Origin of the sequence: Kitasatospora dryopteridis, from assembly GCF_050749075.1 — a bacterium.
GTDB lineage: Bacteria > Actinomycetota > Actinomycetes > Streptomycetales > Streptomycetaceae > Kitasatospora.
The window spans coordinates 5306756-5422098 of the sequence record NZ_CP192749.1 but is presented as its reverse complement, the minus strand read 5'-3'; the positions used below and the strand labels follow the sequence as shown (position 1 = coordinate 5422098).

The 115343-nt window shown below is 72.3% G+C and carries 81 protein-coding genes, 3 rRNA genes and 1 pseudogene (1 of these 85 cut by a window edge); 23 read left to right on the top strand and 62 right to left on the bottom strand.

Features of this window, described 5'->3' with window-relative positions; genetic code table 11:
• The first annotated feature begins 104 nt into the window (after nt 1-104).
• Nucleotides 105-2405 (top strand): DEAD/DEAH box helicase, encoded by a 2301-nt coding sequence (locus ACQ614_RS24510; RefSeq protein WP_431680809.1) that lies wholly within the window; start codon nt 105-107, stop codon nt 2403-2405.
• A 391-nt stretch (nt 2406-2796) separates the two neighbouring features.
• Nucleotides 2797-3435: a hypothetical protein gene (locus ACQ614_RS24505; RefSeq protein WP_431680808.1), complete on the top strand. Its 639-nt coding sequence runs from the start codon at nt 2797-2799 to the stop codon at nt 3433-3435.
• A gap of 95 nt (nt 3436-3530) precedes the next feature.
• Here the strand turns inward: ACQ614_RS24505 and ACQ614_RS24500 are convergent, their stop codons facing one another.
• The 3 genes from ACQ614_RS24500 to ACQ614_RS24490 all read right to left on the bottom strand — a co-directional run bounded on the left by ACQ614_RS24500 (nt 3531) and on the right by ACQ614_RS24490 (nt 5771).
• The gene (locus ACQ614_RS24500) at nt 3531-3965 is read right to left on the bottom strand and encodes a hypothetical protein (protein ID WP_431680807.1); all 435 of its coding nucleotides are present in this window, start codon (nt 3963-3965) and stop codon (nt 3531-3533) included.
• Between the two features lie 314 nt (nt 3966-4279).
• Nucleotides 4280-4963 (bottom strand): ribonuclease HII, encoded by a 684-nt coding sequence (locus ACQ614_RS24495; protein WP_431680806.1) that lies wholly within the window; start codon nt 4961-4963, stop codon nt 4280-4282.
• 226 nt (nt 4964-5189) lie between these two features.
• Nucleotides 5190-5771 carry a TetR/AcrR family transcriptional regulator gene (locus tag ACQ614_RS24490; protein WP_431680804.1) on the bottom strand — a complete coding sequence of 194 codons (582 nt, stop codon included), beginning with the start codon at nt 5769-5771 and terminating at the stop codon, nt 5190-5192.
• 401 nt (nt 5772-6172) lie between these two features.
• On the opposite strand from ACQ614_RS24490, the gene ACQ614_RS24485 reads away from it, so the two are divergent.
• Nucleotides 6173-7720, top strand: coding sequence for an MFS transporter (locus ACQ614_RS24485; RefSeq protein WP_431680803.1), 1548 nt, complete (start codon nt 6173-6175; stop codon nt 7718-7720).
• 91 nt (nt 7721-7811) lie between these two features.
• Here the strand turns inward: ACQ614_RS24485 and ACQ614_RS24480 are convergent, their stop codons facing one another.
• The 14 genes from ACQ614_RS24480 to ACQ614_RS24415 all read right to left on the bottom strand — a co-directional run bounded on the left by ACQ614_RS24480 (nt 7812) and on the right by ACQ614_RS24415 (nt 24076).
• Complete coding sequence (locus ACQ614_RS24480; protein ID WP_431680802.1) at nt 7812-9257, bottom strand: DUF4153 domain-containing protein; 1446 nt, start codon at nt 9255-9257, stop codon at nt 7812-7814.
• 767 nt (nt 9258-10024) lie between these two features.
• Nucleotides 10025-13135 carry an Ig-like domain-containing protein gene (locus ACQ614_RS24475; RefSeq protein ID WP_431680801.1) on the bottom strand — a complete coding sequence of 1037 codons (3111 nt, stop codon included), beginning with the start codon at nt 13133-13135 and terminating at the stop codon, nt 10025-10027.
• A 218-nt stretch (nt 13136-13353) separates the two neighbouring features.
• A complete protein-coding gene (locus ACQ614_RS24470) occupies nt 13354-14310 on the bottom strand; it encodes a carbohydrate ABC transporter permease (protein ID WP_431680800.1) in 957 nt (318 codons plus the stop codon).
• Complete coding sequence (locus tag ACQ614_RS24465) at nt 14307-15320, bottom strand: carbohydrate ABC transporter permease (protein WP_431680799.1); 1014 nt, start codon at nt 15318-15320, stop codon at nt 14307-14309. The genes ACQ614_RS24470 and ACQ614_RS24465 overlap by 4 nt, the downstream gene beginning before the upstream one ends.
• Before the next feature lie 79 nt (nt 15321-15399).
• A complete protein-coding gene (locus tag ACQ614_RS24460) occupies nt 15400-16761 on the bottom strand; it encodes an ABC transporter substrate-binding protein (RefSeq protein WP_431680798.1) in 1362 nt (453 codons plus the stop codon).
• A 259-nt stretch (nt 16762-17020) separates the two neighbouring features.
• Nucleotides 17021-18253: a cytochrome P450 family protein gene (locus tag ACQ614_RS24455; RefSeq protein ID WP_431680797.1), complete on the bottom strand. Its 1233-nt coding sequence runs from the start codon at nt 18251-18253 to the stop codon at nt 17021-17023.
• 23 nt (nt 18254-18276) lie between these two features.
• Nucleotides 18277-19524: a cytochrome P450 gene (locus tag ACQ614_RS24450; RefSeq protein WP_363490909.1), complete on the bottom strand. Its 1248-nt coding sequence runs from the start codon at nt 19522-19524 to the stop codon at nt 18277-18279.
• On the bottom strand, nt 19521-20147 hold the full coding sequence (locus ACQ614_RS24445) for a GTP-binding protein (protein WP_431680796.1): 627 nt from the start codon (nt 20145-20147) through the stop codon (nt 19521-19523). The genes ACQ614_RS24450 and ACQ614_RS24445 overlap by 4 nt, the downstream gene beginning before the upstream one ends.
• Nucleotides 20128-20490: a DUF742 domain-containing protein gene (locus ACQ614_RS24440; RefSeq protein WP_363490913.1), complete on the bottom strand. Its 363-nt coding sequence runs from the start codon at nt 20488-20490 to the stop codon at nt 20128-20130. Before ACQ614_RS24440 ends, ACQ614_RS24445 begins: the two co-directional genes overlap by 20 nt.
• Nucleotides 20487-20900, bottom strand: coding sequence for a roadblock/LC7 domain-containing protein (locus ACQ614_RS24435; protein WP_431680794.1), 414 nt, complete (start codon nt 20898-20900; stop codon nt 20487-20489). The genes ACQ614_RS24440 and ACQ614_RS24435 overlap by 4 nt, the downstream gene beginning before the upstream one ends.
• The gene (locus ACQ614_RS24430) at nt 20900-22549 is read right to left on the bottom strand and encodes a sensor histidine kinase (protein ID WP_431680793.1); all 1650 of its coding nucleotides are present in this window, start codon (nt 22547-22549) and stop codon (nt 20900-20902) included. Before ACQ614_RS24430 ends, ACQ614_RS24435 begins: the two co-directional genes overlap by 1 nt.
• Nucleotides 22550-22888: 339 nt before the next feature.
• Nucleotides 22889-23425, bottom strand: coding sequence for a Clp protease N-terminal domain-containing protein (locus ACQ614_RS24425; protein ID WP_431680792.1), 537 nt, complete (start codon nt 23423-23425; stop codon nt 22889-22891).
• A gap of 2 nt (nt 23426-23427) precedes the next feature.
• Complete coding sequence (locus tag ACQ614_RS24420) at nt 23428-23661, bottom strand: helix-turn-helix domain-containing protein (protein WP_431680791.1); 234 nt, start codon at nt 23659-23661, stop codon at nt 23428-23430.
• 88 nt (nt 23662-23749) lie between these two features.
• Entirely contained in the window at nt 23750-24076 is a 327-nt protein-coding gene (locus ACQ614_RS24415) for a hypothetical protein (protein WP_363490923.1), read from the bottom strand.
• A 140-nt stretch (nt 24077-24216) separates the two neighbouring features.
• Between ACQ614_RS24415 and ACQ614_RS24410 the strand changes: the two genes are divergently transcribed.
• Nucleotides 24217-25629 (top strand): hypothetical protein, encoded by a 1413-nt coding sequence (locus tag ACQ614_RS24410; RefSeq protein ID WP_431680790.1) that lies wholly within the window; start codon nt 24217-24219, stop codon nt 25627-25629.
• A gap of 80 nt (nt 25630-25709) precedes the next feature.
• Here the strand turns inward: ACQ614_RS24410 and ACQ614_RS24405 are convergent, their stop codons facing one another.
• Complete coding sequence (locus ACQ614_RS24405) at nt 25710-28589, bottom strand: vitamin B12-dependent ribonucleotide reductase (protein WP_431680789.1); 2880 nt, start codon at nt 28587-28589, stop codon at nt 25710-25712.
• Nucleotides 28590-28781: 192 nt separating this feature from the next.
• Complete coding sequence (gene nrdR / locus ACQ614_RS24400) at nt 28782-29279, bottom strand: transcriptional regulator NrdR (protein ID WP_431680787.1); 498 nt, start codon at nt 29277-29279, stop codon at nt 28782-28784.
• Between the two features lie 456 nt (nt 29280-29735).
• Here nrdR and lexA point away from each other — a divergent pair, with 456 nt between their 5' ends.
• Nucleotides 29736-30473 carry a transcriptional repressor LexA gene (gene lexA / locus ACQ614_RS24395; RefSeq protein ID WP_363491011.1) on the top strand — a complete coding sequence of 246 codons (738 nt, stop codon included), beginning with the start codon at nt 29736-29738 and terminating at the stop codon, nt 30471-30473.
• Between the two features lie 132 nt (nt 30474-30605).
• On the opposite strand, the gene ACQ614_RS24390 is transcribed toward lexA, so the two are convergent.
• The 3 genes from ACQ614_RS24390 to ACQ614_RS24380 all read right to left on the bottom strand — a co-directional run bounded on the left by ACQ614_RS24390 (nt 30606) and on the right by ACQ614_RS24380 (nt 36850).
• A complete protein-coding gene (locus tag ACQ614_RS24390; protein WP_431684011.1) occupies nt 30606-32612 on the bottom strand; it encodes an ATP-dependent DNA helicase in 2007 nt (668 codons plus the stop codon).
• Between the two features lie 507 nt (nt 32613-33119).
• Nucleotides 33120-35057 (bottom strand): GNAT family N-acetyltransferase, encoded by a 1938-nt coding sequence (locus ACQ614_RS24385; protein ID WP_431680786.1) that lies wholly within the window; start codon nt 35055-35057, stop codon nt 33120-33122.
• A complete protein-coding gene (locus ACQ614_RS24380; protein WP_431680785.1) occupies nt 35054-36850 on the bottom strand; it encodes an IucA/IucC family protein in 1797 nt (598 codons plus the stop codon). Before ACQ614_RS24380 ends, ACQ614_RS24385 begins: the two co-directional genes overlap by 4 nt.
• Before the next feature lie 311 nt (nt 36851-37161).
• On the opposite strand from ACQ614_RS24380, the gene ACQ614_RS24375 reads away from it, so the two are divergent.
• The gene (locus ACQ614_RS24375) at nt 37162-38304 is read left to right on the top strand and encodes a trypsin-like serine peptidase (protein ID WP_431680784.1); all 1143 of its coding nucleotides are present in this window, start codon (nt 37162-37164) and stop codon (nt 38302-38304) included.
• Between the two features lie 86 nt (nt 38305-38390).
• Complete coding sequence (locus tag ACQ614_RS24370; RefSeq protein ID WP_431680783.1) at nt 38391-39530, top strand: trypsin-like serine peptidase; 1140 nt, start codon at nt 38391-38393, stop codon at nt 39528-39530.
• A gap of 63 nt (nt 39531-39593) precedes the next feature.
• Here the strand turns inward: ACQ614_RS24370 and hflX are convergent, their stop codons facing one another.
• The 5 genes from hflX to miaA form a co-directional block, all read right to left on the bottom strand.
• Nucleotides 39594-41096 carry a GTPase HflX gene (hflX, locus tag ACQ614_RS24365; protein ID WP_431680781.1) on the bottom strand — a complete coding sequence of 501 codons (1503 nt, stop codon included), beginning with the start codon at nt 41094-41096 and terminating at the stop codon, nt 39594-39596.
• 91 nt (nt 41097-41187) lie between these two features.
• Complete coding sequence (locus tag ACQ614_RS24360) at nt 41188-43539, bottom strand: RelA/SpoT family protein (RefSeq protein ID WP_431680779.1); 2352 nt, start codon at nt 43537-43539, stop codon at nt 41188-41190.
• A 242-nt stretch (nt 43540-43781) separates the two neighbouring features.
• Nucleotides 43782-44684: a diaminopimelate epimerase gene (gene dapF, locus ACQ614_RS24355; RefSeq protein ID WP_431680778.1), complete on the bottom strand. Its 903-nt coding sequence runs from the start codon at nt 44682-44684 to the stop codon at nt 43782-43784.
• A 17-nt stretch (nt 44685-44701) separates the two neighbouring features.
• Nucleotides 44702-45172, bottom strand: coding sequence for a hypothetical protein (locus tag ACQ614_RS24350; protein WP_431680777.1), 471 nt, complete (start codon nt 45170-45172; stop codon nt 44702-44704).
• 254 nt (nt 45173-45426) lie between these two features.
• Nucleotides 45427-46359, bottom strand: a complete 933-nt coding sequence (gene miaA / locus ACQ614_RS24345) for a tRNA (adenosine(37)-N6)-dimethylallyltransferase MiaA (RefSeq protein WP_431680776.1) — start codon at nt 46357-46359, stop codon at nt 45427-45429.
• Nucleotides 46360-46524: 165 nt separating this feature from the next.
• Between miaA and ACQ614_RS24340 the strand changes: the two genes are divergently transcribed.
• The gene (locus ACQ614_RS24340) at nt 46525-46755 is read left to right on the top strand and encodes an antitoxin (protein WP_431680775.1); all 231 of its coding nucleotides are present in this window, start codon (nt 46525-46527) and stop codon (nt 46753-46755) included.
• Nucleotides 46756-46783: 28 nt separating this feature from the next.
• Here ACQ614_RS24340 and ACQ614_RS24335 read toward each other — a convergent pair whose 3' ends face one another.
• Nucleotides 46784-47482, bottom strand: a complete 699-nt coding sequence (locus tag ACQ614_RS24335; RefSeq protein ID WP_431680774.1) for a hypothetical protein — start codon at nt 47480-47482, stop codon at nt 46784-46786.
• Between the two features lie 108 nt (nt 47483-47590).
• Nucleotides 47591-49075, bottom strand: coding sequence for a tRNA (N6-isopentenyl adenosine(37)-C2)-methylthiotransferase MiaB (gene miaB / locus ACQ614_RS24330; RefSeq protein WP_431684010.1), 1485 nt, complete (start codon nt 49073-49075; stop codon nt 47591-47593).
• A 73-nt stretch (nt 49076-49148) separates the two neighbouring features.
• On the opposite strand from miaB, the gene ACQ614_RS24325 reads away from it, so the two are divergent.
• Entirely contained in the window at nt 49149-50174 is a 1026-nt protein-coding gene (locus tag ACQ614_RS24325) for a TAXI family TRAP transporter solute-binding subunit (protein WP_431680773.1), read from the top strand.
• 31 nt (nt 50175-50205) lie between these two features.
• Here the strand turns inward: ACQ614_RS24325 and ACQ614_RS24320 are convergent, their stop codons facing one another.
• Both ACQ614_RS24320 and ACQ614_RS24315 read right to left on the bottom strand, forming a co-directional pair.
• Complete coding sequence (locus ACQ614_RS24320) at nt 50206-51636, bottom strand: sensor histidine kinase (protein ID WP_431680772.1); 1431 nt, start codon at nt 51634-51636, stop codon at nt 50206-50208.
• 6 nt (nt 51637-51642) lie between these two features.
• Nucleotides 51643-52410, bottom strand: a complete 768-nt coding sequence (locus ACQ614_RS24315) for a response regulator transcription factor (RefSeq protein ID WP_431680770.1) — start codon at nt 52408-52410, stop codon at nt 51643-51645.
• Nucleotides 52411-52972: 562 nt separating this feature from the next.
• On the opposite strand from ACQ614_RS24315, the gene ACQ614_RS24310 reads away from it, so the two are divergent.
• From ACQ614_RS24310 to ACQ614_RS24290, 5 genes and pseudogenes are all read left to right on the top strand, one after another.
• Entirely contained in the window at nt 52973-53746 is a 774-nt protein-coding gene (locus ACQ614_RS24310; RefSeq protein ID WP_431680769.1) for an amino acid ABC transporter ATP-binding protein, read from the top strand.
• Between the two features lie 128 nt (nt 53747-53874).
• Nucleotides 53875-54783: a glutamate ABC transporter substrate-binding protein gene (locus ACQ614_RS24305; protein ID WP_431680768.1), complete on the top strand. Its 909-nt coding sequence runs from the start codon at nt 53875-53877 to the stop codon at nt 54781-54783.
• Nucleotides 54784-54848: 65 nt separating this feature from the next.
• Nucleotides 54849-55499, top strand: coding sequence for an amino acid ABC transporter permease (locus ACQ614_RS24300; protein WP_431680766.1), 651 nt, complete (start codon nt 54849-54851; stop codon nt 55497-55499).
• Nucleotides 55496-56329: an amino acid ABC transporter permease gene (locus ACQ614_RS24295; RefSeq protein WP_431680764.1), complete on the top strand. Its 834-nt coding sequence runs from the start codon at nt 55496-55498 to the stop codon at nt 56327-56329. Before ACQ614_RS24300 ends, ACQ614_RS24295 begins: the two co-directional genes overlap by 4 nt.
• A 95-nt stretch (nt 56330-56424) precedes the next feature.
• Nucleotides 56425-57417, top strand: a pseudogene (locus tag ACQ614_RS24290) (FAD-dependent monooxygenase); the annotation flags it as partial.
• A gap of 867 nt (nt 57418-58284) precedes the next feature.
• On the opposite strand, the gene rny reads toward ACQ614_RS24290, so the two are convergent.
• The 6 genes from rny to ACQ614_RS24260 all read right to left on the bottom strand — a co-directional run bounded on the left by rny (nt 58285) and on the right by ACQ614_RS24260 (nt 65246).
• Nucleotides 58285-59739: a ribonuclease Y gene (gene rny, locus ACQ614_RS24285; RefSeq protein ID WP_431680763.1), complete on the bottom strand. Its 1455-nt coding sequence runs from the start codon at nt 59737-59739 to the stop codon at nt 58285-58287.
• Between the two features lie 214 nt (nt 59740-59953).
• Nucleotides 59954-60847: a regulatory protein RecX gene (locus ACQ614_RS24280; RefSeq protein WP_431680762.1), complete on the bottom strand. Its 894-nt coding sequence runs from the start codon at nt 60845-60847 to the stop codon at nt 59954-59956.
• 7 nt (nt 60848-60854) lie between these two features.
• Nucleotides 60855-61958 (bottom strand): recombinase RecA, encoded by a 1104-nt coding sequence (gene recA, locus ACQ614_RS24275; RefSeq protein ID WP_431680760.1) that lies wholly within the window; start codon nt 61956-61958, stop codon nt 60855-60857.
• A 148-nt stretch (nt 61959-62106) separates the two neighbouring features.
• Nucleotides 62107-63408 (bottom strand): AI-2E family transporter, encoded by a 1302-nt coding sequence (locus tag ACQ614_RS24270; RefSeq protein ID WP_431680758.1) that lies wholly within the window; start codon nt 63406-63408, stop codon nt 62107-62109.
• Between the two features lie 57 nt (nt 63409-63465).
• Nucleotides 63466-63660, bottom strand: coding sequence for a DUF3046 domain-containing protein (locus tag ACQ614_RS24265; RefSeq protein ID WP_431680756.1), 195 nt, complete (start codon nt 63658-63660; stop codon nt 63466-63468).
• Nucleotides 63661-63737: 77 nt separating this feature from the next.
• On the bottom strand, nt 63738-65246 hold the full coding sequence (locus tag ACQ614_RS24260) for a S8 family peptidase (protein WP_431680755.1): 1509 nt from the start codon (nt 65244-65246) through the stop codon (nt 63738-63740).
• Between the two features lie 196 nt (nt 65247-65442).
• Here ACQ614_RS24260 and ACQ614_RS24255 point away from each other — a divergent pair, with 196 nt between their 5' ends.
• Nucleotides 65443-70086 carry an ATP-dependent helicase gene (locus ACQ614_RS24255; RefSeq protein ID WP_431680754.1) on the top strand — a complete coding sequence of 1548 codons (4644 nt, stop codon included), beginning with the start codon at nt 65443-65445 and terminating at the stop codon, nt 70084-70086.
• Here the strand turns inward: ACQ614_RS24255 and ACQ614_RS24250 are convergent.
• The 9 genes from ACQ614_RS24250 to ACQ614_RS24210 form a co-directional block, all read right to left on the bottom strand.
• Nucleotides 70068-70376 (bottom strand): hypothetical protein, encoded by a 309-nt coding sequence (locus ACQ614_RS24250; RefSeq protein ID WP_431680752.1) that lies wholly within the window; start codon nt 70374-70376, stop codon nt 70068-70070. The two genes, ACQ614_RS24255 and ACQ614_RS24250, sit on opposite strands and share 19 nt — an antisense overlap.
• A gap of 44 nt (nt 70377-70420) precedes the next feature.
• Nucleotides 70421-70792 carry a helix-turn-helix domain-containing protein gene (locus ACQ614_RS24245; RefSeq protein WP_030272544.1) on the bottom strand — a complete coding sequence of 124 codons (372 nt, stop codon included), beginning with the start codon at nt 70790-70792 and terminating at the stop codon, nt 70421-70423.
• Nucleotides 70793-71063: 271 nt separating this feature from the next.
• On the bottom strand, nt 71064-71600 hold the full coding sequence (locus ACQ614_RS24240; RefSeq protein WP_431680751.1) for a CinA family protein: 537 nt from the start codon (nt 71598-71600) through the stop codon (nt 71064-71066).
• Complete coding sequence (gene pgsA, locus ACQ614_RS24235; protein ID WP_431680749.1) at nt 71597-72250, bottom strand: CDP-diacylglycerol--glycerol-3-phosphate 3-phosphatidyltransferase; 654 nt, start codon at nt 72248-72250, stop codon at nt 71597-71599. The genes ACQ614_RS24240 and pgsA overlap by 4 nt, the downstream gene beginning before the upstream one ends.
• Complete coding sequence (rimO, locus tag ACQ614_RS24230; RefSeq protein ID WP_363490989.1) at nt 72247-73704, bottom strand: 30S ribosomal protein S12 methylthiotransferase RimO; 1458 nt, start codon at nt 73702-73704, stop codon at nt 72247-72249. The genes pgsA and rimO overlap by 4 nt, the downstream gene beginning before the upstream one ends.
• Nucleotides 73705-73778: 74 nt before the next feature.
• Complete coding sequence (locus ACQ614_RS24225; RefSeq protein WP_431680748.1) at nt 73779-74651, bottom strand: helix-turn-helix domain-containing protein; 873 nt, start codon at nt 74649-74651, stop codon at nt 73779-73781.
• A gap of 229 nt (nt 74652-74880) precedes the next feature.
• Nucleotides 74881-77538 carry a DNA translocase FtsK gene (locus tag ACQ614_RS24220; RefSeq protein ID WP_431680747.1) on the bottom strand — a complete coding sequence of 886 codons (2658 nt, stop codon included), beginning with the start codon at nt 77536-77538 and terminating at the stop codon, nt 74881-74883.
• 136 nt (nt 77539-77674) lie between these two features.
• Nucleotides 77675-78310, bottom strand: a complete 636-nt coding sequence (locus tag ACQ614_RS24215; protein WP_263107945.1) for a response regulator — start codon at nt 78308-78310, stop codon at nt 77675-77677.
• 259 nt (nt 78311-78569) lie between these two features.
• The gene (locus ACQ614_RS24210) at nt 78570-83195 is read right to left on the bottom strand and encodes a HAMP domain-containing protein (RefSeq protein ID WP_431684009.1); all 4626 of its coding nucleotides are present in this window, start codon (nt 83193-83195) and stop codon (nt 78570-78572) included.
• Between the two features lie 408 nt (nt 83196-83603).
• Here ACQ614_RS24210 and ACQ614_RS24205 point away from each other — a divergent pair, with 408 nt between their 5' ends.
• From ACQ614_RS24205 to ACQ614_RS24195, 3 genes are all read left to right on the top strand, one after another.
• Nucleotides 83604-86165 carry a SpoIIE family protein phosphatase gene (locus tag ACQ614_RS24205; RefSeq protein WP_431680745.1) on the top strand — a complete coding sequence of 854 codons (2562 nt, stop codon included), beginning with the start codon at nt 83604-83606 and terminating at the stop codon, nt 86163-86165.
• Between the two features lie 398 nt (nt 86166-86563).
• A complete protein-coding gene (locus tag ACQ614_RS24200) occupies nt 86564-87127 on the top strand; it encodes an acetate uptake transporter (RefSeq protein WP_363490997.1) in 564 nt (187 codons plus the stop codon).
• 201 nt (nt 87128-87328) lie between these two features.
• Complete coding sequence (locus ACQ614_RS24195) at nt 87329-88183, top strand: SecDF P1 head subdomain-containing protein (protein ID WP_431680744.1); 855 nt, start codon at nt 87329-87331, stop codon at nt 88181-88183.
• A 36-nt stretch (nt 88184-88219) separates the two neighbouring features.
• Here ACQ614_RS24195 and ACQ614_RS24190 read toward each other — a convergent pair whose 3' ends face one another.
• The 13 genes from ACQ614_RS24190 to ACQ614_RS24130 form a co-directional block, all read right to left on the bottom strand.
• Nucleotides 88220-89098, bottom strand: a complete 879-nt coding sequence (locus ACQ614_RS24190) for a phosphatase PAP2 family protein (protein ID WP_431680742.1) — start codon at nt 89096-89098, stop codon at nt 88220-88222.
• Between the two features lie 62 nt (nt 89099-89160).
• Nucleotides 89161-89277, bottom strand: a 5S ribosomal RNA gene (gene rrf / locus ACQ614_RS24185).
• A 72-nt stretch (nt 89278-89349) separates the two neighbouring features.
• Nucleotides 89350-92455 (bottom strand): 23S ribosomal RNA (locus ACQ614_RS24180).
• A 276-nt stretch (nt 92456-92731) separates the two neighbouring features.
• A 16S ribosomal RNA gene (locus ACQ614_RS24175) occupies nt 92732-94246 on the bottom strand.
• The 16S, 23S and 5S rRNA genes sit together here, the layout of an rRNA operon.
• A 625-nt stretch (nt 94247-94871) precedes the next feature.
• Entirely contained in the window at nt 94872-96410 is a 1539-nt protein-coding gene (locus ACQ614_RS24170; protein WP_431680741.1) for a CoA-acylating methylmalonate-semialdehyde dehydrogenase, read from the bottom strand.
• 172 nt (nt 96411-96582) lie between these two features.
• Nucleotides 96583-97269 (bottom strand): hypothetical protein, encoded by a 687-nt coding sequence (locus ACQ614_RS24165; RefSeq protein ID WP_431680740.1) that lies wholly within the window; start codon nt 97267-97269, stop codon nt 96583-96585.
• Between the two features lie 100 nt (nt 97270-97369).
• The gene (locus tag ACQ614_RS24160; protein ID WP_431680739.1) at nt 97370-97816 is read right to left on the bottom strand and encodes a hypothetical protein; all 447 of its coding nucleotides are present in this window, start codon (nt 97814-97816) and stop codon (nt 97370-97372) included.
• Nucleotides 97817-97977: 161 nt separating this feature from the next.
• Nucleotides 97978-99372: an NAD(P)/FAD-dependent oxidoreductase gene (locus ACQ614_RS24155; RefSeq protein WP_431680738.1), complete on the bottom strand. Its 1395-nt coding sequence runs from the start codon at nt 99370-99372 to the stop codon at nt 97978-97980.
• A 69-nt stretch (nt 99373-99441) separates the two neighbouring features.
• Nucleotides 99442-100245: an ABC transporter permease gene (locus ACQ614_RS24150; RefSeq protein WP_431680737.1), complete on the bottom strand. Its 804-nt coding sequence runs from the start codon at nt 100243-100245 to the stop codon at nt 99442-99444.
• Nucleotides 100245-101171 carry an ABC transporter permease gene (locus tag ACQ614_RS24145; RefSeq protein WP_431680735.1) on the bottom strand — a complete coding sequence of 309 codons (927 nt, stop codon included), beginning with the start codon at nt 101169-101171 and terminating at the stop codon, nt 100245-100247. The genes ACQ614_RS24150 and ACQ614_RS24145 overlap by 1 nt, the downstream gene beginning before the upstream one ends.
• On the bottom strand, nt 101168-102337 hold the full coding sequence (locus ACQ614_RS24140) for an ABC transporter ATP-binding protein (RefSeq protein ID WP_431680733.1): 1170 nt from the start codon (nt 102335-102337) through the stop codon (nt 101168-101170). Before ACQ614_RS24140 ends, ACQ614_RS24145 begins: the two co-directional genes overlap by 4 nt.
• A 43-nt stretch (nt 102338-102380) precedes the next feature.
• Entirely contained in the window at nt 102381-103637 is a 1257-nt protein-coding gene (locus ACQ614_RS24135) for a polyamine ABC transporter substrate-binding protein (RefSeq protein WP_431680732.1), read from the bottom strand.
• Nucleotides 103638-103686: 49 nt separating this feature from the next.
• Entirely contained in the window at nt 103687-105204 is a 1518-nt protein-coding gene (locus tag ACQ614_RS24130; protein ID WP_431680731.1) for a gamma-aminobutyraldehyde dehydrogenase, read from the bottom strand.
• Between the two features lie 428 nt (nt 105205-105632).
• Here ACQ614_RS24130 and ACQ614_RS24125 point away from each other — a divergent pair, with 428 nt between their 5' ends.
• Entirely contained in the window at nt 105633-107288 is a 1656-nt protein-coding gene (locus ACQ614_RS24125; RefSeq protein WP_431680730.1) for a PucR family transcriptional regulator, read from the top strand.
• A 73-nt stretch (nt 107289-107361) separates the two neighbouring features.
• Here ACQ614_RS24125 and ACQ614_RS24120 read toward each other — a convergent pair whose 3' ends face one another.
• Nucleotides 107362-108720 carry an aspartate aminotransferase family protein gene (locus ACQ614_RS24120; protein ID WP_431680729.1) on the bottom strand — a complete coding sequence of 453 codons (1359 nt, stop codon included), beginning with the start codon at nt 108718-108720 and terminating at the stop codon, nt 107362-107364.
• 158 nt (nt 108721-108878) lie between these two features.
• Nucleotides 108879-110324 carry a gamma-aminobutyraldehyde dehydrogenase gene (locus ACQ614_RS24115; protein ID WP_431680728.1) on the bottom strand — a complete coding sequence of 482 codons (1446 nt, stop codon included), beginning with the start codon at nt 110322-110324 and terminating at the stop codon, nt 108879-108881.
• A gap of 265 nt (nt 110325-110589) precedes the next feature.
• Here ACQ614_RS24115 and ACQ614_RS24110 point away from each other — a divergent pair, with 265 nt between their 5' ends.
• The 4 genes from ACQ614_RS24110 (at nt 110590) to ACQ614_RS24095 (ending at nt 114592) form a co-directional block, all read left to right on the top strand.
• On the top strand, nt 110590-111063 hold the full coding sequence (locus ACQ614_RS24110) for an Lrp/AsnC family transcriptional regulator (RefSeq protein WP_030306695.1): 474 nt from the start codon (nt 110590-110592) through the stop codon (nt 111061-111063).
• Nucleotides 111060-112454 carry an aspartate aminotransferase family protein gene (locus ACQ614_RS24105; RefSeq protein WP_431680727.1) on the top strand — a complete coding sequence of 465 codons (1395 nt, stop codon included), beginning with the start codon at nt 111060-111062 and terminating at the stop codon, nt 112452-112454. The genes ACQ614_RS24110 and ACQ614_RS24105 overlap by 4 nt, the downstream gene beginning before the upstream one ends.
• A 231-nt stretch (nt 112455-112685) precedes the next feature.
• Complete coding sequence (locus tag ACQ614_RS24100) at nt 112686-113438, top strand: ABC transporter ATP-binding protein (RefSeq protein WP_431680725.1); 753 nt, start codon at nt 112686-112688, stop codon at nt 113436-113438.
• Nucleotides 113439-113455: 17 nt separating this feature from the next.
• The gene (locus tag ACQ614_RS24095; RefSeq protein ID WP_431680723.1) at nt 113456-114592 is read left to right on the top strand and encodes a hypothetical protein; all 1137 of its coding nucleotides are present in this window, start codon (nt 113456-113458) and stop codon (nt 114590-114592) included.
• A 104-nt stretch (nt 114593-114696) separates the two neighbouring features.
• Here ACQ614_RS24095 and rlmN read toward each other — a convergent pair whose 3' ends face one another.
• On the bottom strand, nt 114697-115343 hold the 3' portion of the coding sequence (rlmN, locus tag ACQ614_RS24090) for a 23S rRNA (adenine(2503)-C(2))-methyltransferase RlmN (RefSeq protein ID WP_363498252.1). 454 nt of this gene lie beyond the right edge of the window; only the last 647 of its 1101 coding nucleotides appear in the window; the start codon falls outside the window, past its right edge; its stop codon occupies nt 114697-114699.

The window sequence follows — 115343 nt, the reverse complement described above, 5'->3', positions numbered from 1 at the left end:
TGTCAGGCATTCTGTCTGATTATTTCTCCCCACACCGTACGTCCGGTCCACCGGCGCAGCCCCGTATTGGCCGATTGTCGGCGGAACGCGGTATGCATGAACCCATGGACGAGCGCACTCCCCGCCCCACCGACGACGCCGACCGCACAGAGGCCGGCGCCGCAGCCGACCGTTCCGCCGCGGAGGGCCACGACGCCGCAGGGCCCGCGGAGCGTGCCGCCGTCCGCGAGCGGGCGGAGGCCGTCCTGCGCGAGCTGGCCGGGCCCGCCGCAGTGCTCCGGGAGGACCAGTGGCGGGCCATCGAGGCACTGGTCGTCGACCGCAGGCGGGCGCTGGTGGTGCAGCGCACCGGCTGGGGCAAGTCGGCCGTCTACTTCATCGCCACCGCCCTGCTGCGCTCCGCCGGGGCCGGCCCGACGGTGATCGTCTCGCCGCTGCTCGCGCTGATGCGCAACCAGGTCGACTCCGCGTCCCGGGCCGGCATCCACGCCCGGACGATCAACTCCGCCAACCCGCAGGAGTGGGACGAGATCCAGGCCGAGGTGGCGGCGGGCGCCGTCGACATCCTGCTGGTCAGCCCGGAGCGGCTGAACAACCCGGACTTCCGCGACCAGGTGCTGCCGAAGCTCGCCGCCTCCACCGGCCTGCTGGTCGTCGACGAGGCGCACTGCATCTCCGACTGGGGCCACGACTTCCGGCCCGACTACCGCCGGCTGCGGACGATGCTGGCCGACCTCTCCCCGGGCGTGCCGGTCCTGGCGACCACCGCCACGGCCAACGCCCGGGTCACCGCCGACGTGGCCGAGCAGCTCGGCACCGGCGCGCCCGACCGGTCCGCCGCCGGGGAGGGGGGCCGGCCGACCGCTGCGCCCGCACTGGTGCTGCGCGGCCCGCTGGACCGGGAGAGCCTCACCCTCGGCGTGCTCCCCCTGCCCGACGCGGCCCACCGCCTGGCGTGGCTGGCCGACCACCTCGCCGAGCTGCCCGGCTCCGGCATCGTCTACACCCTCACCGTCGCCGCGGCGGACGAGGTGACGGCGTTCCTGCGCTCCCACGGCTACCCGGTGGCCTCGTACTCCGGGCGGACGGAGGACGCCGACCGCCGCAGCGCCGAGGCCGACCTGCTGGCCAACCGGGTCAAGGCGCTGGTGGCGACGTCCGCGCTCGGCATGGGCTTCGACAAGCCGGATCTCGGCTTCGTGGTGCACCTGGGCTCCCCGGGCTCGCCCATCGCGTACTACCAGCAGGTCGGGCGGGCCGGCCGCGGGGTGGACCGGGCGGAGGTGCTGCTGCTGCCGGGCCGGGAGGACGAGGCGATCTGGCGGTACTTCGCCTCGCTCGGCTTCCCCCCGGAGGATCAGGTCCGGCGGACGATCGACGCGCTCGCGGAGGCGGGCCGCCCGCTGTCCACCGCCGCCCTGGAGGCCCGGGTGGACCTCCGGCGGAACCGGCTGGAGACCATGCTCAAGGTGCTGGACGTGGACGGCGCGGTCCGCCGGGTCCGCGGCGGCTGGGAGGCCACCGGCCGGCCGTGGGCGTACGACGCGCCGCGGTACGCCAAGGTCGCCGCGGCGCGCGAGGCCGAGCAGCAGGCGATGCGCGAGTACGCCGCCTCGACCGCCTGCCGGATGGAGTTCCTGCGGCGCCAGCTCGACGACCCGGAGGCCGCCCCCTGCGGGCGGTGCGACAACTGCGCGGGCCCCGCCCACGGCGCCGAGGTGTCGGCCGAGGCGCTGGCGGCGGCCCGGGCGGCCCTCGGCCGGCCGGGCGTGGAGTTCGAGCCCCGGCGGCTGTGGCCGACGGGGATGGACGCGCTCGGGGTACCGCTCAAGGGCCGCATCCCCGCCGGTGAGCAGGCCGAGACCGGCCGCGCCCTGGGGCGGCTCTCCGACATCGGCTGGGGCACCCGGCTGCGCTCGCTGCTCGCCGAGTCGGCGCCGGACGGCCCCGTCCCCGCCGAGGTGGTGGACGCCCTGGTCGGCGTCCTGGCCGACTGGGCGCGCGGCCCCGGCGGCTGGGCCGGCCCCGAGGGCCCGGACGGCAACCGGTCGGCCCGCCCGGTCGGCGTGGTGACGATGGCCTCCGCAACACGGCCGCAGCTGGTGGAGAGCCTCGGTGCGCGGATCGCCGCGATCGGCAGGCTCCCGCTGCTGGGGCGGGTGGAGTACACGGCGGGCCGCCCGCCGCACGGCCCGCGCAGCAACAGCGCCCAGCGCCTGCACTCGCTGGCCGGCACGCTGGTCGTCCCCGACGAGCTCGGCGCCGCGCTCTCCGCGGCCGAGGGCCCCGTCCTGCTGGTCGACGACCTGGTGGACTCGGGCTGGACGGTGACCGTCGCCGCACGGCTGCTGCGCCGGGCCGGCGCGACCGGGGTGCTGCCGCTGGTGCTCGCCGTCCAGGCCTGAGCGTCACCGGTTCGGCGGCGCCGCCGGCGGGCACCTCCACGGCCTCGGACAGGGCGCGTCGGCGAGCCCCGGACGAGTCGCCTCCGCCGCCGCCGACGAGGCACTGCGTGCATTTCGATCATGGCACTCAGGGACGTTCACCTGCGGGCCACCGGACGGTAATCCCGGCTTCCCTAGGGCGTCGGGCCCCCGTCAGGCGAATGGCCCCGGGAAGGTGGTGGAATATATCCGACAGAACGCCGTTTTCGGGCGGCGTTCGGCATTTCCTCATTGCCGCTCGGGCCGATCTGACGGGAGAATTGGGCCGTACCCAAGACCTGGTCGCAAGACCCGGTTTTTGGCGTACCCACACACAGCCGCGGCAGCTGCCAGCGGACCGGGAAGGAGGATCGTGATCAACCGCAGGGACCACGGTCGGGGTCTTCCCACCGCCAGACGGATCATCGAACCGAAGGCCTGGTCCGAGTCGGACATCCCGCTGCTGCGTGCTCCGCGCGACTTCGTCCGCGAGCTGCACCAGCGGCACCTGCCGCAGCCCGGCACGACGGTCATCGCCGTCCTGGACGCGTCGCACCAACTCGTGGCCTCGGCCTCCTTCAGCACCCGCCAGCACGTCACCGACGGCTGGCAGCACCGCAACGCGATCCTCTCCCACCTGCGCCAGGTGATCCCGCACGACCTGCGGCTGTCCGCCCCGATCCGCACGGTGGTGCTGCTGCGCTGCCGCGACGGCTCACCGGAGTGGACGCCCCAGGACGGCGCCTGGATGTGGGCCCTGCGCGACGCCGCCGCACTGCACGGGCTGCGCTGCGGCTCGTACATCACGCTGACACCGACCGGCTGGCACTCGCTGGGCGACGGACGGCGCGGCCGCAACCCGCACTCGGGATCGTGGGCCGACGGTCCGCTGCACACGGTCACCGAACTGGCGCCGCGCACCGCGCACGAGCCGGCACGCAGGCAGCGCCGGGCGGGACCCGTCGGAGCCGTCTCCTCGCTGGGCGCGCTCCGCCACGCGGCAGTGCGCTGAGGGCCAGGGCCACCGGGGTCGAACGCCGCCCCGCGGCCGCCCGCCGAACAGGGCGGGCGGCACCGCGGGGCGAACCTCCGGAGCGGGCCGTGCGATCAGGCGGGAACGGGCCGCTCCGCACCCGGGAACAGCGGCGCGACCGTGTCGGTGCCGCCGCACACCACCAGCAGCGAACCTGCGCGCTCGGCGGCACGGGTGGCGGCCTGGGCGACCCGGTTGCCGCCCGCGGCGTTCACCACCAGCACCACGACATCACGGCGCAGCGGGCGCTTGGTGGCGGCATCGGCGTAGAACACGTCGACGGCCTCGGCCAGCTGTGCCCAGTAGCGCTCCTCACCGAAGGACAGCTCGTGCTGCTGCCAGGGGTGCGGCTCGCCGACGGTGAGCACCAGGATGTCGCCGGGGCTGCGGCCGGCCTCGAGCAGTTGGTCCACCGTCTCGTCGGCGCGCTCGACCGCGTCCTGCGCGCCGGCGGGGACGAGGCGGACGGCCGGAGCTGCACGGCGGGGGGCCGGGCCGGGCTTCGGCACGGGGCGCGAAGCCGGGGCGGCACCCGCGGCTCTCGGAGGGGCGGGGCGGGGCGCCGGACGGGGCGGCGCAGGCCGCTGGCCCGGCACGACGCCGGAGGCAGCGGGGTTGGCGGAAGGCGTACGGGGGCTGGATGCGTCCGACTTGTGGGGGAAGGGAACGCCGGGGCCCGGGATACTCTCGTGAATCTCCGGCTCCTCGGGGAAGACAGGCATACCCGGATGTCTATCAAATGCCGGTCGGATGCGCACGGGCGCCCCACCTGTTGGGCGCCCGACGGAGCGTTCGGACGGGCCTCCGGCAGGCCGACAGAGCGTCAGAAACCCAGCGTGAGCTGCTCGTCCACCGGCTCGGGCTCGCGGAAGCGCCTGAGGTGGCGCCAGCGCGGCAGCGCGTCGAGATAGGCCCAGGACAGCCGGTGCTCGGCGGTCGGGCCGAACTCCTCCAGCGCCACCCGGTGCACCGGCGAGGGGTAGCCCGCATTGTCCCCGAAGCCGTACGCGGGGTGGTCGGCGCCGAGCTCGGCCATCATCCGGTCGCGCTGCACCTTGGCCAGGACGGATGCGGCGGAGACGCAGACGCAGGACTGGTCGCCCTTGATCACGGTGCGGACCCGCCAGGGGCCGCCGAGGTAGTCGTGCTTGCCGTCGAGGATGACGGCGTCGGGGCGGACCGGGAGCGCGGCGAGCGCCCTCTCGGCCGCCAGCCGGAGCGCGGCGGTCATGCCCAGCTCGTCGCACTCCTGCGGGGAGGCGTGGCCGAGCGCGTACGCGGTGACCCAGTCCGCGAGCACGGGGGCGAGGGCCTCGCGCCGCTTCACGGTGAGGAGCTTGGAGTCGGTGAGGCCCTCCGGCGGGCGGCGCAGCCCGGTGACCGCGGCACCGACCGTGACCGGGCCGGCCCAGGCACCGCGGCCGACCTCGTCCAGACCGGCCACGACGCCGGCTCCGGCCCGGCGCAGCGAACGCTCGACCGAGTGGGTCGGGGGGTCGTAGGGCATGGCGGTCCATTCGTGTCGCTCCGGCAGCACCAGCCTACGTCCCCGGGTACACCCCCGAGGCACACGGGCACACCCGCCCGGGGGCGCGTGGGGGCACCTCCCGGCCGAAGGCTGGGGAGAACCGCGCGATTCGGATGCGGGCCGCCCCGCAGATCACGGCCCGTCCCGCGCCGTCCGGACACTCGGCCTGCGCGGTTCCCCGCGCCCCTGACGGGTGCCCGTTCCCCTACGGCCGGACCATCGGGATGAGCACCTGGTCGACCAGGTCCCCGCAGAAGTCCTCGTCGAGGGGGCCGTCGCAGACCTTGGCGCGGTAGAGCAGCATCGCGGGTGCGACGTCGGCGACGATCGGGGTGGCCGCGCCCCGGCGGACGTCGCCGCGCCGCTCGCCGCGGCCGAGGATGGCCAGCACGGCGGCGTTGGCCGGGCGGAGCACCCGGCCGTCGAGGAAGTCCTTGAAGGCGAGGGCCTGTTCGTGGTCGAGCTCGGCCATCAGGACGCGGATGGCGTGCCCGGCCGGGGAGTTCATGATCCCGCCGAGCCTGCCCATGAGCTGCAGCAACTCCGAACGGACCGACCCGAGGTCGGGGATGTCCGCGGGGGGTGGCAGAGTGGCCCCCAGGGCGTGCACGACCAGATCCGCCTTCGACGCCCAACGCCGGTACAACGCGGCCTTGCCGGTCTGCGCGGCCCCGGCGACGCCTTCCATCGTCAGCCGGGCGAACCCGCCCGAGGTGAGGAGCTCGAGGGTGGCCTCGAAGATCGCGGCCTCCAGTGCGCGGCCGCGCCGCCGCGGCACGGCGGTCACGGCACCGGCCTCCCCGGAGGCGGCACCGGGCACGGCGTCGGGCACGGGCGCAGCGCCGGACCCGACGCCCTCGAGGGGCGGCAGGGGCGTGGCGCTCGCCGGGGGCGGTACGGCCCGCGTCGCGCCGCCGGGTGCGACCGGCGCACATCTCGCCGGGAACACCCCACCCGACGGCTCGTCAGACATCTGGCGCCGCACCAGCTGATCCATCGTCACCACCCTAGAGAACGCTTGCGTTCACAATCGTCAGCCGATATCGTCCACATGATAGTGAACGAGTCCGTTCCTTAACAGTGCCCGCGCGGCCGGGGCCGGCCGCCGGCGAGGGTTACAACCTCGCACGTCAGGGCGCATCTCTCCCGCACCACCCCACGGTGCGGGGACCAACAGGGGGCAATCACGTGGCAATCTCCGACACGGTCGGTACACCGACACCGACGAAAGCCGGGCGCGGCCCGCGCAAGGGCGTCACCCTCACCGTCATCGCGGCCACCCAGCTGATGGTCGTGCTCGACGCGACGATCGTGAACATCGCCCTGCCGCACATCAAGGGCGACCTCGGCTTCTCCGACACCACCCTCTCCTGGGTGATCAACGCGTACACCCTCGCCTTCGGCGGCCTGCTGCTGCTGGGTGGCCGCCTCGGCGACATCCTCGGCCGGCGCCGGGTGTTCATCGTGGGCACTCTGCTGTTCGGCTTCGCCTCGCTGCTCGGCGGCCTGGCGCAGGACTCGACGATGCTGCTCCTCGCCCGCGCCCTGCAGGGCCTCGGCGGCGCGATCTGCTCGCCGACGGCCTTCGCGCTGATCGCCAGCAACTTCGAGGAGGGGCCGGAGCGCAACCGCGCCTTCGGCGTGTTCTCGGCCGTCGCGGGCTCGGGTGCGGCGATCGGTCTGCTGGCCGGCGGCCTGCTCACCGAATACCTCGACTGGCGCTGGGTGTTCTTCGTCAACGTGCCGATCGCCGCGCTCATCGCGATCGCCGCACCGATGTACATCACCGAGTCGGAGCGCACGGAGGGCCGCTTCGACCTGCCCGGTGCACTGACCTCGACGGTCGGCCTGGTGGCCCTGGTCTACGGCTTCATCCGCGCCGCCTCGGACGGCTGGAGCGACGCGCTGACGCTCGTCTCCTTCGCCGCGGGCGTGCTGCTGATGGCCGCCTTCGTGGTCATCGAGCGGCGGACGGCGCAGCCGATCACCCCGCTGCACCTGTTCCGCGACCGCAACCGCACCGGCGGCCTGATCATGATGCTCTGCCTCGCCGCGGCGATGTTCGGCATCTTCTTCTACATCACGATCTTCGTGCAGACCGTGATCCACTACAGCCCGCTGAAGGCCGGCGTGGCGTTCCTGCCGATCAGCGCCTCGATCATCGTGGCCGCGCAGATCGCCTCGGCCTTCCAGGCCAAGCTCGGCCCGAAGGTCTTCATGGCCGGCGGCGCCGCTCTGGTGGCGATCGGCCTGACCTGGCTGACGCAGCTCAAGGCCGACAGCGGCTACGTGGACGGCATCCTCGGCCCGACGGTCATCTTCGGCTTCGGCATGGGCCTGATCTTCGTCCCGGTGATGCTGATCGCCGTGTCCGGCGTGCCGAACCAGGAGACCGGCGCGGCCTCCGGCCTGCTGAACTCGGTGCAGCAGATCGGTGGCGCGCTCGGCCTGTCGATCCTGACCACGGTGTTCAGCACCGCGGCGAAGTCCAAGGCCACCGACCTCGTGCCCGGCTTCCTGCAGAGCGCGAGCCCGGAGCAGGCGCAGCTGTTCCAGCGCACGCACGAGTTCCCGGTCGGCAGCGCGGCGTACAGCGAGACGCTGGCGCACGGCATCGGGCAGGCGTTCATCGTGGGTGCCGCGCTGGCGGTCGTCGCACTGGTGGTGTCGCTCGTCGTGGTGAAGGCCAAGGCGAGTGACCTGCCCTCGGAGGGAGCCGCCGGCGTGGCCCTCTGACGCACCGACGGGTGGCGGGCCGTCGGCCCGCCACCCGGATCGGAGGATCCGGCCCGCCGTCAGCCGTGCCGACGGGGGCCGCACCGGTCGGTCAGTAGTCGTACTCGCCGTAGAGCCGGTCCGTACGGACGCCGACCCGGAGGCAGGAGCTGCTCCCGGTGAGGGGCACCGGGCGGTCCCGCAGGATCTCCCGGGCGCGGGCCTCGGCGAGGCTGGTGGCGTACCAGGGCAGGTGCTCCGCGTCGAGGTCCGAGGCGATCTTCTGCAGGGCGCAGATGCGCTGGTCCTCGGGCAGCCGGTCCAGGGCGGGCACGGCGTCGGCGGAGAGGTCCCGCAGGTAGCCGACGTCGATCCGGCCGGACTGCTCGAAGCGGTGCACGTTCTGCTCGGCGATCAGTGCGTCCGGGCTGATCAGACCGAAGACCGCGGTCGCGGCGGCGGCGCTCAGCACCACGGCCCGCGGCAGCCAGCGGGCGGTGGCGACCAGGCCGCCGACCAGCACCAGTACCAGGACGACACCCAGCCAGATCTCCACCGCGGCCACCGAGATCCGAAGCCGCGTCAGGCCGAAGTTGTCCACGTAACGGTGCATCCGGTACAGGGCGGAGGCGACGACCACCAGGGTCAGGGTGCACAGCAGCGACAGCAGGCTCTTGGCCATCAGTCGGTCGCCGGCGGTGGAGCGCGGTGCCCAGCGGCGGGCGAGCCCGAGGACGACGAGCACCAGCAGGGTGACAATCAGCAGCTGCCAGAATCCCTGGCGGGCGTACTCGGCGGGGAGCACGCCGGGCTTGCGCATCACCGACTCGTAACCGCCGACGAAGACCGCGGCCTGGACGGCGACGAACGCACCGAAGAGCAGGTTCAGGGCGGTCAGCGGAAGGGCCCACTCCAGGCGCCCCCGCTCGCGGCCCGGCTTCGCCGGGAAGCGGTCGAACCGGCGCGGCGCGGCGGCGGTGTGCGCGGCGGCCAGCGCCACCAGCAGACCGACCGCAAAGAGCAGCAGCCGCATCGGCAGGTCGTCGGCGTCGATGCTCGGCATCAGGTCGCCCAGGAGCTCGGCGACGGCGGCATCGGCGCTGGCGAAGAGCGCGCCGAAGACCAGCAGCAGCGCCAGCGACACCGCCACCGCCTTGACCACGGAGACGACCCGGTCCCGCGCCGGGTACTGGCGGTTGCGCAGCGCGAGCACCGACCAGGCCAGGCCGGGGATCAGGTGCGACCACACGCCGAGAGCGCCGAGCACCACGCCGGGCCAGCGCTTCCCGCCGTGCAGGGCGATCGATCCGGCGCCCGCCGCAGCGAGCAGCGCCAGTACCACCGGCCAGGAGGCCTCGATCAGTGCCGGGACGAGCAGCAGCGTCAGCGCGGCGACCGTCCACACCACCGTCCAGAGACGGACCCTGCGCCCGGTGGCGTGCGCGGCGAGACCGGCGGCAATCGCACCGACGAGCGCCCACAGCAGCACATTGACACCCAGCCCCTCGCTGAGCAGGGCCGCGGCCAGCAGGCCGGAGGCGACACCGGCCGCGACCACGCCCAGCCCCGGGAGCCCGGGCCGCGTCGGGGCCGTGACGGTGTGCCAGAGAGGCGACGGGGCCGGCGGCGGCGGCCGCCAGACACCTGCGGCTGCGGGGCCTGCACCGGGCCAGGGTCCGGGGCCCGGCCGAGGACCGGCGGCAGGGCCCGCGCTCCGGGGCGCCCCGACACCGGCAGCCGTACCTGCACCAACACTGGCACCTGCACCTGCACCCGGGCCGGGCGCGGCACCGGAAGCCGCACCTGCACCTGTACCACCGGCCTTGGGCGCGGAACCGGACGCGGTACCGGAACCGGGCGCCGAGCCCACGACAGCAGCCTTCGGTTCGGGAACGGTTCCCGCCTTTCGGAGCTCGGCACCGGAGCCGCCGCCGGACCCCGCCCGGGCACCCGGCACGGTGGCACCCGAATCCGAGGCCCCCGGGCCGCCGCCGTCCTTTCCGCCCGCCCCGGCCCCAGCCCCGATGTCGGCCGCAGGCGAGCCCCCGGAGCCCTCTGAACCTCCGGAATCCCCGGCACCCCCGGCAGGCCCCTTCCCGGGCACGGGCGGTGGCGTGTTTTCTGGCGGTGTCGGCATGAGTCCCCCTCAGGCGTCGCGGAACACGCGGCAGCCGACTGGCAGCCCCGCGGTGGTGACCGTGACTCTAGGCCTCCGGGAGCATTTCTGAACAGGTTCAAAAGTGCCGCGGGGCGCTTGTGTCACAGAGTTGTGACACAAGCGCCCCGCACTGGACGGCCGTCGGGGGCGGCCCGCCCGAAGGATCGTCAGTACTCGCCGTACAGCGAGTAGACGAGGTTGTCCTTGACCGCCGTTCCGAAGGCGGCCGGCCAGGTGCCGAACGGCACAACCGTGTTGCTGTAGGCGCCGGAGCCGGCGGCGCCCGTGGAGTAGTGCATGTTGTTCACCGTGGAGCTCGTCCCGTTGCTGTTGTAGACGAACCAGTAGGTGGTGTTGGCGGCGAGGGTGACGGAGACCGGCAGCGAGTTCCAGGCGTTGGGGGTGAGCGTGCCGGAGGCGGTGGAGACGATCAGGTTCGCGGGCGAGCCGGCGTTGTCGCTGTAGACGGCCAGCTGGTACTGGTTGTTGGGCGCCGCGCTGACCCCGCCGACGTGCACGCTGAGCGAGGTGAGCGGCACCGGGGAGGACCCGGTGGTGACCTTGGATCCGTTCAGGTGGTTGGAGTCGGTGTCGTCGGTCAGCGTGCCGACCGTGCTGGAGCCGATCGTCCTGGGCGGTGCGCCCGCGGTGGTGAAGGCGGTGCTCACCGGGCCTGCGAGGGTGTTGCCGGCCAGGTCCTTCACCCCCTGGACGGTGGCGGTGTATCCGGTCGTCAGCGCCAGGGCGGCGCTCGGGGTGAACACGGCGGTGCTGGTGGCCCCGTCGTAGCTGACGGTGCCGGCGACGGGCGTCCCGCCGCCGGTGGTCTTCAGGGTGAGCGCCGAGGAGGTGACCGTCGCGGCGTCCAGTGGCTCGCTGAAGGAGAACTTCACGGTGCCGGCGGCCGGAACGCCGGTGGCGCCGTTGGCCGGGGTGGCGCCGGTGACGGTGGGCGCGGTGGTGTCCTGCCCGTAGCTGGCGGTGTAGGAGCCGACGGCGCCGTCGAAGAAGGCGTAGGCAACACCCTTGACCGTCTCGATCCGGTACGGCACCGCCTGGCCCTGCCTGGCGATCCCGGTGAGCGTGCCGGAGGCGGAGTTCACCGGCACCATGGCGCGCAGGCCGCGGGTGCCGCCGGTGATGTCGAAGGTGAGCGAGGAGCCGCTCCAGGCGAGCTTGGAGAACGCGGAGCCGTTGCGGCCGTCCAGCCAGGTGAGCATCTGCCGGCCGGAGACGACCGGCACCCCGCGGGCCTTGGCCGCCGCGACGACGGCGTCCGAGGCGCTGGAGGCGGCGAAGTCGGTGTGGATGTTGGCGCCGATCGCCGCGTAGTAGCCCTTGGAGCCGACGGCGCCGTCGAGCAGGGTGGTGACCGTGGACGGGTAGGACTGGCCGGACTCGTCGGTGAGCTGGGTGGTGGCCTGGTACTCGTCGATGACGCTGCCGTCGGTGTCGGCGAACTTCATGATCATGCCGGTGCCGTTGAAGTAGCCGGGCCGGTCCTGCACGAAGGCGGACGGGTAGTAGTAGTAATCCATGTCGAGCCGGATGCCGTTGGCCAGCTTGGTCTTGGCCTGGGTCGCCCAGTCGTCCCACTCGACGCAGTGCGTCCTGCTGCTCGACGGGTTCGGCAGCGAGCCGTACTTGGCCTTCCAGGCCGTCAGCTGGTCGTTGTAGAGGGTCTGCAGGTTGGCGGTGGTGCCCCACGGCTTGCAGGCGGTGGTGACGTGCACGCCGACCTCGAAGCCCTCGTCGGTGTAGGACTGCGCCTGCACCGGGGTCATCGGGTCGTTGGTGTAGATGTACGAGGAGCCGCGCACGCACTCCCAGTCCGCGACCGAGCAGCCGGCCGGCGACTGGGAGATGTAGCTGTCCCAGCGGCCGACGGTGCCGCCGATGCCGTGGTCGTCGCCGGTCATCACCACGACCGCCTTGACGTCCCGCGGGAAGTACCAGAACCGCGGCAGCGGCTTCTTCGCCGAGTCCATCAGGGTGATCAGGTTGGCGAGCAGCCGCTGCTGCTCGTCGGCGATCGGGATCAGCGCCTTGTCGAGGTTGTTCCAGTTCGGCTGGCCGTTGGTGCCGAAGAACATCTCGCTGGCCTCGTAGCCGTCGGTGGAGTCGCGCTGCTGGCCGGCCCAGGCGATGTTGCCCTGGCGGGTCTGGACGACGGACTTGGCGAGGTCGTAGGTGAAGGCGGCGGCGCGGCCGGTGCCGACGGTGCGCAGGGTGACGGCGGGGTTGGTGCTCGCCGTGGCGGCGTCGTCGTAGAGGGTGGCGACGGCGGTGGCACCGTTCAGCGTCCAGCGGTCGGCGGTGCCGTGGAAGCCCATCGTGTCGGCGGTGAGGCCGGCGCCGGGGGCGGCCGTGGTGTCGATCTTCAGGTAGGCGTCGGCGAGGGTGCCGGTGGTGGCGGTGAGCCCGAGCAGCCCGGCGAGCTGCTTGTCGGGGCGCATCGCGATCAGCCGCCCGCCGCCGTTGGTCCAGGTGGTGAACATGGAGACCTGGGCCGGGGTGAGGGCGTTCTCGCCGAGCAGCACGACGTCGTAGGAGGCGAGCATCGCCGCGGTGACCGCCGACAGGTCGGTCTGCTTGTAGTAGTTGAGGCCCTCGGCCTTGAGGATCTCGGTGTAGTAGGCGGTGTACGGGTTCGCCGCGTTGCCGACCAGCAGGATCGGGCCTTCGGCGCCGGGGCCGCTGCCGGGCGGGGTGGTGCCGCCGCCGTCGGGGGTGTAGGTGGCGTAGATCGAGAACGTGGCGCTCATGGTGCTGCTCGCCCCGAAGGCCGCCGGCCAGGTGCCGAAGGGGGCGCCGCCGGTGGAGTACCCGCTGGTGCCGCCGCTGCTGTAGTGCAGGTTGTTGACGGCCGCGCTCGCGCCGTTGCTGTTGTAGGCGAGCCAGTAGGCGGTGTTGGCGGTGAGCGTCCCGGACAGCGGCAGGGTGTTCCAGGCGTTGGCGGTGAGGGTGCCGGAGGCGCTGTTGGCGACCAGCGCGCCCGGCTTGCCCGCGGCGTCGGTGTAGACCGCGACCTGGTACTGGTTGTTGGGCGCGGCGCCGACCGCGCCGACGTGCACGCTGATGCTGTTGAGCGCGCCTCCGCCTGCGCCGGTGACGAAGCGCGAGGTGTTCATGTAGTTGGAGTCGCCGGAGTCGGTGGCCGAGCCGACCGCGGTGTTGCCGAGGGTTGCCGTGCCCGCGGCCTCCGCGGGTGCGGCGGCCAGGACGGCCCCCGCCAGCACGGCGGCCACCAGGCACGCCAGACGTCTTCTGAACCTCACGCCATCCCCCACAAGTCGGACAACCGGACAGTCGGCGGAATCGCCGCTACCGGTGTACCGGCTGTACGGGTTGCGCGTCCTCGAAATCCCCACATTCCCGGACCATGTCACGCACCGTCAGGAACCGGTCGTGCGGTGGCCGGGCAGGAGGGCGGCCGAAGCAGGGAACGACCGGAGCAGGAGAGCGGCCGGAGCGGAGAACGGCCGCCCGGGGTTCCTCAGCCCTTGACCGAGCCCGCCAGCAGGCCGCGGACGAAGTACCGCTGGAGCGCGAAGAAGACGATCAGCGGCACGATCAGCGACAGGAAGGCGCCCGCGGTGAGCAGCTCCCAGCGGCCGCCGAAGGAGCCGGTGAGCTGGGCCAGCCGGACGGTCATCGGGGCGACTTCGGGGGTGCCGCCGGCGAAGGTGAGGGCCACCAGCAGGTCGTTCCACACCCAGAGGAACTGGAAGATCGCGAAGGAGGCCAGCGCCGGGGCGCACAGCGGCAGCACGATCGAGCGGAAGATCTTGAAGTGGGTGGCGCCGTCGACGACGGCCGCCTCCATCACGTCCCGCGGCAGCTGGGCGATGAAGTTGTGCAGCAGGAAGATCGCCAGCGGCATGGCGAACATGGTGTGCGCCAGCCAGACCGGGGCGTACGTGCCGCTGAGGTCGAAGGCCGGGATGATGGTGACCGAGCCGATGTGCGCGCCGCCGGAGAACAGTTGGAGCAGCGGGATGAGCGCCATCTGCAGCGGCACCACCTGCAGCGCGAAGATCAGGAAGAAGACAACGTCGCTGCCGCGGAACTTCACCCAGGCCAGTCCGTACGCGGCCATGGCGGCGAGCACCAGCGGGAAGACCGTCGCCGGGATGCTGATCGCCAGCGAGTTGACCAGGTACGGCATCAGGCCGCCGCTGACGCCGAAGCCGCCCTCGAAGAGCACCGTGTGGTAGTTCTCCAGGGTGAGGCTGGGGTCGCTGAAGACCGTCCACCAGCCGCTGCTGGAGACGTCCTCCTCGGGGCGCAGCGAGGTGATCAGCAGGCCGATGGTGGGGATCGTCCAGAGCACGGTGACGACGATCATCAGCATGGAGGCCAGCGGGCTGCTGAAGGCGCGGCGGACGGCCTTCACCGGGGGCGTGCCGTCCGCCTCTCCCGGCTGCGGGGCCGGGGCGAGCTGCTCGCTCATCGGTGCTCACGCTCCTTGCGCAGCTGGACGATGTTGTAGGCCACCAGCGGGATCACGGCCAGGAAGAGGATGACGGCGAGGGCGCTGCCGCGTCCGACGTTGAACTGCACGAAGGACTGCGAGTACATCTCGTTGGCGAGCACCTGGGTGCCGAAGTTGCCGCCGGTCATGGTGCGGACGATGTCGAAGGCCTTCAGGGTCGTGATCATCACCGTGGTGAGCACGACGATCAGGGTGGTGCGGATCATCGGCACGGTGACGTGGCGGAACAGCTGGAGGCCGCGGGCGCCGTCGAGTCGGGCGGCCTCGGTGATCTCGTCCGGGATGGCCTTGATCGCGGCGGAGAGGACGACCATGGCGAAGCCGGTCTGCACCCAGATCATGACGATCATCAGCAGGTAGTTGTTCAGCGGGTGGGAGAGGATCCAGTTCGGCGGGTCGTCCCAGCCGAGGCTGATCGCGAGCTGGCTGAGCAGGCCGATCTGCGGCTGGGAGGGGTCGCGGTCCTCGTAGACGAACTTCCAGATGATGGAGGCGCCGACCAGGGAGATCGCCATCGGCATGAACAGCAGCGACTTGTAGATCGCCTGGCCGCGCAGCCGGTCCACCATGAGGGCGAGCAGCAGGCCGGCGCCGGTGGCGACCAGCGGGGCGGCCACCAGCCACTGGAAGGTGTTCCAGAGCACCTGGTGGATCGATTCGGTGGTGAGGGCCCAGCCGTAGTTGTCCGCGCCGACGGCCTTGGTGGAGTCGTCGTTGTAGAAGCTCAGGTAGACGGTGCGGATCAGCGGCACGATCAGGCCGACGAGCAGCAGCAGGAGGGCGGGGCCGACCATGACGAGGACGGCCAGCGGCCGGGCGAACCGGCCGGTGGCCCGGCCGGCCGCGTAGAAGATCAGGAGCAGCACCCCGAGGAAGCCGGCGACGGCTCCGACGGTGTTGGTGAACTTGATCGTCGCGTCCGTCCACGCCGAGTCGGCGAGGTGCACGGCAGCGGTGGCCGCAGGCATGCGGAAGGTCCTTCCTCGGCGGACATGGGGAGGGGGCAGCGCGGGTGGGTGGGACCCGCGCTGCCCTGGGCGGCTGCCGTTACTGCGGCCAGGCCGCGTCGATGTCAGCCGCCACCTTCGGAATGGCCTGTCCCTCGGCGAACCACGCGGTGAACGACTTCCACATCTGGCCGGAGCCGACGGCGGCCGGCATCAGGTCGGAGGCGTCGAAGCGGAACGTGGCGGCCGGGTCGGTCAGCGCCTCGGCGGAGAGCCTGTCGATCGGGTCGGTGTAGAGGCTCTTGTCCACGCCCTGGTTGGCGGAGACCCAGCCGGAGGCGACCTTGACCCGGCTGCTCGCCCAGTCGCTGGTGGACAGGTAGTTCTGCACCGCCTGCACCTCGGGGCGGTTGGAGAACGCGGCGAGGAACTCGCCGCCGCCCTCGACCGGGCTGTTGACCGCCGGGTTCACGGCGGGCAGGTGGAAGGCGAAGATGTCGCCGTCAGGGCCGATGTTGGTGCCCTTGGGCCACTGGGCGCGGTAGAACGAGGCCTGCTGCAGCATGTAGCACTTGTTGCTGAGGATCGGCGCGCCGGCGTCCTGGAAGGTCGTGGTGGCGATCGACTTCACGTCGCCGATGCCGGCGTTGACCCAGGCCGGGTTCTGCATCCAGTCGGCCACCGTCTTCATCGCGGTGGTGATCTTCTCGTCGCTGAACTTGACCTTGTGGCTGACCCACTGGTCGTAGACGTCGCCGCCGTAGGTGCCGAGGACGACCTCCTCGACCCAGTCGGTGGCCGGCCAGCCGGTGGCGGTGCCGGAGGCGATGCCGCCGCACCAGGGCTTGGCGCCGCCGGAGGTGGCGATCTTGTTGCTGAGGGCCATCAGGTCGGCCCAGGTCTTCGGGACCTCGTAGCCGGCCTGCTTGAAGGCCTTCGGCGAGTACCAGACGAGCGACTTCATGTTGGCGCTCATCGGCGCCGCGTAGAAGGTGCCGTTGACGGAGCCGTAGGTCTTCCAGACCGGACTCCACTTGTCCTCGTTGGCGACGGTCTGCGCCGGCGGCTTGACGACCTTTCCGGTCTTCACCATCTGGGCGAGCAGGCCGGGCTGAGGGATGATCGCGAAGTCGGGGGCGTTTCCGCCGCTGACCCGCACGGGGAGCTGGGACTCGAAGTCGTTGGAGCCCTCGTACGAGATCTTGATGCCCGTACAAGAACTGAACTCCGCCCAGGACTTCTCCAGCGAGTCGGACTCCGGGCTGAGGATCGAGGCGAACATCGTCACCTTGGTGCCGGAGTGGCCCGCGTAGGCCTGGTACTTGGCGCAGTCACCGGTGAGCGTGGGCGCTGCCGACGTCCCGCCGCCGTCCTTGGAGGAGCTGTTCGAGCATGCCGCGGTCAGAACCAGGGCGAGCACGGCGGGGGCGGCGAGCAGTCGCCGCCGCTGGATTGGGGTCATCGGCGGGCCTCACAGGCGATCGTGGTGGTGGTCAATGCGCTCCTCCTGGCCAGGGCACCCCGAGATGCCGGCGGTGGGACACAACAACGCTGCGCTGAACCGGTTGATCGAGCTGTACCCAGCGACTTCGCTGGCTTGAAGACGTTAACTCACCGGTTACCGCACGCCAAGGTGCGCGTTCGACCTTCATCGCGCGGTGTCCCGGTCGTAATCCGGTTGTGCTGGAGGGCCGGTGGCGGACCGGCCCTCCGGAACCGGTTCAGAGCCGGACGGGCAGCTCGCGCAGGCTGTTCACCACCATGGTGGGGTTCGGTTGCAGTTCGCCGTCGGGCACGGCGAGGGCGAGGTCCGGGAACCGCTCGAAGAGGGCCGGCAGGGCCACCGACGCCTCCAGGCGGGCCAGCGGCGAGCCGGGGCAGACGTGCGGCCCGTGCCCGAAGGACAGGTGCCGGCCGGCGTCGCGGGTGATGTCGAACAGCTCGGCGGTGATCCCGTGCTGCACCGGGTCGCGGCCGATCGCGTTGTACGAGATCAGGACGGCGTCCCCGGCGGGGATCACGGTGCCGCCGGCCTCGATGTCCGCGGCGGCGAAGCGGAACAGGAAGTTGCTGGTCGGGGGCGTCCAGCGGAGCGACTCCTCGACCACGGCCGACCAGGCCACCTCACCCGAACGGGCGAGCGCCAGCTGGTCCGGATGGGCGAGCAGCGCACGGACGGCGTTGGTGATCAGGTTGACGGTGGTCTCGTGCCCGGCGGCGATGATCACCCGCAGGGTGGCGGAGGCCTCGGCGTCGGTCAGCGCGCCGCCCTCGACGTCGGCGGTGAGCAGGGCGCTGATCAGGTCGTCGCCGGGCTCGGCCCGGCGGCGGGCCACCAGGTCGGCGACGAAGGCGTTCAGCGCGGCGATGGTGGCCGGCACGTCCGCGGGCCTGGTGGTGCTGGAGAAGAACCGCTCGTACAGCTCGCGGATGTAGGCGTGGTCGTGCTCGGGCACGCCGAGCAGCCAGCCGATCACCGACATGGGCAGCGGGAAGGCGAAGACCGTCTTCAGGTCGACCACCGGCCCCGCGGCGGCGACCCGGTCGAGCAGTTCGGCGGTGATCTCCTCGATCCTGGGCCGCATCAGTTCGACCCGGCGCGGGGTGAAGGCCTGCGCGACGATCGCCCGCAGCCGGCGGTGCTCGGCGCCGTCCGTGGTGACCATGGACGGTCCGGGCACGGCCAGGCCGATCAGCGGCCAGGTCTTCGGCACCTCGCCCTTCTGGTAGGCCGCCCAGTGCGAGGCGTCCTTGACCAGCCGGGTGTCGGTCAGCAGCTGCCGGGCCTCGGCGTGCCGGGTGACGGCCCAGCCGTGCACCCCCATCAGCTCCACCGGCACCACCGGCCCGGCGGCGCGCAGCAGCGCGCCCTCGGCGGCGTTGTCGCGCGCCAGCGGGTCCATCACCAGCGGCGCGGCCGTGCTCGGCGCGGCGGCCGTGATCGCTTCGGTCATCCCTGCCCCTCCTCCTTCTCGGGTCACTCGCCCACGTAGCCGGGCGTGAACGCCACCGGCAGCGCCATCAGTCCGCGCACCCACGCCGAGGGTCGCCACACCAGGGCGCTCTCGGACACCGCGAGGCGCAGGTCGGGCAGCCGGTCCAGCAGCACCTCGATCGCCGTGTTGGCGATCACCTCGGCGGCCTCCCGGGCGGGGTACGGGCAGCCGTGGTCGCCGTAGGAGAAGCTCAGGTAGGCGCGGTTGCCCTCGGCGGGCCGGCCGGACTCCTGGCGCACGGACGGGTCGGCGTTGGCCCCGGCGAAGCCGAGCAGCACCATGTCGCCCTTGGCGATCCGCTGGCCGCCGAGCTGGACGTCCCGGGTCGCCCAGCGGCCGGCGAAGATCTGGGTGGGGGTGTCCTCCCACAGGGCCTCGCCGAGCGCCTGGCCGATGGAGCGGCGGCCGCCGGACAGCGAGGCCGCGAACCGCTCGTCGGTGAGCATCAGCCGCAGGGCGTTGGAGATCCAGTACGCGCAGGGCTGGTGGCCGGCGATCAGCAGCACCCGCAGGTCCCGCATGACCTCCTCGTCGCCCAGCCCGGCCGGGTGGGCGAGCAGCCGCGAGGTGAGGTCGTTGGCCGGCTTCCCGCGGCGCCGCTCGACGAGTCCGAGCATCACGGCGAGCAGCTGCTGGGCGCCCTCCTGGGCGTCGGCGCCGCCGTCCAGCATGGCGAGCAGGCCGCGGATGAGCACCGGGGCCTCGTCCTCGTCGAGGCCGAACAGCTTGCACAGCACCAGCAGCGGCATCCGGTGCGCGTAGTCGGCGACCAGGTCGGCCTCGCCGCGGCCGGCGAAGCCGTCGATCAGCCGGTCGGCGACCTCCTCGCAGTGGATGCGCAGCTCGTACGGGTCGATTCCGGAGAGCGCGTCGGTGACGGCGGCGCTGCGGCGCTGGTGCTCGGCGCCCTCGGCGTACAGGATCGACGGGACGGGGGCCATCATCGGCTTGAGCGGCCAGTCCTCGGGGATGTTCGGCCACTGGTTCCAGCGGGTGGAGTCCCGGCCGAAGACCTTGGGCTGGCCGGTGACCAGCTGGAGCTCGCGGTAGCCGATCACCAGCCAGGCGGGGACGCCGCCGGCGAGCTCGACCGGGGCGACCGGGCCGTGCCGGTCGCGGAGCTCCTGGTAGAGCGCGCCGGGGTCGGTCTGGAAGCGCGGCCCGTAGAGCGGGGCCGCGTCGGCGTGCGCCGGGCAGCCCGGCGGCGGGGTGGTCACGGGCTCGGTCACGGGGTGTCCTCTCCGGAGGCCTCGGCCTCGGCCATGCGGTGCAGGTGGCGGACGAGTTCGATCAGCACCTGCTTGCTCGACTCGCGGTCCCGTGCGTCGCACTCCACCAGCGGGACGTGGTCGCCGAGGTCGAGGGCGGCCCTCACCTCGGCGAGGGTGTGCTCCGGCGGCCCGAAGTTGTTGCGGGCCACCACGAACGGCGTGCCGTGGTGCTCGAGGCGGTCGATGGCGTACCAGGACTCCTCCAGCCGGCGGGTGTCGACCAGGACGACGGCGCCGAGGGCGCCGCTGAACAGCCGGTCCCACAGGAACCAGAAGCGCTCCTGGCCGGGGGCGCCGAAGAGGTAGAGGACGTTCTCGGCGCCGAGGGTGATCCGGCCGAAGTCGAAGGCGACCGTGGTCGAGCGCTTGCCCCGGACCCCGGTGAGGTCGTCGACGCCCTCGCCGGCCCGGGTCATGGTCTCCTCGGTGTTCAGCGGGCGGATCTCGCTCACCGAGCCGACGAGGGTGGTCTTGCCCACGCCGAAGCCGCCGACCACGACGATCTTCAGGCCGTTGGCGGCGGTGCTGCTGAGCGGCGTTCTGCCGGCCGGGGCGAGGGTGTCAGAGCCGTTGGAGACCATGCAGTACCTGCTTCAGCGTGTCGAGGTCGGGCAGCCGCGCCTTCGACGGCGCGAACCTGGGGTGGCGGGCGGTGATCCGGCCGGCCTCCAGCAGGTCGCCCAGCAGGATCTTCACCACGCTGACCGGCAGGCCGAGTTCGGCGGCGAGCTCGACCACCGCCGTCGGGGTGGCGCACAGGGTGAGGATGCGCGCGTGCTCGGACTGCATGCCGGGCACCGGCTCCTGCTCGGTGACGATCAGCGTCACCAGGTCGAAGGCGTGCTCCGGGGGCCGGCTGCGGCCACGGGTCACGGTGTAGAGCCGGTCCGGGTCCTCGTCCCGGCCGGGCAGCGGCCGCGTCACACCCCGGCCTCGATCTCGCGCGGCGGGGCGCTGAGGAACACCCCGATCTGCTCGATCAGCCCGTGCATGTTGTGCCCGACGACGCCGACGTCGGCGTCGTCGTCGGTGACGACCGCCAGGTGGGCGCCCTCACCGGCGGCGACGATGCACAGGATGCCGCCGTGGAACTCGGTCATCGACTGGCGCACCCCGCCCGTCGAGTCGCCGAACTCGATGGAGGCGCCGTGCGCGAGGCTCTGCATGCCGGAGGCGATCGCGGCCAGCTGGTCGGCCCGGTCGGTGCCGAGGCCGGAGGTGTGGCAGAGCTTCAGGCCGTCGGCGGAGAGCACCAGGGCGTGGCGGGCGCCGGGGGTGACCGCCAGCAGGTTCTCCAGCAGCCAGTCGAGGTCGCGGTCGGTGCTGCTGCTCATCAGGCATCGTCCTTCGGATGGGCATCGGGGGACTCGGCCCCTTGCAGGGCCTTGCGGAACGCGCCGAACCGGGCCGCCGAGAGGGCCGCGCCGGCTCGGTCGGGGTGCTTCACCGGGGTGGGCGCGGCCGCCGGGGCCGCGGCCGCCAGGGTGTGGCCGCGGCGGCGCTGCGGCAGGGCCCGGCCGGCGGGCGGGGTGTCGCTGCCGGCGTCGTCCGTGGGTGCCCCGCCGCTGCGGGCGGGGGCCGGGGCCGGCTCCAGGGCGGGGCGTCCGGCGGCCCGGGGCGGGGTGGCGGGTGCGGCCGCGGCGGCCTGCCGCTCGGCGGCGAGCGCCCTGGCGAGGGCGGGTGCGGGGTGGCTGACGAGCTGTTCGGGGATCAGCACCACCACGCCGGTGCCGCCGCGGGCGGAGGGCCGGAAGGAGATCGACAGGCCGTGCTTGCGGGCGAGCGAGCCGACCACGGCGAGGCCCAGGCGGGTGCCGGCGGAGAGCGCGCTGAGGTCCAGCGGCTGTGCGGAGACGGCCTGTTCGGCGCGGCGCAGCCAGCTCTCGCTGAGGCCGAGGCCGCCGTCCTCGACGGTGACGACCAGGCCTGAGTGCACCTCCTCGACGTAGACGTGCACCTCGGCCGGCGGGGCGGAGAAGTTGGCGGCGTTGTCGAGGAGTTCGGCGAGGACGTGCATCACGCCCTCGGCGGCGAAGCCGGCCACCGCGGCGGTGGAGGCGTTGTGCAGCCGCACCCGCTGGTAGGCGCCGATCCGGCCGAGGGCGCCGCGCAGCACGGACTCGACGCCGATCGGCTTGGTCCAGCGGCGGCCGGAGCGGGCGCCGGTGAGCACCGCGATGGAGTCGGCCATCCGGCCGACCTGGGCGGTGGAGTGGTCGAGGACGAGCAGGTCGCCGAGGACGTCCTCGCCGTGCCGGTGCTGCATGTCGCGGAGTTCCGCGTGCATGCTGGTGGCCAGTGCCTGGACGCGGCCGGCGGCGGTGGCGCAGACGGCGAGTGCGGCGGCGCGCTGGCGCTCGCCGCGGGCGACGGCCTCGGCGACGGTGCGCATCAGTGCGTGGTGCGCGGGCAGGTCGTGGCCGGCCAGCGCGGTGTCCACCGAGGCGCCGGCGCGCAGCCGCTCCACCACCTGGGGCAGCACCTGGTCGCGGAGTGCGGCGAGTTCGGTGCGCTCGCGGACGGCTGCACTGTGCGCCTCGTGCAGGGCGGCGAGTTCGGTGCGCAGCGTCTGCTCGGCGGCGCGGGCCCGGTCGAGGTCGGCGCGGATCTCGCCGGCCTCGGCCTGGGCGTTGGCCAGGGCGGCGCGCAGCGCCCCCGCGGTGGTGTGGGCGGCGGTGAGTTCGGTGTGCAGCGAGCCCGCGGCGGCGCCGGTCTCGGCGAGTTCGCGGCGGGCGGCGGAGAGGCTGCTCTCGGCGGTGCGGGCGCGGGCACCCAGCTTGGCGGCGTACCCGACGAGGCAGCACCAGAGCAGTGCGGCGACCGCGGACACGCCCGCGACGGCGGCGCGGTGGGCGGTGGGGGTGAGGACGACGGCTGCTGCAGCGGCTCCCGCGCCGAGGAGCATCCCGGCCGCGGCACGGACCGCGAGCCCGCCGTCCGGTCCCTGGTACGCCGCCCGGGCGGGGCGCGTGCGAGCTCTCATCTGTCTGATCCTCGTGCGGCGTCGGCGGCGGAGCAGGGCGACCGGGCGGACCGGCGGTACGCACAGCCGGGCGCGCACCGGTCATTTGATCGGTACACGCGGTCGCCAGATCATATCCATTCAGCTTTTCGACTCAATGGGCGAGTTGACGGACAGTCGCACAGGCTGACGCTCCGCGTCCGTACCACCCGGTAACCGGGCGGGACAGGGGCCGTCCACGGGCCGCACGGCCGGGCGGACGCGAGGGGGCCGTCCCGCCATGCGGGACGGCCCCGGGTGCTCCGGTGCGCGCGGCGCCGGCCGCGGGCCCGCGTACGGCCCGCCGGCGCGGCGCGGCGGTCAGCCGATGACGGCCTCCACGTCCCGCCGGAGCTTGGCGAAGTCCAGGCCGTGACCGGAGAGCACCAGCGCACCCGTGCCCTGGCCCTCGCGGATCAGGCCGAGCAGGATGTGGCCGGTGGCGATCTCCTTGTGCTTGAGGCGCAGGGCCTCGCGCAGCGACAGCTCCAGGGTCTTGCGGGCGTGGGCGGAGAGCCGGTGGCGGGGCTTGTCGCGGCGGCCGTCGGCCGGCCTGCGCTCCAGGGCGCCCTCACCGAAGGAGGACTCCACCGCCGCCCGGACGGCGTCCAGGTCGACCCCGATCGAGGCCAGCGCCCGGCCGTCGACGCCGCCGCCGGCCAGCCGCAGGATCTCGGCGCGGGCGGTGCCGTGGTCGAAGCCGTCGGCGGCCAGCAGGGCGGCCACCGGATCGGCCGGGTCGTGCAGCACGCCGAGCAGCAGGTGCTCGGTGCCCACCCGCTCGTGGCCCAGCTCGCGCGCCTCCACCTGGGCCTGCATGACGACGCGTCGCGCGCCGTCCGTGAACCGCTCGAACACGGTCAGTCCTCCCCTCTCGAACCGAAGATCCTCTTGGCGTACTTCTTGTGCACCGCCTGCCGGCTGACGCCCAGGCAGGCCGCGATCTCCTGCCAGGACCAGCCCTGCGCGCGGGCGTTGCCGACCTGCAGGTCCTCCAGCCGGTCGGCCAGGTCCCGCAGCGCCCGGACGGCCCGCAGGCCGATCGCAGGGTCGCGGCTGCCCGCATCTGCGGCGAGCTGTCTCGTCTCGCTCATGGTGTCAACCTAGGTTGACACCGCGCGCTTGTCAACCTTTGTTGACAGATCGGCCTTCGGCGGGCGAGTCCCGACGGCCACCCCGCCCTCACACCGACCAGTACGACCGGTCGTTCGGATTGCGCTCCCCCTCCCCCGGCACCCGTCGCCCGCAGCGCTTGCCCGTGCGGCGCGACCGCGCATAGTCGTCCAACTCCGCCAGCCAGCGCCCGCGGTCCTCCTCCAGCACCGCCAGCGCCCGCAGCAGCGCCGCCTCGTCCCGCTGGAACGGGCCGGCCAGCCACGCCAGCCGGTCCAGCGTCCCGTGGAACCCCAGCGGCCGATACAGCTGCACGCACGACCGCAGCGCCGCCACCCTCACCCGCAGCGGCAGCCTCGAATCCGCCACCCGCCGGGCATGCCATCCGAAGCTCATCCGGCATCCACCTCCAGAAGTTGAGCCTGCGTCACTTTCGTCCAACCGATGACTCGTCAGTAACATGTCAAGGAATACGCCGGTCGACCACCCCGTCCGGCCTGAACCTGCCCTCACCACCTCGAAGGCGAACCCTCCGCATGTCGATACGCTCCCGTGCGCTCCCCGCACTGGCCGCCACCCTGCTGCTCGCCGCCACCGGCTGCGCCGCCTCCGCACCCGCCGCCGAACCGGCCCTCGCCGCCGCGGCCCTCACCACGGAGACCGCGCCGGCCCCTGCGGCCACCGCCCCGAGCAGCACCGAACCGGCCGTCACCACCACCCCGGCCGCCGCCGTCGCCACCCCGGCCGCCTCGGGCAAGCCGGCCGCCGGCACCGGGAAGGCCGTCGCCCTCCTCGCCTACGACCCCGCCAGCGGCCGCGCCACCCTCCGCACCGGAGCCGCCGCCAAGCCCACCGGCACCCCGCGCAGCACCGGCCCCTCGCACACCCCGGGCGCAAGCGCCACCGCCGCACCGGACACCGTCCGCACCGGCCAGCTGATCGCCAGCCCGCCCACCCCCGCCGCACCCCGCGGCGCGCTCGTCGCCGTCACCGGCGTGCAGAAGACCGAGGGCGACCGCGTCGAGGTCACCACCCGGCCCGCCGAGGTCGCCGAACTGCTCGGCGCCACCGCCACCGAGCAGCACACCGCGATCGACGCCCACGGCATCCGCGTCCAGCCCCTGGTCAAGGACCTCAAGGTCGGATTCACCGCCCGCCCCGGCGGCGGCAACGGCACCGCCTCCGCCCAGCTCTCCCTCGACGCCAGCACCAGCGTCCCGCTGCCCGGCGGGGCCAAGGCCGACCTCGCCGCCGGCATCCGGCTCGACCCCTCCGTCGACTTCTCCTACGACGGCCGCGGCATCCTCAAGGGCGGCATCGAGAAGGCCCGCGTCGGCTTCGGCCTCGGCGCCCACGCCGACTGGAAGGTCAGCGCCACCCTCGCCGCCAACCCCACCCCGCTGCGCGTCCCCCTCGCCAAGCTCAGCGCCAGCCCCGTCCTGACCGTCGCGGGCTTCCCGGTCGTGGTCAACCTCGACCTCACCTGCTACCTGACCGTCGGCGCCGACGGCAAGCTCACCGTCGAGGCCGAACAGAACCTCGACGGCGCCTGGTCGGTCCACGCCGACTACGCCAAGGGCAAGGGCTGGACCACCACCGCCGACCCGGGCACCACCACCGTCGGCCCCGTCCGGGCCAGGCTCAGCGGCAACGCCGCCCTGCGCACCGGCCTCACCGCCGAGGCCTCCGTCGGCCTCTACAACACCGTCGGCGTCGCCGCCGGCATCGAGCCCTACCTGCGCACCCAGGTCGCCGGCAGCGTCACCCTCGACACCACCGGCAAGCCCCCGCACGTCGAGGGCAGTTGGACCAACACCGCCGGCCTCGACATCAACGGCCGGCTCTACGCCCAGATCAAGATCCTCGGCACCCCCCTCTTCAAGGCCGACCTCCCCCTCCCCGCCTTCCACCGCGAATGGCCCCTCCCCTCCCTGAGCACCACCCGCTGACGGACACGACGAAGGGCCGGACCCCGATCGGGGTCCGGCCCTTTCCACGGCTCAGCGTCGTCCGCCCAGCCGCAGGATCGTCAGCTGCAGCCGCTGGTGGAGCCGCAGCCCTCGCAGAGGTAGCAGCTGCCGGCGCGACGCATCTTGGTGCCGCAGGAGAAGCAGAGCGGCGCGTCGGCGTTCAGGCCCAGCTGGATCTCCACCAGTTCGGTGGAGTTGTGGGCCTGGGCCGGGGCGGCCTGCGGCTTCGCCGGGGCGGGCTGCTCGGCGGCCTTGGGGGCGGCGAGCGGCGCGGACTGGGCGAGGCCCTCCACGTCCACGTCCTCCTCGACGGGCTCGTACGAGCCGGTCTCCAGGTGCCGGGTGCGCTCCTCGACGGAGTGGATGCCGAGCGCGGAACGGGTCTCGAACGGCAGGAAGTCCAGCGCCAGGCGGCGGAAGATGTAGTCGACGATCGACTGGGCCATCCGCACGTCCGGGTCGTCGGTCAGACCGGCCGGCTCGAAGCGCATGTTGGTGAACTTCGAGACGTAGGTCTCCAGCGGCACGCCGTACTGCAGGCCGACCGAGACGGCGATGGAGAAGGCGTCCATCATGCCCGCGAGGGTCGAACCCTGCTTGGACATCTTCAGGAAGACCTCGCCCAGGCCGTCGTCCGGGTAGGAGTTGGCGGTCATGTAGCCCTCGGCGCCGCCCACCGTGAAGGAGGTGGTGATGCCCGGGCGGCCCTTGGGGAGGCGCTTGCGGACGGGGCGGTACTCGACGACCTTCTCGACCGCGGCGGGCGCCTCGGCGGCCTTCTCCTCGACGGCCGGGGTCTTGGTCTTCGCCGAGAGCGGCTGGCCGACCTTGCAGTTGTCGCGGTAGATCGCGAGCGCCTTCACACCGAGCTTCCAGGCCTGGAAGTAGATCTCCTCGACGTCCTCGACCGAGGCGTTCTCCGGCATGTTGACCGTCTTGGAGATGGCGCCGGAGATCCACGGCTGGATCGCCGACATCATCCGGACGTGGCCCATCGGGGAGATGGAACGCTCGCCCATCGCGCAGTCGAAGACCTCGTAGTGGGCGGCCTTCAGGCCCGGGGCGTCGATCACGTTGCCGTGCTCGGCGATGTGGGCGACGACCGCCTCGACCTGCTCGTCCTGGTAGCCGAGGCGCCTCAGGGCGCGCGGGACGGTGCCGTTGACGATCTGCATCGAGCCGCCGCCGACGAGCTTCTTGAACTTCACCAGGGCGAGGTCGGGCTCGACGCCGGTGGTGTCGCAGTCCATCATCAGGCCGATGGTGCCGGTCGGGGCGAGCACCGAGGCCTGCGCGTTGCGGAAGCCGTTCGCGGCACCGAGGCGGATCACGTCGCCCCAGGTGTCGGTGGCGGCGGCCCACACCGGGGCGTCCAGGTCGTCGACCGAGACGGCGGCGGCGTTGGCGTCCGCGTGCTGCTGCATGACCTGCCGGTGGGCGGCGGCGTTGCGGGCGTAGCCGTCGTACGGGCCGACCACGGCGGCGAGTTCGGCGCCGCGGCGGTAGGCGGTGCCGGTCATCAGCGAGGTGATGGCGCCGGCCAGGGCGCGGCCGCCCTCGGAGTCGTACGCGTGGCCGGTGGCCATCAGCAGGGCGCCGAGGTTGGCGTAGCCGATGCCGAGCTGGCGGTAGGCGCGGGTGGTCTCGCCGATCTTCTCGGTCGGGAAGTCGGCGAAGCAGATGGAGATGTCCATCGCGGTGATAACCAGCTCGACGACCTTGGCGAAGGTCGCGGCGTCGAAAGAGTCGTCGTCGCGCAGGAACTTCATCAGGTTGAGCGAGGCGAGGTTGCAGCTGGAGTTGTCCAGGTGCATGTACTCGGAGCAGGGGTTGGACGCGTTGATGCGGCCGGACTCCGGGCAGGTGTGCCAGTGGTTGATGGTCGAGTCGTACTGGATGCCCGGGTCGGCGCAGGCCCAGGCGGCCTCGGCCATCTTGCGGAAGAGCTTCTTGGCGTCGACGGTCTCGATGACCTCGCCGGTCATCCGGGCGCGCAGGCCGAAGGCGGTGCCGTTCTCGACCGCGGTCATGAACTCGTCGGAGACGCGGACGGAGTTGTTGGCGTTCTGGTACTGGACGGAGGTGATGTCGTCGCCGCCCAGGTCCATGTCGAACCCGGCGTCGCGCAGGGCGCGGATCTTCTCCTCCTCCTTCACCTTGGTCTCGATGAAGGCCTCGACGTCCGGGTGGTCGACGTCCAGGACGACCATCTTGGCCGCGCGGCGGGTGGCGCCGCCCGACTTGATGGTGCCGGCGGAGGCGTCGGCGCCGCGCATGAAGGAGACCGGGCCGGAGGCGTTGCCGCCGGAGGACAGCAGCTCCTTGCTGGAGCGGATGCGGGAGAGGTTGAGGCCGGCGCCGGAGCCGCCCTTGAAGATCATGCCCTCTTCCTTGTACCAGTCGAGGATCGACTCCATGGAGTCGTCGACGGCCAGGATGAAGCAGGCGGAGACCTGCTGGGGCTGCTTGGTGCCGACGTTGAACCAGACCGGCGAGTTGAAGCTGAACACCTGGTGGAGGAGGGCGTGGGTCAGCTCGTGCTCGAAGATCTCGGCGTCGCCCGGGGTGGCGAAGTAGCCGTGCTTCTCGCCGGCGGCGCGGTAGGTCAGCACCACCCGGTCGATGATCTGCTTGAGGCTCCACTCGCGCTGCGGGGTGCCGACGGCGCCGCGGAAGTACTTCGAGGTCACGATGTTGACCGCGTTGACCGACCAGAAGTCGGGGAACTCGACGCCGCGCTGCTCGAAGTTGATCGAGCCGTCACGCCAGTTGGTCATGACGACGTCGCGACGCTCCCAGGTCACCTCGTCGTAGGGGTGGACGCCAGGAGTGGTGTAGATGCGCTCGATCCGCAGCCCGCCCTCGGGGGCCTTGCCGGCCGCCCTGGTCGCCTTCGCGGACTTGGACCCGCGTGCGGAACCGCTCGTCGTGTCGGTCACTTCTTCTCCTCCTCCTGGGCAAACGCCCTGGACGCCCCGATGCTTCCGGCTTACGGGGCATCCGGTGGTTCGCTTCCTGGTGTGCGGGCAGCCGCGGACACCGGCCGCTTTCGCACGTTGTGTTGTGTTCTGTACCCGTTGCGTGGGCACGCGCCGACCGCGGACGGTCGAAGCGGTGGACCTGCCGCGGCCCTAGGGCGCGGCGACGGGGGTCGGCACCGCGGTGCCGACCTCCGGAACGAAGGGCTGCTCGGCGCGGAGCTCCGCGATGGCGGCCTCGAAGTCCTCCAGGCCGTCGAAGGCCCGGTAGACGGACGCGAACCTCAGGTACGCGACGACGTCGAGCTCCTTGAGCGGGCCCAGTATGGCCAGGCCGACGTCGTGGGTGGACAGCTCGGCGCTGCCGGAGGCCCGCACGCACTCCTCGACCCGCTGGCCGAGCTGGGCGAGCGCGTCCTCGGTGACCGGGCGGCCCTGGCAGGCCTTGCGGACGCCGGAGATCACCTTCTCGCGGGAGAAGGGCTCGGTGACGCCGCTGCGCTTGATCACCATCAGGGTGGCGGTTTCGACGGTGGTGAACCGCCGACCGCAGTCGGGGCACTGGCGCCGGCGGCGGATGGAGCTGCCGTCGTCGCTGGCCCGGCTGTCCACGACCCGGCTGTCAGGATGCCGGCAGAAGGGGCAGTGCACCTGAGAACTCCCTCCCGAACGGCATGACAGCGGACCGGGACACTCTATGCGATGGGCGGGGGTACACAGCAAGCCGACCACAACCTGTGGGCCCGAGCGGAGAGACTGGCACAAGATCTAGCGCCGGGGCCGCTCGCCACGCCGGACGCCGCGGGTTCGTTCCCAGCCGTTCCGCCGACCGGGTCGAAATCCTCGGAGGCGGTGAAATAGACTGCGGGAGTCGAACATTTAATCGATGTACACCCAAAGCCTTGATCGCGTCAGCAGACTGCTAAATAATTCACTCGAACGTGTGTTTGGCGCAACCTTTCGATAGGGGCACCAGTTGAGCAGGGCAAGGGAGAAACGCCTGTCCAATGAGGGGCCGCGATGAACACCGTAGATCTCAAGAGCAACTCCATCCCGGTGCAGGAGCGCTCCGCGCGCACCACGGACCAGCAAGGCGTGGACCACAGCATGAGCCGTAGCCAGCCGATCGAGCACGCCGCCGTGCAGGACGACGTGCTCGGCACACCCGTCCCCACCCGCTCCCTGCCCGGCCGCCCGCCCGGCATCCGCACCGACGAGGCCGGTCTGACGGAGCGCCAGCGCCGCGTCATCGAGGTCATCAGGGATTCGGTCCAGCGCCGGGGGTACCCGCCGTCCATGCGCGAGATCGGCCAGGCGGTCGGCCTCTCCTCCACCTCCTCCGTCGCCCACCAGCTGATGGCCCTGGAGCGCAAGGGCTTCCTCCGCCGCGACCCGCACCGCCCCCGCGCCTACGAGGTGCGCGGCGTCGAGGTCGCCCGCCCCAACACCGCCGAGACGGCCGGCCGCCCCTCCACCTCGTACGTGCCGCTGGTCGGCCGGATCGCCGCCGGCGGGCCCATCCTCGCCGAGCAGACGGTCGAGGACGTCTTCCCGCTGCCGCGCCAGCTGGTCGGCGAGGGCGAGCTCTTCGCGCTCACCGTCCGCGGCGACTCGATGATCGAGGCGGCCATCTGCGACGGCGACTGGGTCACCGTCCGGCGGCAGCCGGTCGCGGAGAACGGCGACATCGTCGCCGCGATGATCGACGGCGAGGCCACCGTCAAGCGCCTCAAGCGCGAGGACGGCAAGATCTGGCTGATGCCGCACAACCCCGCGTACGACCCGATCCCGGGCGACAACGCCACCATCCTCGGCAAGGTCGTGGCCGTGCTGCGCCGCCTCTGACGAAGACCGCGAAGGGGGCGCGGGGAACTGCGCAGCCCATGGCGGGTGCACCGGGAAGTCCGGGCGCACCGGTCATGGGTCGCGCAGTTCCCCGCGCCCCCTTCGCGTGGTCGACCCGTGTGGTCGACCGATCTACTTGACCGGGGGTGCGGAGGCGTCGATCGCGGCGAGCGAGCGGCGGACCTGGTTGCGGTCGGTGGTGTACCAGAAGTCCGGCATCGAGGAACGGAAGAAGCCGCCGTACCGGGCCGTGGCCAGCCGCGGGTCCAGCACCGCCACCACTCCCCGGTCGTCCGCCGCGCGGACCAGCCGGCCGGCGCCCTGGGCCATCAGCAGCGCCGCATGGGTGGCCGCCACCGCCATGAAGCCGTTGCCGCCGGCCTCCTCCACCGCCTTCTGGCGGGCGCTCATCAGCGGGTCGTCCGGCCGCGGGAACGGGATACGGTCCATCACCACCAGCTGGCAGGAGGACCCGGGCACGTCCACGCCCTGCCACAGCGACAGGGTGCCGAACAGGCAGGTCTGCGCGTCCGCCGCGAACCTGCGGATGAGCTCGCCCAGCGTCTCCTCGCCCTGCAGCAGGATCGGCTGGTCCAGCCGCTCGCGCAGCGCCTCGGCGGCGGCCTGCGCCGCCCGCATCGAGGAGAACAGGCCGAGGGTGCGCCCGCCCGCCGCGCCGATCAGCTCCGCCAGCTCGTCCAGCATGGCCGGCCGGTCCGGCTCGCGGCCGGGCGGCGGCAGGTGCTTGGCGACGTAGAGGATGCCCTGCTTGGGGTAGGTGAACGGGGAGCCGACGTCCAGGCCGCGCCACGGCGGCGGCGCCTCCTCGCCGCCCTCGGGCAGGGTCTCGCCGGGGGTGCGCTCGTCCGGCAGCCGGCCCTCGACGGGCAGGCCGACCGAGGCCGCGACCCCGTTGAAGTCGCCGCCCAGCTTGAGGGTGGCGGAGGTGAGCACCACCGAGCGGTCCCGGTAGAGGTTCTCCCTGAGCAGCCCGGAGACGGAGAGCGGGGCGACCCGCAGCGAGGCGGTGCCCATGCCGAAGCGGTCGCTGCGCTCGATCCACACCACGTCGTAGGCCGAATCCTGGAGCAGCCGGTCGGCGGTCTCGTGCAGCGACTCGGCGGAGGCCATCGCCTGCTTGCGGACGGCGTCCTCGTCGGAGAGCGCCCGGTCGCGGGTCTCGCCGAGCGAGGTGATCACCTGGCGGGCGGCGTCCCGGATGGCCGTGACGGCGTACGCCAGGTACTCCGGCAGCTCCTCGACCCGGCCGGGCTGTGCCGTCTCCATCAGCCCGTGGTAGTTCTCCGCGGCGGCCTGGAGGGCGTCCACGGCCTTCTCGTTGGCCAGCTTGGCAGCACGCCGGACGGCCCGGTTCACGGCGTGCACGGTGAGCTCGGCGGTGGCGGCGCCGGTCACCCGGTTCACCAGCTCGTGGGCCTCGTCGATGATCAGCAGCCCGTGCTCGGGCAGCACCGGGGCGCCCTCGATGGCGTCGATCGCCAGCATCGCGTGGTTGGTGACGACGACGTCGGCGGTCTTCGCCCGCTCGCGCGCGGCCTCGGCGAAGCACTCCTGGCCGTAGGGGCACTTGGAGGCGCCCAGGCACTCCGAGGAGCTCACGGACAGCTGGGCCCAGGCCTTGTCGGAGACGCCGGGCGAGAGGTCGTCGCGATCTCCGGTCTCGGTCTCCTCGGCCCATTCGCGCAGCCGCACGACGTCCTGCCCGAGCTTGCTGCTCGGCCCGCCGAGCACCTCGGCGGCGTCGAACAGGCCCTCGCCCTCGTCCACCGGGGTGCCCTCGTGCACCCGGTGCAGGCACACGTAGTTGGAGCGGCCCTTGAGCATCGCGAACTGCGGCCGGCGGCGCAGCACCGGGTGCAGGGCGTCGACGGTGCGGGGCAGGTCGCGCTCGACGAGCTGGCGCTGCAGGGCGAGGGTGGCGGTGGCCACCACGACGCGGTCGCCGTGCGCGAGCGCGGGCACCAGGTAGGCGAGGGACTTTCCGGTGCCGGTGCCGGCCTGGACGAGGAGGTGCTCGCCCTCGTCGACTGCGTCGGCGACGGCCTCGGCCATCCTGGCCTGGCCGGGGCGCTCCACGCCCCCGACGGCCGTGACGGCGGCGTGCAGCAGCTCCGGGATGCGGGACCGCGGTACGGGGGCCCGGCGCGTCGTCGTCGCCCGGCAGAGGCAGGGGTGCGGAGTCGTTCGTCATGACGCCGACCACCCTACGGCGCCGCACCGACAATCGGGCCCGGTCGCGGCGGGCCGACCTCGCCCTGCGCCGAGGAGTGCGCCGTGCGCGCGGCCGGGGACGTGGACGAACCGTCGCCGCCACCGGCCCGGGATTTCCGGGACGCCCCGCACAGCACTGTCACCGCGCGGCAGCGGCACCGCCCCGAACCGAAGGGCCCGCCGGTGCCGAAAGGGAGAAACGCGGGAGCGACGACCGTCGGCGCCGGGTCAGGAGGGCCCGGAGGCGAGCGGGCGACAGAGCGGCGGGTACGGACGATTCGTGGGCACCGCGCACCGGGTCGTCCACGAAGTCAGGGGCCCGTTACCCCGCCCGCCCCGAGCCGAAGGGCCCGTCGGCGCCGAAAGTGAGGAGCGAGGGAGCGCAGCGACGGAGCGACGACCGTCGGCGCCGGGTCAGGAGGGCCCGGAGGCGAGCGGGCGAGTAACAGGCGGAGCGAAGCTCGTCCAGGCGGTGCGGGTGGGGAGGGGGTGGAGTTCCTTGCCGGCGACGGCGTTGAGGATGACGGCGGCGCGGTGGGCGCCCAGGCCGAGGTCCGGGGTGCCGACGCCGTGGGTGTGCAGTTCGGCGTTCTGGACGTAGAGGCCGCCGGCGAGTTCGGGCCGGGTGGCGACGCGCTGGTCGAGGTCGACGCGGTAGCGGCCCTGTTCGTCCCAGTCGATGAACTCGGCGATCGGGTCGAGCGCCTCGGGCCGGGTGGCGCGGTAGCCGGTGGCGAGGACGACGGCGTCGGTCCGCAGGACGTGCTCGGTGCCGGAGTCGGTGTGCCGGCAGTGGAGTTCGAGCCCTCCGCAGGGGCCGGGCCGGGCGGCGGCGACGGCGGTGCCGGGCACGATCTCGACCGGGTCGCTGCCGGGTGGACGGCCGATGGAGCGCTCGTACAGCAGGTCGTGGATCTCCGCGAGGGTCTCGGCGCTGGCGGCCTTGTGGAGTTGCCACTGGGCGGGCACCAGGCGGTCGCGGACCTCCCGCGGGAGGCTGTGGAAGTAGCGGGTGTAGTCGGGGGTGAAGTGCTCCAGGCCGAGCTTGGAGTACTCCATGGGGGCGAGGGCGCGGCTGCGGCTGAGCCAGCGCAGCCGGGTGCCGTCGTCGGGGCGGCGGCGCAGCAGGTCGAGGAAGACCTCGGCGCCGGACTGGCCGGAGCCGAGGACGGTGATGTCGCGGGCGCCGTCGAGGCTGTCGCGGCGGGCGAGGTAGTCGGCGGAGTGCCAGACGCGGGGGTGGCCGTCGAGGGCGGTGAAGGCGGCGGGGCGGTGCGGGCGGGTGCCGACGCCGAGGACGACGTTGCGGGCGCGGATCTCCCGGCCGCCGGCCTCGGCGCGGAAGAGTCCGTCGGCCGGGTCGCGGCGCAGGGCGGTGACGGGTGCGCCGAAGCGGCAGTTGGGGAGCCGGTGGGCGACCCAGCGGCAGTAGTGCTCGTACTCGCGGCGGGAGAGCTGGAAGCGCTCGGCGAAGTAGAAGGGGTAGAGGCGTTCCTGGTGGCGGAGGTAGTTGAGGAAGGTCCAGGGGCTGGTGGGGTCGACCAGGGAGACGAGGTCGGCAAGGAAGGGGACCTGCATCCGGGCGCCGTCGACGAGCATGCCGGGGTGCCAGCGGTATTCGGGTTCGGCCTCGCAGAAGAGGGCGGAGACGGCGTCGGCGGCGCCGTCGGCGAGGGCGGCGAGGGAGAGGTTGAACGGGCCGATGCCGACGCCGAGGAGGTCGTAGGGCTCGGGCCGGGCCGGGCCCGGTGCGGGGCCGGTGCGGCGGCGGACCATCAGTACGGCCTGCTTGTCGGGGAGTCGGAGTTCGCCGGCGGGGGCGAAGCCGGCCCGGGCGAGGGCGCGGCGGCAGGCGGTGTTGCGGGTGTCGGGTTCGGCGAGGACGCGTCGGCAGGCGGGGCGCCGGGCGAGGATGCGGTCGGCGAGGGCGGCGAGCAGGACGGCGGCGAGGCCGCGGCCGCGGGCGTCGGGCGGGCCGAGCAGCAGGTGGAGGCCGGTGTCGTGGGGCTCGGCGGGGTAGTGGCGGGCGAGCGGGTCGAGGTCGGCGCGGTAGACCTCCCAGTAGCTCACGGGGGTGCCGTCGAGCAGGCCGAGGCAGGGCAGGCTGCTGCCGTCGCCGTCGAGTTGGGCCCTCAGGTGGCGTTCGGTGGTCTCCGGCGGTCCGGCGAGCTGCCAGTAGGCGTCGACGGCGGGGTCGTTCATCCAGCCGGTGAGGAGGGGGAGGTCGTCGGGGAGGCGGACCGGCCGGAGCCGGAACTCGCCGGCCGGGGTGGCCATCGGGCCCCAGTCGGCGACGCGGTCGAGCGGGTCGCGGGTCCGGTGGCCGGGCGGCTGCTCGGCGGGCGGGGTCATGCGCCGGCCACCGGGTTGGCGAGGTCGGTGTAGACGGACTGGGTCTCGACCGGGCCGACGAGTTCGTCGAGGCCGTGCAGCCGGGTGAGCAGGTTGGCCTTGCAGCGCAGGGTGGGTGCGGTGAGCAGGTGGGCGGGGAGGGTGGAGCCGGTGGCGGCGGCGCGGGGGCCGGCGAGGAAGCGGCGCAGGGCGGCAAGCAGGACTTCCTCGTCGGCGAGCTGCTGGGCGCCGAGGGCTCCGATCAGGCCGAGGACGTGGTTGATGCCGAGGTAGTAGGCGAACCGCTCGTCGGCGACGTGGTCGGGGACGAAGGTGTCGCTGGTGCTGCCGAGGCCGGGCAGGCGGGCGGTGAGCCGTTCGGCGTGGGAGGCGCGGTAGTAGTAGCCCTGGTTGTCGCGGTAGCGGCCGCCGGTGGGCCAGCCGTCCCGGTCGAGGAGGACGAGGGTGTTCTGCTGGTGGGCTTCGAGGGCGATGCCGGCCCGGCCGTCGAACCAGAGGATCGGCAGGACGACGGCGTCGAGGTAGCGCAGGAACCATTCGGCGGTGACGGTGGCCGGGGTGCGGCCGCTGCGGGCGGCGAGGGCGGCGACGATCCGGCCGAGGTGGGAGTCGAGCCGGTCGGTGGGCCGTTCGGCGAGGAGGCCGGCGAGGCAGACGGCGCGGTCGTGCGGGCCGAAGGGCTGGTGGCGCAGCACGGTGGAGAGGCCGTCGGGGTCGGGGAGGCCGGGGTGGTCGACGGCGATCCAGGCGGGGTCGCGGACGATGTCGAAGCCGGGGTGGGCGGCCTGCCATTCGGCGCCGAGGCCGGTTTCGAGCAGGCGGTGAACCTCGGTGCCGCGGTGGAGTTCCTTGCGGAGGTTCTCGCGGCGGGAGTTGGTGATGCGCAGGCCGAGGGAGAGCTTGAGCATCCAGGGGGTGCCGGGGCGGGTGACGGTGCGGACGGAGGAGGTGGGATGCCAGGGGTCGCCGTGCCGGCCGAGGTCGTGCAGCAGGCCCTGGTCGAGGAGGGCGGCGACGGCGGGGCGCAGGGCGAGTTCGCGGGCCTGCCAGGGGTGGAGCGGGAGGGCTGCGGTGCCGGGCGGGAGGAGCCGGGGGTCGCCGAGGAGTTCGGCGGTGAGGGTTTCGGCGGCCGTCCCGGTGGCGGAGTCGGAGGCCAGCAGGGTGCGGTCGACGGCGTACCAGTGGAGGGCGAAGGAGCCGTGGAGTTCGGGCGAGTAGGCGCGGCTCTGGGCGGGGCCGAGGCCGTCGCGGCTCTTGGGGGTGGGGTGCAGGGGGTGGCCGAGCAGCAGGGCCTGTTCGGCGCGGAGGAAGGGGCTGGTGCCGGCGGGGTCGGGGGTGGTGCGGTGGTGGGCGAGGATCTCGGCGGTGCGGGCGACGGAGTCGGCGACGCGGGCGGCGAGGTCGGCGATCCGGCCGGGTTCGGGCCGGTCGGTGAGGGTGCGGGCGAGCAGGGCGGTGGCGGTGACGGCGTCGACCGGTGCGGCGGGTCCGCCGGGTCCGGTGGTGACGGTGACCGGGCCGAAGCGGTGCCGGCCGGTGGGCGACCAGTGGCGGACGGGGGCGGTGAGGTGAGCGGCTCCGCCGAGGACGGGGACGGTGAGGCGTCCGGCGGGGTCGGGGCGGGCGCCGGTCTCGCGGGCCCAGCAGCGCAGGACGGCTTCGGTGCCGGCGTGTTCGGCGGCGGTGGCCGGGTCGGGGTGGAGCAGGGGGTCGTCGGGGGTGGGGGGCGTTCGGCGGGCAGCGGGTCCGGGCGGCGCGGCGGGGGTCGGGGCTCCGGCGAGGGCGGTGCTCAAGACTGCTCCTTTGGGGCACGCCGTACGAGGGCGCGGGGGGTCGAACGGGTGCGGCGGGGGGACGGCACCCGGAAGGCGACAGGTAAGGGTTACCTACCCGTGGCGGACGACCACAAGATCACCTCACTCGTTATGGTGAATCCTCGCCGATCACTCACTCGTGGGGGTGGTGTGTGCTGACGGTAGGCCTCGGGTCACGGTTCGGTGACCTCTCGTCAGGCATGCACCAGGCGCGGCGCGTACGTGCCGCCGGTGGTGGGAGACTGCACCGGCGGTGATTCGAACACAGCGACGTCAGGGGGGACGTAGCCATGGCACTGATCAGACGCGCGGGGCCGTTGTCGGCGCTCGCCGCGGCACTGCTGCTGACGGTGGCGGCCTGTACGCCGGAGGGCGGGGGCGGCACGGAGCCCTCCGGGAGTGCGTCCGCGCAGGCGGGTCGGCTGCGGCTGCCCACCGACCTTCCGTCGGGCCTGCTGGCGGGGCTGCCGCGGAGCTGGGACGAGCTGAGGCGCTGGAAGTTCTCGGACTGGGACAACTGGGCGTCCAAGCACGTGTTCCAGAACCCGGTGGTGCGGGACCTGTGGGACCCGGACCGGATGGAGAAGGCCGCACCGCAGCAGCCGGCCCCGCCGGCCGCACCGCCGCCGCCCGGCGACAACGGCACCGAGCCGGATCCGGCGCCGGTGCAGGCGGTCGCGGTGGAGCGCCCGTACACGCGGTACCCGGCCTCCGGGAAGGTGTTCAGCAATGCGCCGGGCGAGGGCATCGGCCAGTGCTCGGCGACGGTGGTGGCCGATCCGGCGCACCCGGGGAAGTCGAACCTGGTCTGGACGGCGGCGCACTGCGTCCACCAGGGCAAGGGCGGCGACTGGTTCAAGAACATCATCTTCGTTCCCGCGTACAACAGTTCGGGGGCGGCGAGCGGCGGGCGCAAGGCGAAGCCGGCCGAGGTCGCACCGCTCGGGCAGTGGTGGGCCGACAAGGTGATCACCTCGCCGCTGTGGCCGGCCGAGGGCGGGCACAGCGGGGACGCCGCCAACCAGTACGACTTCGCGGTGCTGCGCGTCCACAACCCGGACGATCCCGCGAAGTCCCTGGAGGAGACGATCGGCACCGCGGTGCCGGTCTGGTTCGACGCGCCGCGCGACCAGTTGAAGATCTCCGCCTGGGGCTATCCGGCGGTGAAGCCGTTCAACGGCCAGGAGCTCGACAGGTGCGACGGCGGACGGCCCACCCGGCTGTCCTTCGACGCCGCCCGCCCGCCGATGCTCACCATCGGCTGCACCATGACGGCCGGTGCCAGCGGCGGTGGCTGGTTCGCCGCCATGCCGGACGGCAGGTTGGCGCTGGTCAGCAACACCTCGATCGGCACGCTCGCCCACACCACGCTGAGCGGCCCGTACCTGGAGGGCGTCGCCAGGCAGGCGCTCGCCTACATCTCGCAGAAGTAACCGCAGCCGCGCCGGCCGCCGCGGCCCGGGAGCGTCCCCGGCCCGCGGGCCGGTGCGGCGAACACGACACAACGACGGGGACAGACATGCCATCGACCATACGCAGGACCGCCGCGGCCGCCGCGGCCGCAGCCGTGCTCACCCTCACCGCGACCGCCTGCGACCCGGAGGGCGGCTCCGGCGCGGACGCCGCCCCGGCGGCCACCGCGGCGCCGACCGGTGCGAAGCCCGGCCTCGACCTCGGCGAGGCCCTGAAGAACCTGAAGAACTGGACCAAGGACGACTGGGCGAACTGGGCGAAGGCGCACGGCTTCACCGCCGAGAAGCTCAAGGGCTTCTGGGACCAGGCCCGGATGGAGAAGGCGCAGGGCATGGAGGCGCAGGACGCCACCCTGCAGTCGGAGAAGACCGCGCCCGAGAACGACCCGCAGCCGCCGGCGAAGATCGCCGCCAAGCCGCAGCCGCACCCCTACTCCCCGGCCTCGGCCGTCCTGGGCAAGATCTTCATGCAGGTGGACGCGGAGAGCAGCGCGGTCTGCTCCGGCACCGTGATCAGCGACCCGGCGCACCCCGGCAAGTCCAACCTGGTGTGGACGGCCGCGCACTGCCTGCACGAGGGCAAGGGCGGCACCTGGTTCAAGAAGATGGCGTTCGTGCCCTCGTACAACCGCACCGGCGCGGCCTCCAACGGCAAGAAGGCGAACTTCGAGCAGCTCGCGCCGTACGGCGCCTGGACGGCCGACTACGCAGTGGTCTCCCCGCAGTGGGCGGAGGAGGGCGGCGAGCGCGGCGGCCCGGCCAGCCAGTACGACTTCGGGATCATACGGGTGCACAACGAGGACTCCGCCGACGGCCGCTCGCTGGAGGAGGTCGTCGGCAGCTCGGTGCCGGTGTGGTTCGACGCGCCGCGCGCCCAGATCACCTCGGCCTCCGCGTACGGCTACCCGCAGGGCGCGCCGTTCGACGGCCGCGAGCTGGAGTACTGCGACTCCCGGGTGAAGCCGGCCCGGCTGTCCTTCGACGCCGAGCGGCCGACCATGTACGTGATCGGCTGCACCATGACCGGCGGCTCCAGCGGCGGCGGCTGGTTCGTGCTGCGGAACGGCAAGCCGACCCTGGTCAGCAACAACTCGATCGGTCCGCGCCCGGCGGCCTGGATGGCCGGCCCGGCGCTCGGCGGGCAGGCGAAGGCGATGTTCGACTACATGAGCACGCTGAAGAAGTGACGGCAACGGCGCGGGCCCCGGTCCCTGGGAGGGATCGGGGCCCGCGCCGTTCGTGCGGTGCCGTCAGGCCTGCGCGACCACGGCGAAGCGCTCCAGCTCGGAGGCCAGCTCCGCGGGCACCTTGGCCCGCAGCAGCGTGCCGTCGCCGGTGTGCTCGGTGGAGAGCAGCTCGCCCTCCTTGTGCACCCTGGAGACCAGGTCGCCGCGGGTGTAGGGCACCAGGGCCTGGACCTCGACGGCCGGGCGGGGCAGCTCGTCGTCGATGAGCTGCAGCAGTTCCTCGATGCCCATGCCGCTGCGGGCCGACACCACGATGGCGTGCGGCTCGCGGCGCAGCAGGCGCTGCAGGACGGCCGGGTCGGCGGCGTCCGCCTTGTTGATCACCACGATCTCCGGCACGTCCTGTGCCTCGACCGAGACGATGACCTCGCGGACGGCGGCCAGCTGGGTCTCCGGCTCGGGGTGCGAGCCGTCGACCACGTGCAGGATGAGGTCCGCCTCGGCGACCTCCTCCATGGTCGAGCGGAACGCCTCGACCAGGTGGTGCGGCAGGTGCCGGACGAATCCGACGGTGTCGGCCAGGGTGTACACCCGGCCGCTCGGGGTCTGGGCACGCCGGACGGTCGGGTCCAGGGTGGCGAACAGGGCGTTCTCCACCAGGACGCCGGCCCCGGTGAGCCGGTTGAGCAGCGAGGACTTGCCGGCGTTGGTGTAGCCCGCGATGGCCACCGACGGCACCTGGTGGCGCCGGCGCTCCTGGCGCTTGGTGTCGCGGCCCTTCTTCATGTCGGCGATCTCCTTGCGGAGCTTCGCCATCTTCTCGCGGATCCGGCGCCGGTCGGTCTCGATCTTCGTCTCACCGGGACCGCGGGTGGCCATGCCGCCGCCCGAGGAGCCGGAGCCACCGCCACCCATCTGCCGGGAGAGCGACTGGCCCCAGCCTCGCAGGCGCGGCAGCATGTACTGCATCTGCGCCAGGGAGACCTGGGCCTTGCCCTCGCGGGACTTGGCGTGCTGGGCGAAGATGTCGAGGATCAGGGCCGTCCGGTCGACGACCTTGACCTTGACGACGTCCTCGAGGTGGATCAGCTGGCCGGGGGTGAGCTCACCGTCGCAGACGACGGTGTCGGCGCCGGTGGAGGCGACGATGTCGCGCAGCTCCTGGGCCTTGCCGGAACCGATGTAGGTGGCGGCGTCGGGCTTGTCGCGGCGCTGGATCACACCGTCCAGCACCTCGGAGCCGGCCGTCTCGGCGAGGGCGGCGAGCTCGGCCAGCGAGTTCTCCGCCTCCTCGATCGTGCCGTCCGTCCACACGCCGACGAGCACCACGCGCTCCAGGCGGAGCTGGCGGTACTCGACTTCGGTGACGTCCTGGAGCTCGGTCGAAAGGCCGGCCACGCGGCGCAGCGCGGCGCGCTCGGAGCGGTCGTACTGTTCCCCGTCGAAGTGGTCGAGGTCCTCGTCGATCGCCGCGAGGTCCTCGTCCATCAGGGCCCCGGCCCTGAGGTCGGCGAGCCGGCGGGCGGACTCGCGCGTCTGGGTGCGGCTGTCGAACGTGGAGGTCATCTCATCCTTTGCGTGTCTGGGAGGCCGGTGCAGACGGGCTGCATCGAGGAGTCTGCCCAGCTGCCGCCCCTTCTCACTCGGGCGGGATGAGCTACCCCTGCGGACCGCCGGCGGCACCGGCGCTACTGCCTCCGGTGAACGCCGCGGACCGGCCGTGCATTCCCCACGATGGTCGCACGCCCCCGTCGGCCGGGTCACCCCCATTTACCGCGCGGGCCTGCGCGGCTGCCGTGCGGGCGGGGCCGGGGGCGCCGTCGTCGCGGGGGATGCCGGGACGGAAGACGTCGTACACGCCGGGTACTCGCAGCATCGCCCGGAGCACCGCGGGCAGGGTCTCGGCGGCGGGCAGTTCGATCGTGTAGCTGTGCCGTACTCGCAGGTCGCGGGGTGGTTCGACCTCGGCGGAGAAGATGCCGACGCCCTCGCCGGAGATCGCCGCGGTGAGGTCGGCGAGCAGCCGGGGGCGGTCCAGCGCCTCGGCCTGCACGGTGACCCGGTAGCCGTTCGGCGGCGCGGCGCCGGGAATCCAGGTCAGCTGGAGGGGGCCTCTGCCGTCCTCGCGCATCTGCTCGCCGACCGGACAGCCGGTGCGGTGGACGGCGACGGCGCCGCCGCGGATCGGGAAGCCGGTCACCGCGTCGGGCGGCACCGGGGTACAGCAGCGGGCGAGGCGGACGGGGGTGCCGGGGCGGCCGAGGACGGCGGCCACCGGGAGCCGCCCGCGCCCGCCGCCGGGTGTCTGGGCGGGGGCCTGCGGGACGGGTCTGCCGTCGGCGGGGCCGGTGTCGACGACGGGGGCGGCGGGCGGCCGGGCGGCCAGCCAGCGCTCGATCGCCAGCCGGGCGGCGGGGGTGCGGGCGTGGTCCAGCCAGCCGGCGGCGGGGCCGGGCGGTTCGCCGGTCGGGTCGGTCAGCACGGTCACCATGTCGCCGTCGCGCAGCACGGTGGCCAGGGCGACCAGGCGGCCGTTCACCCGGGCGCCGACGCAGCGGTGGCCGGTCTCCTCGCCAAGCAGGTACGCGGCGTCCACGCAGGTCGCGCCGGACGGCAGGTGGAGGGTGTCGCCGGCCTCGGTGACCACGGTGATCTCGCCGTCGTCGGCGAGGGTGTCCCGCAGCGTCGACCAGAAGGCGTCCGGGTCCGGGGTCTCCTGCTGCCAGGCGAGCAGCCGGCTGAGCCAGCCGGGGCGGGCCGGGTCGGTGCGGTCGAGCTCGTCGCCGGAGGCGCCGGACGTGCCGGATGCGCCCGGCCCGCCGGCCGGCTGGTGCGGGTCGCCGAGCGCGACCACGCCGAACTCGGCGACCCGGTGCATCTGTCTGGTGCGGACGAGGACCTCGGCGACCTCGCCGCCGGGCAGCTGCACCGCGGTGTGCAGCGACTGGTAGAGGTTGAACTTGGGGGCGGCCACGAAGTCCTTGAACTCGCCGGGCAGCGGTGTCCAGCAGGTGTGCAGCTCGCCGAGGACGGCGTAGCAGTCGGCGTTCTCCTCCACCACGACGAGCAGCCGCCCGAAGTCGGCGGGCTGGAGCGCCTGCGGGAGCCCGTCGGCGCCGGCCGCGGCCGCCCGCTTGAGCAGCACCCGGTGGGCGGAGACGCAGTGCCGCGGCCGGACGGTGACCTCGGCGGCCACCCCGGTCTCGGCGAGCTGGCGGGCGAGCGCCTCGGCGAAGGGCTGCAGCAGCTCCTCCGGCCGGGCCTCGTGGGCGGCCACCACGGCACGGGTCCGGGCGTACTCCTCCGGGTGGAGGGTGGCGAAGACGATGTCCTCCAGCTCGGCCTTGAGCACCTGGATGCCGAGGCGCTCGGCGAGCGGGATGAGGACGTCCCGGGTGACCTTGGCGATGCGGATGCGGCTGGCGGGCTTCATGTGCCGGATGGTGCGCATGTTGTGCAGCCGGTCGGCGAGCTTGATGACCATCACCCGGACGTCGTCGCCGGTGGCGACCAGCATCTTGCGGAAGGTCTCGGCCTCGGCGGCCGCGCCGAAGTCGACCTTCTCCAACTTGGTGACGCCGTCGACGAGATACGCCACCTCCGGCCCGAAGTCGGCGGCGACCTGATCGAGCGTCACCTCGGTGTCCTCGACCGTGTCGTGGAGCAGCGAGGCCACCAACGTGGTCGTGCCGGCGCCGAGTTGGGCGAGGATCATGGTGACGGCCAGCGGGTGCGTGATGTACGGCTCGCCGCTCTTGCGGGTCTGGCCGCGGTGACCCTCCTCGGCGAGCCGGTAGGCGCGCGCGAGGAGGGGCAGATCGGCCTGCGGATGGTGGCGGCGGTGCGCCTGGACGATCGGCTCGATGGCATCGGGCACGGGTGCACGGCCGGCGGCCAGCACTGCGGCGCGGCCCGCCCGGGTGAGGGCGCTGCGGCTCAGCCTTCCGAGCGGACGCCGCGGGGCGGCGCCGGGCTGAGCGGTCTCGATCGGTCCTGCTTCGATGGCCATCCGCACCTCCGGCAGCGATCACCGGAGCGGCTTCCGACCCGGTGGTCCATGCTACCGAGCTCAGCACGATCCGCGACGCATTGCTGCCGGTCCGTGACCAGGATCACCCGAACGGGCGGATTCACCGGTCACGGAAACGGGAAGGCGGGCGGCACGCCCGGGACATGACGGACCGACGGGTGCGGCCGGCCGCGCCCGACGGACCGACGGGTGCGGCCGGCCGCGCCCGACGGACCGTCGGATCAGGCCGGGAGGGCGGCCAGCCAGGCGGGGTCGAGGGTCCCGGTGGCGACGATCTCGGCGGGGCCGGTCTTCTCCACCCGGCCGTCCGGGAACTCCTCGATCACCAGCCGGCCGCCGGGCACGTCCACGGTGTAGCGGACGGCCTCGCCGGTGGCGGCCGGGTCCAGCCCGTCGCGGCGGGCGGCCGCGACGGCCACCGCGCAGGCGCCGGTGCCGCAGGAGCGGGTCTCGCCGGAGCCGCGCTCGTACACCCGCATCGCCACGTGCCGAGGGCCGCGGTCGACGACGAACTCGACGTTGACGCCCTCGGGGTACGCGCCCTCCGGGCTGGTGGCCGGGGCGGTGAACAGGTCGCCGGCCTCGTCCAGGTCGGCGACGAAGGCGACGGCGTGCGGGTTGCCCATGTTGACGTTGAGGGCGGGCCAGGCACGCTCCCCCACCGCGACCTCGATGCCGTCCGGGCCGGGCAGCAGGGCGCGGCCCATCTCCACGGTGACGTCGCCGGGGGTGCCGTCGGGCGCGTCCTCGGCCACCCGCACCCGGCGGACGCCGGCCCGGGTGGCGACGGCGATCGGGCCGGGCTTCGCGAGGCCGGCCCGCACCAGGTAGCGGGCGAACACCCGGACGCCGTTGCCGCACATCTCGGCGATCGAACCGTCGGAGTTGCGGTAGTCCATGAACCACTCGGCCTCGTCGGCCAGGTGCGCGGCGGCCGGGTCGGCGGCGGAGCGCACCACCCGCAGCAGCCCGTCCCCGCCGACGCCCGCGCGCCGGTCGCAGATCCTCGCGACCGCGGCCGGGCCGATGTCGAGCAGGCCGTCCGGGTCGGGGACGATCACGAAGTCGTTCTGGGTGCCGTGGCCCTTGAGGAAGGCGAGGCCGGGAGTGGTGGGTGCGCTCACACAGCCGATGGTACTGATCAGCCGCGCAGGTGGACGACCCGCCAGAGGGCCAGCGCCATCGCCGCGCCCGCCGTCAGCGTGTACACCGCGATAGCCCGGCGGCTCGCCCGCCGGCCGCTGCCGTGCCGCGGCAGACCCGGCCACTTGTACCCGGCGCGCCGGGCGGCCATCGCACCCCAGCCGCCGGAGGCGGCGGTCAGCAGCAGGCCGAGCATGCCGATCATCGAGGAGGCCGCGTCGCCGGAGAAGGCCAGCGGGAAGGCGAACATCAGGGAGCCGACCGTGGCCATCAGGACGATCGGCAGCAGCTGCCACCAGCGCAGCCTGCGGCGCGGGCGGATCTCCCGCTCGTGCACCACTCCGGGGGCGGCGAGGTCCTCGATGGCGGGCAGGGCGATCGCGTACGAGGTGGGGACGACGAGCTCGGGCAGCACACGATCGGTGCTGTGCGACAGCTCCTCGGTTTCGGGGCCGGTACCCGTCGACACGCGGCCTCCCCTGACGGATCGACACGAGTTCACGGACTCGTGAACGGTCGGGCCGGTCCGCGCAGACCGGCCCCTGGTACTGACGATGATGGCATGTCCAAGGTCGCCGACAGGGCGTCCCGAGGGTCCTCGGGTGATCCGTGGCCATGACGTGATCCCCCTGTAACCGCCGGTTCGTCCTGCACCTTCCGCTGCGTGGGCAGCTGCACGAACGACATGGCCGGATCACGCCCCTGCGGGCTCCGCCCGGGTTGTCAGGAGGCGACCAGTTCGAGCGAGCGGGCGAGCAGCTCCACCGGGTCGGCACCGGCCGGCCGGTCCAGCCAGTGGATGCGGTCGTCCCTGCGGAACCAGGACTCCTGGCGGCGGGCGAACCGCCGGGTGGCACGGACGGTCTCCTCCCGGGCCTCGGCCTCGGTGCACTCGCCGGAGAAGTGCGCGAGCACCTGCTGGTAGCCGAGCGCACGCGAGGCGGTCTTCCCGTCGCGCAGCCCGACCTTCTCCAACTCCCGCACCTCGTCCAGGAGTCCGGCCTCCCACATGCGGTCCACCCGCAGCTCGATCCGCTCGTCCAGTTCGGGGCGCGGCACTCGGACGCCGATCTGCACGGTGTCGTACACCGCGGTGTGGCCGGGCAGGTTCGCGGTGAACGGCTGCCCGGTGATCTCGATGACCTCCAGGGCGCGCACGATCCGCCGGCCGTTGCTCGGCAGGATCGCCGCGGCCGCCGCCGGGTCCAGCCCGGCCAGCCTCCGGTGCAGCCCGCCGGAGCCGTTTTCGGCCAACTCGGCCTCGAGTCGGGCGCGTACCGACGGATCGGTGCCGGGGAACTCCATCTCGTCCACGGCCGCCCGGACGTACAGGCCCGAACCGCCGACCAGGACGGGGGTGCGGCCCGCCGCGAGCAGCCTGTCGATCTCCGCCCGGGCCAGCCGCTGGTACTCGGCGACACTGGCCGCCTCGGTGACGTCCCAGACGTCCAGCAGGTGGTGCGGGATGCCGCCGCGCTCCTCGATCGTCAGCTTGGCGGTGCCGATGTCCATGCCCCGGTAGAGCTGCATCGAGTCGGTGTTGATCACCTCGCCGCCGAGGGCCCGGGCCAGGGCGACGGCGAGGTCCGACTTGCCGGCGGCGGTCGCGCCGACCACGGAGACGACGCGGGACGGGGTGGGGCTGGGGCTGCTCACCCGCCCAGTCTCGCAAACCCTGCGGCAGGAGTCGGCCCGCCGTATCGTTTTGTCCGATTACACCTGGTTTGTCGAGGAGAACAACCGGGCACATCCGAGCGTTGGACCAAAGGGGGACGCCGGCCTGTCAGGTCCGGCCCTCCCCACCGGACGAGGAGACCAGCCATGGGACTGAAGGACAGCCTCAAGGAGAAGGCCGGCGAGCTCAAGGTCAAGGCGAGCGAACTCACCGGCCGGCACGAGGACACGATCGACAACGCCGTCGACAAGACCGGCGAGGCCGTCGACAAGGCGACCAAGCACAAGTACCACGCCAAGATCGAGCACGGCACGGCCAAGGCCAAGCACGTGATCAACGACTTCGCCACCAAGCCGGGCCCCGGCAAGACCTCGTGACGCCCCCGCCGGCGGGGCGCTCCCCGGCTCAGCGCCAGGACGCGACCAGGTAGCCCACCCCGTACGGCGCCTCGTCGAACAGCAGCCGCCCGCCCAGGCCGGCCCCCTCCGCGGCACCCGCCAGCACCTGCCAGGGCGCCCGGCCGTCGGCCTGCAGCTCCGCCGAGAGCTGCGGGTCGAGGGCGGCCAGTGCCGCGGTGTCGGCTGCCCCCAGGGCGGCGGCCGCCGCCGCGTCGTACGCCTCGGAACGCTCGTCCCAGTAGCCCGGCGCCTTGACCGAGCGGCACGCACTGCCGCCGCCCAGCACCAGCAGGCCGACCCGGTCGGCGAGGTCCGCCAGGCCCCGGCCCAGACCGGCGAGCCGCTCCGGTGCGGTGTCCGCACGCACGGCACAGGCATGGGTCGGCAGGGCCGCCCCCGCCTCGGCCAGCAGCCAGGCGCCGACGGTCAGCGACGGGGCGAGCTCCGGGCCGGACACACCGGCCGCAGGCAGCTTCACCGCAAGATCCACCCCGTACCGGCGGAAGGACCCGGCCCCGCCCTCCGTCCAGACCTCCGCCTTCGGGCCCGTCCCGACCGCGACGATCAGCTCCGCCCCGGACTCCAGCAGCCCGCCCACCGCCTCCGCACAGGCCGCACGCAGCCCGTCCAGCTCGGGCGCGGCACCCGCCGCCACCTCCGGAACGATCAACGGCGGACAAGGGCACACGGCGGCGGCAACCAGCATGCCGATCACTCTAATCGCACCGGCTCCGCCGAATGCCCGCGGTGAACCACAGGGGCGCGTAGGGGCACCTCCCCCCACGCGCCCCCGGTGGTCCTTCTCCGCGGATGCTCAGTCGCAGCCGCAGCCCGGTGCGGCCGCCGGGGCCGGGGCCGGGGCGCCGATGGTGGGGATGCCGAGCATCACGCCTGCGGGCTTGGCCGGGGCGGCCTGCCGCTTCTCCCAGGCGTCGCCGGCCCGGGTGCGCCGGACGGCGATCGGGGCGCCCTCCGCGAGGAGGTGGTGCGGGGCCGCGTAGGTGATCTCCACGGTGACCATGTCGCCGGGCCGCACGGGCTCGGGCGGCCGGGTGAAGTGCACCAGCCGGTTGTCGGGGGCGCGGCCGGAGAGCCGGTCCGTCCGGTCGTCCTTCTTGCCCTCGCCCTCGGCGACGAGGATCTCCAGCTTCCGGCCGACCTGCTTCTTGTTCTCCTCCCAGGAGATCTCCTCCTGGAGGGCGATCAGCCGGTCGTAGCGGGCCTGGACGACGGCCTTGGGCACCTGGTCCTCCATCTCGGCGGCGGGGGTGCCGGGCCGCTTGGAGTACTGGAAGGTGAAGGCGTTGGTGAAGCGGGCCTCGCGGACGACGTGCAGGGTCTGCTCGAAGTCCTCCTCGGTCTCGCCGGGGAAGCCGACGATGATGTCGGTGGAGATCGCCGCGTCCGGCATGGCCGCGCGGACCTTGCGGATGATGTCGAGGTAGCGCTCCTGCCGGTACGAGCGCCGCATCGCCTTGAGCACCGGGTCGGAGCCGGACTGCAGCGGCATGTGCAGCTGGTGCATCACGTTCGGCGTCTCGGCCATGGCGGCGATGACGTCGTCGGTGAAGTCCCGCGGGTGCGGCGAGGTGAAGCGGACCCGCTCCAGGCCCTCGATCTCGCCGCAGGCGCGCAGCAGCTTGGAGAAGGCCTCGCGGTCGCCCAGGTCGGAGCCGTAGGAGTTGACGTTCTGGCCGAGCAGGGTGACCTCGACGACGCCCTCGGCGACCAGCGCCTCGACCTCGGCGAGGATGTCGCCGGGCCGGCGGTCCTCCTCCTTGCCGCGCAGCGCGGGGACGATGCAGAAGGTGCAGGTGTTGTTGCAGCCCACCGAGATGGCGACCCAGGCGGCGTACGCGGACTCGCGGCGGGTGGGCAGGGTGGAGGGGAAGGTCTCCAGCGACTCGAGGATCTCGACCTGGGCCTGCTGCTCGACCCGGGCGCGCTCCAGCAGGGCGGGCAGGTGGCCGATGTTGTGGGTGCCGAAGACGACGTCGACCCAGGGCGCCTTGCGGACGATGGTGTCGCGGTCCTTCTGGGCGAGGCAGCCGCCGACGGCGATCTGCATGCCCTTGTGCTGCTGCTTCACGGGCGCCAGGCGGCCCAGGTTGCCGTACAGCTTGTTGTCGGCGTTCTCGCGCACGGCGCAGGTGTTGAAGACCACCAGGTCGGGGTCGCCGTCCTGGGCGGCCTTGGTGTAGCCGGCGTCCTCCAGCAGGCCGGACAGCCGCTCGGAGTCGTGGACGTTCATCTGGCAGCCGTACGTGACGACCTTGTAAGTTCGCAAGCTCTCCTCCATACCCACGACAGCAAGGGTACGGGCAGTGGGACGGGCCTCCCGCCGGGCCGCCGGGCCTGGCACTATCCCTTGCATGGCCCAGTCCTCGATACCCGCCCGCTTCGGCGCCGCTGTGCGCCGGGCAGCCCGCCGGCGGCCGGTTCCGCTCGGCCTCGTGCTGCTGCTCCTGGCGGGCGGCCTGGCCGGCTGGTGGCTGTCCTCGTCCGCCGCGCCCGCCTATCCGAAGGGCGAGATCGGCTTCTCCACCGGCGTCCAGCGCGGCGTCTACGACCGCTACGGGCAGCTGCTGCGCGGCTACGTGTCCACGGCGATGCCCGGGGTGCGGATGCGCCTGGACAACTCGCAGGGCTCGGTGGACAACCTCGAACGGGTGGCCGCCGGGCAGGACGACTTCGCGATCGCGACCGCCGACGCGGTGGCGGGCTTCAACAGCCCGTCCAAGTGGCGGCTGCGGGCGATCGCCCGGCTCTACGACGACTACCTGCAGCTGGTGGTGCCGGCCGACTCGCCGGTGCGGCGGACGGCCGACCTGAAGGGCCTGCGGGTCGGGGTGGGCCAGGAGAAGTCCGGCGTCAACCTGGTCACCCGCAAGCTGCTGGCCGCGTCCGGCCTGGACATCGACAAGGACGTCCGGCCGGCGCTGCTGGGCGTCGGCGACGCGGCCGACCAGCTGCGGGACGGGCGGATCGACGCGTTCTTCTGGTCCGGCGGCCTGCCGACCAACGCACTGACCGACCTGTCGGAGCGGTTCCGCATCCGCATCGTGCCGCTGGCCGACCTCGCCGAGGGGCTGCACCAGCAGGAGGGCGGCGGCACGGACGCCTACCGGGTCGCGACCATCCCCAAGGACGCCTACCCCAAGGCCGAGCCGGCCGGCACCGCCGTGCCGACGGTGGCCGTGCCGAACCTGCTGATCACCCGGGACGACGTCGATCCCGGACTGGTGCAGGGCGTGACCGCCGCGGTGATCGACAGCCGCGACACCATCGGCTCCGTGGTGCACGCCGCCCAGCTGGTGGACCTCCGCACCGCCGTCTACACCGACCCGCTGCCCCTCCACGAGGGCGCCCGCCGGTACTACACCTCGATCAAGCCCTGACGGCCGTCCGCACTCGGGCGACGGCCCTGGGTCAGTTCCGCTGGCGGGGGACGGTGAGGACGACGGTGAGGCCGCTCGGGTCGGCCTGCGCGAAGTCCAGCGAGCCGCCGCCGGCGAGCAGCAGGGTGCGGGCGATGGAGAGGCCGAGGCCGGAGCCGTCCACGTTCTGGTGGCGGGGGCTGCGCCAGAAGCGGTCGCCGATCCGGCCCAGCTCCTCCTCGGTGAGGCCCGGCCCGGAGTCGGTCACCGCGACGCTGACCTCGCGCTTGCGCAGCACCGTGTCGACCGCGACGCGGCGGCCCGCGGGCGTGAACTTCAGCGCGTTGTCGAGCACCGCGTCCAGGGCGCTGCCGAAGCCGATCGGGTCGGCCATGCCGTAGGCGATCGGGGGCCCGTCCCAGACCAGGTCGACGCCGCGCTGGTCGGCGACCGGCCGCCAGGCGTCGACCCGGGCGAGCACCAGGGCGGTGAGGTCCACCGGTTCGGGTTCCGGGCGGGCGTGCTCGGCGGTGGCCAGGCCCAGCAGGTCGTCCAGGACGCGGGCCAGCCGGATGCCCTCCTCGCGGACGGCGCCGACCTCCTCCTGGTGCCGCTCGGGCAGCTCCAGGCCGAGCAGCTCGACCCGCAGCAGCAGTGCCGCCAGCGGGTTGCGGAGCTGGTGCGAGGCGTCCGCGACGAAGGCCCGCTGCTGGTCGATGGCGAGCACCACGTGGTCGGCCATGTCGTTGAAGGAGCGGGCGAGGCGGCGCAGCTCGGGCGGGCCTCCGCTGGCGGCGACCCGGGCGTTGAGGCGGCCGGTGGCGATGTCGTGGGTGGCCCGGTCCAGGGTGCGGACGGGGCGGAGCACCCAGCCGGTCAGCCGGAAGGCCAGCAGCACGGCGATGATCATGGCGAGTGCCTCGCCGGCGCCGATCCACAGCCAGCGGTGCAGCACCCGGGCGCGCATCGGTCCGGTGGGCGACTCGGTGATCACCACGGCGACGACGTCGCCGTCGCGGACGACGGGCAGCGCGACGGTGACGGTGCGGTCCGGGGTCCACGGCCAGACCTGCGGCGGGTTGTGGCTGCGGCGCCCGTCCAGGGCCTCCTGGAAGGCCTGCCCGCCGGGCCCGCCGCCGGGGGCGGTCCAGCCGTCGGGGGCGACCGCGACCGCGCTGCCGTCCCGCTGGAAGATGCCGATCCGCACGCCGTACAGGCCGTGGTAGCGGGCGGCCTCCAGGGCCAGCATGTGCAGCCGGGTGGTGTCGCCGGCGGCGGGCACGGTGCCGCCCTTGACGGCGGTGTCGGACCCGGCCCTGCCCTGGGTGGGCAGGTCCTGGGCGAAGCGTGCGGCGTCGTCGATCCGGTCGACCACCACCCGGCTCTGCTCGGCCGCGGCGACGGCGGCGGCCAGCGGCAGCCCGAGGGCGGCGAGGACGCAGGCCATCAGGGAGAGCAGGATGCCGAGCAGGCGGTTGCGCACGGAGGGTCAGCGCTCCGCGGTGCCGGGGGCGGCGCCGTCCGCGGCGGGGGGCTGCGGGGCGGTGTCGGGGGTGTCGGCGGGCTGTTCCGGGATGAGCCGGTAGCCGACGCCGCGGACGGCCTCGACCAGGCCGGGCAGGCCGAGCTTGGTGCGCAGCGAGCCGATGTGCACCTCCAGGGTGCGGCCGTTGCCCTCCCATCCGCTGCGCCAGACCTCGCTGAAGATCTGCTCGCGGCGGTAGACGACGCCGGGGCTCTGCGCGAGGAGGGCGAGCAGGTCGAACTCCTTGCGGGTGAGCGGGACGTCGCGGCCGTGCACGCTGACCCGGCGGCGTTCGCGGTCGATGACGATCCCGCGGGACTCCAGCGGGCCGCCGGCCGGCTCGGCCGTGCCGGCGGGGGTCGCGGGCAGGCCGCGGCGGGCGACGGCGTGGATGCGGGCGAGCAGTTCGCCCATGTCGTACGGCTTGGTGATGTAGTCGTCCGCGCCGAGGTTGAGGCCGTGGATGCGGGAGCGGATGTCGGCGCGGGCGGTGACCATGATCACCGGTACGCCGCTGCCCGCCCTGATCCGGCTGCACACCTCGAAGCCGTCCCGGTCGGGCAGCCCGAGGTCGAGCAGCACCACCCGGAACGGATCGTTGCCGTCGGGAACGAGGGCGTCCAGCGCCTCGTGCCCGCTGCGCGCGTGCTTGACCTGGAAGCCGTGCCGGCCCAGGACAGCGGTGAGCGCGGCGGCGACGCGGTCGTCGTCCTCGACGAGCAGCAGTCGCATCCGGTACCTCCTTTTTCTCCCGTTGCCGCACAGGCCTGTCCGGCCAGTGTGCCGGGCTCCCGGCCGCACCGGTATGGCCGCGCGGTTCGGAGTATTGTGCCGTTCGCCGCAGGGGCCGCGGTACCACCGGCCCGGACGGGCCCGCACGGCCCGTCCGCCGCGGACGCGCCGCGAGCCGCGGCAGGACCTCCGCACCCCCTTCCGGGGGACAGTGCCGGAGCTGCCGGGGGGCTCCCGCGGAACCGTCCCGGAGCTGCCGCGATCCCGGGTGCACGGCACGCGGGCCGCCGGCCCCGGCCGGTGGCGGAGGGGCCGCCCGGCCGGCAGCGGCGCGGGGAACAGGGCCCCGGCACGGCTCCGAGCAGGGCACCGGCGGAATGCGTGGCCGGATCGTGATCCTCAAGTTCCGCTCAGATCGACTGACATGGCATCGTCGGGGCTCCTATGGTCTGCCCACCGGGGGCTGCGGGCTCCGCCGGCTCCGGCCCCCGGCACCAACTTGCAACACCAGCACTGCGTCCCAAGGGAGTTCACCCTGGGTCAGAGACGAGGAGCGCGCGCGATGACCGAGAAAGCCGTCACCGGTGCCGTGGCCGGCCAGGCTCCGCTGGTGGTGCTGGACAAGGTCAACAAGCACTACGGCGCCCTCCACGTCCTCCAGGACATCGACCTGAGCATCCGCCAGGGTGAGGTCGTGGTGCTGATCGGCCCGTCCGGCTCGGGCAAGTCGACGCTCTGCCGGACGATCAACCGTCTGGAGACGATCGACTCGGGCACCATCACCCTCGACGGCCACCCGCTGCCCGCCGAGGGCAAGGAGCTGGCCCGGCTGCGCGCCGAGGTGGGCATGGTGTTCCAGAGCTTCAACCTGTTCGCGCACAAGACGGTGCTGGAGAACGTCGTCCTCGCCCAGGTGAAGGTGCGCAAGGTGCCGCGCGCCGAGGCCGAGGCCACCGCCCGCACCCTGCTGGAGCGGGTCGGCGTCGGCGCACAGGCAGACAAGTACCCGGCGCAGCTCTCCGGCGGCCAGCAGCAGCGCGTGGCGATCGCCCGCGCACTGGCGATGAAGCCCAAGGTGATGCTCTTCGACGAGCCCACCTCCGCGCTCGACCCGGAGATGGTCACCGAGGTGCTGGAGGTCATGCGCCAACTGGCCGCCGACGGCATGACGATGGTCGTCGTCACGCACGAGATGGGCTTCGCCCGCTCCGCGGCCAACCGGGTGCTGTTCATGGCGGACGGCCGGATCGTCGAGGAGAACACCCCCGACGCGTTCTTCACCGCCCCGCGCACCGACCGCGCCAAGGACTTCCTGTCCAAGATCCTCAGCCACTGAGCCGACCGGCGCCCCCAGCGCGCCGATCAGTCACGGCCGGGCCCGACGGGGTGCCCGGCCGCAGTCACGGAAGGTCCCGCCCAACGCCCCGGTCGTCCGGTGGCCACAACCGAGGAGAGCCAACCCTCATGAGGACTCGTCGTACCATCGCCGCCGCCCTGTCGGTACTCGCGCTGACCGCCGTCGCCGCCTGCGGCAAGGAGGGCTCGCCGGCCGCCGGCTCCGACGCGGCCGCCCCGACGCTGCCCACCTACACCGTCAACAAGTCCGCCAACCTCGAGGGTTCGCCGGTCTGGAAGGCGGCCAAGGCCAAGGGCAAGCTCACCATCGGCGCCAAGGCGGACCAGCCGTTCCTCGGCTTCGAGGACCTGACCACCAACACCCGCAACGGCTTCGACATCGAGATCGCCAAGATGGTCGCCGCCGACCTCGGCTTCTCGCCCGACCAGATCGCCTGGAAGACCGTCGTGTCGGCCAACCGCGAGACGGAGATCAAGGGCGGCGGCCTCGACTACTACGTCGGCACCTACAGCATCAACGACAAGCGCAAGGCCGACGTGTCCTTCGCCGGCCCGTACTACATCGCCGGCCAGGACCTGCTGGTGAAGAAGGACAACACCGACATCACCGGCCCGGAGTCGGTCAAGGGCAAGAACGTCTGCTCGGTCACCGGCTCCACCTCGGTGAAGCAGATCGAGAAGTACGTCGGCGAGGGCAAGAAGGTCGTCCAGTACGACACCTACGCCCAGTGCGTGGACAAGCTGCTGACCGGCGAGGTCGACGCGGTCACCACCGACGACGCGATCCTCAAGGGCTTCGGCGCCAAGAACGCCGGCAAGCTCAAGGTGGTCGGCAAGACCTTCTCCACCGAGAAGTACGGCGTCGGCCTCAACCACGACGACAAGGTGCTGCGCGATGCCATCAGCAACGCGCTGAAGGCCCACCAGGACAACGGCGACTGGAAGAAGGCGTACGACGCCACCCTCGGCCTGTCCGGTGCGGCCGCCCCGGCGATCCCGGCGCTCGAGCGCTACTGAGCCGGGCGCTGAACCGGGCCGGGTACCGACCCGGCTGAACGACCACAGAGAGGAGGGCCGCCGGCGTGGGCATTCTGTTCGAGGACGACAACTTCGCACTCTTCCGCGACGGTTTTCTGCAGACGATCGAGCTGAGCGCGGTGAGCGCACTGTTCGCGCTGCTGCTCGGCACCGTGCTGGCGGCCTTCCGGGTCTCCCCGGTCCCGGCGCTGCGGGTGTTCGGCACCGTATGGGTGAACACCTTCCGCAACACCCCGCTGACCCTGCTGTTCTTCGCGGTGGTCTTCGGACTGCCGCGCCTGGACGTGCACTTCGACAACTTCACCTTCGCGGTGATCGCGCTGAGCTCGTACACCGGCTCGTTCGTCTGCGAGGTGCTGCGCTCGGGCATCAACACGGTGCCGTTCGGCCAGGCCGAGGCCGCCCGCAGCCTGGGCATGACCTTCGGCCAGACGCTCGTCCAGATCGTGCTGCCGCAGGCGGCCCGTACCGTGCTGCCGCCGATGAGCAGCATCTTCATCGCCCTGCCCAGGAACTCGGCGATCGCCGGCGCGTTCAGCGTCTCCGAGCTCTACAGCGTGCAGGCGACTCTGAGCGACAAGGGGTACGCCATCTTCGCGATCTTCTTCTGGGTGGCGCTGGCGTACCTGCTGGTCAGCTTCACCGTCGGCACCCTGTTCCGTGTCCTGGAGAGCCGCCTGGCGGTGGCCCGATGAGCACCCGCACCGCCACCGCGACCGTCCTCTACGACACCCCCGGCCCCAAGGCCCGGTTCCGCTACCGGCTGTTCGGCGTCCTGGCCCTGCTCGGCATCGCCGGCCTGTTCTGGTACGCCGGCGCCAAGCTCGCCGGCGCCGGACAGTTCGACGCCGAGCTGTGGGAGCCGTTCCAGTACAAGGCCGTCCAGGAACGCATCTTCGAAGGCATGCTGTCCACCCTCAAGGCCTTCGGCATCGCCGGTGTGGCCTCGATCGTGCTCGGCGGTCTGCTCGCCGTCGGCCGGCTCTCCGACCACCGGCCGGTGCGCACGGTGTGCACGGCCGTGGTCGAGTTCTTCCGCGCGATGCCGCTGCTCATCATGATCTTCGCGCTGTACCACGCGGTGTTCCCGTCGCAGCCGATGTGGGCCCTCGTCCTCGGACTCACCCTCTACAACGGCTCCGTCCAGGCCGAGGTCATCCGTACCGGCATCCTCGCGGTGCCCCGCGGGCAGGGCGAGGCCGCGTACGCGCTGGGCCTGCGCAAGACCCAGACGATGGGGACGGTCCTGGTGCCGCAGGCCGTCAAGGCGATGCTCCCGGCCATCATCGGGCAGCTGGTGGTGACCCTCAAGGACACCTCGCTCGGCTTCGTCATCACCTACCCCGAGCTGCTCTACGCCGGCAAGCTGATCGCCAGCAACTCCACGGGCTACCCGTACATCCCGGTGGTGATCGTGGTCGGCACGCTCTACATCGGTCTGTGCCTGGCGCTCACCGCCCTCGCGAAGTGGCTCGAGGCGCGTGGCCGCCGCGGCGCGAACCGGCGCACACCTGCTGCTGCTTGACGGCAACCCCGGTGATCTGTTGCATTGCTGTTCGTGACACCACCAGGGACCACCCGCGCGGCACATGCTGATCCCGCACGCCCGGAGGTCCCCTCGTGGATCCGGTGATCGTGGTCGGAGCCGGGCCGGTCGGGCTGTCCACGGCCCTGGCACTGGCCCGGCACGAGGTGCCCAGCATCGTCCTCGACGAGGGTGCGGGCCTGTGCCCGGAGAGCCCCCGGACGGTCGTCCTCGGCGCCGACACCACCGCCCTGCTCGAACGGCTCGGCTACAGCAGGGCCGCCTCCGACGCGGCCCGCTGGGACGCCTTCACCGTCTGGCGGCGCCGCGCCGAGGTCCTGCACATCCCGCTCGGCGAGGAGCCGGTGCTGCACCTCGCGCAGCACCGGCTGCAGCGCGGCCTGCGCGACGCCGTCACCGCGACCCCGCTGATCCAGCTCGTCCCGCTCACCCGCGTCGTCGAGCTCGAACAGGACCGGGACGGCGTCGGCGTCCGCACCACCGGCACCCGGGACGGCGCCGCCACCTGGTGGCGCGGCAGCCACCTGGTCGGCTGCGACGGCGCCCGCTCCACCGTCCGCAAACTGCTGAAGATCCGCTTCCCCGGACGCCCGGCCGTCGACCGCCACGCGGTCGCCACCGTCCGGGTCGACCTGCCCTTCCCCGGCGAGGCCCGGCTGCACCGCGAACCCCCGTGGCGCGGCGACCGCGAGGCCTCCGCCCGCCCGCTCCCCGACGGCCTCTGGCGCCTCGACTGGCGGCTGCCCCCCGGCCGCCCCGCCCCCACCGAACCGGTCGACCCGCACGCCACCTGGCCCGGCATCGTCACCGGCGACACCCTGCTCACCCGGGTCAAGTCCGCCCTCACCGGCTGGTGCGGCGAACTGCCCACGTACGAACTGCTCGCCGCCGCCGACCACACCGCCCAGCAACGGCTCGCCGCCCGCTTCCGCTCCGGCCGCTGCTTCCTCGCCGGCGACGCCGCCCACCTGCACGGCGCCCTCGGCATGCAGAACCTCGTCGACGGCCTGCGCGACGCCGACAACCTCGCCTGGCGGCTCGCCCTCGCCTGGCACCGCCAGGCCGGCGGCCCGCAGAACGGCGAAGCCGTGCTGGACGGCTACGAGGCCGAACGCCGCGGCGCCGTCGGCGCCCGGCTGCGCGCCGTCGACCAGACCATGCCGCTGCTCCGCCCGCTGCGCGGCTGGCAGCAGACCCGGCGCTCGCTGTTCACCGGCTCCTTCCGCAAGCACGCCCCGCTGCTCGCCGACGGCCAGCTCGGCACCGGACGCTTCGGCGGCGCCCCCGCCTACCCGGCCGCCCCGGCCGGGGAGGCCGGCCGGACGCCCGTCCCGCGCGGACCGGGCCGCGGCACCACGCTCACCGAGCTGCTGCCCGCGACCGCCTCCGGCGTCCAGGTCCCCGACCTGCCGGTGGTCACCACCGAGGGCACCCCCGACCGGCTGCGCGCCCGGCTCGGCCTGGGCTTCCTGCTGGTGCTGGTCGCCCCCGGCACCGCCGTCTGGTCCTCCCGGCACTGGCTGGGCGCCGGCCTGATGCCGCGGCTCACCGAGGTCGCCGCCGCCCTGCCCGTCCCCACCGAGGTGCTGGTCACCGAGGAGTACCCGGGGGCGGAGCCGCACACCGTGCTGCTGGTGCGCCCGGACGGGCACCTGGTCGGCACCACCCAGGGCTGCCGCGCCGATGAACTGCACAGCCTCGCCGACGCCGCCCGCGGCGGACCGGCCCCGCTCACCGCGGGCACTGCCAAGGACGCGGGACGGGCCGGTACGGAGCACTCGGGCACCGCGCAGGAGGCGGCCGTCCACCGGCCGGGCGGGCCGGCCATGACGTGCAGGCACCGCGGGAGGACGCCGCCCGGGACAACGCCGCACGGCGCTGACCGGCGCCCGCCGGGCCGCCGACCGGCCGTCACACCGCCGCGGCGGCCCGGCTCAGCGGGCGAACTCGGTCGCCCGGCTCTCCCGCACCACGGTGATCCGTATCTGGCCCGGGTAGGTCAGCTCCTCGCGCACCTGGCGGGCGACCTCCCGGGCGATCGTCTGGGCCCGCAGGTCGTCCACCTTCTCCGGCTGGACCATCACCCGCACCTCCCGCCCGGCCTGCATCGCGAAGACCTTGGACACGCCGTCGTGCGAGCGGGCGATCTCCTCCAGCCGCTCCAGCCGCCGGACGTACGCCTCCAGCGACTCCCGGCGGGCGCCCGGGCGGCCGCCGGAGCAGGCGTCGGCGGCCTGGGTGAGCACCGCCTCCACGGTCTTCGGCTCGACCTCCCCGTGGTGCGCCTCGATGGCGTGCACCACCTCCGCGGACTCGCCGTGCCGGCGGGCGAACTCGGCCCCGATCGCGGCATGGCTGCCGGGCAGCTCGTGGCTGAGCGCCTTGCCGATGTCGTGCAGCAGCGCCGAACGCTTCACCAGCTCCCGGTCGACGCCGAGTTCGGCCGCCATCATGCCGGCGATGTGCGCCGACTCCACCAGGTGCCCGAGCACGTTCTGCCCGTACGAGGTGCGGTAGCGCAGGGTGCCGAGGGTCCGGACGAGCTCGGGCTCCATGCCGTCGAGCTGCACCGCGAGCAGGGCGTCCTCGCCGGCGCGGACGCAGAGGCGCTCGACCTCGGCGCGGCTGCGCTCGTGGACCTCCTCGATCCGCAGCGGGTTGATCCGGCCGTCCGCGGTGAGCGCCTCCAGGGTGAGCCGGGCGGCCTCCCGGCGTACCGGGTCGAAGCAGGAGAGCTGGACGAGCTCGGGGGTGTCGTCGACGATCAGGTTGACGCCGGTGACCGCCTCGAAGGCGCGGATGTTGCGGCCCTCGCGGCCGATCACCCGGCCCTTCATGTCCTCGTTGGGCAGCTTGAAGGAGGTGACGACGGTCTCGGCGGTGTGCTCGGCCGCCAGCCGCTGGATCGAACCGGCGATGATCTCCCGGGCCCGCTGGTCGCCCTCGGTCTTCGCCCGGCGCTCGATCTCCCGGACGGTCACGGCGGCCTCGCGGCGGGCCTCGCCCTCGACGGTGCGGACGAGTTCCTCCCGTGCGCGGGCGGCGGTCAGCCCGGCGGCCGTCTCCAGGGCGAGGCGGCGGTCCGCCTCCAGTTCGGCGAGGCCGGTGCGGGAGCGCTCCAGTTCGGCGGCGCGGCGGTCGAGTTCGTCCTCCTGGGCGCGCAGCCGGCGCAGTTCCTCGGTCAGCCGCTCCTCGCGGCGGTCGAGTTCGGCGCGGAGCTGGGCGGCCTGGGTCTCGGCCCAGCCGCGGGCCCGCTCGGCCTCCCCGACGGCGCGGCGCTGGGCGGCCTGCAGGCGGCGGATCATCAGCCAGGTGAGCGCCAGAACGAGGCAGAGTACGCCGGTCAGCAGCAGCGACGCGACCGATCCGGTGCCCATCGCGATCCTCATGCCGGCCCCAATCCCCGTCCCTGCGCGCTGTGTCGATGCGGCGGTGAGGGAACTGCCGGGGACCGGGGGTGACACGCGGAACCGACTCCGACCGATCCTGCGCACGGCTGCCCGTAGCGCGATCGAAGTGATCCCTCACTGCTTGCGAGGCTAAGCGCAGGTTACGAAACGGTCAAGATGCGATCGAGAGTTGATGCCGATGACTGATGATCCGTCACCATTCCTCGCCGAGGCCTTCACTCTCCTCCCCCAGCGCCTCCCGGACGACGCGGTGGGCGAGGCCCTCCGAGTAGCCGCGGCGGGCCAGCATGGCGATCAGGCGCCGGGTGCGGATCTGCGGCTCCAGGCCGCGGGTGGTGCGGAGCTTCCGGTCGACCAGGGCGCGGGCGGCCTCCGCCTCGTCGTCGTGATCCACCCTGGCCAGCGCCTGCTCCACGAGGTCACCGGAGACGCCGCGGGTGCGCAGCTCCTGGGCGAGGGCCCGGCGGGCCAGCCCGCGATGGGCGTGCCGGGCGTCCACCCAGGCCGCGGCGAACGCGGCGTCGTCGATCAGGCCGACCTCCTCGAAGCGGGAGAGCACCTCCTCGGCGACCTCGTCGGGAATCTCGCGCTTGCGCAGGGCGTCGGCCAGTTGCTTGCGGGTGCGGGAGCTGCCGGTGAGCAGGCGCAGGCAGATGTCACGGGCCCGGGAGGCCGGGTCGGCCTCCTCCTCGGCCCGGCGCACGGCTCCGCCCTCGGTGCGCTCGGCCCGGGTGCGGCGGCGCCCGCCGGGGCGGGCCGGCGGCTCGCTGCCGCGGCCACCCCGGCCGCGCGGCGGGAGGGGCTCGCCGGAGAGGTCGCCCTCACCGGGGAGGCCGCCCTCCTCGGGCGTGAGCGCGCTGCGCCGCCGGCGGCGGCCGGTGGGCAGTGCGGAGGCGGTGCGCAGACCGGGCACGTCGGTGAGGCCCGGCGCAGCGGCGTCGTCCTCGCCGTCGGTCCGGGCCGGTCGGAAGGCTTCCGGCTCCTCGTCCTCGGGGAGGGCGACGGCTGCGAACCAGTCGGGAGGGCCGGCGTCATCGGGCTCGGCGGCGGGTGCGGCCGAGCCCGATGGGCGGTCGGGGATGTGCATCGGCGGATCAGGCCTTGGCGGCGGCCGCCGTCTTCTTGGCGGCGGTCTTGGTGGCCGGCGCCGGTGCCGGTGCCTCGGCGGCGGCGGGCGCCGCGGCGGCGGCCGGCTCCTCGGTCTTGGGGCCGATGCCGAGCTTGCCCTTGATCTTCCGCTCGATCTCGTCGGCGAGCTGCGGGTTGTCGCGCAGGAAGTTGCGGGCGTTCTCCTTGCCCTGGCCGAGCTGGTCGCCCTCGTAGGTGTACCAGGCACCGGACTTGCGGATGAAGCCGTGCTCGACGCCCATGTCGATCAGGCCGCCCTCGCGGCTGATGCCGACGCCGTAGAGGATGTCGAACTCGGCCTGCTTGAACGGGGCGGCGACCTTGTTCTTGACGACCTTGACGCGGGTGCGGTTGCCGACCGCCTCGGTGCCGTCCTTCAGGGTCTCGATGCGGCGGATGTCCAGACGCACCGAGGCGTAGAACTTCAGCGCCCGGCCACCGGTCGTGGTCTCCGGGGAGCCGAACATGACGCCGATCTTCTCGCGGAGCTGGTTGATGAAGACGGCGGTGGTGTTCGACTGGTTGAGCGCACCGGCGATCTTGCGCAGGGCCTGGCTCATGAGCCGGGCCTGCAGGCCGACGTGCGAGTCGCCCATCTCGCCCTCGATCTCGGCGCGCGGGACGAGGGCCGCGACCGAGTCGATGATCACCAGGTCGATCGCGCCGGAGCGGATCAGCATGTCGGTGATCTCCAGGGCCTGCTCGCCGGTGTCCGGCTGGCTGACCAGCAGGGCGTCGGTGTCGACGCCGAGCTTCTTGGCGTACTCGGGGTCGAGGGCGTGCTCGGCGTCGACGAAGGCGACGGTGCCTCCGGCCCTCTGGGCGTTGGCGGCCAGGTGCAGGGTCAGCGTGGTCTTGCCGGAGGACTCGGGGCCGTAGATCTCGATCACTCGGCCGCGCGGGATGCCGCCGACACCGAGGGCGACGTCCAGCGCGGTGGAGCCGGTCGGGATCACGTCGATGGGCTCGTTGGCCTTCTCGCCCAGGCGCATCACCGAGCCCTTGCCGAACTGTCGCTCGATCTGGGCGAGTGCCGTCTCGAGCGCCTTCTCCTTGTCCGTACCTGCCATGGCTTCCACCCTCGGGTTCTGTGCTGTGCGCTTCATCGTCCTTGACGCTAGCGCGTCCCACCGACAATCGACCCGGACCGGGCCACGCCTGTGGAAAACTCGCCGCTGCCGAGTATAGAGAACAATCGTTCGAATTCCGCGACTCCTCCTACTCCGATCCTCCGTCCCGGTCCCGGCCTGCGGATTCGTCCGAAGATCCGCTCCGCATCATGCGCCGCAGACGGCGCGCGGCCTGCCGCCTGCGCTCCCGGCGTTCCTTGCGCTCCTCGCCGCGGTCGATCCGCGGGTCGGTGGTCACCTCGTAGCGGCGCACGTAGGTGCCGACGAATCCCTGCAGGGTGGCCGCCGCCGGGATCGCGATCAGGGCGCCGACCGCGCCGAGCAGCGCCGCTCCGGCGATCACCGAGCCGAAGGCCACCGCGGGGTGCACGTCCACCGTCCGCGCGGTGATCCTCGGGTGCAGCAGGTAGTTCTCGATCTGCTGGTACACGATGACGAAGGCGAGCGCCCACACCGCGTCCACCGGCTGCCCGGTCAGCGCGACCAGCACCGGCAGCGCGCCCGCGATGTAGGTGCCGATGGTCGGCACGAACTGCGACATCACGCCGACCCACACGGCCAGCGCGGCCGCGTACGGCAGGCCGATGATCTGGAACACCAGCCAGTGCGCGAGGGTGGAGATCAGCGCCAGCAGCGCCCGGGAGTAGAGGTAACCGCCGGTCTTGGCCAGCGCGATCTCCCAGGCCCGCAGCACCTCGGCCTGCTTCGCGGGCGGCAGCAGCGAGCAGACGGTGCGGCGCACCCGCGGGCCGTCGGCGGTGAAGTAGAAGCTGAACAGGCCGACGGTGAAGAACTGGAACAGGCCGCCGATGACGGTGCTGGAGACGCCCCAGACGTTGCCGGCCGCCTGCTGGGCGTACTTCTCGACGGTGCCCGAGTCCTTGAGCACCCGCCGCTGGAGCTCGTCCAGCGAAAGCTCCTGATGGAACGTCCGGTTGATCCAGCCGATCAGGTTCTCCAGCAGGTGCGGCAACTCCCCGGCGACCCGGGTGACCTGGTCGACCAGCAGGGTGCCGAGGGCGGCGAGGAAGCCGGCCACGGCGACGACCACCGCGATGAACACCAGGAAGGTGCCGAGACCGCGGCGCACGCCGCGGGCCGCCATCCGGTCCACCGCCGGCTCCATCGCCAGCGACAGGAAGAAGGCCACGATCAGCATCACGAACAGGTCGATCAGCTGGTGGAAGGCCCAGTCCGCGAGCTGGAACACGCCGACCAGCACCAGCGCGAGCACCATGGCCTTCGGCAGCCAGCGCGGCATGGCGCCGCCCCGCAACTGGGGTCTGCGGGCGGCCGCGGGGCCGGTGGCGGGCCGGGTGCTGTGGGGTTCGGCGGGTTCGGGTGCCGGGCGGCGGCTCTCCGGGCTGTCGGGCTCTCGGCTGCTTTCCACCCGCCCAGTCTCGCCCATCGGACGGCCGACAGGACCCGCCCCGGGCGGGCCGGTGGCTCAGCGCAGCTGCGCGGAGACCCCCTGGTTCAGGCAGACCACCCGCCAGACGTCCTTGGCCTCCCACCCGGAGTCCAGCGCCTGGTGCACCGTGCGGCCGCCGAGCTCGCTCATCACGTGGTCCTGCGCGAACGACTCCGCGTACGCCTCGCCGAAGTGCTCGTTCATCCGTCGCCAGAACTCGGTCAGCCTCATGCGCCAAGTATCCCCGACCACAACGGCGCCGGGACGCGCCTCCGAAGGCCCCGGACCGGACCGGCCGAGGCCCGCTCCTACGGCAGCGCCAGCACGCCGGCGCCGTAGAAGCGCCGGTCACCGCAGGTGTCGGGGCCGGGCGGGCAGTTGGCGGCGGCGGTCGCGGCGAGGTGCGCGGTGATCTCCTGCGACCCCCAGCCGGGGTGCTCGGCGGCGACCACCGCGACGGCGCCGGTGACGTGGGCGGCGGCCATCGAGGTACCGGCCAGCGCGGCGTAGCGGTCGCCGGGCCAGTCGGAGACGACCGCGCCCTCGGGGCCGCCGTCGGGGTCGCCGCCGGGTGCGGCCAGCGAGACCCGGCCGAGGCCGTAGTTGGTGTAGCCGGCCGGCACTCCGGAGCGGTCCACGGCGCTGACGGTGACCACGCCGGGCAGTTCGCCGGGGAGGCGGATGCACTCGGTGCCGAGGTAGCGGTCCTGGGCCGGCCCGGAGGTGCGGTCGTTGGGGCTGCGCCGGTCGATCCGGTCGGCCTGGAGGTCCTGGCCGTCGTTGCCGGCCGAGGCGACCACGACGGAACCGCGGCTCTGCGCGTAGGCGACGGCCCTGGCGACGGCCCGGGTGAGTGCGGCCTGGTCCGGGTCCTCGGGGCAGTTGTACTTCCACGGGTCGGCGAAGTAGCTGTCGTTGATCGCCCGGGCGCCGTGGTCGGCGGCCCAGAGCATCCCGCAGACGATGTTCTCGGCGTAGTACTGGCCGAGCGGGCCGAGCAGGCGGACGGCCGCGATCCGCACACCGGGGGCGACGCCGGTCACGCCGTGGCCGTCCCGGGCGGCGCCGACGATCCCGGCGACGTGCGTGCCGTGGCCGCTCTCGGAGACCCCCTCGTCGGGCCGCCAGGCGCCGTAGCGGGCGTCGGGCCGGCCGTCGGCGCAGGAGACGGAGGCGCGCGGGTCGACGGCGTCGCGCAGGTCCGGATGGGTGTCGTCGACCCCGGAGTCGAGCACCGCGACGAGCACGCCGCCCAGTGCGGCCGGGGTGGGCGCGAGCGGGGTGCCGGACCGGTCCGAGGCGCTGCGCAGCAGGGCGGAGGAGGCGGGCAGCGGGTCGGCGGCGCCGATCATGGCGAGGTTCCAGTCGTCCTCCTCGCGCGGGTCGGCGAGGTTGCCCTCGGCGGCGTCGGAGGCGGGTGCGCCCTCCTGGCTGCGGCGGAAGTCGGCGCCGGTGAGCGGGCCGGGCGGGCTGGGGACGGTGGCGGTGCGGGTGGCGCCGACGGCGGCTATCCCGGGCTTGGTGCGCAGCCGCTGGGCGAAGCCGCCGGTGGCGTAGGCGAGCACGGCGCCGATCTGCGGGTAGCCCTGGACGACGCGGCCGCCGGCGGCCCGGGCCTGTTCGGCGGCGTGCTCGGCGCCCTCGGCGTCCTGCCGGTCGGCGAGCACCAGGTAGCTGAGGTAGGAGCGGCCGGGCCCGGAGACGTACGGGACGGCGCCGCCGACGATCAGGGCGACGAGCAGCATGGCCAGGATCAGTTCGAGGAACCGGCGGCGTCTGCGGGACGTGTGCTCGGCGGCCGGGGTGCCCGGTTCCATCGCGGCCTCCGCTCGTCCGTCCGGACCGGGGCCGCAGCGCCCGGGGCGGTGCCGGCTCCGGACAGCATCAGCTCCGGAAAGTGTGACTGAATCTTCACCATATGAGTGGAATGTCGGATTCTGCCCGTCGGGCTGCGGCAGACGGACGGCCTGTCGGTGGAAGCGGCCTGTCAGTGGCAGCGGGCACCATGGGGGCATGGCGCAGCACAGCACCGCGGACGCCCTCGACGGCTTCGCCCCGGCGACCAGGGCGTGGTTCACCGGTGCCTTCGCCGCGCCGACCGCCGCCCAGTCGGAGGCGTGGGCGGCGATCCGCCGGCAGACCGACGTCCTGGTCGTCGCCCCCACCGGCTCGGGCAAGACCCTGGCGGCCTTCCTCTCCGCACTGGACAGGCTCGCCGCCACCCCGCCCCCGGCCGACCCGAAGCGCCGCTGCCGGGTGCTCTACATCTCGCCGCTGAAGGCCCTCGCGGTGGACGTCGAGCGCAATCTGCGCGCCCCGCTCGCCGGCCTGCGCCAGGCCGCCGTCCGGCTGGGCCTGCCCGAGCCGGAGATCGAGGTCGGCATCCGCTCCGGCGACACCCCGGCCGCCGACCGGCGCCGCTTCGCCGGCCACCCGCCGGACATCCTGATCACCACGCCGGAGTCGCTGTTCCTGCTGCTCACCTCGGCTGCCAGGGACGCACTGCGCGGCATCGACACGGTGATCCTCGACGAGGTGCACGCGGTCGCCGGCACCAAGCGCGGCGCCCACCTGGCGCTCAGCCTGGAGCGGCTGGACGCCCTGCTCGACGCGCCCGCCCGCCGGATCGGCCTGTCCGCCACCGTCCGCCCGGTCGAGGAGGTGGCCCGCTTCCTCAGCCCGCAGCGCGGCGCCGCGGTCGTCCAGCCGCCCGCCGCCAAGGAGTTCGACCTCTCGGTGGTCGTCCCGGTCGCCGACCTCGACGAGCTGCCCGCCGCCACCGACGACGACCCGGCGCGCCAAGCCTCGATCTGGCCGCACGTCGAGGAGCGGATCGTCGACCTCGTCCAGGCGCACCGCTCGACCATCGTCTTCGCCAACTCCCGCCGGCTCGCCGAGCGCCTGTGCAACCGGCTGAACGAGATCGCCTACGAGCGCGCCACCGGCGAGGCCCTGCCGGACGCGCACGCCCCGGCGCAGCTCATGGGCGGCTCCGGCGGCGCGGCCGGCGCCCCCGCCCTGCTCGCCCGCGCCCACCACGGCTCCGTCTCCAAGGAGCAGCGCGCCCAGGTCGAGGAGGACCTCAAGGCCGGCCGGCTGCCCGCCGTGGTCGCCACCTCCAGCCTGGAGCTCGGCATCGACATGGGCGCCGTCGAGCTGGTCGTCCAGGTCGAGTCGCCGCCCTCGGTCGCCTCCGGCCTGCAGCGCGTCGGCCGGGCCGGCCACCAGGTCGGCGCGGTCTCCACCGGCGTCGTCTTCCCGAAGTACCGCGGCGACCTGCTGCAGTCCGCCGTGGTCACCGAGCGGATGCGCAGCGGCCGGATCGAGGCGCTGCGCGTCCCGCGCAACCCGCTGGACGTGCTGGCCCAGCAGCTCGTCGCGATCACCGCGCTCGACGGCTGGCAGGTCGACGAGCTGCTCGCCCTCGTCCGCCGCGCCGCGCCCTTCGCGACCCTCCCGCAGTCCGCGTTCGACGGCGTCCTCGACATGCTCGCCGGGCGGTACCCGTCCGACGCCTTCGCCGAGCTGCGCCCCCGCGTGGTCTGGGACCGCGTGGCCGGCACCGTGACCGGCCGGCCCGGCGCCCAGCGGCTCGCCGTCACCTCCGGCGGCACCATCCCCGACCGCGGCCTGTTCGGCGTCTTCATCGCCGGCACCACTGGCGCCGATTCGAAGACGAGCAAGAAGGGCGGCGGCCGGGTCGGCGAGCTCGACGAGGAGATGGTCTACGAGTCCCGCGTCGGCGACGTCTTCACCCTGGGCACCACCTCCTGGCGGATCGAGGACATCACCCACGACAAGGTCCTGGTCACCCCCGCCCCCGGCGTGCCCGGCCGGCTGCCGTTCTGGAAGGGCGACACCCTCGGCCGCCCGCTGGAGCTCGGCCGCGCCGTCGGCGCCTTCGTCCGCGAACTCGGCGCCCTCACCCCCGAACAGGCCGCCGAGCGGCTGAAGGCCGCCGGGCTCGACGACTGGGCCGCGGGCAACCTGCTCACCTACCTCGCCGAGCAGCGCACCGCCTGCGGCCACCTGCCGGACGACCGCACCATCGTCGTCGAGCGCTTCCGCGACGAGCTCGGCGACTGGCGGATCGTCGTCCACTCCCCCTTCGGCGCCCAGGTGCACGCGCCCTGGGCGCTCGCCCTCGGCGCCCGGCTGCGCGAGAAGCACGGCCTCGACCCGCAGGTCATGCACGCCGACGACGGCATCGTGCTGCGCCTGCCCGACGCCGACCTCCTCGACTTCCCCTCCCCCGACCGGCCGCCCGCCGACGAGGCCCCGGTCGGCGCGGACGCCGCCCTCTTCGACCCCGGCGAGATCGAGCAGCTGGTCACCGACCAGGTCGGCGGCTCGGCCCTGTTCGCCTCCCGCTTCCGCGAGTGCGCCGGGCGGGCCCTGCTGCTGCCCCGCCGCAGCCCCGGCCGCCGCACCCCGCTCTGGCAGCAGCGCCAGCGCGCCTCCCAGCTGCTGGAGGTCGCCTCCGAGTACGGCTCGTTCCCGATCGTGCTGGAGGCCGTCCGCGAGTGCCTGCAGGACGTCTTCGACGTCCCCGGCCTGGTCGAGCTGATGGGGGACCTCGAGTCCCGCGCCGTCCGCCTGGTCGAGGTCACCACCCCCGAGCCCTCCCCGTTCGCCCGCTCCCTGCTGTTCGGCTACGTCGCCCAGTTCCTCTACGAGGGCGACTCCCCGCTCGCCGAACGCCGCGCCGCCGCCCTCTCCCTCGACTCCCGGCTGCTCTCCGAGCTCCTCGGCCAGGCCGAGCTCCGCGAGCTGCTCGACCCCCAGGTCCTCGCCGACCTGGAGGCCGAACTCCAGCGCCTCACCCCCGAGCGCCGGATCAAGGACGCCGAGGGCGTCGCCGACGCGCTCCGCCTGCTCGGCCCGCTCTCCGAGGCCGAGCTCACCGCCCGCGGCGCCGAACCGCTCTGGGCCCTGGAGCTGGAGGCCGCCCGCCGGGCCATCCAGGTCCGTCTCGGCGGCGAGCAGCGCTGGGCCGCGATCGAGGACGCCGGACGGCTGCGCGACGCCATCGGCACCCCGCTGCCGGTCGGCGTGCCGGAGGCCTTCACCGAGCCGGTCAAGGACCCGCTCGGCGACCTGCTGGCCCGCTACGCCCGCACCCACGGCCCGTTCACCGCCGCCGAGGCCGCCGCCCGCTTCGGCCTGGGCACCGCCGTCGTCACCGGCACCCTGCACCGGCTCACCGCCGCCGGCCGCCTGGTGCAGGGCGAGTTCCGCCCGGTCGAGGGCCACACCGCCACCGTCGAGTGGTGCGACGCCGAGGTGCTGCGCCGGCTGCGCCGCCGCTCACTGGCCGCGCTGCGCCAGGAGGTCGAACCGGTGCCGCCGCGCGCCATGGCGGCCTTCCTCCCGCAGTGGCAGCACCTGGCCGGCCACCGGCTGCGCGGCATCGACGGCCTCTACCGGGTGGTCGAGCAGCTCCAGGGCACCGCCCTGCCCGCCTCCGCGCTGGAGAAGCTCGTCCTCCCGGCCCGGCTCTCCGACTACTCCCCCGAAATGCTGAACGAGCTGATGGTGGCCGGCGAGATCGGCTGGGCCGGCGCCGGGGCACTGCCCGGCAAGGACGGCTGGATCAGCCTCCACCTCGCCGAGAACGCCCACCTGCTCCGCCCCGAGCCGGTGCCGCCCGCGCTCACCCCCGTCCACACCGACCTGCTGGAGGCCCTCGCCGGCGGCTACGGCCTGCTCTTCCGCCAGCTCGCCGACCGGCAGCCGGACACCCCCGAGAGCGCCCTCGTCGAGGCCCTGTGGGACCTCGTCTGGGCCGGGTACGTCACCAACGACTCGCTGGCCCCGCTGCGCGCGCTGCTCGGCTCCGGCCGGACCGCGGGCTCCACCGCCCACCGCGCCCCGCGAGCCACCCCGCGCGGCCGCTACGGCGGCGCCGGGCGAGCCTTCGGCAGCCGCCGCCCCGGCCCGCCGACCGCGGCCGGCCGCTGGTCACTGCTGCCCGAGCCGTCCGCCGAGGCCACCGCCCGGGCCGCCGCGCAGGCGCAGAGCCTGCTGGACCGGCACGGCGTCCTCACCCGTGGCACCGTCACCGCCGAGCGCGTCCCCGGCGGCTTCGCCAGCGTCTACCGGGTGCTCTCCGCATTCGAGGAGCGCGGCAAGGCCCGCCGCGGCTACTTCGTGGAGGGCCTCGGCGGCGCCCAGTTCGCCATGGACGGCGCCGCCGACCGGCTCCGCTCGGTCAGCGGGCGCCTGGAGCGGGCCGGCGCCCAGGGCTGGACGGCCGGCACCACTGCCACCGAGCAGCCCGAGGCGCTGGTGCTCGCCGCCGCCGACCCGGCCAACGCGTACGGCGCCGCACTGGACTGGCCCGAGCCCCCGGGGGCCGCCACCGCGGGCAGCGCCGCCCACCGCCCCGGGCGCAAGGCGGGCGCCCTGGTCGTCCTGGTCGACGGCGAGCTGGTGCTCTACGTGGAGCGCGGCGGCAAGTCGCTGCTCTGCTGGGCCGAGGGCGAGGTGCTGCAGACGGCGGCAGGGGCGCTCGCCAGGGCCGCCCGGGAGGGGGCCCTGGGCACCGTCACGGTGGAGCGCGCCAACGGCGAAGGGGTGCTCACCTCGCCCCTCGGGCGGGTGCTGGAGGAGGCGGGCTTCCACCCCACCACGCGGGGCTACCGGCTGCGCCCCTGATCCGTGTCGGCCGGCCGCTGCGGGCTCTCCTCCCCGGCGTCCGCCGTCCGGTGGGGCGGTCGCCGGGCGGGGCCGGTCAGCCGGCGGTCGGCGTGCACGGGCAGCAGGCCGAGACCCCAGCCGCCCGCGGCGAGTATGCCGAGCGCCGTGCCGCCGCCGCCCGGGCCGGGCCCGAACAGCCACCAGCCGGCGGCCGCACACAGCAGGACGGCCGGGCCGACCCACCCGAGGTGGGCCGACCCGGCCGTCCTGACGAGCACACCGGCTCGTCCCGTTCCAACTCTGCGCACCGCGGCCTCCTTCTCTCGCTCCCCGGGGGGAGGGCGAGGTCCGGTCAGGCCGCGACCACGTCCATGGCTGCCGCCTTGGGCACGGTCGTACCGGCCCGATCGACACCGGGGGCCGGCAGCGGAACCGGTTCGAGGACCGGCCTCAGCAGATCACCCTCCGAGAGGGTGGCCATCGCCGCAAGTTCGGCGAGGGACAGCTCGTCGCTGACCTCGCGCATGACCTCGGACATCCGGACATCGAGCGCGTCGCAGATGGCGGAGAGCAGCTCGGAGGACGCCTCCTTCTGCCCCCGTTCCACCTCGGAGAGGTAGCCGAGCGAAACCCTGGCGGCCGCCGACACCTCGCGGAGTGTGCGGCCCTGGCGCTGGCGCTGCCGACGCAGCACATCGCCCAGCAGGCGACGGAGCAGGATCATCGGTGCCTCCCTCCTCGGACTGCGGATCGAGATGTCACGCCCCCACCGTACCGCCTTGTCCGCATCGCGTGCGGGGACCGGGGTCGTGTTCACTCTGGGCTGCAAGGCTGTCCCCTCCCGTTCTGTGCCCCGCCCGGGCGTTGGTCGTGGCTGTTTCGGACCGGTGGACCGGCCAGACGATCGGTCGACTGGTTAGGTTCTGCCCGCCCGGGGCCGGTGATGTAACACGATCCTCCAGCTCGGGCGGTGGATTCAGAGATTTCAGGAAACCTCAGCGCGACGGACCGTCACTCGCTAGGCACTGGAGCAGCAGCTCGAGGGCGGCTCCCACCGTCGTGCGACGGATGATTGCACGTTGCCCCGACAACACCCGGGAGACGGCCTGTGTTCCCGTCGGTCCGGCGAAACCGATGTGCACGGTGCCGACCGGTCGGCCGTCCTGCGGCTCGGGGCCGGCCACCCCGGTGGTGGCGAGGCCGTAGGTGGCGCCCAGCAGGGTCCGTACGCCGTCGGCCATCTGGCGGGCCACCACCGGATGCACCGGGCCGTGGACGGCCAGGAGGCCTTCGTCCACCCCGAGGACGGAGGCCTTGAGGTCGGTGGCGTAGGCGGTGACGGAGCCTCGGAAAGTGGCGGACGCGCCGGGGACGTCCACCAGGGTGGCGGCCAGCAGACCACCGGTCAGCGACTCGGCGACGGCGACGGTGGCACCGCGGCCGCGCAGTGCGGCGTGCACCTGCTCGGCGAGCGCCCGGTCGGCACGGCCGGCCGGGCCCGCCTCGGCCGGCGCCGCGGGCGGGGCGCTCATCGGGCGGCCCCCTGCCCGGCGGCCCGCTCCTTGGCGAGGCCCTCGCGGCGCAGCCGGATCGCCTGTCCGACGTAGTCCAGGCCGGTGCCGACGGTGAGCAGCACGGCGACGCCCATCACCACGGCGCGGGCGGTGGCCAGCGGCCCGGTCAGCACGAGGACGTACATGCCGACCGCGATGCCCTGGGTGAGGGTCTTGAGCTTGCCGCCGCGGCTGGCCGGGATGACGGCGTAGCGGATGACCCAGAAGCGCATCAGGGTGATGCCCAGCTCGCGGGCCAGGATGACCACGGTGATCCACCAGGGCAGGTCGCCGAGGACCGAGAGGCCGATCAGCGCCGCGCCCATGATCGCCTTGTCGGCGATCGGGTCGGCGATCTTGCCGAAGTCGGTGATCAGGCCCTTGCGGCGGGCGAGCTCGCCGTCGAAGACGTCGGTGATCATCGCGATGGCGAAGGAGGCCCAGGCCACCGAGCGCCACTTGGGGTCGTGCCCGCCGTCCGCGAACAGCAGCAGCACGAACACCGGCACCAGCAGCAGGCGGAGCATCGTCAGGATGTTGGCGATGTTCCAGACGCCCGGCTGCGGCGACGGCGCGGCCCCGGGGCGGCCGGGCGGGGCCGCGGTCGGGGCGCCGGGCCCCTTGGTCACGCGTCCGCTCCTGGCGCGGCGCCGACGACCTCGGCGACCAGGTCGACGCCCTCGGTGGCGACCACCACGGCCCGGTAGTACCGGCCGGCCTCGGCGTCGTCCGCGCCGAGCAGGGTGGTCAGGCCGTCGGTCTCGGGGGCCTGGTGGGCGGCGCGGCCCTCGACGGTGCCGTCCTCGACGGACTCGACGAGCACCAGCACCTCGCTGCCGATCCGCTCCTCGGCGCGCTGGGCGGTGATCTCCTCGGCGAGCCGGGAGAGCCGGGCGAGGCGGTCGGCGACGACGTCCTCGGGCAGCTTGCCGTCGAGCGTGGCGGCCTCGGTGCCGTCCTCGTCGGAGTAGCCGAAGACGCCGATGGCGTCGAGCCGGGCGCTCGCGACGAACCGTTCCAGCTCGGCGAAGTCCGCCTCGGTCTCGCCGGGGAAGCCGACGATGAAGTTGGACCGGGCGCCGGCCTCGGGGGCCTTGGCGCGGATGCCCTCCAGCAGTTCCAGGAACTGGTCGGTGGAGCCGAAGCGGCGCATCCGCCGGAGCACCGCGGGGGCGGAGTGCTGGAAGGACAGGTCGAAGTACGGCACGACCTTGTCGATCGAGGTCATGGCGTCGATCAGGCCGGGCCGCATCTCGGCCGGCTGGAGGTAGCTGACCCGGACGCGCTCGATCCCGTCGATGTCGGCGATCTCGGCGAGCAGCGTCTCCAGCAGCCGGATGTCGCCGAGGTCCTTGCCGTAGGAGGTGTTGTTCTCGCTGACCAGGACGACCTCGGTGACGCCCTGCTCGGCCAGCCAGCGGGCCTCGTTCAGCACGTCGGACGGGCGGCGCGAGACGAAGGAGCCGCGGAAGGCCGGGATGGCGCAGAAGGAGCACCGCCGGTCGCAGCCGGAGGCCAGCTTGATCGAGGCGACCGGGCTGTCGTCGAGCCGCTTGCGCAGGGTGCGCGGGCCGGAGGCCGGGGCGACGCCGTCCGGGAGGTCCTCGGGGCTGCCGTGGCCGGGCAGGGCGACCTCGGCGGCGGCGGCCTGGCGCTCGACCGGGGTGAGCGGGAGCAGCTTGCGGCGGTCGCGCGGGGTGTGGGCCTCGACGTGCCCGCCGGCCAGGATGGTCTGCAGCCGGCCGGAGATGTCGGTGTAGTCGTCGAAGCCGAGCACGCCGTCGGCCTCGGGGAGCGCATCGGCGAGTTCCTTGCCGTACCGCTCGGCCATGCAGCCGACCGCGACGACGGCCTGGGTGCGGCCGTGGCCCTTGAGGTCGTTGGCCTCCAGCAGGGCGTCGACGGAGTCCTTCTTGGCGGCCTCCACGAAGCCGCAGGTGTTGACGACGGCGACGTCGGCGTCGGCGGCGTCGTCGACCAGCAGCCAGCCGTCCGCCTCCAGCCGCCCGGCGAGTTCCTCGGAGTCCACCTCGTTGCGGGCGCATCCGAGCGTGACAAGGGCGACAGTACGGCGTTCAGGCATGACGCCAAGATTAACGCGCGGCCCCCGGTGCCGTTCGCCCCGGAGGCCGTGCGCGCCGTTCCTGCTGGTCCGGGTCAGCCTGCCTGCGGGTCTCCGGGGGTGTACGTGACGTGCACCACCTGGCCGTCGGCGCCGGCCGGACCGAGGTCCTTGCCGTTGACGTACACGTGCACGGCGCCGGCGTTGCCGAGCACCAGGCTGATCTGCTTGGGGTCGGTGAAGGTCTGGTCCTGGCCGGCCTCGAGGTTGTTGCCGAACAGCGGCTTGCCCTTGCCGTCCTTGGCGGAGACCCAGCTGGTGCCCTTCTCGGCGACCAGCTTGACGGTGACCTTGTCGGCGGGGGCCGCGGCGATCGGGGCGAGGCTGGGGGCGGGGGCGGGCGGCTGGGCGGAGGAGGAGGCGGAGGCGGAGGCGCTCGCCAGCGGGGCGCTGGCGGTGCCGGCCGCCGGGGTGTTGGAGCGGCCGCCGAACAGGTTGAAGCCGATCAGGCCGACCACGGCGAGGATGGCGACCACCATCGGCGTCGTCCAGTTCGGCCGGCGGTGGTCGGTGACCTTGATCGGGGTGGTCTCGATCAGCTGGGTGGGGCGGCGGTCGGCCGGGGCGCCGCCGTGCGCGGCGTCGTAGCGGGCGACGAGCTCGTCGCCGTCGACGCCGACCGCGCGGGCCAGCGCCCGGATGTGGCCGCGGGCGTAGAAGTCGCCGCCGCAGCGGGAGAAGTCGTCCTGCTCGATGGCGTGCACGATCGGCACGCGGACACGGGTGGTCGAGCTCACCTGATCGACGGTCAGCCCGGCGTCGATGCGGGCGACGGTGAGCACACGACCGATGCTCGGAAGTTCGGGGGCGGGCTGGTCCGCCGCCTGCGCCGGCTGCCCCGGGTCGTTCCGGGACGTGCGGGCGGAGGGCCGGCTGCTGCCACGGTCGGGGGACTTGCCGATGGTCACTGGGCGCGCCTTTCGAGCGTTGGCCACCTGCTGAGAAAACAGTCTAGGGGCGGGGGTGGAACGAATCTCAAGCGGAATAGGCCCGAACGTGGGCGGCTTGCCGGCCGCGTCTGACGGCAGGTCAGCGCAGGCCGGGCGCACAATTCGTCCCCGCCCCGATAGGGACGCGCCGACTGCTCGGCGCGGTTCCCCCTACTTATCACATTCCTCCGAACGAGTGAGAAGTGGCTCACCCACGGAGTGTCAGCAGGACACCGTCCAGCTCGTCCGGTTTCACCAGCACGTCACGCGCCTTGGAGCCCTCGCTGGGGCCGACGATGCCCCGGGACTCCATCAGGTCCATCAGCCGGCCCGCCTTGGCGAAGCCGACCCGCAGCTTGCGCTGGAGCATCGAGGTCGAGCCGAACTGGGTGGAGACCACCAGCTCCGCGGCCTGGATGAGCAGGTCCAGGTCGTCGCCGATCTCCTCGTCGATCTCCTTCTTCGGCCCGCCGGCGACGGTGACGTCGTCCCGGTAGACCGCGGACATCTGGTCCTTGCAGTGCTGGACGACCTTGGCGATCTCCGCCTCGGTGACGTACGCGCCCTGCATGCGGACCGGCTTGGAGGCGCCCATCGGCAGGAAGAGCGCATCGCCCTTGCCGATCAGCTTCTCCGCACCGGGCTGGTCGAGGATGACCCGGGAGTCGGCCATCGCCGAGGTGGCGAACGCCAGCCGGGAGGGCACGTTGGCCTTGATCAGGCCGGTCACCACGTCCACCGAGGGCCGCTGGGTGGCGAGCACCAGGTGGATGCCGGCCGCGCGGGCCAGCTGGGTGATCCGGACGACCGAGTCCTCGACGTCCCGCGGGGCGACCATCATCAGGTCGGCCAGCTCGTCGACGATGACCAGCAGGTACGGATAGGGAGTCAGCTCGCGCTCGCTGCCGAGCGGCACCTTGAGCGCGCCGGAGCGCACCGCGGCGTTGAAGTCGTCGATGTGCCGGTAGCCGAAGGCGGCCAGGTCGTCGTAGCGCATGTCCATCTCGCGCACGACCCACTGCAGGGCCTCGGCGGCCCGCTTGGGGTTGGTGATGATCGGCGTGATCAGGTGCGGGATGCCCTCGTAGGCGGTCAGCTCGACGCGCTTGGGGTCGACCAGCACCATCCGCACCTCGTCCGGGGTGGCCCGGACGAGGACGGAGGTGATCAGGCAGTTGATGCACGAGGACTTGCCCGCGCCGGTCGCGCCGGCGACCAGCACGTGCGGCATCTTGGCGAGGTTGGCCGTCACCGTGTGGCCCTCGACGTCCTTGCCCATGCCGACGACCATCGGGTGGTCGTCCTCGGCGGCGGCGCGCGAGCGCAGCAGGTCGCCGAGGTTGACCATCTCCCGGTCCCGGTTGGGGATCTCCACGCCGACCGCGGACTTGCCGGGGATCGGGCTGATGATCCGCACGTCCGGGCTGGCGACGGCGTACGCGATGTTCTTGGCCAGCGCGGTGATCCGCTCGACCTTCACGGCCGGGCCGAGCTCGACCTCGTAGCGGGTGACCGTCGGGCCGCGGGTGAAGCCGGTGACCCGGGCGTCCACCTTGAACTCCGAGAAGACGCCGCTGAGCTGGGCGACCACCTCGTCGTTGAGCCGGGAGCGGGCCTTCGCCGGAGCGCCGTGCTCCAGCAGGTCGAGCGGCGGCAGGCTGTAGGTGACGTCCCCGGCGAGGCGGAGCTGCTCCATCCGTACCGGCGCAGGGCCGTGGCCGTCGGGCGCGCCCTCGGAGCGGGCGGCGGGCACCGCGGGCTCCTCCGGCAGGGCGGTGTTGTCCTTGACCTGGTGGAGCATGCTGGCGACGGCGGGCGAGCCCGGCACGCCGTACAGCAGGGCGCCGTCCAGGTCGGCGGCCACCCCGGCGGCGAGGTCGCGGGTCTCGTACGGGTCCTTGACGAACAGGTCGGGGACGGCGGAGCCGAGCTCGGGCTCGTCGACCTTCTTGCGGCGGCGCCGGCGGCGGGGCTGCGCGTCCTCGTCGTCGATGGTGAACGGCAGGGCGTCGGGGTCGGCGTCCTCCGGCGGCTCGCTGGAGTGCTCGCGGGCGGATGCGCCCGCGGCGGGCCCGTCGGCGGCGCCGGCGAGCGCGGGCTCCACCACGCCGAGGCGCACGCCCAGGCCGCGCAGCCGCTCGGGGATCTTGTTGACCGGGGTGGCGGTCACCACCAGCAGGCCGAAGAAGGCGAGGAGCAGCAGCAGCGGCACCGCGAGCGGCGGGCCGGCCGCCGCCATCATCGGGGTGGAGGCGGCCCAGCCGACGATGCCGCCGGCCGACCGTATCCGCGACGCGCCGCTGGACATGACGGGCGCTCCGCAGCCGATGTGGACCAGGCCGAGGACGCCGACCACCAGGGCGGTCAGGCCGATCGCGATCCGGCCGTTGGCCTCCGGGACCTCCGGATGGCGCATCAGCCGGACGGCGACCGCGCCGAGCAGGAACGGCACCAGCACGTCGAGCCGGCCGAACAGCCCCGACACCACGTTGGTGGCGGCCTCGCCCAGCCAGCCCTGCGGGCTGAACCAGGTGCCGGCGGCGGTGACCAGGGTGAGCGCGAGGAGGAGCAGCGCCACGCCGTCCTTGCGGTGGGCCGGGTCCAGGTTGCGGGCGCCGTGGCCGAACCCGCGGAACAGTGCGCCGACGGAGTGCGCGATCCCCAGCCAGACGGCGCGGACGGCGCGGAAGAGTATCGGTCGCGGCGGCGCCGGGGCGGGCGCCGCGGCCTTCTTGGCGGGCGCCTTCTTCGCGGCGGCCTTGCGCGGTGCCGCGGGCGCGGCGGCGGCGGCCTTCTTGGCCGGCGCCTTCTTGGCCGGCCCGGGCTTCCGGTTGCGTGCCTGGCTTCCGGGCGTACGTGTGGCCATGGCTCAGCAGCCTACCGGCGGGCGGCACCCCTGCACATGTGACCGAGGGCGAGCCACGGGGCGTGTCGCCGACGCGCTGTCACGGCGGCGCGGCATCACCCGTGCGGGTGGGCGTGACGGGCGGTCAGTGCGCCGGTCAGGAGGAGCCCGGCCGCAGGGCGTCCAGGGCCCTGCGCAGACCGGCAAGCTTGCGTTCCAGGTGGGCGGCGCCCGCGGCGGCGGCCGTCTCCGAGGAGCCGTCCAGCTGCTTGGTGAGTGCCTCGGCCTGCTCCTCCACGGTGGCCAGCCGGGCGGAGAGCTCGCCCAGCAGGGCGCCGCCGATGGCCGGTGCCTCGCCCGCCTCCAGCTGGAGGCGGAGCAGCGCGGCCTGCTCCTTGAGCTGGCAGTTCTTCATGTAGAGGTCGACGAAGACCGACACCTTGGCGCGCAGCACCCACGGGTCGAAGGGCTTGGAGATGTAGTCCACCGCGCCGGCCGCGTAGCCGCGGAAGGTGTGGTGCGGCCCGTGGTTGATCGCGGTCAGGAAGATGATCGGGATGTCGCGGGTGCGTTCGCGGCGCTTGATGTGCGCGGCGGTCTCGAAGCCGTCCATGCCGGGCATCTGGACGTCGAGGAGGATCACCGCGAAGTCGTCGGTGAGCAGCGCCTTCAGCGCCTCCTCGCCGGACGACGCCCGCACCAGGGTCTGGTCCAGCGCGGAGAGGATGGCCTCCAGCGCCAGCAGGTTCTCCGGCCGATCGTCGACCAGAAGGATCTTCGCCTTCTGCACCAGGACCCGCCCTCCTGCCGGTTGCCTGCCCAGGGTCGGCACCCGCGTACCGCCCACTACTGACCCGGTCATGCTAGCCGTACCCCCTCGCCCGCCACATCGCTCCCGACAACTCGGGCCCGGACCGATCGCCGACCGGGGGCCACCGGGTCAGCCGGACCGGACGCCGCGTTACCGAACGGTCACCGTTCGCAACGATTGCGGCACCCTACCGGGTTCCCGGTCGGGCCCGCCAGTGCGGGCCGACCGGTGGACCTGGCGGCTATCCGACCGGCAGCCAGTGGCGCATGACCGCCAGCAGGTGATCGGTCTCGACGGGCTTGGTGACGTGGTCGTTCGCACCCGCCTCCAGGCTCTTCTCCTTGTCGCCCTTCATCGCCTTGGCGGTCAGCGCGATGATCGGCAGCCCGGAGAACTGCGGCATCCGCCGGATCGCCTCGGTGGTCGCGTAGCCGTCCATCTCCGGCATCATGATGTCCATCAGGACCAGGGCGACGTCCTCGTGCTGCTCCAGCACCTCGATGCCCTCGCGGCCGTTCTCCGCGTACAGCACGGTCAGGCCGTACTCCTCCAGCACGCTGGTGAGGGCGAAGACGTTGCGGATGTCGTCGTCGACGATCAGCACCCGCTGGCCCTCGAAGCGGCCCTGGAACTGCACCGGCGCACTGTGCCGGTCCGCGGTCTGGACGGGCTGGCGCGGGAACTGCTCGCGTTCGGGCGCGGCCTGCTCCAGGGCGGCCCGCCGGGCGGGGCGGCCCTCCACGGCCCTGCGCCGCTCGGCGGCGCCCCGGCGGCGCTCCTCGGCCAGCTCGCGGACCTCCTGAGCCCAGTGCTCGGCCGGGTTCTCCCCGACCGGGACGGGCACGCCGACCGGGGTGACGCCCACCGCGGCGCGCGGCGCCTGGCCGGCGGCGCGGTCCGGCAGGGCGGCGGCCTCCGGCCCGTCGGTGTTCAGCGGCAGGTAGAGGGTGAAGGCGGAGCCCCGGCCGAGCTCGCTCTCGGCGTGGATCTCGCCGCCGAGCAGCCGGGCGATCTCCCGGCTGATCGACAGGCCGAGGCCGGTGCCGCCGTACTTGCGGCTGGTGCCGCCGTCGGCCTGCCGGAACGGCTCGAAGATCTCCCGCAGCTTGTTGCCGGGGATGCCGATGCCGGTGTCGGAGACCGAGAAGGCGATCAGGTCCTCGTCCGGGTCGAGGATCGCGTCGGCCTCCAGCAGCTGCTCGCGGACGTGCTGCGGCACGTCGCCGTTGGTGACCGGCCGGATCAGCAGGTCGACCGCGCCGGTGTCGGTGAACTTCACCGCGTTGGACAGCAGGTTGCGCAGCACCTGCTGGAGGCGCTGCTCGTCGGTGTGCAGGGTGATCGGCAGGTCGTCGGAGACCCGGACGGCGAAGTCCAGCCGCTTGTCCTCGGCCAGCGGGCGGAACGCCGCCTCCACGTAGTCGACCAGCTGCACCAGGGCGATCCGGGCCGGGCGGACGTCCATCTTGCCCGCCTCGACCTTCGACAGGTCGAGGATGTCGTTGATCAGCTGCAGGAGGTCGGAGCCCGCGCCGTGGATCGTTTCGGCGAACTCGACCTGCTTGGGCGACAGGTTGCCCTCGTTGTTGTCGGAGAGCAGCTTGGCGAGGATCAGCAGCGAGTTCAGCGGGGTGCGCAGCTCGTGCGACATGTTCGCGAGGAACTCGCTCTTGTAGCGGGAGGCGAGGGCGAGCTGCTCGGCGCGCTCCTCCAGGATCTGCCGGGCCTCCTCGATCTCGCTGTTCTTGATCTCGATGTCGCGGTTCTGCTGGGCGAGCTGCTCCGCCTTCTCCTGCAGCTCCTCGTTGGTGCGCTCCAGCTCCTCCTGGCGGGCCTCCAGCTCGGCGGAGCGCATCGAGAGTTCGGCGGTGAGCCGCTGGGACTCCAGGAGCAGGCCCTCGGTCTTGGTGTTGACGCTGATGGTGTTGACGGTGACGCCGATGAGGTCGGCGATCTGGTTGAGGAAGTCCAGGGCCACTGCGGTGAACGAGCTGAACGTGGCCAGCTCGATCACGCCGAGCAGCCGGCCCTCGAACAGCACCGGCAGTACCACCACGTGCGCCGGGGAGGCCTCGCCCAGCCCGGAGGCGATCTTCAGGTAGCCGGGCGGGGTCTGGCTGACCACGATCGAGCGACGCTCCACCGCGACCTGCCCGACCAGGCCCTCGCCGGGGCGGAAGGTCGTCGGCATGGTGCGCCGCTGGTAGCCGTAGCTGCCGATCAGGCGCAGCACGGTGTCGTTCTCGTCGTCGTCCTCGGTGACGAGTTCGGCCGTCCGCCCGGACGGCTGCGCGAGGAAGAAGGCGCCGTGCTGGGCGGAGACGACCGGGGTGAGCTCGGTCATGATGAGCGCGGCGACCGCCTCCAGGTCGCGGCGGCCCTGCAGCAGACCGGACATCCGGGCCAGGTTGGTCTTCAGCCAGTCCTGGTCCTTGTTGGTGCGGGTGGTCTCGCGCAGGTTGGCGATCATCTGGTTGATGTTGTCCTTGAGCTCGTCGAGCTCGCCGGACGCGTCCACGTCGATCCGCGGGGAGAGGTCGCCGCGGGTCACCGCGGTGGCGACCTGGGCGATCGCGCGCACCTGCCGGGTCAGGTTGTTGGCCAGCTCGTTCACCGACTCGGTGAGGTCCTGCCAGCGGCCGGCGACGCCCGGTACGCGGGCCTGGCCGCCCAGCCGGCCGTCGGTGCCCACCTCGCGGGCGACGCGGGTGACCTCGTCCGCGAAGGCGCCGAGCTGGTCGACCATGGTGTTGATGCTGGTCTTGAGCTCCAGGATCTCGCCGCGCGCATCGACGTCGATCTTCTGCGACAGGTCGCCGCGGGCGACCGCGGTGATGACCAGCGCGATGTTGCGGACCTGGCCGGTGAGGTTGTTGGCCATCAGGTTGACGTTGTCGGTGAGGTCCTTCCAGATGCCGGCGACGCCCGGCACCGAGGCCTGGCCGCCGAGGATGCCCTCGGTGCCCACCTCGCGGGACACCCGGGTCACCTCGACGGCGAACGCCGACAGCTGGTCGACCATCGTGTTCAGGGTGCTGGCGAGCGCCTTGACCTCACCCTGCGCCTCGATGGTGATCTTCTTCGACAGGTCGCCGCGGGCCACCGCGGAGGCGACCTCGGCGATGTTGCGCACCTGGCTGGTCAGGTTCGACGCCATGAAGTTGACGTTGTCGGTGAGGTCCCGCCAGATGCCGGACACGCCGCGCACCCGGGCCTGGCCGCCGAGGATGCCCTCGGTGCCCACCTCGCGGGCCACCCGGGTCACCTCGTCCGCGAACGCCGACAGCTGGTCGACCATCGTGTTGACGGTCGTCACCAGCTCGCGGATCTCGCCCTTGGCGTCGACGGTGATCTTCTTGGAGACGTCGCCGCGGGCGACCGCCGTGGTCACCTCGGCGATGTTGCGCACCTGGCTGGTCAGGTTGTTGGCCATCAGGTTGACGCTGTTGGTCAGGTCCTTCCAGGTGCCGGACACCCCGGGCACGCTGGCCTGGCCTCCCAGGATGCCCTCGGTGCCGACGTCCCGGGCGACCCGGGTCACCTCGTCGGCGAACGCGCCGAGCTGGTCGACCATCGTGTTGATGGTGTTCTTCAGCTCCAGGATCTCGCCGCGGGCATCGACCTGGATCTTCTGCGACAGGTCGCCCTTGGCGACCGCGGTCGTCACCTGCGCGATGTTGCGCACCTGGCTGGTCAGGTTGTTCGCCATCGAGTTGACGTTCTCGGTCAGGTCCTTCCAGACGCCGGCCACGCCCGGCACCTGCGCCTGCCCGCCGAGGATGCCCTCGGTGCCCACCGCGCGCGCCACCCGCGTCACCTGCTCGGCGAACCCGGACAGCTGGTCGACCATCGTGTTGATGGTGTTCTTCAGCTCCAGGATCTCGCCGCGCGCATCGACCTCGATCTTGCGCGACAGGTCGCCCTTGGCGACCGCGGTCGTCACCTCGGCGATGTTGCGCACCTGCGCCGTCAGGTTCGCCGCCATGAAGTTCACCGAGTCGGTGAGGTCGCGCCACACACCGGCCACGCCCGGCACCTGCGCCTGACCGCCCAGCCGGCCCTCGGTGCCCACGTCGCGCGCCACCGTGGTCACCTGCGCGGCAAAGGAGTTGAGCTGGTCCACCATCGTGTTGACGGTGTTCTTCAGCTCCAGCATCTCGCCGGCCACGTCCACCGTGACCTTGCGCGACAGGTCGCCCTTGGCGACCGCGGTCGTCACCTCGGCGATGTTGCGCACCTGCGCCGTCAGCCGGCCGGCCATGGTGTTGACCGAGTCCGCCAGGTCCTTCCAGCTGCCCGAGACGCTGCGCACCCGGGCCTGGCCGCCCAGCTTGCCGTCGGTGCCCACCTCGATGGCCACCCGGGTCACCTCGTCGGTGAACTCCGACAGCTGCTCCACCAGCCCGTTGACCGTCCGGCCCACCTTCAGGAACTCGCCGCGCAGCGGGTAGCTCGCCCCGCTGGTGTGCACCGAGCGCAGCTCCATCCGCTGGTCGAGGTCGCCCTCCGCGATCGAGGTCAGCACCCGGCCGACCTCGGCCATCGGCCTGGCCAGGTCGTCGATCAGCGCGTTGCAGTTGTCGGTGGCCGCCATCCAGGCGCCCTCGCCGACCCCCGCCTCCAGCCGCTCGGACAGCCGGCCCTCCCGGCCGACCGCCCGCCGCACCCTGGCCAGCTCACCCGTGAGGTGCTGGTTGCGCTCCGCGACCTCGTTGAACACCGCGGCGATCTCCGCCAGCGGCCCGTCCCCGGGGAAGGTCATCCGCCGCCGGAAGTTCCCGTCCCGCATCGCGGTGAGCGCCGCAAGGATCTTGCGCAGATCGGCCGGCTCCGCTCCACGGGCGTGCCCGGAGCGCCGACCGGGCACCCCGCGGGCCCGGTGGTCGGCGTGGTTGGCGTCCCCGGTCGTGGCGATGGCGTCCTTGGTGGCCGAACTCAACGGGGCCCTCCCACATCGTGACTGTCCGGCACTGGTCCAGTACCGCTCGGGCGGACCGGCGGCTGCCCCCAGCCACCGGCACCGCTTCGACCGTACTTCGTCGGCCGGATGCTGCGGACCCCCCAGTCTGTCAGCACCTGCGCCCGGTGTCCGGCCGGTTGCACAGGGTTCACCGCACCCGCACCGAATCCCGTGGGCAGAATCACCCTCCGGGACCTGTTTCGGCTCCCGGGCCCCCAGGGGTACGACACGGAAAGTAGGGTGTAACGCTGCACCGGGGCCCACGCGGACCACCCGCCACCCGGCAGCCGGACCAGAGCAGAGGAGACGTGGCACGTGGTCACCGCGCGCGCAGCCGCCACCTTCGAACCGGCCGGCCGGTCGGCCGCCGCCGCGCGCGGCTTCGTCCGTGACGCACTGCTCGGATGGGGGCTGCCCGAGGTCGTCGACGACGCCGTCGTCCTGGTCAGCGAACTCGTCACCAACGCCGTGGTGCACGCCGGCACCGCCGCCGAGGTCGGCTGCGTCCGCGAGGACGCCACCGTCCGCATCGAGGTCACCGACCACCACCCCGAACGCGGCCTCCCCGCCTTCGCCAACGTCCCCACCGCCTCCGACCGCTACGCCGACCCGGACGGCGAGGGCGGCCGCGGCCTGCTCATGTGCTCCGCCCTCTCCGACTGCTGGGGCGTCGAGTACGCCGCAGGACGCAAGACCGTCTGGTTCCGCCTCGCCCTGCCGGAACACGTCCACGGCACCCGGTACGCCGTGCCCAGCCTCCCCGGCGGCGAACTCCCCGACACCGACGGCCCCGTGCGCGTCGCCGTCGTCCAGGTCGACGACGAGGGCACCGTCCGCGGCTGGAACCCCGACGCCGAGGCGCTCTTCCGCCACCCCGCCGACCAGGCCCTCGGCCGCCCCTGGTCCGAGCTCGCCGCCTGGCCGCAGTCGCCCGGCATCGGCCTCGGCCTCGCCGAGACCCTCCGCCTCGCCCGCTGGGAGGGCAGTTTCGGCGTCCGAACCGGCGACGGCCAGATCATCGAGGTGTACGGCGTCCAGGTCCGCCTGCGCGACTCCCAGGGCGCCCCCTCCACCCTGTGCCTGCTCGTCCACGACGGCGACCGCGCCGTCCTGCGCAGCCCCGGCACCACCGCCGAGGCGCCCACCGCCGTCGAACCCCTCGACCTGCTCGTCGGCCCCGTCACCACCGGCGACATCGGCGACATCGACGGCCTGCTGCAGCGCATCGTCGACCGCGCCCGCGACCTCCTCGACGCCGACGCCGCCTACCTGCTGCTCACCACCGACGACGAGACCGAGTTCGAGGTCCGCGCCGCCACCGGCCTGCCCGCCGCCGGACGCCGCTACGCCCGCCTCCCCATCGACGGCGCCGCAGGACGCTTCGACTCCGCCCGGCTCCCCGCCGTCCACGAGGACCTCTCCGTCCGGCCCAGCGCCGCACCCCTCCTCAACGGCAGCGGACTGCGCTCGCTGATCACCGTCCCGCTCAAGGTCGAGGGCCGCCTCACCGGCTCCCTCGGCGTCGCCGCCGGTGCCCCCGCCCGCTACGACAACGAGGACGCACTGCGCCTCCAGTTCGCCGCCGACCGGATCGCCCTCGCCCTGGAGAGCGCCCGGCTCACCGAACTCGAACAGCTCCGCCGCGGCTCCCTCTCCTTCCTCGTCGAGGCCTCCGACCTGCTCGCCGGCACCCTGGAGCACGAGCAGACCCTCGCCCTCATGGCCCAGATGGCGGTGCCCAAGCTCGCCGCCTGGTGCGCCGTCTACACCACCGGCGAGCAGAACGGCGGCGCCGACCTCGCCTTCGTCCTGCACGAGGACGAGGACCGGATCGACCCGCTGCGCGACATCCTGGACAAGACCGCGCCGCCGGAGGCCGTCCCGGCCACCGGCGCCACCTTCTGGAAGGCGCCCGCCGAGACCGCCCGCGGCCTCGGCATCACCGACGGCCCGGTGCTCGCCGGGCTGCTCGGCGAGACCGTCGTCCTGCCGCTCGCCGCCCGCAACCGCGTCATCGGCCTGCTCGTCCTCGGCGTCGGCAGCGGCGTCCGCTTCCGCCAGGAGATCCTCGAACTCGCCGAGGACCTCTCCCGCCGCGCCGCCCTCGCGCTCGACAACTCCCGCCTGTACTCCGAGCGCACCGCCACCAGCCAGGCCTTCCAGCGCGCCCTGCTGCCGCCCGAGCTGCCGAAGATCCCCGGCGTCGAGGTCGAGGTCTTCTACCAGGCCGCCGGCGAGGGCAACGAGGTCGGCGGCGACTTCTACGACATCTTCCCGATCCGCGAGGGCACCTACGGCTTCGCCATCGGCGACGTCTGCGGCACCGGCCCGGAGGCCGCCTCCGTCACCGGCCTCGCCCGCAACTCCCTGCGCCTGCTCGCCCGCGAGGGCCTGGACGCCCCGCAGGTCCTCGCCCGGCTCAACGCCGCCATCATCGGCGAGGGCCCCCGCAGCCGCTTCCTCACCCTGCTCTACGGCGAGTTGACCCCCCGCCCGGACGGCTCGACCGCCCTCTCGCTGGTCTGCGCGGGCCACCCGCTGCCGCTGCGCCTGCGCACCGACGGCCAGGTCGACCAGGCCGCCTCGCCGCAGCCGCTGCTCGGCGTGATGGACGAACTCGACCTCACCGCCGAGGAGTTGGTCCTCGCCCCGGGCGAGGTCCTGCTCTGTGTCACCGACGGCGTCACCGAACGGCGCGAGGGCCGGAGGATGCTGGGCGACGACGGCCTCGCCGAGGTGCTCACCGGCTGCACCGGGCTGACGGCCGGCGCGGTCGCCGCCCGCGTCCAGCGCGCCGTCGAGCGGTTCGCCCCGGAACCGCCGTCCGACGACATGGCGATCCTCACCCTGCGGGTGCCCGAGCAGCGCCGCGCCTGACCGTCCGTCACTGACGAACCGTCAGTCCAACATCCTCGGTCAACACCGCTCACCGAGTGGTCGGCAGGCGACGCCCCACAGCTGACGACTGCACAAATTGTGTGATTCACAAGGGTACAAGCCGCGGGGAGCGGGTACACCGTCATCACCGGGGACCACCCCGGGAGGGGCACCGACCGGCGGCCGACCGCCGGTCCTCACCGGCCGACCGCCGCCCGCACGCAACTCTCCGTGCGCCCACGGCCCGGCATCGCGCAGCACTCCACGCACACGTCCGTGCACCGAATCCGCATCCCCGCATGCACTCCCGTGCACGGCCGCGCACCGCTCCCCCATGCCGCGGTGCACCCCCACACCGAAACATGCCGCCATCCCGGCACCACTGAAAGGAGCCTCCGGTGAGCAATGGAGCTACCGGGGCGGACGCCCGATCCACAGGAGCCGACGCCGGTCCTCTCGGCTACCTGGCCCTCGGACTGACCCTTCTGGCATACGGCCTGCTGTCCACCGGCATCCTCAGCGGTGCCGGCATCAAGGACGCCGTCTCACTCACCCACCTGGTCGGCGGCATCGCCCTGTTCATCGCCGGCCTGTGGCAGCTCCGCGGCGGCGACGGCTTCACCGGCACCGCGTTCACCAGCCTCGGCGCCTTCTGGGCGACCTGGTCGGCCGCGGGCAGCGCCGGCAAGAACGCCGCGGGCCTGTTCCTGCTGCTGTGGGCGCTGCTGGCGCTCACCCTCGCCCTCGCGAGCTGGAACAGCGGCGGCTGGATCGGCCGGGCCGTGTACGGCCTGCTCACCGTCTCCCTGCTGCTGGGCGCGGTCGGCGTCTTCGGCGACAGCAGCGGCCTCGGCAAGGTCGCCGGCTGGCTCGCCGCCGCCTCCGGCCTCGCGTCCTGGTACTGGGCGACCGCGGCGCTGACCAACAGCGGCTGGGGCCGCGCGGCACTGCCGGTCAAGTAACCCCCGGGAACGGGTGGGCCGGGCCTCTCCCCCACGGGGCCCGGCCCACCGACGCGTCCGGACGCGGGCCCGCCGAGGCGCCCGCGCACCACGTGGGCGATGCGTCCGTGCACCGGTGACCGGCGCATCCGCACGGCGGACGAGCGTCACGGTTGCATCACTTCGGCGCCGCCGCACCGGCCGCTCGGGACACTGTCCCGCATGACGCCGCCACGCCGCGCCACCCCCGGCCCCGGCCCCGGACTCAGCCGTCCCCGGGCCGTGCTGCCCGCCCTGCTGCTGGCGGGCGCCCTCCTGACCGGCTGCTCGGGCGACGGTTCGGGCGACCGCACCACCGTGGTCTTCACACCCGAACAGCCGCTGGACCGGGCAGGCCTGCAGCAGGCCGCCGCCGTCCTCGCCAAGCGAGCCTCCAAGGCCGGCCTGCAGGACGTCCGCTCGCAGATCGGCAAGGACTCCGTCGAGGTCTCCGCCTCCGGCCCGGTGGGCGACAAGCTGGCCCGGCTGGCCGAACGCGCCACCCTGTCCTTCCGGCCCGTCCACGCGCTGACCGACACCTACGGCGGGGTCACCGGAACCGTCCCCGCCGAACTGCAGTCCGCCTTCGACGCACTCACCTGCCCCGCCGAGCTGCGACCGCCCTCGCTAGCCGCCCCCGCGGTCGCCTGCGGACACGAGAACCGCGGCCGCGCACCGGTGAAGTTCGCCCTGGCACCCTCGGCACTGGGCGGCAACCACGTGACCGAGGTACAGGCGCGGGACAGCGGCAACGGCAGCGAGGCCGGCTGGGTGGTCACCGTGAAACTCAGTCCGGCCGGCTCCAAGGTCTTCGGCGACCTCACCGCCGACCTCGCCGAGAAGGACGCACCGGCCGACCAGCTCGCCGTGGTCCTGGACGGCCAGGTCGTCTCCAGCCTCCCCATCCTGGTCGCCATCAGGACGGAGTCCATGGACATCGGCAACATCACCAAGGACGACGCGCTGGAGCTCGCCGACGGCCTCAGCGGCGGCAGCCTGCCGGGGCCGATGAAGGTCTCCCGGCCCGAACTGCGCTGACCGCGCCCGGGCCGGGGCGCCTCGTTCGGATGCGGCTCAGCGCCCGACCGGGCTGCGTTCCTCCGCCGCGGCTCCGCCGGCCTCCGTGCCGCCCGAGGCTGCACCGCCCGAGGCCACCACGACGCCCGGGACTCCGGACTGGCCGCGCCAGCCCGCCGCGGCATGCTGCACCAGGTACACCACCAGCAGCAGCGCCACCGCAACGAGCCCGTCCGCCCAGAAGTGGTTCGCCGTCACCACGACCACCACCAAGGTCAGCACCGGATGCAGCACCACCAGCCAGCGCCACCGGCCGCGCCCCACCACGACCACGGCCACCGCCACGATGACGCACCAGGCCACGTGCACCGACGGCATGGCCGACAGCTGGTCCGGGACGACCCCGCCCACCGCACCGCCGTACACCGACTGCCCGTACTGCACCGCCAGGTCGACGAAGCCGTTGCCGGGGAGCATCCGGGGCGGTGCGACCGGGATGAACTGGATCAGCAGGCAGGCCGCCGTGGTCGCCACCACCGTCGTCCTGACCCAGGCGTAGTTCGCCCGGTGCTTGAGGAACAGCCACAGCAGCAGCACCAGCATCACGCCGAAGTGCATGGTGGCGTAGTAGTAATTGGCCGCCTGCACCAGCCACGGGTGGGGTATCACCGCGCGCTGCCACGCCACTTCGTCCGGCAGGCCGAAATCCAGCTCGGTGCGGTGGATCCACTCCGCCCGGTCCAGGGCATGGTCGGTGCTCATCACCGAGAGGTGCCCGACCACCTGCCAGAGCGTGAACAGCGCGAGCAGCAGCCCGGCCTCCCGCAGCAGGGCAGCCGGCGTACGGCGCCGTGCCCGCCCGGCCGCGAAGGCCGAGGCGAACAGCGCCACGGACGCGCCGGCCGAGGCCTGCCAGGTCAGGGTCAGGTTCTGCATTGGCGAAGGTTAACGCAGAAAAGCCCCCTCCCAAAGGGGAGGGGGCTTCTCTTTGAAGAATTGTTCGGCGGCGTCCTACTCTCCCACAGGGTCCCCCCTGCAGTACCATCGGCGCTACGAGGCTTAGCTTCCGGGTTCGGAATGTGACCGGGCGTTTCCCTCGCGCTATGACCACCGAAACACTATGAAACCGTGAACCGGACATGAGTCTGTTCGTGGTTTCAGAACCAACACAGTGGACGCGAGCAACTGAGGACAAGCCCTCGGCCTATTAGTACCGGTCAACTCCACCCCTCACGGGGCTTCCATATCCGGCCTATCAACCCAGTCGTCTACTGGGAGCCTTACCCTCTCCAGGAGGTGGGAGTGCTCATCTCGAAGCAGGCTTCCCGCTTAGATGCTTTCAGCGGTTATCCCTCCCGAACGTAGCCAACCAGCCATGCCCTTGGCAGGACAACTGGCACACCAGAGGTTCGTCCGTCCCGGTCCTCTCGTACTAGGGACAGCCCTTCTCAACACTCCTACGCGCACAGCGGATAGGGACCGAACTGTCTCACGACGTTCTAAACCCAGCTCGCGTACCGCTTTAATGGGCGAACAGCCCAACCCTTGGGACCTACTCCAGCCCCAGGATGCGACGAGCCGACATCGAGGTGCCAAACCATCCCGTCGATATGGACTCTTGGGGAAGATCAGCCTGTTATCCCCGGGGTACCTTTTATCCGTTGAGCGACGGCGCTTCCACAAGCCACCGCCGGATCACTAGTCCCTACTTTCGTACCTGCTCGACCCGTCAGTCTCACAGTCAAGCTCCCTTGTGCACTTACACTCAACACCTGATTGCCAACCAGGCTGAGGGAACCTTTGGGCGCCTCCGTTACCCTTTAGGAGGCAACCGCCCCAGTTAAACTACCCACCAGACACTGTCCCTGATCCGGATCACGGACCCAGGTTAGACATCCAGCACGACCAGAGTGGTATTTCAACGTCGACTCCACAACAACTGGCGTTGCTGCTTCAAAGTCTCCCACCTATCCTACACAAGCCGAACCGAACACCAATATCAAGCTATAGTAAAGGTCCCGGGGTCTTTCCGTCCTGCTGCGCGAAACGAGCATCTTTACTCGTAATGCAATTTCACCGGGCCTGTGGTTGAGACAGTCGAGAAGTCGTTACGCCATTCGTGCAGGTCGGAACTTACCCGACAAGGAATTTCGCTACCTTAGGATGGTTATAGTTACCACCGCCGTTTACTGGCGCTTAAGTTCTCAGCTTCGCCCGACCGAAATCGGACTAACCGGTCCCCTTAACGTTCCAGCACCGGGCAGGCGTCAGTCCGTATACATCGCCTTACGGCTTCGCACGGACCTGTGTTTTTAGTAAACAGTCGCTTCTCGCTGGTCTCTGCGGCCACCCCCAGCTCGGAGTGCAAGACTCGTCACCGGGGCTGGCCCCCCTTCTCCCGAAGTTACGGGGGCATTTTGCCGAGTTCCTTAACCACAGTTCACCCGAACGCCTCGGTATTCTCTACCTGACCACCTGAGTCGGTTTGGGGTACGGGCCGCCATGAAACTCGCTAGAGGCTTTTCTCGACAGCATAGGATCATCCACTTCACCACAATCGGCTCGGCATCGGGTCTCAGACTATGTGTCACGCGGATTTGCCTACGTGACGTCCTACACCCTTACCCCGGGACAACCACCGCCCGGGCTGGACTACCTTCCTGCGTCACCCCATCGCTCACCTACTACCACCTTGGGCCGCCGGCTCCACCACTCCCCTTCACCCGAAGGATCCGGGGCGGCTTCACGGGCTTAGCATCAGAGGGTTCAGCGTTGGCGCTTCACAGCGGGTACGGGAATATCAACCCGTTGTCCATCGACTACGCCTGTCGGCCTCGCCTTAGGTCCCGACTTACCCTGGGCAGATCAGCTTGACCCAGGAACCCTTGGTCAATCGGCGCAAGAGTTTCCCACTCTTGTATCGCTACTCATGCCTGCATTCTCACTCGTGAACCGTCCACGACTCGATTCCTCGGCCGCTTCACCCGGCACACGACGCTCCCCTACCCATCCACAGCGCCGTTGGGCGTATTCTGTGAATGACACGACTTCGGTGGTGTGCTTGAGCCCCGCTACATTGTCGGCGCGGAATCACTTGACCAGTGAGCTATTACGCACTCTTTCAAGGGTGGCTGCTTCTAAGCCAACCTCCTGGTTGTCTCTGCGACTCCACATCCTTTCCCACTTAGCACACGCTTGGGGACCTTAGTCGGTGTTCTGGGCTGTTTCCCTCTCGACCATGGAGCTTATCCCCCACAGTCTCACTGCCGCGCTCTCACTTACCGGCATTCGGAGTTTGGCTAAGGTCAGTAACCCGGTGAGGCCCATCGCCTATCCAGTGCTCTACCTCCGGCAAGAAACACGCGACGCTGCACCTAAATGCATTTCGGGGAGAACCAGCTATCACGGAGTTTGATTGGCCTTTCACCCCTAACCACAGGTCATCCCCCAGGTTTTCAACCCTGGTGGGTTCGGTCCTCCACACGGTCTTACCCGCGCTTCAACCTGCCCATGGCTAGATCACTCCGCTTCGGGTCTTGGGCATGCAACTCGAACGCCCTATTCGGACTCGCTTTCGCTACGGCTACCCCACACGGGTTAACCTCGCTACACACCGCAAACTCGCAGGCTCATTCTTCAAAAGGCACGCAGTCACAGTCCGAAGACTGCCCCCACGGCTTGTAGGCACACGGTTTCAGGTACTATTTCACTCCGCTCCCGCGGTACTTTTCACCATTCCCTCACGGTACTATCCGCTATCGGTCACCAGGGAATATTTAGGCTTAGCGGGTGGTCCCGCCAGATTCACACGGGATTTCTCGGGCCCCGTGCTACTTGGGAAATAGGCAAGCAAGCCGCTGATGTTTCGTCTACGGGGGTCTTACCCTCTACGCCGGACCTTTCGCATGTCCTTCGACTACACCAACGGTTTCTGACTCGCCGACCGGCCGGCAGACCGGTCAAGCCCACTCCCACAACCCCGTCACGGCAACCCCTGCCGGGTCTCACACCATGACGGTTTGGCCTCATCCGGTTTCGCTCGCCACTACTCCCGGAATCACGGTTGTTTTCTCTTCCTGCGGGTACTGAGATGTTTCACTTCCCCGCGTTCCCTCCACATACCCTATGTGTTCAGGTATGGGTGACAGCCCATGACGACTGCCGGGTTTCCCCATTCGGACACCCCCGGATCAAAGCTCGGTTGACAGCTCCCCGGGGCCTATCGCGGCCTCCCACGTCCTTCATCGGTTCCTGGTGCCAAGGCATCCACCGTGCGCCCTTAAAAACTTGGCCACAGATGCTCGCGTCCACTGTGCAGTTCTCAAACAACGACCAGACACCCAAACTCCGACACTGCCAAGCAGCGCCCTCGCATGGGGCCGGCATCCACGAGGAAACCATCGTTCCCTCAGGACCCAACAGCGTGCCCGACCCACCCGGCGGTGATCCACGTTCCACGCCCCGAAGAGCAGTACTGGTGACCCCTTACCGTGTGTGCCGAATAGTCAACGTTCCACCCATGAGCGAGCACTCCGGAACACTCGTCCGAAGCTGCTGTGTGCTCCTTAGAAAGGAGGTGATCCAGCCGCACCTTCCGGTACGGCTACCTTGTTACGACTTCGTCCCAATCGCTGGTCCCACCTTCGACGGCTCCCTCCCAAGGGTTAGGCCACCGGCTTCGGGTGTTACCGACTTTCGTGACGTGACGGGCGGTGTGTACAAGGCCCGGGAACGTATTCACCGCAGCATGCTGATCTGCGATTACTAGCAACTCCAACTTCATGGGGTCGAGTTGCAGACCCCAATCCGAACTGAGACCGGCTTTTTGGGATTCGCTCCGCCTCGCGGCATCGCAGCCCTTTGTACCGGCCATTGTAGCACGTGTGCAGCCCAAGACATAAGGGGCATGATGATTTGACGTCGTCCCCACCTTCCTCCGAGTTGACCCCGGCAGTCTCCTGTGAGTCCCCGACATTACTCGCTGGCAACACAGAACAAGGGTTGCGCTCGTTGCGGGACTTAACCCAACATCTCACGACACGAGCTGACGACAACCATGCACCACCTGTACACCGACCACAAGGGGGCTGATATCTCTACCAGTTTCCGGCGTATGTCAAGCCTTGGTAAGGTTCTTCGCGTTGCGTCGAATTAAGCCACATGCTCCGCTGCTTGTGCGGGCCCCCGTCAATTCCTTTGAGTTTTAGCCTTGCGGCCGTACTCCCCAGGCGGGGAACTTAATGCGTTAGCTGCGGCACCGACGACGTGGAATGTCGCCAACACCTAGTTCCCAACGTTTACGGCGTGGACTACCAGGGTATCTAATCCTGTTCGCTCCCCACGCTTTCGCTCCTCAGCGTCAGTAATGGCCCAGAGATCCGCCTTCGCCACCGGTGTTCCTCCTGATATCTGCGCATTTCACCGCTACACCAGGAATTCCGATCTCCCCTACCACACTCCAGCCTGCCCGTATCGAATGCAGACCCGGGGTTAAGCCCCGGGCTTTCACATCCGACGCGACAGGCCGCCTACGAGCTCTTTACGCCCAATAATTCCGGACAACGCTCGCACCCTACGTATTACCGCGGCTGCTGGCACGTAGTTAGCCGGTGCTTCTTCTGCAGGTACCGTCACTTGCGCTTCTTCCCTGCTGAAAGAGGTTTACAACCCGAAGGCCGTCATCCCTCACGCGGCGTCGCTGCATCAGGCTTTCGCCCATTGTGCAATATTCCCCACTGCTGCCTCCCGTAGGAGTCTGGGCCGTGTCTCAGTCCCAGTGTGGCCGGTCGCCCTCTCAGGCCGGCTACCCGTCGTCGCCTTGGTAGGCCATTACCCCACCAACAAGCTGATAGGCCGCGGGCTCATCCTGCACCGCCGGAGCTTTCCACCCACCCCCATGCAGGGGCGGGTCGTATCCGGTATTAGACCCCGTTTCCAGGGCTTGTCCCAGAGTGCAGGGCAGATTGCCCACGTGTTACTCACCCGTTCGCCACTGATCCACCCCGAAGGGCTTCACCGTTCGACTTGCATGTGTTAAGCACGCCGCCAGCGTTCGTCCTGAGCCAGGATCAAACTCTCCGTGAATGATGACCCGTTATCGGGTGCACACTCGCGTTGAGCGGCACGGCAACCACCGGAATAGGGTGATCCCGCGCACTGCGTCCTCGCTGTGTTATTTCCAAAGGAATCTCCAACCGATCCGCGAAGGACCGGCCGGGGATGTCAACATATCTGGCGTTGACTTTTGGCACGCTGTTGAGTTCTCAAGGAACGGACACTTCCTTCGGACCGCCTTCCAGCGGACCCTCCGGGCGTTTCGCTCTTTCGTGTTTCCAGCTTATCAGACCCGAGTCAGTGCTCTTCGCCGACCTGCTTTCTCCACCGCTTTGCCGGAACCGGCCCTGCGGCCCGTCCGACGTTTCAAACCTTAGCCGATCCCCGCTCCGAGAAGCGAATCGGCCGCGATCCGAATGCAATTCCTATAAACAGGCACGCCGAATTCGCGCAGGGACGCGACAAGGCGCGACCCAGCCCGAGCCGGGAAGTGGTGTTTCAAGGGATTGGCCGCCCCGGGACCGTCCGCGCAGACGCGTGTCCGGTGCTCCCTGCCGAGCGACCAGTGAACACTACGCCGAACGGGGAGCGGATGCAAACGAACCGGCCGGACCCTGGGGAAAAGGGTCCGGCCGGAAGTCGGTGCGGTGCGGGCTCAGCTGTTGGTGGGGAAGCCCAGGTTGATGCCGCCGTGCGACGGGTCGAGCCAGCGCTGGGTCACGACCTTGCCGCGGGTGAAGAACTGGACGCCGTCGGGGCCATAGGCGTGGGCGTCGCCGAAGAGCGAGGCCTTCCAGCCACCGAAGGAGTAGTAGGCGACGGGGACGGGGATCGGCACGTTGATGCCGACCATGCCGACCTCCACCTCGTTCTGGAAGCGCCGGGCGGCGCCGCCGTCGTTGGTGAAGATGGCCGTGCCGTTGCCGTACGGGTTGGCATTGATGAGGGCGAGGCCCTCCTCGTAGGTGGAGACCCGGACGACGGACAGGACGGGGCCGAAGATCTCGTCGCTGTAGACGGACATGCCGGGCTTGACGTGGTCGAACAGCGTCGGGCCGAGCCAGAAACCGTCCGTGGTCGGGGCGCCGTTGACGTCCTCGGCGGCGATCGCGTGCTTGCGGCCGTCCACGGTCAGCTCGGCGCCGTCGGCGAGGCCGGACTCGACGTACGAGGTCACCTTGTCGCGGTGCTGGCCGGTGACCAGGGGGCCCATCTCGGAGTCGCCGTTGCAGCCGGGGCCCACCTTGAGGGTGGAGATCCGGGACTTGATCTTCTCGACCAGCTCGTCGCCGATCGGGTCGACGGCGACCAGGACGGAGACCGCCATGCAGCGCTCGCCGGCCGCACCGAAGCCGGCGTTGACCGCGGCGTCGGCGCTGAGGTCGAGGTCGGCGTCCGGCAGCACCAGCATGTGGTTCTTCGCGCCGCCGAGCGCCTGGACGCGCTTGCCGTAGCGGGTGCCGGTCTCGTAGACGTAGCGGGCGATCGGGGTGGAGCCGACGAAGCTGACCGACTTGATGTCGGGGTGCTCCAGCAGGCGGTCGACCGCGGCCTTGTCGCCGTGCACGACGTTGAACACGCCGTCCGGCAGGCCGGCCTCCTTCCACAGCTCGGCGAGGAAGTTGGCGGCGGACGGGTCCTTCTCGGACGGCTTCAGCACCACCGTGTTGCCCGTCGCGATAGCGATCGGGAAGAACCACATCGGCACCATGGCCGGGAAGTTGAACGGCGAGATGATCGCGACCGGGCCGAGCGGCTGGCGGATCGAGTAGACGTCGATGCCGGTGGACGCCTGCTCCGAGAAGCCGCCCTTGGACAGCTGCGGGATGCCGCAGGCGTACTCCACGACCTCCAGGCCGCGGGCCAGCTCGCCGAGGGCGTCCGAGTGCACCTTGCCGTGCTCGGAGACGATGATCGACGCCAGCTCGTCCTTGCGGGCGTTGAACAGCTCGCGGAAGCGGAAGAGCACCTGGGTGCGCTTGGCCACCGACGAGCGCCGCCACTCGGCGAACGCCGAGGCCGCGGCTGCCACGGCCTGGTCGACCTCCGCGATCTCGGCGAAGTCGACCTGGCCCGACACCTGTCCGGTGGCCGGGTCGAAGATGTCACCGCGACGGGGCGCGGCGCCGGCGGTGGCGACGGGGGCGCCGCCGATCCAGTGGGTGACGTGCTTGTACGGGCTGGGCTTGCTCAAGGTCGTCTGCCTCCGAAGTCCCGTGCGGTGTGTGGGCCGCCGGTACCTGTGTACGGCGCCGCCCGGCTCCGGCCGGGCGGCGGGATCACGGGGCTCCCGCGCTCGTAATCCAGTCTGCGGACCCGATCGGCCAGCCTCAACGAGCAGCATGACGGGGAACCGAGATTCACCCTTACAGGTCGTCGGGCTGCTCCGCTTCGGCGTCCTCCAGGTACGGGTCGTGCAGCCCGTCGTCCCCCTCGCGCACCTCCAGCAGGTCCAGCCGGAGGTCCTGCGCCCACGCCTGGGCCCAGGCCGAGCGGACCGCGGCGTCCGGGTGGACCAGGTCCGCGGCCGCCTCCAACCGGTCGGCGAGCACCGCCGGCTGGAAGTCCTCGTCCAGGGCGCGGGCCAGGGCCAGCAGCTCGCCCTCGCTGAACGACTCCCTGAGCGCGTGCAGTGCGAAGAGGTCCTCGGGCAGGGCCCGGTCGCACAGGCGCAGCACGGCCAGGGCGGCGGCGTCCGGCAGCGCGACGACCGGGACGGGTGTGCCGGGGATCAGCACGGCGGGGTGGCGCAGCGGCTCCTTGCGGAGTTCGACCGGGCAGGGTGTGCCGGTGAGCTGGATCTGCCGCGGGGTTCCGCTCTGGAGGGTGACGCGGTGGCCGGCGGCGCGGAAGTGTTCGGCGAGGCCGGCGGCGATGTCGGCGAGCGGCGGGCCGTCGGCGGTGACGAGGACGAGTCCGCCGGAGCGGGCGGTGCGGAGGCCGTGGGCGGCGAGCGCGTCGGGTCCGGCGAGGGCGAGGGCGTACCGGAGGCAGAGCGGTTGTGCGGTCTCCAGCAGCCGGAGGCGGTCCTCGGCGAGTGCGCTTGCGGTCATGGGTCCAGTCTGGCGCGGAACGGTGCGGCGGTGGCCGTACGACGGGCGCCGATCGGTCGGGCGCGGCGGGGCAGGGCAGGTGGCGGGGCAGGGCGGTGGTTCACGGGAGGCCGGGGAGGCGGGCGGCGGCATCGTGCAGGGCGAGTTCCAGGCGGCGGGGGTCGACGAGGCGGCCGGTGCCGTCCGGGGGGACGAGCCAGGTGAGGCCGTGGCCGGGGGCGTCGGGGTGGGGGACGGCGAGGCGGCTGCCGTGGCCGAGGGTGCGGATGCCGGAGCCGATCCAGCTGTCGGCGGTGCCGGTGGGGACGAGGAAGGCGACGGTGCCGGCGGTGCGGTCGAGGAGGACGGGGCCCGGGCCGGGGAGGCGGGCGAGGGCGTCGAGGGCGGGGTTGCCGAGGGTGGCGGGAGTGAGGAGGGCGTCCCACTGGCGGCCGGTCGGGAGGACGGCGGGTCGGCGGCCGGTGCGTTCCCAGTCGCGGAGGAAGGTGTACGGGTCGGGGGCGGCCTGGGCGAGCCACTGGGCGGCGGTGCGTTCGGCGGGCGGCATCGGGTTTCTCCTGGGGCGCGGTCGGGACGCTCACCGGGGAGAGGGCGGTGGGGGCCGGCTCTTACACGGTTGCGGGGGTGAATGTGCGGGGGGTGGATGCGCCGTGGGGCGCACCCGGCCGGGGTGGCCGGGTGCGCCCCACGGGCGGTGCGGGTCGTCGGTCAGCTGTCGAAGCCGAGGCCGAGGCGGTCGAGGGTGCGCAGCCAGATGTTGCGGTGGCCGCCGCGCCGGTCGGCGCGGTCGAGGGACCAGCGGGTGAGTTCGATGCCGGCCCAGCGGACGGGTTCGGGCGGGAAGGGCAGTGGCTTCTTGCGGACCATCTCCAGGTCGGTGCGTTCGGTGCGTTCGCCGGAGAGGAGGTCGAGCATCACTTCGGCGCCGAAGCGGGTGGCGCCGACGCCGAGGCCGGTGAAGCCGACGGCGTAGGCGACGCGGCCGCGGTGGGCGGTGTCGAAGAAGGCGGAGAAGCGGCTGCAGGTGTCGATGGCGCCGCCCCAGGCGTGGGTGAAGCGGAGGCCTTCGAGCTGGGGGAAGGTTTCGAAGAACTGGCGGGCGAGGGTGCGGAAGGTCTCGGGCCGCTGGTCGTGTTCGGCGCGGACCTTGCCGCCGTAGTGGTAGATGGCGTCGTAGCCGCCCCAGAGGATGCGGTTGTCGGCGGAGAGCCGGAAGTAGTGGAACTGGTTGGCGCTGTCGCCGAGGCCCTGGCGGCCGCGCCAGCCGATGGCGGCCATCTGGGCGTCGTTGAGGGGTTCGGTCATCAGGGCGTAGTCGTATACCGGGACGACGTAGGGCCGGACGCGCTTGAGCAGGGACGGGAAGACGTTGGTGCCGAGTGCGACGCGGCGGGCGAAGACCCGGCCGTAGGGGGTGCGGACGGCCATGCCGCTGCCGTACTCGGCGAGGGTGAGGGCCTTGGTGCGCTCGTAGATGCGGACGCCCTGGGCGAGGCAGGCCTCCTTGAGGCCCCAGGCGAGTTTGGCGGGGTGGAGCATGGCGACGCCGTCGCGGTCCCAGAGGCCGCCGAGGAAGGTGGGCGAGTCGACCTCGCTGCGGACCTGGTCGGCGTCGAGGACGGTGATGTCGAGGCCGTACCGGGTGACGGCCTCGGCGACCTCGTGGAGTTCGTCGAGCTGGTGGGGCTGGGTGGCGACGTCGATCTCGCCGGTGCGTTCCCATTCGCAGTCGATGCCGTACTGCTTGAGGGAGGTCTCGATGGCGTCGAGGTTGGCCTGGCCGAGCTGTTCGAGACGGGTGAGTTCGGCGGGCCAGCGCTGCAGGCCGTTGCCGAAGCCGTGGGTGAGGCTGGCGGCACAGAATCCGCCGTTGCGCCCGGAGGCCGCCCAGCCCACCTCGTCGGCCTCGACGAGGACGACGTCCTGCGAGGGGTCGCGTTCCTTGGCGAGGAGCGCCGTCCACAGGCCGGAGTAGCCGCCGCCGACGACGAGGAGGTCGCAGGTGGTGTCGCCGACGAGGGCGGGGACGGCCTCCGGCCGGCCCGGATCCTCCAGCCAGAAGGAGGTGGGTTTGACGTCACTGAGCGCACGGGCGGAGTCCATGCCGTATCAGCCGCTTTCGGGTGTCGGTCGGTACTTGTCAGTAGAACGGGGAGGTGGCGCAGGTGGTCATCAGGCGCGCGCCTTCCGGCGGTTGCCGATCCACTGTCCGGTGAAGGTGAGCAGGACGGCGGCGACGAACATCGCCGTGCCGATGACGTTCACCTGGACGGGTATGCCGCGCTGGGAGGCGCCCCAGACGAACATCGGGAAGGTGACGGTCGTGGGGCCGGAGTTGAACTGGGTGATGATGAAGTCGTCGAAGGAGAGCGCGAAGCTGAGCAGCGCGCCGGCGGCGATGCCGGGGGCGGCGAGCGGCAGGGTGATCTTGAGGAAGGTCTGCATCGGGGTGGCGTAGAGGTCCTGGGCGGCCTGTTCGAGGCGCGGGTCCATGCTCATGACGCGGGCCTTGACGGCGGTGACCACGAAGCTGAGGCAGAACATGATGTGCGCGATCAGGATCGTGGTGAAGCCGAACGGGATGCGCATGTTGAGGAAGAGCGTGCCGAGCGAGGCGGCCATCACGACCTCGGGCATGGCCATCGGCAGGAAGATCAGCCCGGTGGTGGCGGAGCGGCCGCGGAAGCGGTAGCGGGCCAGCGCGAAGGCGACCATGGTGCCGAGGATCGTGGCGCCGGCGGTGGCCGCGAGGGCGAGCTGCAGGCTGAGGACGAGCGAGCCGCACATGTCGGCGACGCCGCAGGGGTCCGTCCAGGCGTCGGTGGAGAACTGCGCCCACTCGTAGTTGAACTTGCCGGCGGGCTTGTTGAACGAGAAGGCGAGGACGACGAGGTTGGGCAGGACGAGGTAGGCGAGGGCGAGGATGCCCGCGAGGGTGACCAGGTGCCGGCGGAACCAGCTGAACACACTGCTCATCAGACGAGGTCCTCCGTTCCGGCCTTGCGCATGTAGACCGTCACCACGCCCAGGATCAGGGCCATCAGGATGAAGCTCAGCGCGGCCGCCGTCGGGTAGGCGAGCACGTTGAGGAACTGCTTCTGGATGCCGTTGCCGACCATCTGCTCGTTGGGCGAGCCGAGCAGCTGGGCGTTGATGTAGTCGCCGGAGGCGGGGATGAAGGTGAGCAGGGTGCCGGCGACGACGCCGGGCAGGGAGATCGGGAAGGTCACCTTGCGGAAGGTGGTGAACGGCTTGGCGTACAGGTCGCCGGCGGCCTCGTGGAGGCGGGGGTCGATCCGCTCCAGCGAGGTGTAGAGCGGCAGGATCATGAACGGCAGGAAGTTGTAGGTGAGGCCGCACACCACGGCGAGCGGGGTGGCGAGGACGCGGTGGCCGGCGGTGACGCCGAGGGCGTCGGTGAGGTCGAGGAGGTGCAGGGTGTTGAGCGCGCCGACGACGTAGCCGCCGTCCGAGAGGATGGTCTTCCAGGCCAGGGTGCGGATCAGGAAGCTGGTGAAGAACGGCGCGATCACCAGGACGAGGATGACGTTGCGCCAGCGCTTGCTCGCCTTGAAGGCGATCGTGTAGGCGAGCGGGTAGCCGATGGCCAGGCAGAGCACGGTGGCGGTGGCGGCGTATCCGAAGGACCGCACGAAGTGCCACTTGTACTCGGTGAAGGCGTCCCAGTAGGTGGCGAAGTGCCAGGTGACGCGGAAGCCCTCCTCGAGCGAGCCGGTCTGCAGCGAGGTGGAGGCCTGGTAGACCATCGGCACCGCGAAGAAGACGACCAGCCAGGCGATGCCGGGCAGCAGCAGCCAGTAGGGGACGAGCTTGCGCCGCTGTCGCGGCGGTGCGGCGGGCGCGGCCTCCTGGAGGGGCGCCGCCTCGGTGGTGGTGGTCACGCGTCCTCCTCCGCGGTGCCGGCGTCGATCGCCTGGGAGGCGTCGAGGGCGAAGGAGTGGGCGGGGTTCCAGTGGACCTGGACGGTGGCGCCGGGGACGATGCGGCCGTCGCGCTCCATGTTCTGCTCGAAGACGGCGATGTCCTGGCCGGTGCCGGTGCGGACGGTGTACTGGGTGGAGACGCCGATGAAGCTGGAGTCGACGACGGTGCCGACGAGCCGGTTGCGGTCCTCGGGGACGTCCGCGGAGGAGTGCGCGATGGTGATCTTCTCGGGGCGGACGCCGAGGTGGACCTTGGTGGCGTCGCCGGCGCAGCGGGTGCGGGGCACGGCGAGGCGGGTGCCGCCGGCGCTGAGCAGCAGGTCGTCGCCGGAGTTCCCGGTGACCTCGGCGGGGATGAGGTTGGACTGGCCGAGGAAGTTGGCGACGAAGGTGGTGGCGGGGTTCTCGTACAGGTCGGCGGGGGCGCCGAGCTGTTCGATGCGTCCGGCGTTCATCACGGCGATGGTGTCGGCCATGGTCATGGCCTCTTCCTGGTCGTGGGTGACGTGCACGAAGGTGATGCCGACCTCGGTCTGGATGCGCTTGAGTTCGAGCTGCATCTGGCGGCGGAGTTTGAGGTCGAGGGCACCGAGCGGCTCGTCGAGGAGCAGCACCTGGGGGTGGTTGATGAGGGCGCGGGCGACGGCGACGCGCTGCTGCTGGCCGCCGGAGAGCTGGTGCGGCTTGCGGCGGGCGAGCGGGCCGAGCTCGACCAGCTCCAGCATGTCCTCGACCTGCTTCTTGACGTCCTTCTTGCCGCGGCGGCGCAGGCCGAAGGCGACGTTCTCGTAGATGTCGAGGTGCGGGAAGAGCGCGTAGCTCTGGAAGACGGTGTTGACCGGCCGCTTGTACGGGGGCAGGGCGGTGACGTCCTGGCCGCCGATGAGGACGGTGCCGGTGGTGGGCTCCTCCAGGCCGGCGATCATGCGGAGGGTGGTGGTCTTGCCGCAGCCGGACGCGCCGAGCAGGGCGAAGAAGGAGCCCTGGGGGACGGTCAGGTCGAGGGGGTGGACGGCGGTGGAGCTGCCGTAGGTCTTGCTGATGCCGGTGAGGCGGACGTCGCCGCCGGTGGTCGCCGCGGGGCCGGTGGCCTTCGCGGTGCTGTCGGTCGCCTGGTCGGTCATGGCGTGGGTCCTTCTGTCCGAGGCCGGTGGTGGGGGGCGGTGGTCAGGCGCCGATGAGCTTGGAGAACCGGTCCTCGAAGTCGGTCTCCTCGGCCTCGGTGAGGCTGCGGAAGTTGTGGACCTTGGCGGCCATCTCCGGGGTGGGGATGACGAGCGGGTTGGCGGCGGCGTCGGGGTCGAGCTTGGCGAGTTCGGCCTGGGCGCCGGTGACCGGGGAGACGTAGCCGATGCCCGCGGTGAGCTGGGCTGCTATCTCGGGCCGGTAGTAGAAGTTGATGAGGTGTTCGGCGTTCTTCTTGTGCTGGGCGCGGGCCGGGATCAGCATGTTGTCGGTGGAGGCGACGTAGCCGGCCTCCGGGATGACGAACTCGATGTCGGGGTTGTCGGCCTTCAGCTGGATGAGGTCGCCGCCCCAGGCGACGCAGGCGGCGATGTCGCCGGAGGACAGTTCCTGGCCGTAGTCGTTGCCGGTGAACTTGCGGATCTGCTTGCTGTCGACGCCCTTCTGGAGGCGGGCGATCACGGCGGCGTAGTCGTCGGCGGTGAACTTGGACGGGTCCTTGCCCATGTCGAGCAGGGTCATGCCGATGGTGTCGCGCATCTCCGAGAGGAAGGTGACGCGGCCCTTGAGCTCGGGGTCGTCGAGCAGCTGGGAGACGCTGGTGACGGCCTTCCCCTTGGTGGCCTTCTTGTTGTAGGCGATGACGACCTGGATGCCCGCCCACGGGTAGGAGTAGAGGCGGCCCGGGTCCCAGTCGGGGGCGCGGAAGCGGGCTTCGAGGTTGGTGATGGCGGTGGTGATCGCCGACTGGTCGAGCTTCTGCACCCAGCCGAGGCGGATCAGCCGGGCGGCCATCCAGTCGGTGAGGACCATGATGTCGCGCCCGGTGTCCTGGCCGGCGGCGAGCTGCGGCTTGACCTTGCCGAAGAACTCGACGTTGTCGTTGATGTCCTCGGTGTACTTGACCTTGACGCCGGTGGCGGCGGTGAAGGCCTCCAGGGTGCCGTGCTTCTGCTCGTCCTTGGGGTCGGCGTCGACGTACAGCGGCCAGTTGGAGAAGTTGACGACCTTGTCGGTGTCGGAGAGGTCCTTGGCGGCGTTCGCGGCCTCGCCCGAGGTGCCGCCCGAGCTCTTCGCCGGAGGGATGCCGCAGGCGGCGAGGGTGCTCGCGCCGGCCGCGAGGGCACCGGCGCGGAGCACGGTCCGGCGGCTGAGGGCGGCCCGGCCGCTGGTCAGGCTGCGTTCCCAGGCCTTGCGGACCGGCTCCGGCAGGCCGTCGGTGATCTCGTGGTGCTGCATGCGGGGACACCCTCCTGAAGGGGGCTCGGGCAGTGGGGGACGGACGGGGTTATCGGTCCCCGAAGATCGTGCGGTGCCAGTCCTTGCGGGCGACCGCGGTGGTGTCGTACATGACGTGCTTGACCTGCGTGTACTCGTCGAGGGAGTACTGCGACATGTCCTTGCCGTAGCCGGACGCCTTGTAGCCGCCGTGCGGCATCTCGCTGATGATCGGGATGTGGTCGTTGACCCAGACGCAGCCGGCCGCGATCTCGCGGGTGGCGCGCAGCGAGCGGTGGACGTCGCGGGTCCAGGCGGAGGCGGCGAGGCCGTACGGGGTGTCGTTGGCGAGCCGCAGGCCCTCCTCGTCGCTGTCGAAGGGGAGGACGACGAGGACGGGGCCGAAGATCTCGCCCTGGACGACCTCGCTGTCCTGGGCGGCGCCGGTGATCAGGGTGGGCAGGTGGTAGGCGCCGAGGGTGAGGTCGGTGCCGTCGTGGCCCTTGGTGCCGGTGCTTCCGCCGGTGACGACGGTGGCGCCGTCGCGGCGGGCGCGCTCGACGAAGCCGGCGACCCGGTCGCGGTGGGCGAAGGAGACCAGCGGGCCGAGGTCGGTCTGCGGGTTGCGCGGGTCGCCGAGGCGGACGGCGGCGTACAGGTCGGCGACGCCGGCGACGAAGGCCTCGTAGAGGGGGCGCTGGACGTAGGCGCGGGTGGCGGCGGTGCAGTCCTGGCCGCTGTTGATGAGGGAGGCGGCGACCGCGCCGTGCACGGCGGCCTCCAGGTCGGCGTCGTCGAAGACCACGAACGGGGCCTTGCCGCCGAGTTCGAGGTGGGTGCGCTTGACGGTCGCGGTGGCGAGCTCGGCGACCCGCTTGCCGACGGCGGTGGAGCCGGTGAAGGACACCATCGACACCGCGGGGTGGGAGACCAGGTGCTCGCCGGCGGTGCGGCCGGCGCCGGTGACCACGTTGACGACCCCGTCGGGGATGCCGGCCTCGGTGCAGGCGGCGGCGAACATCAGCGAGGTGAGCGGGGTGAGCTCGGCCGGCTTGAGGACGATGGTGTTGCCGGCGGCGATCGCCGGGAGGATCTTCCAGGCGGCCATCTGCAGCGGGTAGTTCCACGGCGAGATCGAGCCGACCACGCCGATCGCCTCGCGGCGCACGTACGAGGTGTGGTCGCCGGAGTACTCGCCGGCGGCCTTGCCCTCCAGGTTGCGGGCGGCGCCGGCGAAGAAGGCGGTGTTGTCGATGGTGCCGGGCACGTCGAACTCGGTGGAGAGCTTGATCGGCTTGCCGGTCTGCACGGTCTCGACGCGGGCGAACTCCTCGGCGTGGTCGGCGAGGACGCCGGCCAGGCGGCCCAGCGCCTCGGCGCGGGCGCCGGGGGTGGCCCGGGACCATTCGGGGAGTGCGGTGCGGGCCGCGTCGACGGCTGCGTCCACGTCGGCGGGCGAGGCCAGCACGACCTCCTCGACGGTGCTGCCGTCGGCCGGGTTGACCACCCGGAACCGCTCGTCGCCACTCCCCCGGACCACCCGCCCGGCGATGTGCTGCGCGCCGGCGCTGAAGTTGGTCAGGTCCATCTGCTGTCCTCCATGTGCCCGGTGGTTCGGCTTCCGCGCCCTGCGGTGGGAACCCGCTGCACGCCATGTTTGCGCGGCGGAGCAACGATTCCCGTGCGCCGGGCGTGCGACTGGTCGAGTCGACCCGTAGCAGACGGTGGTGTCCGGGACTGCGGAACACCGGGATTGCGCGATCCTGACAGGCCCGGTTTTCTTCCACAAGGGATTCCGCTGTTGCCTTCTGGTTACGCTGCGGATTCCGCTGCCGCGTCCCGGATTTCGCCACTTCCGATTGCCCGACGATGCCGCCTCGGGCGATCGGGTGACAAGGGTCACTCCGCCAGGCCCGACGGCAAGGGGTTTACAGGGTGCAAGGCTGCGCGGCGGGTGGGCGGCCGCCGCGGCGAGGCAAGATTTCCCTGACACCCCTGATCAGCTGGAGGCCCGCGATGCTCCCCACCGTCGCCCGGGTACTGGACCTGGACGTGATGCGGCGAGGCCTGCCCCAGGTGATGGCCGGCGCGGACCACCTGGAACGCCCCGTCCGCTGGGTCCACGTGAGCGAGCTGCCGGACGTCGCCGGCGTCCTGCAGGGCGGCGAGCTGGTGCTCACCACCGGCATCGCCCTGCCCGAGCAGCGCGAGGGCCTGGCCCGCTACGTGCACGACCTCGCGGACGTCGGCGCGGCCGGCCTGGTCGTCGAGTTCGGCCGCCGCTACTTCGACTCGCTGCCCCGCGCCCTGGTCAACGCCGCCGAGCAGCGCGGCCTGCCGCTGATCGCGCTCCGCCGCGAGCTGCGCTTCGTCGCCGTCACCGAGGCCGTCCACGCGCTGGTGGTCAACGCCCAGCTGGAGCAGCTGCGCACCTCCGAGGCGGTGCACCAGGTGTTCAACGAGCTCGCGGTGGAGGGCGCCGAGCCGGCCGAGGTCGTCCGGCAGGTGGCGCAGCTGGCCGGCGCGCCGGTGGTGCTGGAGAACCTGGCGCACCAGGTGCTGGCGCACGAGAGCGCCGGGCACCAGGAGGCGGAGCTGCTGGAGGGCTGGGAGGCGCGCTCGCGCGGGGTCCGGCCGCCGGGGCGGACCGGGTACGACCCGCGCAGCGGCTGGCTGGTCACCACGGTCGGCGCGCGCGGTCAGGACTGGGGGCGGCTGGTGCTGATCGGCGAGCCCGGCCCGCTGCCGGAGGGCACCCCGCACCCGCACGCGATGATGCTGGAGCGCGGCGCGGCGACGCTCGCGCTCAACCGGCTGGTGGTGCGCGACCGGGAGAGCCTGGAGCGGCAGACCCACCGCACGTTGCTGTCCGGCATCCTCACGCATGCGCTGACGGTCAGTGAGGTCGCGCTGCGGGCCCAGGCGCTGGGCGTGCCGCTGGAGGGCCGGCGGCTGGTCGGCACGGTGCTGCGGCAGCGCCGCGGCCCGGTGCCGGCGGCGCTGGAGGCGCAGGCGAGGCTGCGCGACTTCACCGAGCTGGCGGCGACCGCGATCCGCACCTGTCGGCTGTCGGCGCTGGTCGGCGCGCTGGACGACGAGGGCGTCGGGGTGCTGATCGCGCTCGGCTCGCAGCAGGACGAGCACGGCGCGCTGGAGTCCTTCGCGGCGGCGCTGCGCAAGCTGGTCGCGGACGGCGCCCGGGACGCGGCGGCGCCGCCGCCGGAGCCGGTGGTCGCGGTGGGCTCCTCGGTGGGCTCGGTGCGCGACGCGCGCCGCACCCTGCTGGAGGCCACCCAGGTCGCGGACGCGGCGCTGCACGACGCGCCGGGCGCGCGGGCGGCCGCCTACTACCGGCTGCCGGACGTGCGGCTGCGCGGTCTGCTGCACCTGCTGCGCGACGACGAGCGGCTGCAGACGTACGTGGAGCGCGAGCTCGGGCCGCTGCTGGCGTACGACGCTGAGCACAACGGGCAGTTGGTGCGGATGCTGCGGATCTACCTGGAGCAGGGCCGCAACAAGTCGGCGGCGGCGGACGCGGCGCACCTGTCCCGGCCGTCGTTCTACGACCGGCTGCACAAGGTGGAGCGCATCCTCGGCGTGGACCTCGACCAGGTGGAGTCCTGCCTGTCGCTGCACGTGGCGCTGCTGGCGCTGGACGCGGTGCGCCGCTGAGGCGGTGCCGCATGCGGGAGCGGCCCCGGGGCGGTGTGCCCCGGGGCCGCTCCGTCGTCCGGCTGTCGGCGTGTCAGACGGCGTGCGCGTCGGTGAGGGTGAGGACCTCGTCGAGGATCGCGAGGCCGGCCTTGGCCTCCTCCGCGCTGACGGTGCACGGCGGCACCACGTGGAACCGGTTCATGTTGACGAAGGGCCACAGGCCGCGCTGCTTGCAGGCGGCGGCCAGCTCGGCCATCGGCGCGTTGGCGGCGCCGGCCGCGTTGTAGGGCACCAGCGGCTCGCGGGTCTCGCGGTTCTTCACCAGGTCGAGCGCCCAGAAGACGCCCAGGCCGCGGACCTCGCCGACCGAGGGGTGGCGCTCGGCGAGCTCGCGCAGGCCGGGGCCGATCACGCTCTCGCCGACCTGCTTGGCGTTCTCGACGATGCCCTCCTCCGCCATGGCGTTGATGGTGGCGATCGCGGAGGCGCAGGCCAGCGGGTGGCCGGAGTAGGTGAGGCCGCCGGGGAAGACCCGCTCGTCGAAGGTCGCGGCGATCTCCGGGTTGATGGCGACGCCGCCGAGCGGCACGTAGCCGGAGTTGACGCCCTTGGCGAAGGTCAGCAGGTCCGGGGTGATGCCCCAGTTGTCGGCGGCGAACCACTCGCCGGTGCGGCCGAAGCCGGCCATCACCTCGTCGAGGATGAAGACGATGCCGTACCGGTCGCAGATCTCGCGGACGCCCTGCAGGTAGCCGGGCGGCGGGATCAGGACGCCGGCGGTGCCGACGACCGTCTCCAGGATGATCGCGGCGACGGTGGCCGGGCCCTCGAAGGCGATGACCTGCTCCAGGTGGGCGAGCGCGCGCTCGCACTCCTGCGCCTCGTTCTCGGCGTGGAAGACCGAGCGGTAGGCGTAGGGGCCCCAGAAGTGGACGATGCCGGAGACGCCGGTCTCGTTGGCCCAGCGGCGGGGGTCGCCGGTCAGCGCGATGGCGTTGGCGGTGGCGCCGTGGTACGAGCGGTAGGTGGAGAGCACCTTCTGCCGGCCGGTGTGCAGGCGGGCCATGCGGATGGCGTTCTCGTTGGCCTCGGCGCCGCCGTTGGTGAAGAAGATCTTGTTCAGCTCGCCGGGGGTCCGCTCGGCGATCAGCCGGGCGGCCTCGCTGCGCGGCTCGACGGCGAAGCCGGGCGCGATGGTGCAGAGCTTGGCCGCCTGCTCCTGGATCGCGGCGACGACCTTCGGGTGCTGGTGGCCGATGTTGGTGTTCACCAGCTGGGAGGAGAAGTCGAGGTAGCGGTTGCCCTCGTAGTCCCAGAAGTACGAACCCTCGGCGCCGGCCACCGCGAGGGGGTCGATCAGCGCCTGGGCGGACCACGAGTGGAAGACGTGCGCGCGGTCGGCGGCCTTGACGGCCTGGCCTGCGGCTGAGTCAGCGGTGGGGATGCTCATGCGGCAAGCCTAGGGAGCACCGGGGCCGCAAGGCAGTTGCACCATGTCACCCGATCCGCGCGTCGCCGTGACAGGGTGGCAAAGCGCCGGGGGCGCGGGCGGCCGCGCTGTGCGCGCAGCTGCCCGCGCCCCCTGGGTGCGCCGGTCGCGTCGGTCGGTCAGATGGCGGTCATGACGTGCTTGACGCGGGTGTAGTCCTCGAAGCCGTAGGAGGACAGGTCCTTGCCGTAGCCGGACTTCTTGAAGCCGCCGTGCGGCATCTCGGCGACCAGCGGGATGTGGGTGTTGATCCAGACGCAGCCGAAGTCCAGGCGGCGGGACATCCGCATGGCGCGGGCGTGGTCCTTCGTCCAGACGGAGGAGGCGAGCGCGTACTCGACACCGTTGGCGTAGCCGACGGCCTGGTCCTCGTCGGTGAACTTCTGCACGGTGATGACCGGGCCGAAGACCTCGCGCTGGATGATCTCGTCGTCCTGCTGCAGGCCGGAGACGACGGTGGGGGCGTAGAAGTAGCCCTTGTCGCCGACCCGGTGGCCGCCGGCCTCGACCTTGGCGTGCTCGGGCAGTCGCTCGATGAAGCCGGTGACCTGGGCGAGCTGGTTGGCGTTGTTCAGCGGGCCGTAGAGGACGTCCTCGTCGTCGACGCCGCCGGTCTTGGTGTCGGCGGCGGCCTTGGCGAGGGCCTCGACGAAGGCGTCGTGGATGGACTCGTGCACCAGGACGCGGGTGGCGGCGGTGCAGTCCTGGCCGGCGTTGAAGAAGCCGGCCACCGAGATGCCCTCGACGGCCTCGGCGATGTCGGCGTCCTCGAAGACCACGACGGGGGCCTTGCCGCCGAGCTCCAGGTGGACGCGCTTGACGTCCTTGGAGGCGGACTCGGCGACCTGGATGCCGGCGCGGACGGAGCCGGTGATGGAGGCCATCGCCGGGGTGGGGTGCTCGACCATGAGCTTGCCGGTCTCGCGGTCGCCGCAGATGACGTTGAAGACGCCGGCCGGCAGTTCCATGTCCTTGAGGATGCCGCCGATGATCTCGGCGAGCAGCACGGTGGAGGCCGGGGTGGTGTCGGAGGGCTTGAGGACGACGGTGTTGCCCGCGGCGATCGCCGGGGCGAACTTCCAGACCGCCATCATCATCGGGTAGTTCCACGGCGCGACCTGGGCACAGACGCCGACCGGCTCGCGGCGGACGATCGAGGTCATGCCGTCCATGTACTCGCCCGCGGCCTTGCCCTCGAGGAGGCGGGCGGCGCCGGCGAAGAAGCGGATCTGGTCGACCATCGGGCCGATCTCCTCGGAGAGGGTCAGCCCGCGCGGCTTGCCGGTGTTGCGGACCTCGGCGTCGACGATCTCCTCGGCCCGGGTCTCGACCGCGTCCGCGATCTTCAGCAGGAGCTTCTGGCGGGTGGACGGCGTGGCGTCGCGCCATACCGGGAAGGCCTCGGCGGCGGCGGCCATCGCAGCGTCGACGTCGGCGGCACCGGAGAGCGGGGAGGTCGCGTACACCTCGCCAGTCGTCGGGTCGATCACGTCCAGCGTGCGGCCGTCCGCCGCATCGACGAACTCGCCGTTGATGTAGTTGCGCAGCGTACGAAGGTCGCTCACGGGTCTCTCCTCGGTCTGGGCCTGCGGCGTTGCAGAATCCGGCGCCAGGGTACCTCCGGCGCACGGCTGGCCGGGTCGGACCGGCCGCGGTCCACTGGGGGTGTGCACGCCTGCGCGTGTACGTGGCCCAGGCTACCCAAAGACCAACGGTATCGACAGGCATCACGCTCGGATGCGACGCAATCCGCATGCAATTTTGGAAACAGCGACGAAATCAGCAGAGTGACGGCTTGCGCGGCGCCCGGCGATCGTGCACAGTGGCGACGTGGCCAACCGCGACCGGAACGCCAGCGTTCCCCTCGACGCCGCCTCCAAGGCGATCATCGAACAGCTCCAGGAGGACGGACGCCGTCCGTACGCCGCCATCGGCAAGGCCGTCGGCCTGTCGGAGGCAGCCGTGCGGCAACGCGTCCAGAAGCTGCTCGACCAGGGCGTGATGCAGATCGTCGCCGTTACCGATCCCCTCACCGTCGGGTTCACCCGCCAGGCGATGGTGGGCATCCGGGTGGAGGGCGACATCGAGCCGGTCGCCGACGCGCTGGCCGCGCTCGACGAGGTCGACTACGTCGTCTGCACCGCAGGCTCGTTCGACCTGCTGGCCGAGCTGGTGTGCGAGGACGACGAGCACCTGCTCGAAATGATCAACAAGCGCATCCGCGCGCTTCCCGGCGTGCGGAGCACCGAGAGCTTCGTTTATCTGAAGCTCCGGAAACAGACCTACACCTGGGGCACCAGATGACAGCCGACCCGGCGCAGAAGGACCTTTCCAAGACCGCCTACGACCACCTGTGGATGCACTTCACCCGCATGTCGTCGTACGAGAAGTCCCCCGTCCCCACCATCGTGCGCGGTCAGGGCACCTACGTCTGGGACGACAAGGGCAAGAAGTACCTCGACGGCCTCGCCGGCCTGTTCGTCGTACAGGCCGGCCACGGCCGCGAGGAGCTGGCCGAGGCCGCCGCCAAGCAGGCCAAGGAGCTGGCCTTCTTCCCGGTCTGGAGCTACGCCCACCCCAAGGCCGTGGAGCTCGCCGAGCGCCTGGCCAACCTCGCCCCGGGCGACCTGAACAAGGTCTTCTTCTCGACCGGCGGCGGCGAGGCGGTCGAGACCGCCTGGAAGCTCGCGAAGCAGTACTTCAAGCTGACCGGCAAGCCGACCAAGTACAAGGTCATCTCGCGCGCCGTCGCCTACCACGGCACCCCGCAGGGCGCCCTGTCGATCACCGGCCTGCCGGGCCTGAAGGCCCCGTTCGAACCGCTGGTGCCCGGCACCCACAAGGCGCCCAACACCAACATCTACCGCGCCCCCGAGTACCTCCAGGGCCCGGACGGCACCGTCGACCCCGAGGCCTACGGCCGCTGGTGCGCCGACCAGGTCGAGCAGGCCATCCTCTTCGAGGGCCCGGACACCGTCGCCGCCGTCTTCGTCGAGCCGGTGCAGAACGCCGGCGGCTGCTTCCCGCCGCCGCCCGGGTACTTCCAGCGCCTGCGCGAGATCTGCGACCGCCACGACGTGCTGCTCGTGTCGGACGAGGTCATCTGCGCCTTCGGCCGCCTCGGCACCATGTTCGGCGCCGACAAGTTCGGCTACCTGCCCGACATGATCACCTGCGCCAAGGGCATGACCTCGGGCTACTCCCCGATCGGCGCCACGATCATCTCGGACCGCATCGCCGAGCCGTTCTACAAGGGCGACAACACCTTCCTGCACGGCTACACCTTCGGCGGCCACCCGGTGTCCTCCGCGGTGGCGCTGGCCAACCTCGACATCTTCGAGCGCGAGGGCCTCAACCAGCACGTCCTCGACAACGAGTCTCGCTTCCTCGGCACCCTGAACAAGCTGCGCGACCTGCCGATCGTCGGCGACGTCCGCGGCAACGGGTACTTCTACGGCATCGAGCTCGTCAAGGACAAGGCCACCAAGGAGTCCTTCAACGACGACGAGGTCGAGCGCGTGCTCTACGGCTTCCTGTCGAAGGCGCTCTTCGACAACGGCCTGTACTGCCGCGCCGACGACCGCGGCGACCCGGTCGTCCAGCTGGCCCCGCCGCTGATCTCCGACCAGTCGACCTTCGACGAGATCGAGCAGATCCTGCGGGTCAGCCTCACCGACGCGTGGGCGAAGATCTGACCTTCCCTCCCACCCTCCGCCCAGGGCGGCCCCGGACCACCGGGGCCGCCCTGCGGCGTTGCGGTCCACCGGCTCCGTCCCTGCGGCTCCGGGCAGAAAACGACCGCCGATCCGACCGCCGGAATCACGGCGATTTGCCCGGGGATGAGCCAGTGTGCCGCAACCGCACCGCGACCTGTTCGTTCTAATCTGACGACTGTCATATCCCACCAGGCACCAGGATGGATCTCCATGTCAGCGGCCCCGCCCGACAACGACGTGCTCTGGGCCCGAGGGATCGTCAAGTCCCACCACGGCACCCCGGCCCTGCGCGGCGTCTCCCTCGCCGTTCGCGAGGGCGAGGTCCTCGCCGTCACCGGCCCCCGCGGCTCCGGCAAGAGCACCCTGCTCGGCTGCCTGTCCGCCCAGCTGACGGTCGACGAGGGCGAGGTCTGGTTCCACAGCTCCCCCGTGCACACCCTGACCCGGGCCCGCCGGGAGAAGCTCCGCCGCGAACGCTTCGGCTGGATCGGCTCCGAACCCCACCTGGTGCCGGAACTGACGGCCCGGGAGAACGCCGCCCTGCCGCTGCTGCTCGCCGGGGCCGGCCGCCGCGCCGCCCACACCGCCGCCGTCGAATGGCTCGAGCGCCTCGACGTCGCCGATGTCGCCGGGCTGCGCCCCGCCGAACTGACCCAGGCCCAGCGCCAGCGGATCGCCGTCGCCCGCGCCCTCGCCCCGCTGCCCCCGGTGGTCTTCGCCGACGACCCCGGCGCCCCGCTGCACCGCGAGGAACGGGAGCAGGTGCTGCGGATACTCGCCAGCGCCGCCCGCAGCCACGGGCTGACCCTCCTGCTCGCCACCCACGACCCGGAGCCGGCCGGCCAGGCTGACCGCACCCTCACCCTCGTCGACGGCCGGATCACCGGCACGGCGACGGCCCCGGCCGCCACCTCCGCAGGAACCACCGCCGCCGGCTCCACCGCCGTCACGGCCGCGCGCTGAGAGCCGGGAGAACGACGTTGTTCCCACTCCGACTGGTCAGGGGCTACCGGGCGACCGACCTGGGCCGCTGGCTGCTCACCGCGACCGCCGCCGCCACCGCCGCCGCCTTCCTGCTCCGCTCCCTCGGCCGCGCCCTCGGCGAACCCGCCGCCACCTCGGTGCCCCGGCTGCTGTGGTGCCTGCCGGCCCTCGCCGCCGTCGGCTGGCTGGCCGCGGCCGCCGCCCGCGCCGTCCCCGCCCAGCACCCCGAGCGGATCGCCGGCCTCGCCGCCGCAGGCTACGGCCCGGGCCGCATCCGGCTGCTGATCGCCGTCGAGACCGCCCTCGCCTCCGCGCTCGGCAGCGTGCTCGCCCTGCTGCTCTTCCTCGTCCTGCGCAACGACATCGCCGGCCCCGAACTCGCCGCCGACCTCGGCATGGGCACCCGGCTGCCGGTCGCCGCCCCGGTCACCCTGCTCGTCCTCGTCCCGCTGGTGGCAGGCCTCGCCGCCGCAGCGGCCGTCCCCCTCGACGAGGCCCTGCCCGGCACCCCCGCCGCTCCACCGGCAGTCGGCTTCCACCCCGCGCGGATCGCCGTCCCGACCGGCCTCACCGTCGTCGGCATGGCCCTCGAGCTGTACGGGCTGCGCCCCGGCGCCGAACAGGACGGCCGCCCGGTCGAGCTGCCCGCCCACCTCGGCTCCGTCGGCACCGCCGCCCTCACCGGCTGGGCCTTCACCGCCCTCGGGCTCGCCCTGCTCACCGCACCGCTGCTGGCCCTCGCCGGACGGCTGCTCGCCTTTCACCGGCCAGGCCCGGTACGGCTGCTCGCCGGCCGGTCGCTCACCGCGGAGGCCCGCCGACTCGCCACCCCGTTGGCCGTACTGACCCTCGGTCTCGCCGTCCTGACCGCGGCCCTCGCCTACGGCGACGACCCCGACGTCCCGGTCACCGTGGCGGTGCTGCTGCTCGTCGGCTGCGCCGTCGGGGCGGTGGCCGCCCGCGCACTGGAGATCCGCGCGGCGCGGCGCGAGATCACCGCGGCCCTCGTCCGCCTCGGCACCGAGCAGCGGACGCTCGCCGCCGCGGCCGCCGCCCGGGCCGGCGCCGCAGCGGCCGTGCTGCTGTTCACCGGCGGGCTGACGGCGCTGTTCGCGGCGGCCTGCCTGGTCTGACCCTCTGACCTTCCGACCGCGCACCGGAACGCGCCGAGCGGTGGACACCCGTGGGTGTCCACCGCTCGATGCTTCGGCGCCTCAGTGGCTTTCTCGGTGGCGTGTCAGCCCGCGGCGGCCAGCTGGCCGCAGGCGCCGTCGATCTCCTGGCCGCGGGTGTCGCGGACGGTCGTCGGCACGCCGTGGGCCTGCAGCCGCCGGACGAATTCCCGCTCGTCCTCGGGACGCGAGGCCGTCCACTTGGAACCCGGGGTGGGGTTCAGCGGGATCAGGTTCACGTGCACCCGGCGGTTCTTGATCAGCCGGCCGAGCAGGTCGGCCCGCCACGCCTGGTCGTTGATGTCCTTGATCAGGGCGTACTCGATGGAGATCCGGCGCCCGGACTTGTCCGCGTAGTTCCACGCGGCCTCCAGCACCTCGTCGACCTTCCAACGGGTGTTCACCGGCACCAGCTCGTCGCGGAGCTCGTCGTCGGGCGCGTGCAGCGACAGCGCGAGCCGGCAGCTCAGGCCCTCGTCGGCGAAGCGGTACATCGCGGGCACCAGGCCGACCGTGGAGACCGTGATGCCGCGCTGCGAGAGGCCGAACCCGTCCGGAGCCGGGTCGGTGAGGCGGCGGATCGAGGCCAGCACCCGGTTGTAGTTCGCCAGCGGCTCGCCCATGCCCATGAACACCACGTTGGACAGCCGGGCCTCGCCGCCGGGCACCGCGCCGCTCTTCAGGTCCCGCATCCCGGAGGCGATCTGCTCGA

What these genes read in the sequence shown, in the direction of transcription:
- ACQ614_RS24510 (WP_431680809.1), top strand. Translation starts at nt 105, where the DNA reads ATGGACGAGCGCACTCCCCGCCCCACCGACGACGCCGACCGCACAGAG.
- ACQ614_RS24495 (WP_431680806.1), bottom strand. Translation starts at nt 4,963, where the DNA reads ATGCCCTACGACCCCCCGACCCACTCGGTCGAGCGTTCGCTGCGCCGG.
- ACQ614_RS24470 (WP_431680800.1), bottom strand. Translation starts at nt 14,310, where the DNA reads ATGAGCGAGCAGCTCGCCCCGGCCCCGCAGCCGGGAGAGGCGGACGGC.
- ACQ614_RS24465 (WP_431680799.1), bottom strand. Translation starts at nt 15,320, where the DNA reads ATGCCTGCGGCCACCGCTGCCGTGCACCTCGCCGACTCGGCGTGGACG.
- ACQ614_RS24460 (WP_431680798.1), bottom strand. Translation starts at nt 16,761, where the DNA reads ATGACCCCAATCCAGCGGCGGCGACTGCTCGCCGCCCCCGCCGTGCTC.
- ACQ614_RS24455 (WP_431680797.1), bottom strand. Translation starts at nt 18,253, where the DNA reads ATGACCGAAGCGATCACGGCCGCCGCGCCGAGCACGGCCGCGCCGCTG.
- ACQ614_RS24445 (WP_431680796.1), bottom strand. Translation starts at nt 20,147, where the DNA reads ATGGTCTCCAACGGCTCTGACACCCTCGCCCCGGCCGGCAGAACGCCG.
- ACQ614_RS24435 (WP_431680794.1), bottom strand. Translation starts at nt 20,900, where the DNA reads ATGAGCAGCAGCACCGACCGCGACCTCGACTGGCTGCTGGAGAACCTG.
- ACQ614_RS24430 (WP_431680793.1), bottom strand. Translation starts at nt 22,549, where the DNA reads ATGAGAGCTCGCACGCGCCCCGCCCGGGCGGCGTACCAGGGACCGGAC.
- ACQ614_RS24420 (WP_431680791.1), bottom strand. Translation starts at nt 23,661, where the DNA reads ATGAGCGAGACGAGACAGCTCGCCGCAGATGCGGGCAGCCGCGACCCT.
- ACQ614_RS24415 (WP_363490923.1), bottom strand. Translation starts at nt 24,076, where the DNA reads ATGAGCTTCGGATGGCATGCCCGGCGGGTGGCGGATTCGAGGCTGCCG.
- ACQ614_RS24410 (WP_431680790.1), top strand. Translation starts at nt 24,217, where the DNA reads ATGTCGATACGCTCCCGTGCGCTCCCCGCACTGGCCGCCACCCTGCTG.
- lexA (WP_363491011.1), top strand. Translation starts at nt 29,736, where the DNA reads ATGAGCCGTAGCCAGCCGATCGAGCACGCCGCCGTGCAGGACGACGTG.
- ACQ614_RS24385 (WP_431680786.1), bottom strand. Translation starts at nt 35,057, where the DNA reads ATGACCCCGCCCGCCGAGCAGCCGCCCGGCCACCGGACCCGCGACCCG.
- ACQ614_RS24375 (WP_431680784.1), top strand. Translation starts at nt 37,162, where the DNA reads ATGGCACTGATCAGACGCGCGGGGCCGTTGTCGGCGCTCGCCGCGGCA.
- ACQ614_RS24370 (WP_431680783.1), top strand. Translation starts at nt 38,391, where the DNA reads ATGCCATCGACCATACGCAGGACCGCCGCGGCCGCCGCGGCCGCAGCC.
- hflX (WP_431680781.1), bottom strand. Translation starts at nt 41,096, where the DNA reads ATGACCTCCACGTTCGACAGCCGCACCCAGACGCGCGAGTCCGCCCGC.
- ACQ614_RS24360 (WP_431680779.1), bottom strand. Translation starts at nt 43,539, where the DNA reads ATGGCCATCGAAGCAGGACCGATCGAGACCGCTCAGCCCGGCGCCGCC.
- ACQ614_RS24340 (WP_431680775.1), top strand. Translation starts at nt 46,525, where the DNA reads ATGGGACTGAAGGACAGCCTCAAGGAGAAGGCCGGCGAGCTCAAGGTC.
- ACQ614_RS24335 (WP_431680774.1), bottom strand. Translation starts at nt 47,482, where the DNA reads ATGCTGGTTGCCGCCGCCGTGTGCCCTTGTCCGCCGTTGATCGTTCCG.
- miaB (WP_431684010.1), bottom strand. Translation starts at nt 49,075, where the DNA reads ATGGAGGAGAGCTTGCGAACTTACAAGGTCGTCACGTACGGCTGCCAG.
- ACQ614_RS24325 (WP_431680773.1), top strand. Translation starts at nt 49,149, where the DNA reads ATGGCCCAGTCCTCGATACCCGCCCGCTTCGGCGCCGCTGTGCGCCGG.
- ACQ614_RS24315 (WP_431680770.1), bottom strand. Translation starts at nt 52,410, where the DNA reads ATGCGACTGCTGCTCGTCGAGGACGACGACCGCGTCGCCGCCGCGCTC.
- ACQ614_RS24310 (WP_431680769.1), top strand. Translation starts at nt 52,973, where the DNA reads ATGACCGAGAAAGCCGTCACCGGTGCCGTGGCCGGCCAGGCTCCGCTG.
- ACQ614_RS24305 (WP_431680768.1), top strand. Translation starts at nt 53,875, where the DNA reads ATGAGGACTCGTCGTACCATCGCCGCCGCCCTGTCGGTACTCGCGCTG.
- ACQ614_RS24295 (WP_431680764.1), top strand. Translation starts at nt 55,496, where the DNA reads ATGAGCACCCGCACCGCCACCGCGACCGTCCTCTACGACACCCCCGGC.
- rny (WP_431680763.1), bottom strand. Translation starts at nt 59,739, where the DNA reads ATGAGGATCGCGATGGGCACCGGATCGGTCGCGTCGCTGCTGCTGACC.
- ACQ614_RS24280 (WP_431680762.1), bottom strand. Translation starts at nt 60,847, where the DNA reads ATGCACATCCCCGACCGCCCATCGGGCTCGGCCGCACCCGCCGCCGAG.
- recA (WP_431680760.1), bottom strand. Translation starts at nt 61,958, where the DNA reads ATGGCAGGTACGGACAAGGAGAAGGCGCTCGAGACGGCACTCGCCCAG.
- ACQ614_RS24265 (WP_431680756.1), bottom strand. Translation starts at nt 63,660, where the DNA reads ATGAGGCTGACCGAGTTCTGGCGACGGATGAACGAGCACTTCGGCGAG.
- ACQ614_RS24260 (WP_431680755.1), bottom strand. Translation starts at nt 65,246, where the DNA reads ATGGAACCGGGCACCCCGGCCGCCGAGCACACGTCCCGCAGACGCCGC.
- ACQ614_RS24255 (WP_431680754.1), top strand. Translation starts at nt 65,443, where the DNA reads ATGGCGCAGCACAGCACCGCGGACGCCCTCGACGGCTTCGCCCCGGCG.
- ACQ614_RS24245 (WP_030272544.1), bottom strand. Translation starts at nt 70,792, where the DNA reads ATGATCCTGCTCCGTCGCCTGCTGGGCGATGTGCTGCGTCGGCAGCGC.
- ACQ614_RS24240 (WP_431680751.1), bottom strand. Translation starts at nt 71,600, where the DNA reads ATGAGCGCCCCGCCCGCGGCGCCGGCCGAGGCGGGCCCGGCCGGCCGT.
- rimO (WP_363490989.1), bottom strand. Translation starts at nt 73,704, where the DNA reads ATGCCTGAACGCCGTACTGTCGCCCTTGTCACGCTCGGATGCGCCCGC.
- ACQ614_RS24220 (WP_431680747.1), bottom strand. Translation starts at nt 77,538, where the DNA reads ATGGCCACACGTACGCCCGGAAGCCAGGCACGCAACCGGAAGCCCGGG.
- ACQ614_RS24195 (WP_431680744.1), top strand. Translation starts at nt 87,329, where the DNA reads ATGACGCCGCCACGCCGCGCCACCCCCGGCCCCGGCCCCGGACTCAGC.
- ACQ614_RS24190 (WP_431680742.1), bottom strand. Translation starts at nt 89,098, where the DNA reads ATGCAGAACCTGACCCTGACCTGGCAGGCCTCGGCCGGCGCGTCCGTG.
- ACQ614_RS24165 (WP_431680740.1), bottom strand. Translation starts at nt 97,269, where the DNA reads ATGACCGCAAGCGCACTCGCCGAGGACCGCCTCCGGCTGCTGGAGACC.
- ACQ614_RS24160 (WP_431680739.1), bottom strand. Translation starts at nt 97,816, where the DNA reads ATGCCGCCCGCCGAACGCACCGCCGCCCAGTGGCTCGCCCAGGCCGCC.
- ACQ614_RS24155 (WP_431680738.1), bottom strand. Translation starts at nt 99,372, where the DNA reads ATGGACTCCGCCCGTGCGCTCAGTGACGTCAAACCCACCTCCTTCTGG.
- ACQ614_RS24150 (WP_431680737.1), bottom strand. Translation starts at nt 100,245, where the DNA reads ATGAGCAGTGTGTTCAGCTGGTTCCGCCGGCACCTGGTCACCCTCGCG.
- ACQ614_RS24140 (WP_431680733.1), bottom strand. Translation starts at nt 102,337, where the DNA reads ATGACCGACCAGGCGACCGACAGCACCGCGAAGGCCACCGGCCCCGCG.
- ACQ614_RS24135 (WP_431680732.1), bottom strand. Translation starts at nt 103,637, where the DNA reads ATGCAGCACCACGAGATCACCGACGGCCTGCCGGAGCCGGTCCGCAAG.
- ACQ614_RS24130 (WP_431680731.1), bottom strand. Translation starts at nt 105,204, where the DNA reads ATGGACCTGACCAACTTCAGCGCCGGCGCGCAGCACATCGCCGGGCGG.
- ACQ614_RS24125 (WP_431680730.1), top strand. Translation starts at nt 105,633, where the DNA reads ATGCTCCCCACCGTCGCCCGGGTACTGGACCTGGACGTGATGCGGCGA.
- ACQ614_RS24120 (WP_431680729.1), bottom strand. Translation starts at nt 108,720, where the DNA reads ATGAGCATCCCCACCGCTGACTCAGCCGCAGGCCAGGCCGTCAAGGCC.
- ACQ614_RS24105 (WP_431680727.1), top strand. Translation starts at nt 111,060, where the DNA reads ATGACAGCCGACCCGGCGCAGAAGGACCTTTCCAAGACCGCCTACGAC.
- ACQ614_RS24100 (WP_431680725.1), top strand. Translation starts at nt 112,686, where the DNA reads ATGTCAGCGGCCCCGCCCGACAACGACGTGCTCTGGGCCCGAGGGATC.